The 115,343-nt window shown below is 58.5% G+C and carries 97 protein-coding genes and 1 pseudogene (2 of these 98 running past the window's edge); 48 read left to right on the top strand and 50 right to left on the bottom strand.

Annotated features, from left to right (window positions below):
* The 3 genes from aroA to CE636_RS24140 form a co-directional block, all read right to left on the bottom strand.
* On the bottom strand, nucleotides 1-406 hold the beginning of the coding sequence (gene aroA, locus CE636_RS24150) for a 3-phosphoshikimate 1-carboxyvinyltransferase (protein ID WP_017899443.1). It extends 878 nt beyond the left edge of the window; the window shows 406 of its 1,284 coding nt (coding positions 1-406); the start codon lies at nucleotides 404-406; its stop codon lies off the left edge, out of view.
* Nucleotides 407-479: 73 nt separating this feature from the next.
* The gene (gene serC, locus CE636_RS24145; protein WP_004201383.1) at nucleotides 480-1,568 is read right to left on the bottom strand and encodes a 3-phosphoserine/phosphohydroxythreonine transaminase; all 1,089 of its coding nucleotides are present in this window, start codon (nucleotides 1,566-1,568) and stop codon (nucleotides 480-482) included.
* Between the two features lie 188 nt (nucleotides 1,569-1,756).
* Nucleotides 1,757-2,449 (bottom strand): DUF421 domain-containing protein, encoded by a 693-nt coding sequence (locus CE636_RS24140; RefSeq protein WP_004201382.1) that lies wholly within the window; start codon nucleotides 2,447-2,449, stop codon nucleotides 1,757-1,759.
* A gap of 115 nt (nucleotides 2,450-2,564) precedes the next feature.
* On the opposite strand from CE636_RS24140, the gene ycaO reads away from it, so the two are divergent.
* The 4 genes from ycaO to pflA all read left to right on the top strand — a co-directional run bounded on the left by ycaO (nucleotide 2,565) and on the right by pflA (nucleotide 8,834).
* The gene (gene ycaO, locus CE636_RS24135; RefSeq protein ID WP_025999161.1) at nucleotides 2,565-4,325 is read left to right on the top strand and encodes a 30S ribosomal protein S12 methylthiotransferase accessory factor YcaO; all 1,761 of its coding nucleotides are present in this window, start codon (nucleotides 2,565-2,567) and stop codon (nucleotides 4,323-4,325) included.
* Between the two features lie 385 nt (nucleotides 4,326-4,710).
* The gene (focA, locus tag CE636_RS24130; protein ID WP_004201380.1) at nucleotides 4,711-5,568 is read left to right on the top strand and encodes a formate transporter FocA; all 858 of its coding nucleotides are present in this window, start codon (nucleotides 4,711-4,713) and stop codon (nucleotides 5,566-5,568) included.
* Between the two features lie 51 nt (nucleotides 5,569-5,619).
* On the top strand, nucleotides 5,620-7,902 hold the full coding sequence (pflB, locus tag CE636_RS24125; RefSeq protein ID WP_004201379.1) for a formate C-acetyltransferase: 2,283 nt from the start codon (nucleotides 5,620-5,622) through the stop codon (nucleotides 7,900-7,902).
* A gap of 191 nt (nucleotides 7,903-8,093) precedes the next feature.
* Entirely contained in the window at nucleotides 8,094-8,834 is a 741-nt protein-coding gene (pflA, locus tag CE636_RS24120; protein ID WP_002898145.1) for a pyruvate formate lyase 1-activating protein, read from the top strand.
* Nucleotides 8,835-8,992: 158 nt separating this feature from the next.
* On the opposite strand, the gene CE636_RS24115 is transcribed toward pflA, so the two are convergent.
* From CE636_RS24115 to lrp, 9 genes are all read right to left on the bottom strand, one after another.
* Nucleotides 8,993-10,141, bottom strand: coding sequence for an MFS transporter (locus CE636_RS24115; RefSeq protein ID WP_004201378.1), 1,149 nt, complete (start codon nucleotides 10,139-10,141; stop codon nucleotides 8,993-8,995).
* A gap of 274 nt (nucleotides 10,142-10,415) precedes the next feature.
* A complete protein-coding gene (locus CE636_RS24105; RefSeq protein ID WP_017899441.1) occupies nucleotides 10,416-11,279 on the bottom strand; it encodes a dimethyl sulfoxide reductase anchor subunit family protein in 864 nt (287 codons plus the stop codon).
* 1 nt (nucleotide 11,280) lies between these two features.
* Nucleotides 11,281-11,898, bottom strand: coding sequence for a DMSO/selenate family reductase complex B subunit (locus CE636_RS24100; protein ID WP_004201375.1), 618 nt, complete (start codon nucleotides 11,896-11,898; stop codon nucleotides 11,281-11,283).
* Between the two features lie 10 nt (nucleotides 11,899-11,908).
* Nucleotides 11,909-14,347 carry a dimethylsulfoxide reductase subunit A gene (gene dmsA, locus CE636_RS24095; RefSeq protein ID WP_017899440.1) on the bottom strand — a complete coding sequence of 813 codons (2,439 nt, stop codon included), beginning with the start codon at nucleotides 14,345-14,347 and terminating at the stop codon, nucleotides 11,909-11,911.
* Nucleotides 14,348-14,545: 198 nt separating this feature from the next.
* Nucleotides 14,546-15,838, bottom strand: coding sequence for a serine--tRNA ligase (serS, locus tag CE636_RS24090; RefSeq protein WP_004201371.1), 1,293 nt, complete (start codon nucleotides 15,836-15,838; stop codon nucleotides 14,546-14,548).
* 91 nt (nucleotides 15,839-15,929) lie between these two features.
* The gene (rarA, locus tag CE636_RS24085) at nucleotides 15,930-17,273 is read right to left on the bottom strand and encodes a replication-associated recombination protein RarA (protein WP_004201370.1); all 1,344 of its coding nucleotides are present in this window, start codon (nucleotides 17,271-17,273) and stop codon (nucleotides 15,930-15,932) included.
* Between the two features lie 8 nt (nucleotides 17,274-17,281).
* Nucleotides 17,282-17,893 carry an outer membrane lipoprotein chaperone LolA gene (gene lolA / locus CE636_RS24080; RefSeq protein ID WP_004201368.1) on the bottom strand — a complete coding sequence of 204 codons (612 nt, stop codon included), beginning with the start codon at nucleotides 17,891-17,893 and terminating at the stop codon, nucleotides 17,282-17,284.
* A 122-nt stretch (nucleotides 17,894-18,015) separates the two neighbouring features.
* Entirely contained in the window at nucleotides 18,016-22,260 is a 4,245-nt protein-coding gene (gene ftsK / locus CE636_RS24075; RefSeq protein ID WP_017899439.1) for a DNA translocase FtsK, read from the bottom strand.
* A gap of 135 nt (nucleotides 22,261-22,395) precedes the next feature.
* A complete protein-coding gene (lrp, locus tag CE636_RS24070) occupies nucleotides 22,396-22,890 on the bottom strand; it encodes a leucine-responsive transcriptional regulator Lrp (RefSeq protein WP_000228469.1) in 495 nt (164 codons plus the stop codon).
* A gap of 532 nt (nucleotides 22,891-23,422) precedes the next feature.
* Here lrp and trxB point away from each other — a divergent pair.
* The 5 genes from trxB to infA all read left to right on the top strand — a co-directional run bounded on the left by trxB (nucleotide 23,423) and on the right by infA (nucleotide 29,307).
* Complete coding sequence (gene trxB, locus CE636_RS24065) at nucleotides 23,423-24,391, top strand: thioredoxin-disulfide reductase (protein WP_017899438.1); 969 nt, start codon at nucleotides 23,423-23,425, stop codon at nucleotides 24,389-24,391.
* 114 nt (nucleotides 24,392-24,505) lie between these two features.
* The gene (cydD, locus tag CE636_RS24060) at nucleotides 24,506-26,272 is read left to right on the top strand and encodes a heme ABC transporter permease/ATP-binding protein CydD (protein ID WP_017899437.1); all 1,767 of its coding nucleotides are present in this window, start codon (nucleotides 24,506-24,508) and stop codon (nucleotides 26,270-26,272) included.
* The gene (cydC, locus tag CE636_RS24055) at nucleotides 26,273-27,994 is read left to right on the top strand and encodes a heme ABC transporter ATP-binding protein/permease CydC (RefSeq protein ID WP_017899436.1); all 1,722 of its coding nucleotides are present in this window, start codon (nucleotides 26,273-26,275) and stop codon (nucleotides 27,992-27,994) included.
* A gap of 39 nt (nucleotides 27,995-28,033) precedes the next feature.
* A complete protein-coding gene (aat, locus tag CE636_RS24050; RefSeq protein WP_017899435.1) occupies nucleotides 28,034-28,738 on the top strand; it encodes a leucyl/phenylalanyl-tRNA--protein transferase in 705 nt (234 codons plus the stop codon).
* 350 nt (nucleotides 28,739-29,088) lie between these two features.
* A complete protein-coding gene (infA, locus tag CE636_RS24045) occupies nucleotides 29,089-29,307 on the top strand; it encodes a translation initiation factor IF-1 (RefSeq protein WP_001040187.1) in 219 nt (72 codons plus the stop codon).
* A gap of 123 nt (nucleotides 29,308-29,430) precedes the next feature.
* Here infA and clpA read toward each other — a convergent pair whose 3' ends face one another.
* Nucleotides 29,431-31,710 carry an ATP-dependent Clp protease ATP-binding subunit ClpA gene (clpA, locus tag CE636_RS24040; protein ID WP_017899434.1) on the bottom strand — a complete coding sequence of 760 codons (2,280 nt, stop codon included), beginning with the start codon at nucleotides 31,708-31,710 and terminating at the stop codon, nucleotides 29,431-29,433.
* Nucleotides 31,711-31,740: 30 nt separating this feature from the next.
* Nucleotides 31,741-32,058, bottom strand: a complete 318-nt coding sequence (gene clpS, locus CE636_RS24035) for an ATP-dependent Clp protease adapter ClpS (RefSeq protein ID WP_002896520.1) — start codon at nucleotides 32,056-32,058, stop codon at nucleotides 31,741-31,743.
* A 325-nt stretch (nucleotides 32,059-32,383) separates the two neighbouring features.
* Between clpS and cspD the strand changes: the two genes are divergently transcribed.
* Entirely contained in the window at nucleotides 32,384-32,605 is a 222-nt protein-coding gene (gene cspD, locus CE636_RS24030) for a cold shock-like protein CspD (RefSeq protein WP_002896516.1), read from the top strand.
* A gap of 76 nt (nucleotides 32,606-32,681) precedes the next feature.
* On the opposite strand, the gene macB is transcribed toward cspD, so the two are convergent.
* The 3 genes from macB to CE636_RS24015 form a co-directional block, all read right to left on the bottom strand.
* A complete protein-coding gene (macB, locus tag CE636_RS24025) occupies nucleotides 32,682-34,622 on the bottom strand; it encodes a macrolide ABC transporter ATP-binding protein/permease MacB (protein WP_017899433.1) in 1,941 nt (646 codons plus the stop codon).
* Entirely contained in the window at nucleotides 34,619-35,734 is a 1,116-nt protein-coding gene (gene macA / locus CE636_RS24020) for a macrolide transporter subunit MacA (RefSeq protein ID WP_004201357.1), read from the bottom strand. Before macA ends, macB begins: the two co-directional genes overlap by 4 nt.
* Nucleotides 35,735-35,880: 146 nt before the next feature.
* Nucleotides 35,881-37,539 carry an ATP-dependent endonuclease gene (locus CE636_RS24015; RefSeq protein ID WP_017899432.1) on the bottom strand — a complete coding sequence of 553 codons (1,659 nt, stop codon included), beginning with the start codon at nucleotides 37,537-37,539 and terminating at the stop codon, nucleotides 35,881-35,883.
* Nucleotides 37,540-37,958: 419 nt separating this feature from the next.
* Here CE636_RS24015 and aqpZ point away from each other — a divergent pair, with 419 nt between their 5' ends.
* From aqpZ to hcr, 4 genes are all read left to right on the top strand, one after another.
* Nucleotides 37,959-38,654 (top strand): aquaporin Z, encoded by a 696-nt coding sequence (gene aqpZ, locus CE636_RS24010; protein WP_004201355.1) that lies wholly within the window; start codon nucleotides 37,959-37,961, stop codon nucleotides 38,652-38,654.
* A 114-nt stretch (nucleotides 38,655-38,768) separates the two neighbouring features.
* Nucleotides 38,769-39,668 carry a lysine exporter LysO family protein gene (locus CE636_RS24005; protein WP_004201354.1) on the top strand — a complete coding sequence of 300 codons (900 nt, stop codon included), beginning with the start codon at nucleotides 38,769-38,771 and terminating at the stop codon, nucleotides 39,666-39,668.
* Nucleotides 39,669-39,811: 143 nt separating this feature from the next.
* A complete protein-coding gene (gene hcp / locus CE636_RS24000; protein ID WP_025999159.1) occupies nucleotides 39,812-41,464 on the top strand; it encodes a hydroxylamine reductase in 1,653 nt (550 codons plus the stop codon).
* Between the two features lie 10 nt (nucleotides 41,465-41,474).
* Nucleotides 41,475-42,443 carry an NADH oxidoreductase gene (gene hcr, locus CE636_RS23995; protein ID WP_017899430.1) on the top strand — a complete coding sequence of 323 codons (969 nt, stop codon included), beginning with the start codon at nucleotides 41,475-41,477 and terminating at the stop codon, nucleotides 42,441-42,443.
* 206 nt (nucleotides 42,444-42,649) lie between these two features.
* Here hcr and CE636_RS23985 read toward each other — a convergent pair whose 3' ends face one another.
* Entirely contained in the window at nucleotides 42,650-43,084 is a 435-nt protein-coding gene (locus tag CE636_RS23985) for a DoxX family protein (RefSeq protein WP_017899429.1), read from the bottom strand.
* A gap of 151 nt (nucleotides 43,085-43,235) precedes the next feature.
* Here CE636_RS23985 and poxB point away from each other — a divergent pair, with 151 nt between their 5' ends.
* The 4 genes from poxB (at nucleotide 43,236) to CE636_RS23965 (ending at nucleotide 48,548) form a co-directional block, all read left to right on the top strand.
* Nucleotides 43,236-44,954, top strand: coding sequence for a ubiquinone-dependent pyruvate dehydrogenase (poxB, locus tag CE636_RS23980; protein WP_023320052.1), 1,719 nt, complete (start codon nucleotides 43,236-43,238; stop codon nucleotides 44,952-44,954).
* A 38-nt stretch (nucleotides 44,955-44,992) separates the two neighbouring features.
* Complete coding sequence (gene ltaE, locus CE636_RS23975; RefSeq protein ID WP_017899427.1) at nucleotides 44,993-45,994, top strand: low-specificity L-threonine aldolase; 1,002 nt, start codon at nucleotides 44,993-44,995, stop codon at nucleotides 45,992-45,994.
* A gap of 10 nt (nucleotides 45,995-46,004) precedes the next feature.
* Nucleotides 46,005-47,447 carry an SDR family oxidoreductase gene (locus CE636_RS23970; protein ID WP_017899426.1) on the top strand — a complete coding sequence of 481 codons (1,443 nt, stop codon included), beginning with the start codon at nucleotides 46,005-46,007 and terminating at the stop codon, nucleotides 47,445-47,447.
* Nucleotides 47,448-47,534: 87 nt separating this feature from the next.
* Nucleotides 47,535-48,548 (top strand): NAD-dependent epimerase/dehydratase family protein, encoded by a 1,014-nt coding sequence (locus CE636_RS23965; protein WP_017899425.1) that lies wholly within the window; start codon nucleotides 47,535-47,537, stop codon nucleotides 48,546-48,548.
* Here CE636_RS23965 and CE636_RS23960 read toward each other — a convergent pair.
* Complete coding sequence (locus CE636_RS23960; RefSeq protein ID WP_017899424.1) at nucleotides 48,545-49,375, bottom strand: N-acetylmuramoyl-L-alanine amidase; 831 nt, start codon at nucleotides 49,373-49,375, stop codon at nucleotides 48,545-48,547. The genes CE636_RS23965 and CE636_RS23960 overlap by 4 nt on opposite strands.
* Nucleotides 49,376-49,406: 31 nt before the next feature.
* Nucleotides 49,407-50,546 carry a GGDEF domain-containing protein gene (locus CE636_RS23955; protein WP_017899423.1) on the bottom strand — a complete coding sequence of 380 codons (1,140 nt, stop codon included), beginning with the start codon at nucleotides 50,544-50,546 and terminating at the stop codon, nucleotides 49,407-49,409.
* Between the two features lie 360 nt (nucleotides 50,547-50,906).
* Here CE636_RS23955 and yahO point away from each other — a divergent pair, with 360 nt between their 5' ends.
* From yahO to artJ, 7 genes are all read left to right on the top strand, one after another.
* Nucleotides 50,907-51,179: a DUF1471 family periplasmic protein YahO gene (yahO, locus tag CE636_RS23950; RefSeq protein WP_017899422.1), complete on the top strand. Its 273-nt coding sequence runs from the start codon at nucleotides 50,907-50,909 to the stop codon at nucleotides 51,177-51,179.
* Nucleotides 51,180-51,429: 250 nt separating this feature from the next.
* Nucleotides 51,430-51,945 carry a lipoprotein gene (locus CE636_RS23945; RefSeq protein WP_017899421.1) on the top strand — a complete coding sequence of 172 codons (516 nt, stop codon included), beginning with the start codon at nucleotides 51,430-51,432 and terminating at the stop codon, nucleotides 51,943-51,945.
* 226 nt (nucleotides 51,946-52,171) lie between these two features.
* Nucleotides 52,172-52,900 carry an arginine ABC transporter ATP-binding protein ArtP gene (gene artP / locus CE636_RS23940; protein WP_004201340.1) on the top strand — a complete coding sequence of 243 codons (729 nt, stop codon included), beginning with the start codon at nucleotides 52,172-52,174 and terminating at the stop codon, nucleotides 52,898-52,900.
* A 20-nt stretch (nucleotides 52,901-52,920) separates the two neighbouring features.
* On the top strand, nucleotides 52,921-53,652 hold the full coding sequence (gene artI, locus CE636_RS23935) for an arginine ABC transporter substrate-binding protein ArtI (RefSeq protein ID WP_002896390.1): 732 nt from the start codon (nucleotides 52,921-52,923) through the stop codon (nucleotides 53,650-53,652).
* A 6-nt stretch (nucleotides 53,653-53,658) separates the two neighbouring features.
* Nucleotides 53,659-54,375 carry an arginine ABC transporter permease ArtQ gene (gene artQ, locus CE636_RS23930; RefSeq protein WP_017899420.1) on the top strand — a complete coding sequence of 239 codons (717 nt, stop codon included), beginning with the start codon at nucleotides 53,659-53,661 and terminating at the stop codon, nucleotides 54,373-54,375.
* The gene (artM, locus tag CE636_RS23925) at nucleotides 54,375-55,043 is read left to right on the top strand and encodes an arginine ABC transporter permease ArtM (protein WP_004201338.1); all 669 of its coding nucleotides are present in this window, start codon (nucleotides 54,375-54,377) and stop codon (nucleotides 55,041-55,043) included. Before artQ ends, artM begins: the two co-directional genes overlap by 1 nt.
* Nucleotides 55,044-55,227: 184 nt before the next feature.
* Nucleotides 55,228-55,959, top strand: coding sequence for an arginine ABC transporter substrate-binding protein ArtJ (gene artJ / locus CE636_RS23920; RefSeq protein WP_004201336.1), 732 nt, complete (start codon nucleotides 55,228-55,230; stop codon nucleotides 55,957-55,959).
* Nucleotides 55,960-56,042: 83 nt separating this feature from the next.
* Here the strand turns inward: artJ and CE636_RS23915 are convergent, their stop codons facing one another.
* From CE636_RS23915 to CE636_RS23860, 12 genes are all read right to left on the bottom strand, one after another.
* Nucleotides 56,043-57,515, bottom strand: a complete 1,473-nt coding sequence (locus CE636_RS23915; RefSeq protein WP_004201335.1) for a sensor histidine kinase — start codon at nucleotides 57,513-57,515, stop codon at nucleotides 56,043-56,045.
* Nucleotides 57,512-58,228, bottom strand: a complete 717-nt coding sequence (locus tag CE636_RS23910; protein WP_017899419.1) for a response regulator transcription factor — start codon at nucleotides 58,226-58,228, stop codon at nucleotides 57,512-57,514. The genes CE636_RS23915 and CE636_RS23910 overlap by 4 nt, the downstream gene beginning before the upstream one ends.
* 78 nt (nucleotides 58,229-58,306) lie before the next feature.
* Nucleotides 58,307-59,434, bottom strand: coding sequence for a 23S rRNA (uracil(747)-C(5))-methyltransferase RlmC (rlmC, locus tag CE636_RS23905; protein ID WP_017899418.1), 1,128 nt, complete (start codon nucleotides 59,432-59,434; stop codon nucleotides 58,307-58,309).
* A gap of 41 nt (nucleotides 59,435-59,475) precedes the next feature.
* A complete protein-coding gene (locus tag CE636_RS23900; RefSeq protein WP_004201332.1) occupies nucleotides 59,476-59,964 on the bottom strand; it encodes a YbjO family protein in 489 nt (162 codons plus the stop codon).
* 57 nt (nucleotides 59,965-60,021) lie between these two features.
* A complete protein-coding gene (potI, locus tag CE636_RS23895; protein WP_002896372.1) occupies nucleotides 60,022-60,867 on the bottom strand; it encodes a putrescine ABC transporter permease PotI in 846 nt (281 codons plus the stop codon).
* Complete coding sequence (gene potH / locus CE636_RS23890) at nucleotides 60,864-61,817, bottom strand: putrescine ABC transporter permease PotH (RefSeq protein ID WP_017899417.1); 954 nt, start codon at nucleotides 61,815-61,817, stop codon at nucleotides 60,864-60,866. Before potH ends, potI begins: the two co-directional genes overlap by 4 nt.
* Before the next feature lie 10 nt (nucleotides 61,818-61,827).
* The gene (potG, locus tag CE636_RS23885) at nucleotides 61,828-62,961 is read right to left on the bottom strand and encodes a putrescine ABC transporter ATP-binding subunit PotG (protein ID WP_002896370.1); all 1,134 of its coding nucleotides are present in this window, start codon (nucleotides 62,959-62,961) and stop codon (nucleotides 61,828-61,830) included.
* A 161-nt stretch (nucleotides 62,962-63,122) separates the two neighbouring features.
* The gene (potF, locus tag CE636_RS23880; protein WP_004201329.1) at nucleotides 63,123-64,235 is read right to left on the bottom strand and encodes a spermidine/putrescine ABC transporter substrate-binding protein PotF; all 1,113 of its coding nucleotides are present in this window, start codon (nucleotides 64,233-64,235) and stop codon (nucleotides 63,123-63,125) included.
* A 348-nt stretch (nucleotides 64,236-64,583) separates the two neighbouring features.
* The gene (locus CE636_RS23875) at nucleotides 64,584-65,063 is read right to left on the bottom strand and encodes a YbjN domain-containing protein (RefSeq protein WP_017899416.1); all 480 of its coding nucleotides are present in this window, start codon (nucleotides 65,061-65,063) and stop codon (nucleotides 64,584-64,586) included.
* Between the two features lie 88 nt (nucleotides 65,064-65,151).
* Nucleotides 65,152-66,054 (bottom strand): 30S ribosomal protein S6--L-glutamate ligase, encoded by a 903-nt coding sequence (gene rimK / locus CE636_RS23870; protein WP_004201328.1) that lies wholly within the window; start codon nucleotides 66,052-66,054, stop codon nucleotides 65,152-65,154.
* Nucleotides 66,055-66,168: 114 nt separating this feature from the next.
* A complete protein-coding gene (nfsA, locus tag CE636_RS23865) occupies nucleotides 66,169-66,891 on the bottom strand; it encodes a nitroreductase NfsA (protein WP_004201327.1) in 723 nt (240 codons plus the stop codon).
* Nucleotides 66,875-67,162, bottom strand: a complete 288-nt coding sequence (locus tag CE636_RS23860) for a YbjC family protein (RefSeq protein WP_025999158.1) — start codon at nucleotides 67,160-67,162, stop codon at nucleotides 66,875-66,877. Before CE636_RS23860 ends, nfsA begins: the two co-directional genes overlap by 17 nt.
* Nucleotides 67,163-67,364: 202 nt before the next feature.
* Between CE636_RS23860 and CE636_RS23855 the strand changes: the two genes are divergently transcribed.
* The gene (locus CE636_RS23855) at nucleotides 67,365-67,628 is read left to right on the top strand and encodes a GrxA family glutaredoxin (protein ID WP_002896352.1); all 264 of its coding nucleotides are present in this window, start codon (nucleotides 67,365-67,367) and stop codon (nucleotides 67,626-67,628) included.
* A 6-nt stretch (nucleotides 67,629-67,634) separates the two neighbouring features.
* Here the strand turns inward: CE636_RS23855 and ybjM are convergent, their stop codons facing one another.
* Nucleotides 67,635-68,018, bottom strand: a complete 384-nt coding sequence (gene ybjM, locus CE636_RS23850) for an inner membrane protein YbjM (protein ID WP_004201325.1) — start codon at nucleotides 68,016-68,018, stop codon at nucleotides 67,635-67,637.
* Nucleotides 68,019-68,285: 267 nt separating this feature from the next.
* Here ybjM and CE636_RS23845 point away from each other — a divergent pair, with 267 nt between their 5' ends.
* Nucleotides 68,286-69,971, top strand: coding sequence for an aspartate:alanine antiporter (locus CE636_RS23845; protein ID WP_004179131.1), 1,686 nt, complete (start codon nucleotides 68,286-68,288; stop codon nucleotides 69,969-69,971).
* A 178-nt stretch (nucleotides 69,972-70,149) separates the two neighbouring features.
* On the opposite strand, the gene CE636_RS23840 is transcribed toward CE636_RS23845, so the two are convergent.
* On the bottom strand, nucleotides 70,150-70,713 hold the full coding sequence (locus tag CE636_RS23840; protein ID WP_017900138.1) for a TetR/AcrR family transcriptional regulator: 564 nt from the start codon (nucleotides 70,711-70,713) through the stop codon (nucleotides 70,150-70,152).
* 82 nt (nucleotides 70,714-70,795) lie between these two features.
* Here CE636_RS23840 and CE636_RS23835 point away from each other — a divergent pair, with 82 nt between their 5' ends.
* Nucleotides 70,796-71,998, top strand: coding sequence for an MFS transporter (locus CE636_RS23835; RefSeq protein ID WP_017900139.1), 1,203 nt, complete (start codon nucleotides 70,796-70,798; stop codon nucleotides 71,996-71,998).
* Nucleotides 71,998-72,810, top strand: a complete 813-nt coding sequence (locus CE636_RS23830) for a Cof-type HAD-IIB family hydrolase (RefSeq protein WP_017900140.1) — start codon at nucleotides 71,998-72,000, stop codon at nucleotides 72,808-72,810. Before CE636_RS23835 ends, CE636_RS23830 begins: the two co-directional genes overlap by 1 nt.
* A 38-nt stretch (nucleotides 72,811-72,848) precedes the next feature.
* Here the strand turns inward: CE636_RS23830 and kdeA are convergent, their stop codons facing one another.
* Entirely contained in the window at nucleotides 72,849-74,081 is a 1,233-nt protein-coding gene (gene kdeA, locus CE636_RS23825; RefSeq protein ID WP_004201293.1) for a multidrug efflux MFS transporter KdeA, read from the bottom strand.
* A gap of 326 nt (nucleotides 74,082-74,407) precedes the next feature.
* Here kdeA and ybjG point away from each other — a divergent pair, with 326 nt between their 5' ends.
* Together ybjG and deoR are read left to right on the top strand one after the other, a co-directional pair.
* Nucleotides 74,408-75,001 (top strand): undecaprenyl-diphosphate phosphatase, encoded by a 594-nt coding sequence (gene ybjG / locus CE636_RS23815; protein WP_004201292.1) that lies wholly within the window; start codon nucleotides 74,408-74,410, stop codon nucleotides 74,999-75,001.
* Nucleotides 75,002-75,103: 102 nt separating this feature from the next.
* Nucleotides 75,104-75,862: a DNA-binding transcriptional repressor DeoR gene (deoR, locus tag CE636_RS23810; RefSeq protein WP_004151717.1), complete on the top strand. Its 759-nt coding sequence runs from the start codon at nucleotides 75,104-75,106 to the stop codon at nucleotides 75,860-75,862.
* Between the two features lie 39 nt (nucleotides 75,863-75,901).
* On the opposite strand, the gene dacC is transcribed toward deoR, so the two are convergent.
* Nucleotides 75,902-77,104, bottom strand: coding sequence for a serine-type D-Ala-D-Ala carboxypeptidase (gene dacC / locus CE636_RS23805; protein ID WP_004201290.1), 1,203 nt, complete (start codon nucleotides 77,102-77,104; stop codon nucleotides 75,902-75,904).
* Nucleotides 77,105-77,359: 255 nt separating this feature from the next.
* Between dacC and CE636_RS23800 the strand changes: the two genes are divergently transcribed.
* Nucleotides 77,360-77,986 carry a glutathione S-transferase family protein gene (locus tag CE636_RS23800; RefSeq protein ID WP_017900142.1) on the top strand — a complete coding sequence of 209 codons (627 nt, stop codon included), beginning with the start codon at nucleotides 77,360-77,362 and terminating at the stop codon, nucleotides 77,984-77,986.
* Between the two features lie 2 nt (nucleotides 77,987-77,988).
* Here the strand turns inward: CE636_RS23800 and CE636_RS23795 are convergent, their stop codons facing one another.
* Entirely contained in the window at nucleotides 77,989-79,098 is a 1,110-nt protein-coding gene (locus tag CE636_RS23795; RefSeq protein WP_004201287.1) for a PQQ-dependent sugar dehydrogenase, read from the bottom strand.
* Between the two features lie 115 nt (nucleotides 79,099-79,213).
* Nucleotides 79,214-79,597 (bottom strand): biofilm formation regulator BssR, encoded by a 384-nt coding sequence (gene bssR, locus CE636_RS23790; RefSeq protein ID WP_004201285.1) that lies wholly within the window; start codon nucleotides 79,595-79,597, stop codon nucleotides 79,214-79,216.
* Nucleotides 79,598-79,974: 377 nt separating this feature from the next.
* Here bssR and CE636_RS23785 point away from each other — a divergent pair, with 377 nt between their 5' ends.
* Together CE636_RS23785 and rimO are read left to right on the top strand one after the other, a co-directional pair.
* Nucleotides 79,975-81,216 (top strand): oligosaccharide MFS transporter, encoded by a 1,242-nt coding sequence (locus tag CE636_RS23785; RefSeq protein WP_017900143.1) that lies wholly within the window; start codon nucleotides 79,975-79,977, stop codon nucleotides 81,214-81,216.
* A 235-nt stretch (nucleotides 81,217-81,451) separates the two neighbouring features.
* Nucleotides 81,452-82,777, top strand: a complete 1,326-nt coding sequence (gene rimO / locus CE636_RS23780; protein ID WP_004141985.1) for a 30S ribosomal protein S12 methylthiotransferase RimO — start codon at nucleotides 81,452-81,454, stop codon at nucleotides 82,775-82,777.
* A 587-nt stretch (nucleotides 82,778-83,364) separates the two neighbouring features.
* On the opposite strand, the gene gsiD is transcribed toward rimO, so the two are convergent.
* From gsiD to iaaA, 5 genes are all read right to left on the bottom strand, one after another.
* Nucleotides 83,365-84,276 (bottom strand): glutathione ABC transporter permease GsiD, encoded by a 912-nt coding sequence (gsiD, locus tag CE636_RS23770; RefSeq protein ID WP_004886276.1) that lies wholly within the window; start codon nucleotides 84,274-84,276, stop codon nucleotides 83,365-83,367.
* Between the two features lies 1 nt (nucleotide 84,277).
* Entirely contained in the window at nucleotides 84,278-85,198 is a 921-nt protein-coding gene (gene gsiC, locus CE636_RS23765) for a glutathione ABC transporter permease GsiC (RefSeq protein ID WP_004886274.1), read from the bottom strand.
* A gap of 72 nt (nucleotides 85,199-85,270) precedes the next feature.
* Nucleotides 85,271-86,812, bottom strand: coding sequence for a glutathione ABC transporter substrate-binding protein GsiB (gene gsiB / locus CE636_RS23760; protein WP_004886272.1), 1,542 nt, complete (start codon nucleotides 86,810-86,812; stop codon nucleotides 85,271-85,273).
* Between the two features lie 32 nt (nucleotides 86,813-86,844).
* Nucleotides 86,845-88,704 carry a glutathione ABC transporter ATP-binding protein GsiA gene (gene gsiA / locus CE636_RS23755; RefSeq protein ID WP_017900145.1) on the bottom strand — a complete coding sequence of 620 codons (1,860 nt, stop codon included), beginning with the start codon at nucleotides 88,702-88,704 and terminating at the stop codon, nucleotides 86,845-86,847.
* Between the two features lie 17 nt (nucleotides 88,705-88,721).
* Nucleotides 88,722-89,663 (bottom strand): beta-aspartyl-peptidase, encoded by a 942-nt coding sequence (gene iaaA, locus CE636_RS23750; RefSeq protein ID WP_017900146.1) that lies wholly within the window; start codon nucleotides 89,661-89,663, stop codon nucleotides 88,722-88,724.
* A gap of 235 nt (nucleotides 89,664-89,898) precedes the next feature.
* Between iaaA and moeA the strand changes: the two genes are divergently transcribed.
* The 6 genes from moeA (at nucleotide 89,899) to CE636_RS23720 (ending at nucleotide 97,781) form a co-directional block, all read left to right on the top strand.
* On the top strand, nucleotides 89,899-91,134 hold the full coding sequence (gene moeA / locus CE636_RS23745) for a molybdopterin molybdotransferase MoeA (RefSeq protein ID WP_017900147.1): 1,236 nt from the start codon (nucleotides 89,899-89,901) through the stop codon (nucleotides 91,132-91,134).
* On the top strand, nucleotides 91,134-91,889 hold the full coding sequence (moeB, locus tag CE636_RS23740) for a molybdopterin-synthase adenylyltransferase MoeB (RefSeq protein ID WP_017900148.1): 756 nt from the start codon (nucleotides 91,134-91,136) through the stop codon (nucleotides 91,887-91,889). Before moeA ends, moeB begins: the two co-directional genes overlap by 1 nt.
* Before the next feature lie 154 nt (nucleotides 91,890-92,043).
* Nucleotides 92,044-92,943, top strand: coding sequence for a glycyl-radical enzyme activating protein (locus tag CE636_RS23735; RefSeq protein WP_004886257.1), 900 nt, complete (start codon nucleotides 92,044-92,046; stop codon nucleotides 92,941-92,943).
* 4 nt (nucleotides 92,944-92,947) lie between these two features.
* Nucleotides 92,948-95,380 (top strand): formate C-acetyltransferase/glycerol dehydratase family glycyl radical enzyme, encoded by a 2,433-nt coding sequence (locus CE636_RS23730; protein WP_017900149.1) that lies wholly within the window; start codon nucleotides 92,948-92,950, stop codon nucleotides 95,378-95,380.
* 179 nt (nucleotides 95,381-95,559) lie between these two features.
* Entirely contained in the window at nucleotides 95,560-96,375 is an 816-nt protein-coding gene (locus CE636_RS23725) for a Cof-type HAD-IIB family hydrolase (RefSeq protein ID WP_004886250.1), read from the top strand.
* A gap of 140 nt (nucleotides 96,376-96,515) precedes the next feature.
* The gene (locus CE636_RS23720) at nucleotides 96,516-97,781 is read left to right on the top strand and encodes a DUF1479 domain-containing protein (protein WP_017900150.1); all 1,266 of its coding nucleotides are present in this window, start codon (nucleotides 96,516-96,518) and stop codon (nucleotides 97,779-97,781) included.
* Here the strand turns inward: CE636_RS23720 and CE636_RS23715 are convergent.
* A complete protein-coding gene (locus CE636_RS23715; protein ID WP_004886244.1) occupies nucleotides 97,778-98,851 on the bottom strand; it encodes a LacI family DNA-binding transcriptional regulator in 1,074 nt (357 codons plus the stop codon). The two genes, CE636_RS23720 and CE636_RS23715, sit on opposite strands and share 4 nt — an antisense overlap.
* 301 nt (nucleotides 98,852-99,152) lie before the next feature.
* Between CE636_RS23715 and CE636_RS23710 the strand changes: the two genes are divergently transcribed.
* Nucleotides 99,153-100,454 carry an MFS transporter gene (locus CE636_RS23710; protein WP_004886240.1) on the top strand — a complete coding sequence of 434 codons (1,302 nt, stop codon included), beginning with the start codon at nucleotides 99,153-99,155 and terminating at the stop codon, nucleotides 100,452-100,454.
* Between the two features lie 15 nt (nucleotides 100,455-100,469).
* Complete coding sequence (locus tag CE636_RS23705) at nucleotides 100,470-102,833, top strand: glycoside hydrolase family 31 protein (RefSeq protein WP_004886238.1); 2,364 nt, start codon at nucleotides 100,470-100,472, stop codon at nucleotides 102,831-102,833.
* Between the two features lie 375 nt (nucleotides 102,834-103,208).
* On the opposite strand, the gene CE636_RS23700 is transcribed toward CE636_RS23705, so the two are convergent.
* Entirely contained in the window at nucleotides 103,209-104,801 is a 1,593-nt protein-coding gene (locus tag CE636_RS23700) for an ABC-F family ATPase (RefSeq protein ID WP_017900152.1), read from the bottom strand.
* Nucleotides 104,802-104,849: 48 nt separating this feature from the next.
* Here CE636_RS23700 and CE636_RS23695 point away from each other — a divergent pair.
* Nucleotides 104,850-105,765: pseudogene (locus tag CE636_RS23695) on the top strand (tyrosine-protein phosphatase).
* Nucleotides 105,766-105,942: 177 nt separating this feature from the next.
* Entirely contained in the window at nucleotides 105,943-106,857 is a 915-nt protein-coding gene (gene ldtB / locus CE636_RS23690) for a L,D-transpeptidase (RefSeq protein ID WP_004886230.1), read from the top strand.
* Nucleotides 106,858-106,988: 131 nt separating this feature from the next.
* Here ldtB and CE636_RS23685 read toward each other — a convergent pair whose 3' ends face one another.
* The 4 genes from CE636_RS23685 to mntR form a co-directional block, all read right to left on the bottom strand.
* A complete protein-coding gene (locus CE636_RS23685) occupies nucleotides 106,989-107,705 on the bottom strand; it encodes a GntR family transcriptional regulator (protein WP_017900154.1) in 717 nt (238 codons plus the stop codon).
* Nucleotides 107,706-107,772: 67 nt separating this feature from the next.
* The gene (locus CE636_RS23680) at nucleotides 107,773-109,149 is read right to left on the bottom strand and encodes a glycoside hydrolase family 1 protein (protein WP_004886222.1); all 1,377 of its coding nucleotides are present in this window, start codon (nucleotides 109,147-109,149) and stop codon (nucleotides 107,773-107,775) included.
* A 170-nt stretch (nucleotides 109,150-109,319) separates the two neighbouring features.
* The gene (locus CE636_RS23675) at nucleotides 109,320-110,432 is read right to left on the bottom strand and encodes an anion transporter (protein ID WP_004886219.1); all 1,113 of its coding nucleotides are present in this window, start codon (nucleotides 110,430-110,432) and stop codon (nucleotides 109,320-109,322) included.
* On the bottom strand, nucleotides 110,429-110,902 hold the full coding sequence (gene mntR / locus CE636_RS23670; protein ID WP_004886216.1) for a manganese-binding transcriptional regulator MntR: 474 nt from the start codon (nucleotides 110,900-110,902) through the stop codon (nucleotides 110,429-110,431). Before mntR ends, CE636_RS23675 begins: the two co-directional genes overlap by 4 nt.
* Nucleotides 110,903-111,087: 185 nt before the next feature.
* Here mntR and mntS point away from each other — a divergent pair, with 185 nt between their 5' ends.
* A complete protein-coding gene (mntS, locus tag CE636_RS23665) occupies nucleotides 111,088-111,213 on the top strand; it encodes a manganase accumulation protein MntS (protein ID WP_004886214.1) in 126 nt (41 codons plus the stop codon).
* 268 nt (nucleotides 111,214-111,481) lie between these two features.
* Nucleotides 111,482-113,062, top strand: coding sequence for a phosphoethanolamine transferase (locus tag CE636_RS23660; protein WP_004886211.1), 1,581 nt, complete (start codon nucleotides 111,482-111,484; stop codon nucleotides 113,060-113,062).
* Between the two features lie 96 nt (nucleotides 113,063-113,158).
* Here CE636_RS23660 and ompX read toward each other — a convergent pair whose 3' ends face one another.
* A complete protein-coding gene (gene ompX, locus CE636_RS23655; protein ID WP_004886207.1) occupies nucleotides 113,159-113,671 on the bottom strand; it encodes an outer membrane protein OmpX in 513 nt (170 codons plus the stop codon).
* Nucleotides 113,672-114,022: 351 nt separating this feature from the next.
* On the opposite strand from ompX, the gene rhtA reads away from it, so the two are divergent.
* Together rhtA and dps are read left to right on the top strand one after the other, a co-directional pair.
* Nucleotides 114,023-114,910 (top strand): threonine/homoserine exporter RhtA, encoded by an 888-nt coding sequence (gene rhtA / locus CE636_RS23650; protein WP_004886203.1) that lies wholly within the window; start codon nucleotides 114,023-114,025, stop codon nucleotides 114,908-114,910.
* Nucleotides 114,911-115,147: 237 nt separating this feature from the next.
* Nucleotides 115,148-115,343, top strand: partial view of a DNA starvation/stationary phase protection protein Dps gene (gene dps, locus CE636_RS23645; protein ID WP_004886200.1) — the 5' end (the start) only. It continues 308 nt past the right edge of the window; only the first 196 of its 504 coding nucleotides appear in the window; the start codon lies at nucleotides 115,148-115,150; its stop codon lies off the right edge, out of view.

Raw genomic sequence — 115,343 nt, 5'->3', positions numbered from 1 at the left:
CCTGACGCAGGGCATCCACCAGATGGCCAATCGGGCGCTCTTTCATTCGCGGCTCGCCGGTCAGCACGATATCGTTGCTGCCAAGGCACAGAGCTGCCGCCAGCGGGCGCATCGCGGTACCGGCGTTGCCGAGGAACAGCTCCAGAGCCGCTGCGGCATGCAGCGGGCCGCCGTTGCCGGTCACTTCACAGCGGGTACGGTCAGCAGACAGGGTGTATTGAACCCCCAGCGCACTCAGGGCATTCAGCATATGGCGCACATCGTCGCTGTCCAGCAGGTTGGTCAGCACCGTCGTGCCGCGGGCCAGGGCGGCCAGCAGCAGCGCGCGGTTGGAGACGCTTTTCGAACCTGGCAGGTTCACGGTGCCCTCTACGCGTGCGATGGGTTGTAACGTCAGGGATTCCATCAAACTTCACTCTCAAACAAACAGAATAAAAACCCCGCAGACAGGCCGCGGGGAGGAAGAAAGGAACGGGCGATTAACCGTGGCGGCGTTCAAAGTCCAGCATAAAATCGGTTAACGCCTTCACGCCGTCCAGCGGCATCGCGTTGTAGATGGAGGCACGCATGCCGCCCACCACCCGGTGGCCCTTCAGCGCGTGCAGCCCGGCGGCAAACGACTCTTCAAGGAACAGTTTATCCAGCGCGCTGTCCGCCAGCTGGAACGGCACGTTCATGCGGGAGCGGTTGGCTTGCGCCACATCGTTACGATAGAAGCCGCTGTTATCGATCACGCCATACAGCAGTTCGGCTTTCTGCTGGTTGATCTTGTCCATCGCGGCGACGCCGCCCTGCTGTTTCAGCCACTTAAACACCAGACCGGCCAGATACCAGGCGAACGTCGGCGGCGTGTTAAACATCGAGTCATTCTCGCTTAACACGGTGTAGTCGAGGATTGACGGGCAGGCCACGCTGGCTTTACCCAGCAGATCTTCACGCACGATAACCAGCGTCAACCCTGCCGGGCCGATATTCTTCTGCGCGCCAGCGTAGATCACGCCGTAGCGGTTGACGTCAATTTCGCGAGACAGAATAGTGGAGGAGAAATCGGCGGTCACGATGACGTCGTCGCCGAAGTTCGGCGTATCGTCAATCGCGATACCGTCAATGGTTTCGTTCGGGCAGTAGTGCAGATACGCCGCGCCCGGCGTCAGCTGCCACTCGCTCATTGGCTTGACCGCGCGCTTGCCGTCGACGGTGATTTTCGCGTCGATGACGTTAGGCGTGCAGTATTTCTTCGCCTCTTTGACCGCGCTGGCCGCCCAGTAGCCGGCGTCCACATAGTCAGCGACGTTTTTATCGCCGAGGATGTTCAGCGGGATCCCGGCGAACTGGCCGCGGCCGCCGCCATGGCAGAACAACACTTTATAGTTGGAAGGGATGTTCAGCAGAGAACGGAAGTCCTGTTCTGCCTCTTCTGCCACCTGGATGAACTCCTTACCACGGTGACTGATTTCCATGACCGACGTACCCAGACCGTGCCAGTCGCACAGTTCCTGCTGAGCCAGTTTGAGTACTTCCGCCGGCAGCATTGCCGGGCCCGAACTGAAGTTATAGACCTGAGCCATTTCCCCTCACCACGTTGCTATGTTGTTTTGCCCGCGAACCGCCGCGGGCATAAGTTATTCCTGTGGCTATCGGTTTTATCATTCAGTGACACGGTCCGCAATGGCTAAAACTCGCCGACGGCAAAACGCGGCGGCCGTCACACAACAGAATCTATCGGCTTGACGTAATAAAACCGACATATTTGCTGTCAGGTGAGCCGTTTCGCCCGGCTGGCCTTCGACCATTCTGCATTTGCGCAGCGGGGACATATTCGCTTTTCTCCCGCCTGCATCGCCATCACGATGCTGCAGCGTACGCAGGCGTAGATCCCTTCCTGAGGAATAGTGGTATAGCGCGTGGTGCAGTGCGTCGGGAGGATCGACAACCCGGCCCTCACCTCGTCATCGGGATAATAAAACACGCTGATCTGGCCGTTGGTTTCAAGGATCGCCAGCCGCACCTGGCCGAGCTGCTCGACGCTGTTGACCCGCAGCTCCATAAAAAATTCGAATTCGGTCATATTTTCCGCATGCAGTTTCTCCCAGGCCAACTGCCCCTCCTCCACCACCACGATAGGTTTCCCCTCCAGCAGATCCTCCAGCTTTTCGCTATGCCCCATCAGCCACATGATGCCGCGATAAAGCAGCGCCAGCGTGACGAAGACCACCAGCACCGGCAACAGCGGGACATCGTCATAAAACGCCACGTCCCCCGCCGCCGAACCGAGGGTCAAAATAATCAGCACCTCAAACAGCGACATCTGCCGCACGCCGCGCCGTCCGGTAATTTTGAGGAAAATAAAGACCAGAACGAAGGTGTAGAGGCTGCGCAGCGCCACCTCGCCGAGAAATTCCACCGGCACTTTATCGAGCGCCATCCGCTGCCAGTCAAAGGCTTTCATTATCATCTCCCTGAGCATTAAAAGATGTCTCTAAGCATAGCCAGATGATGGAGATAGCACCTGTCAGATAAAAGCCGTATCATTGCGCGCTTTCCGTACGACAAAAGTGATCGCCATGACCCAAACGTTTATTCCCGGCAAAGATGCCGCCCTGGAAGATTCCATCGCTCGCTTCCAGCAAAAATTGCTCGACCTCGGATTTGATATCGAAGAGGCCTCGTGGCTGAACCCGGTGCCGCACGTGTGGTCCGTTCACATTCGCGATAAGGAATGCGCGCTGTGCTTTACTAATGGTAAAGGCGCCACCAAAAAGGCAGCCCTCGCCTCCGCGCTGGGCGAATATTTCGAGCGCCTGTCCACCAACTATTTTTTCGCTGACTTCTGGTTAGGCGACACTATCGCTAATGGCCCGTTCGTTCACTACCCGAACGAAAAGTGGTTCCCGCTGACCGAAGACGACGAGGTCCCGGAAGGCCTGCTGGATGCTCGTCTGCGCGCGTTCTACGATCCGGACGATCAGCTGACGGCCAGCATGCTGGTGGATCTGCAATCCGGTAATGATGAGCGCGGCGTGTGCGGCCTGCCCTTTACCCGCCAGTCCGACGGCGAAACGGTCTATATTCCTATGAATATCGTCGGCAACCTGTATGTCTCCAACGGCATGTCCGCCGGCAACACCCGTAATGAAGCTCGCGTGCAGGGCCTGTCCGAAGTCTTTGAGCGCCACATCAAAAATCGCATCATCGCCGAAAGCATCAGCCTGCCGGAGATCCCGGCGGAGGTCATGGCGCGCTATCCGGGCGTCGTGGAGTCGATCGCCAAACTGGAAGCCGAAGGTTTCCCGATCTTTGCCTATGATGGCTCGCTGGGCGGCAAGTATCCGGTTATCTGCGTCGTGCTGTTTAACCCGGCAAACGGCACCTGCTTCGCCTCTTTCGGCGCCCACCCGGACTTCGGCGTGGCGCTGGAGCGTACGGTCACCGAACTGCTGCAGGGCCGTAGCCTGAAAGATCTCGACGTCTTCACGCCGCCGACCTTCGACGATGAAGAAGTCGCCGAGCACGCTAACCTCGAAACCCACTTTATCGACTCCAGCGGCCTGATTTCCTGGGATATGTTCAAGCAGGATGCCGACTATCCGTTCGTGGACTGGAGCTTCTCCGGCACCACAGAAGAAGAGTTCGCCACCCTGATGGCCATCTTCAAGGCCGAAGATAAAGAAGTATATATCGCCGACTACGAGCACCTGGGCGTTTACGCCTGCCGTATCATCGTCCCGGGGATGTCGGATATTTACCCAGCGGAAGATCTGTGGCTGGCGAACAACAGCATGGGCGCTCATCTGCGCGACACCATTCTGTCCCTGCCGGGCAGCGAGTGGGAAAAAGAAGATTACCTGGCGCTGATCGAGCAGATGGACGATGAGGGTCTGGATGATTTCACCCGCGTTCGCGAACTGCTGGGCCTCGCCACCGGCAAAGACAACGGCTGGTATACCCTGCGCGTCGGGGAGCTGAAAGCCATGCTGGCCCTGGCCGGCGGCGATCTGGAGCAGGCGCTGGTCTGGACCGAGTGGACCATGGAATTCAACGCTTCGGTCTTCAGCGCCGAACGTGCTAACTACTATCGCTGCCTGCAGACCCTGCTGCTGCTGAGCCAGGAAGAGGAGCGTCAGCCGCTGCAATACCTGAACGCCTTCATCCGTATGTACGGCGCCGAGGCGGTCGAAGCCGCCAGCGCGGCGCTGAGCGGGGAAGCGCCGTTCTATGGCCTCCAGGCTGTCGACAGCGATCTGCAGGCCTTCCCGGCCCATCAGTCGCTACTGAAGGCTTATGAAAAACTGCAGCGGGCGAAGGCGGCGTTCTGGGCAAAATAAGCCCTAAGCGCGCCATCGTCGTTGCCAACAACGGAGCCCAATGTGGCTCCGTTGATTTCACCTGACGAGGTGGCCACTATAGTTTGTAGTTGTAAAGTTAATTAATAGTAAATAACGCGCTTATAACATTTACCATTCGTTAATTTTAAATAAAATACTCCATATTAATTAACTCAATAAATGGCGTGAAAACGAAAAAATTCAACATAATTTATAAATTTTAAAATTTATTTTCCTCATAATATTCAATCAGTTAATTCAATAAATCACAAAAACCACACACTAAAAAGGCATATAGTTCCGGTGAGATATGATCTATATCAATTTCCCTTCTATAATGCTTTGTTAGTATCTCACCGCCAACTTATATAAAGAGAGAGTTAGTGTGAAAGCTGACAACCCTTTTGATCTTTTGCTCCCTGCCGCGATGGCGAAAGTCGCCGAAGAAGCAGGTGTCTATAAAGCAACGAAGCATCCGATGAAGACCTTTTATCTGGCGATCACCGCTGGCGTTTTCATCTCCATCGCTTTCGTATTCTATATCACCGCGACCACCGGCACTGCCGCGATGCCTTATGGGATTGCCAAGCTTATCGGTGGGGTCTGTTTTTCCCTGGGTCTGATTCTGTGCGTTATCTGCGGCGCTGACCTCTTTACCTCTACGGTATTGATCGTGGTGGCGAAAGCCAGCGGTCGAATTACCTGGGGGCAACTGGCAAAAAACTGGCTCAACGTCTATTTTGGTAACCTGGTGGGCGCACTGCTGTTTGTGCTGCTGATGTGGTTATCAGGCGAATATATGACTGCCAACGGCGGTTGGGGGCTTAATGTCCTGCAGACCGCTGACCACAAAATGCACCATACTTTTGTGGAGGCCGTGAGCCTGGGTATCCTCGCTAACCTGATGGTTTGTCTCGCCGTATGGATGAGCTATTCCGGTCGTAGCCTGATGGATAAAGCGATGATCATGGTCCTGCCGGTAGCGATGTTCGTTGCCAGCGGCTTTGAGCACAGCATCGCCAACATGTTTATGATCCCGATGGGTATCGTAATCCGCAACTTTGCAAGCCCGGAATTCTGGACCGCAATCGGTTCGACTCCGGAAAGTTTCTCTCACTTGACCGTTATGAACTTCATCACTGATAACCTGATTCCGGTAACTATCGGGAACATTATCGGCGGGGGTCTGCTGGTCGGGTTGACATACTGGGTCATTTACCTGCGTGGCAACGACCATCACTAAGGGTTGTTTCAGGCAGTAAATAAAAAATCCACTTAAGAAGGTAGGTGTTACATGTCCGAGCTTAATGAAAAGTTAGCCACAGCCTGGGAAGGTTTTGCGAAAGGTGACTGGCAGAATGAAGTCAACGTCCGTGACTTTATTCAGAAAAACTACACCCCATATGAAGGCGACGAATCCTTCCTGGCTGGCGCGACTGAAGCGACCACCAAGCTGTGGGACACCGTAATGGAAGGTGTAAAACAGGAAAACCGCACTCACGCGCCTGTTGATTTTGACACTGCCCTGGCTTCCACCATCACCTCTCACGACGCAGGCTATATCGAGAAAGGTCTGGAAAAAATCGTTGGTCTGCAGACCGAAGCGCCGCTGAAACGTGCGATCATCCCGTTTGGTGGTATTAAAATGGTTGAAGGTTCCTGCAAAGCGTACAATCGCGAACTGGACCCGATGCTGAAAAAAATCTTCACCGAGTACCGTAAAACTCACAACCAGGGCGTTTTCGACGTCTATACTCCGGACATCCTGCGCTGCCGTAAATCCGGCGTACTGACCGGTCTGCCGGATGCTTACGGCCGTGGTCGTATCATCGGTGACTACCGTCGCGTTGCGCTGTACGGTATCGACTTCCTGATGAAAGACAAATTCGCCCAGTTCAACTCTCTGCAAGCGAAACTGGAAAGCGGCGAAGATCTGGAAGCGACCATCCGTCTGCGTGAAGAAATTGCTGAACAGCACCGTGCGCTGGGCCAGATCAAAGAGATGGCGGCTAAATATGGCTACGACATCTCCGGTCCGGCAACCACCGCTCAGGAAGCTATCCAGTGGACCTACTTCGGTTACCTGGCTGCCGTGAAATCTCAGAACGGCGCGGCAATGTCCTTCGGTCGTACCTCCAGCTTCCTGGATATCTACATCGAACGTGACCTGCAGGCGGGTAAAATCACCGAGCAAGACGCGCAGGAAATGGTTGACCACCTGGTCATGAAACTGCGTATGGTTCGCTTCCTGCGTACCCCGGAATACGATGAACTGTTCTCCGGCGACCCGATTTGGGCAACGGAATCCATCGGCGGTATGGGCGTTGACGGCCGTACTCTGGTGACCAAAAACAGCTTCCGCTTCCTGAACACCCTGTACACCATGGGGCCGTCTCCGGAGCCGAACATCACTATCCTGTGGTCTGAAAAACTGCCGCTGAGCTTCAAGAAATTCGCGGCTAAAGTGTCCATCGATACCTCTTCTCTGCAGTATGAGAACGATGACCTGATGCGTCCGGACTTCAATAACGACGACTACGCTATCGCATGCTGCGTAAGCCCGATGGTTGTTGGTAAGCAAATGCAGTTCTTCGGTGCTCGCGCCAACCTCGCGAAAACCATGCTGTACGCTATCAACGGCGGTGTGGATGAAAAACTGAAAATGCAGGTGGGTCCGAAATCTGAACCGATCAAAGGCGACGTCCTGAACTTCGACGAAGTCATGGAGCGCATGGATCACTTCATGGACTGGCTGGCTAAACAGTACGTCACTGCGCTGAACATCATCCACTACATGCACGACAAGTACAGCTACGAAGCCTCTCTGATGGCGCTGCACGACCGTGACGTTATCCGCACCATGGCGTGTGGTATCGCGGGTCTGTCCGTTGCTGCTGACTCCCTGTCTGCTATCAAATATGCGAAAGTTAAACCGATTCGTGACGAAGACGGTCTGGCTGTTGACTTCGAAATCGAAGGCGAATATCCGCAGTTTGGTAACAACGATGCTCGCGTCGATGACATGGCCGTTGACCTGGTTGAACGTTTCATGAAGAAAATTCAGAAACTGCACACCTACCGCAACGCGATTCCGACTCAGTCTGTTCTGACCATCACCTCTAACGTGGTATATGGTAAGAAAACCGGTAACACCCCAGACGGTCGTCGCGCTGGCGCGCCGTTCGGACCAGGTGCTAACCCGATGCACGGTCGTGACCAGAAAGGCGCTGTTGCCTCTCTGACCTCCGTAGCGAAACTGCCGTTTGCTTACGCGAAAGATGGTATCTCTTACACCTTCTCTATCGTACCGAACGCACTGGGTAAAGATGACGAAGTTCGTAAGACCAACCTGGCGGGTCTGATGGATGGTTACTTCCACCACGAAGCGTCCATCGAAGGTGGTCAGCACCTGAACGTGAACGTGATGAACCGCGAAATGCTGCTCGACGCGATGGAAAATCCGGAAAAATATCCGCAGCTGACCATCCGCGTATCTGGCTACGCTGTACGTTTTAACTCCCTGACTAAAGAACAGCAGCAGGACGTTATTACCCGTACCTTCACTCAGACCATGTAATTCCCTGTCTGACTGAAAAAGCGTACAATAAAGGCCCCACATCAGTGGGGCCTTTTTAACAAGCAATCCCCGCCCTAGCCTGCTTTGCCAGTTATCTATACTTTGGGTATCTGTCAAAACAGACTCGACACAGCCGCTGAGCTGTGCACCAACACGGCCCCGGATGGGCCACATCTGGAGAAAACACCGCAATGTCAGTTATTGGTCGCATTCACTCCTTTGAATCCTGTGGCACCGTTGATGGCCCGGGCATCCGCTTTATTACCTTTTTCCAGGGCTGCCTGATGCGTTGCCTGTACTGCCATAACCGTGATACATGGGATACCCACGGCGGCAAAGAAATCACCGTTGAAGAGCTCATGAAAGAGGTGGTGACCTATCGTCACTTTATGAATGCTTCCGGCGGCGGCGTCACCGCATCGGGCGGTGAGGCGATCCTGCAGGCGGAGTTTGTTCGCGACTGGTTCCGCGCCTGTAAGAAAGAAGGTATTCATACCTGTCTCGATACCAACGGCTTTGTCCGTCGCTACGATCCGGTTATCGACGAACTGCTGGAGGTAACAGACCTGGTGATGCTGGATCTCAAGCAGATGAATGATGAGATTCACCAGAACCTGGTCGGCGTCTCTAACCATCGTACGCTGGAATTCGCCCAGTATCTGGCGAAGAAGAATATCAATGTCTGGATCCGCTACGTGGTGGTTCCGGGCTGGTCAGACGATGATGACTCCGCGCACCGCCTGGGTGAATTTACCCGCGATATGGGCAATGTCGAAAAAATCGAGCTGCTGCCATACCATGAGCTGGGCAAACACAAATGGGTAGCGATGGGCGAAGAATACAAGCTGGACGGCGTCCATCCGCCGAAGAAAGAGACCATGGAGCGGGTAAAAGGCATCCTTGAGCAGTATGGTCATAAAGTGATGTACTAATCCCACCCGGGCCGGTGAAGCACCTATGCCGGCCTGCAACGGCGTGGGAAGCCGTGTCCGTCCAGCCGTTTCTCATGCAAAGCGGCAGGTTGGCTGTGCAGCAGCAAGCTTAGGTAATTGAAGCGGATGACGCGCAGCATGCGCTGCGCGTTACAGGATCAGGCGTGCGCCACCGGCGTTGGATGATGCCCGGCTTTGCGCAGCAGGGTCAGCAGATAGATAAACGACACGCTGGCGATCATGATAAACAGCAGGTTATCCGAGAAGTTCTGCATCAGCATCGCCGTCAGCGTCGGGCCCAGCAGGCTGCCGATGGTATAGCTCATCAGCAGCGCCTGGTTCATCGCCACCAGCTGATGGTGCTCCACTTTCTCACAGGCCCAGGCCATCGCCACCGGATACAGCGTGAAACCGGATGCCCCAAGCACAAACAGCGCCGGCGCCATTGCCGCCTGGCTGAGCATCGCCAGACATCCCAGAATCACCACAAAAACCTGCACCCGCAGCACCAGCAGGCGACCGTAGCGGTCTGCCAGCCGCCCTACCGGCCATTGGCCGAGGATCCCCGCGCTCACCATCACCGCCATCCAGAAGCCAATGCCGGCGTCGCTGACGCCCTGATGGTTCAGCCACAGCGGCATCAGGCCATACAGCGAACCGAGGACAATCCCCGAGATAATACAGCCATTGACCCCGTGGCGCGCCTGGCGCAGCTTAAGCATCGGCCAGATCCGTACCGTTTCATGCGGCTCTTCGGCCTGCCCCATAATGCGGGTAAACAGCAGCGGCAGGATCGCCGCCAGCGCCAGGCCCGTCACCCACGGCAGGACGCTCATTAAATCAGTGGGTAGTTTACTGACCATCAGTTGGCCGAGTACGGTACCAACGTAATAAACCATCATGTACGCCGCCAGCAGACGACCGCGGCTGCGAGAAGTGCCGCTGCAGACCAGCGCGCTTTCCACTACCACCCAAATCATCGCGCAGCCTACGCCGGCGATAAACCGCCAGCTCAGCCACGTCCAGAAGCCCACGGTGATCCCCAGCCCTACGCAGCCGACGGCAAAGATTAACGACGCGAGATAATAGCTGCGGTTAAACCCCAGGCGCTTGATCACCCAGCCGGCAAGCAACGTACCGGCCAGGTTGCCGGTAAAATAAGATGACCCCACCATGCCGACCTGCCAGGTTGGCATATTTTCATGGGCGAGCCACAGCGGGACGAGCGTATTCAGCACCGCTATCGCCAGGGTCAGTAAAAGCAGGCCACAGAGCAGCATTTGCACTGGCCGGGTGTAGATGGTCATGGGTAAAAACCGTGAGGAATGTTCAGATCGCGAGCGCATCATGCCACCGCTAAAAACATTGTCAATCCACCTGAAATCAGGCCTGATGCGGTTTTGCAGGGCACGATAGAAGTTTTTTATCCACAGAAGGGGGAAAGGTGAGGCAACAAATAATACGCTATTGTTTTTCTTAATTTATTAATAAATCCCGGCGTTAATTTCAGTCGAAAAATTTCATCTATCAACAGCACGTTTTCATCATGCCGGCACGCCTGCGCCGGCATGATGACGCTGATTAACTGGCGATAGCCATCCCGACGGTCATATGCAGACCATAGAATACGCCGCGGCCAATCATCTCTCCCGCCAGCACAAGAACAAACGCCAGGCCGAGCAGCGAGAGCGCCGGCTTGCGGCCGCGAATCTGCGGTACGCACCAGCAGGCCAGGGCCAGCGCCAGCAGCACCACGCGCCAGGCCATAAGCAGCCCATAATCCGGCACCAGGGCGGAGGCCTGCTGAATTGAGCTGCGGATAGTGGCGAGTTCACTCCCCTGCATCAGGACCACCACAATACTCGCCAGCAGCGCCAGCAAAGTGACCACCGGCAGCAGGCGCATCGCCCAACCGTCGACGCCTGCGACGCGCAGCAGCAGATAGCCCAGCAGCGGGCCGCCGATAAACAGTGTCAGGAAGAAGCTCAGCGGCGTCCAGACGGTATACCAGGTCGGCACCGTGTCGATGGTGTTATAGACCCGCACCATCATCCAGACGAAGATCACCCCCAGCGCCATGGTCGCTACCAGCCACAGGCTACGCAGTCCGGCAGGCAGCTTTTTGCACACGGCCAGCAGCCAGCCAATCCCGCCAATGGCGAAGAAGATCGCCCCGCTGGCTATCTCATTACTCAGCGACGAGGCCCCCACGCGATTGAGCGAGTTAAAGGCCCGCAGCGGCGAACCGAGGTGCATTGTCGAGGCGATAAACCCGATCCCCATCAATACCCACAGGCCGAACATGCTGCCCACCACGCGCTGCTCCTGCTCACGGGGAAGCTTACCCGTCATCAGCGTCAGCGCCAGGACGATGAAGCCGCCCGCGACGCACTGGCCGAAGACCGTAAAGATCATCAGCGGCCATTCATGCCATCCGTTTCCCATCTCACACCTCCTTCGGGTTCGCCAGGTAACCAGTGGTATCGCCACACGGCCGGGCATTGGCGTTAGGTTTGATCACGATGCTCGGCCGGGTAAAGTGCGCCGAAGGCAGCGGCGCCACCGCCGCCAGCTGGCCGTGCTTAGCGCGCAGTTCGGCAATCGGCCCGAAATCGAGCGCCCGCAACGGGCAGGACTCGACGCAGATCGGCTTTTTCCCTTCGGCGACGCGCTCGTGGCAGCCGTCGCACTTAGTCATATGGCCTTTATCGGCGTTATACTGCGGCGCGCCGTACGGACAGGCCATATGGCAGTAACGGCAGCCAATGCAGACCTCTTCGTTGACCACCACAAAACCGTCTTCGCGCTTGTGCATCGCACCGCTCGGGCAGACTTTGGTGCAGGCTGGATCTTCGCAGTGGTTACAGGCGATGGAGAGGTAATAGGCGAACACGTTCTGATTCCAGACGCCGTTATCCTCCTGCCAGTCGCCGCCGGCATATTCATAGATGCGGCGGAAGCTGACCTCCGGGGTCAAATTTTTGTAGTCCTTACAGGCCAGTTCGCAGGTCTTGCAACCGGTGCAACGGGCGGAATCAATAAAAAATCCATACTGAGTTGTCATCGGTTACTCCTTACAGCTTCTCAACCTGGACGAGGTTGGTATGCGACGGGTTTCCCTTCGCCAGTGGCGAGGGGCGCTGGGTGGTCAGTACGTTAATGCTGCCCGCCTGATCCACGCGCGCGGCATCCGGGTTATACCAGGCCCCTTCCCCCAGCGCGACGACGCCCGGCATCATGCGCGGCGTCACCTTCGCTTCGATATGCACTTCCCCACGGTCGTTGAAGATACGAATGCGATCGCCGTTGGCAATGCCGCGCTGGCGGGCATCGATCGGGTTAATCCACATCTCCTGCCGGCAGGCGGCCTTCAGTACATCGACGTTGCCGTAGGTCGAGTGGACGCGAGATTTATAGTGGAAGCCGGTGAGCTGTAGCGGGTATTTCGCTGTCAGCGGATCGTTGTAGTTTTCGAAACCCGGGGTGTAGATCGGCAGCGGATCGATAACATCCCCTTCCGGCAGCTCCCAGGTGGCGGCGATTTTCGCCAGATCCTGCGAGTAAATTTCGATCTTGCCCGAAGGCGTGGTCAGCGGATTAGCCTGCGGATCCTCACGGAAGGCTTTGTAGGCCACATGATGACCTTGCGGATCGCGCTGCTTATAGATGCCCTGCTGACGGAAGGTGTCGAAATCCGGCAGGTCGGGAATCGCTTTGCGCGACTGCTCATACAGATAGCGCATCCAGCCTTCCTGGGTACGGCCTTCGGTAAATTTCTCCTCGACGCCAAGGCGCTTCGCCAGCTCGCTGGTCATCTCATAGATGGTTTTACATTCGAAACGCGGCTTAATGGCCTGGTCGGCAAAGATGACGTAGGACATGTTGCCGCAGGAGGCATCTAGCGCGAAATCCATCTGCTCAGAGGCGGTGCAGTCCGGCAGCAGAATATCGGCGTATTTCGCTGACGAGGTCATATGACAGTCGATGACCACAATCATCTCGCACTTCTTATCGTCCTGCAGGATTTCGTGGGTGCGGTTGATCTCAGAGTGCTGGTTGATCAGGCAGTTGCCCGCATAATTCCAGATCATTTTGATCGGCACATCGAGCTTATCTTTGCCACGCACCCCATCGCGCAGGGCGGTCATTTCCGGACCACGCTCAATCGCATCGGTCCACATAAACATCGAGATGCTGGTCTGAACAGGATTCTCCAGCGTCGGCATACGTTCAAACGGCAGGCTGTAGGAGCCCTCGCGCGCGCCGCTATTGCCGCCGTTGATCCCGACGTTACCGGTCAGAATGGCGAGCATCGCGATAGCCCGGGTGGCGATTTCGCCGTTGGCATGACGCTGCGGCCCCCAGCCCTGGCTGATATAGGCCGGTTTAGCGGTGGCAATTTCGCGCGCCAGTTTAACAATGCGTTCACGCGGAATACCGGTAATCGTCGAGGCCCACTCCGGCGTTTTGGCGATACCGTCAGTGCCCTCGCCAAGAATGTAAGCTTTGTAATGACCATTGGCTGGCGCACCGGCGGGCAGCGTTTTCTCGTCGTATCCCACGCAGTATTTATCGAGGAACGGCTGATCGACCAGATTCTCGGTGATCATCACCCACGCCAGACCCGATACCAGCGCCGCATCGGTGCCGGGGCGAATCGGGATCCATTCATCTTCGCGTCCGGCGCCGGTGTCGGTATAGCGCGGATCGATAATGATCATCCGGGCATTGGATTTCTGGCGCGCCTGCTCAAGGTAGTAGGTCACCCCGCCGCCGCTCATCCGCGTTTCCCCGGGGTTGTTGCCGAACAGCACTACCAGCTGGCTGTTTTCAATATCCGACGGGCTGTTGCCATCTGCCCAACCGCCGTAAGTGTAATTCAACCCGGCAGCAATCTGCGCGGATGAATAGTCGCCGTAATGATTGAGATACCCGCCGCAGCAGTTCATCAAACGGGCAATCAGGGTTTTCCCCGGCGGCCAGGAGCGGGTCAGCGTGCCACCCAGCGTGCCGGTGCCGTAGTTCAGATAGATGGACTCGTTGCCGTAATCTTTAATCAGCCGCTGCGTCGTGCTGGCGATGATATCGAAAGCCTCTTCCCAGCTGATTTGCTCGAATTTACCCTCACCGCGTTTACCTACGCGCTTCATGGGATATTTCAGCCGATCGGGGTTATAAACCCGGCGGCGCATAGAACGTCCGCGCAGGCAGGCGCGCACCTGATGCAGGCCGTCATAGTTATCGTCACCGGTATTATCGGTTTCAACGTATTTAATCGCGCCATCCACCACGTGCATGCGCAGCGGGCAGCGGCTACCGCAGTTGACGGTGCATGCGCTCCAGACCACCTTCTCACTGGCCGGGGCTGGCGTGTCGGCGGCATGGGCCATACGGGAAAAGGGTAACGTTAGTGCGTTGCTGGCCAGCGCCAGGCCGCCTATTGCCGTGGTTTTCATCAGACCACGGCGGCTTACCTCAGCAGCCAGTAAAGCATCGGGGGCTTTAATTTTCATGGATACTCGCTTTGGTTGCTCACAATAAACTGATAAGCGCTATATAGTCATATATATAACGCTTTGAAATATTATTGGTTTTTTATGCTGATTTAATCCAAAGGGAGTATCACTGCATTCGCGGAAGGGATTATTGCCCGGTATCAATAAGGGTGTAAAAAAAGCGCCCGCAGGCGCTTTTAAGGGAGATGGTAAAAATTAACCGATATATTCGAGGCCGCGCATATACGGGCGCAGGATTTCCGGGATCTCGATACGGCCATCGGCCTGCTGATAGTTTTCCATCAGCGCCACCAGCGTACGACCAACCGCCAGGCCAGAACCATTCAGGGTATGAACGAGACGGGTCTTCTTGTCGGACTTGCTGCGGCAGCGAGCCTGCATACGACGCGCCTGGAAATCCCAGACGTTAGAGCAGGAAGAGATCTCACGGTAGGTGTTCTGCGCCGGGACCCACACTTCGAGGTCATAGGTTTTGCAGGCGCTGAAGCCCATATCGCCGGTGCACAGTGCGACCTTACGGTACGGCAGGCCCAGCAGCTGCAGCACTTTCTCGGCGTGGCCGGTCATCTCTTCCAGCGCCGCCATGGAGTCTTCCGGACGGACAATCTGCACCATCTCAACTTTATCGAACTGGTGCATACGGATCAGACCGCGGGTGTCGCGACCATAAGAACCCGCTTCGGAACGGAAGCACGGCGTATGGGCGGTCATTTTGATCGGCAGATCGTCTTCATCGATAATTTCATCACGCACCAGGTTGGTCAGCGGCACTTCCGCCGTCGGGATCAGCGCGTAGTTGCTGCTGTCAGCCTCTTCTTCCAGCGGACGAGTATGGAACAGGTCGCCGGCGAATTTCGGCAGCTGGCCGGTGCCATACAGGGTGTCCTGGTTTACCAGGTACGGGACATAGTTTTCGCTATAGCCATGCTGTTCAGTGTGCAGATCCAGCATGAACTGCGCCAGGGCGCGGTGCAGACGGGCCAGCTGGCCTTTCATCACCACGAAGCGCGAACCGGTGAGCTTAACGGCGGCGGCAAAATCCAGCCCGCCGTGCATTTCACCCAGCGTCACGTGATCGCGCACGTCAAAATCGAACTGGCGCGGCGTGCCCCAGCGGCTGACTTCAACGTTGTCGTTTTCGTCACGGCCAACCGGCACGTCATCGTGAGGAATATTCGGGATCGCCAGCGCGATATCGCGGATTTCCGCCAGCAGCGCTTCAAGCTCGGATTTTGCGGCATCCAGCTGTTCGCCGAGTTTGTTCACTTCCAGGCGTAATGGCTCGATGTCTTCCCCGCGCGCTTTCGCCTGGCCAATGGATTTCGATCGGGAGTTGCGCTCCGCCTGCAGGTTTTCCGTTTGCACCTGCAGAACTTTACGACGCTCTTCAAGCGCGCGAAGTTTATCTACATCCAGCTTAAAGCCCCGGCGTGCCAGTTTTTCTGCGACTGCGTCTGGCTCGGTACGCAGCAGATTGGGATCGAGCATGCTTATCCTGTGCTTATCGAATTAAAAAAAGAAAAGTGGCCGCAGGCTACGGCCACGGAAATAGTGTAATAACCTTACCGCAACGCCTCAATTAGCGGTAGCGTTTTATCGGGCTATTTTGATCCTGTTCAGCGAGCCAGGCGAGCTTTTCGCCAATTTTGCCCTCAAGCCCCCGGTTTGTCGGGTGATAATAGCGCGTTTGCGCCATTTCCTGCGGGAAGTACTGCTCGCCGGCGGCGTAGGCGTTAGGTTCGTCATGAGCGTAGCGATACTCCTGCCCGTAGCCCATCTCTTTCATCAGCTTCGTCGGCGCATTGCGCAGATGCACCGGAACGTCATAGTCCGGACGGTCTCGCGCATCGGCCAGCGCCGCTTTAAAGGCGGTGTAGACCGCATTGCTCTTCGGCGCGCAGGCCAGATAGACAATAGCCTGGGCTATCGCCCGTTCGCCTTCCGCCGGCCCGACGCGGGTGAAGCAGTCCCACGCCGATATGGCCACCTGCATCGCCCGCGGGTCGGCGTTGCCGACGTCTTCCGAGGCAATCGCCAGACAACGGCGGGCAACATACAGCGGATCGCCTCCGGCGGTGATGATCCGCGCGTACCAGTAAAGCGCCGCGTCCGGCGCGCTACCGCGCACCGACTTATGCAGGGCGGAAATCAAATCGTAGAAACGGTCGCCTTTATTATCAAAGCGCGCGCTGCGCTCGCCGGCGATCTCGGTCAGCAGTTCAGCCTTCAGCACCCGCTTGCCCGCATCATCGCTCTCGGCCATATCGGCCATCATTTCCAGGGTATTCAGCGCCCGCCGCGCGTCGCCGTTTACCAGTTCGGCGATGGCCCTGCGGGTCTCATCCGGCAAAACGATATCCTGGCCGCCGTAGCCGCGGGTTTTATCGTTCATCGCCTGGTCAAGCACCCGCTCGATATCGTCGGTAGTGAGCGATTTCAGTAAATAGACGCGGGCGCGGGAGAGCAGCGCTGAGTTAAGCTCAAAGGAAGGGTTTTCGGTGGTCGCGCCAATAAAAGTGATAGTGCCATCTTCAATATGCGGCAGAAAGGCATCCTGCTGGCTTTTATTGAAGCGATGCACTTCGTCAACAAACAGAATCGTTCGTCGGCCGGCGTTGCGATTCTGCCGCGCGCGCTCAATGGCCTCGCGGATCTCTTTCACCCCGGAGGTCACCGCCGAGATCCTTTCGACATCGGCGCTGGCATAACGGGCGATAACTTCCGCCAGGGTAGTCTTGCCGGTACCCGGCGGCCCCCAGAGGATCATCGAATGCAGGTGCCCGGCTTCGATCGCCCGCGGCAGGGGTTTGCCCGGCGCCAGCAGGTGCTGCTGGCCAATATACTGCGCTAAATTTTCTGGCCGCATGCGAGCGGCCAGAGGTTGAAACGCGTTGTCGGAAAAATCGAGCGACAGATTGCTCACTTTCGCCTCTACTTACGTTGATCGTCCACCGTCACCCCTTTCGGCGGCGTAAAGGTGAACTTAGATGCGTCGACGGCGCCGTTCTGCTGCGATTTCAGCTGATAGCTGCTGCGCTGATCGTCCTGCTCGACGGCGCTGAACTGATGGATGGTGCCGTCCCGACCAACGTTGATCGTGAACTGCTTCAGGTTGCCGCTGCCGCTTTTCGGCGTCAGCACAAAATCATCGCCGTTTTGTTTGATATTGTACTGCTGCCAGTCGCTGGACTGGTTGCGGGCAATCAGCATAAACGGCGTGTTGCTGGTGGCATCTTTCAGCCAGGTCGCCGTGGCCTGCTCGACGAACGGGTTATAGAACCACAGGGTTTTACCATCCGAAACGAGGACGCTCTCATCCGGCTGGGTCATATGCCAGTTAAACAGATTCGGGCGTTTTACCCACAGGTCGCCCTGTCCGTCCTGCACGGCGTTGCCGCTGCCGTCGGTGACTTTTTGCGTGAAGCTGGCATGGAAGCTGCTCACTTTATCAAGACGGCTTTTTAAGTCACTGGCCGCATCTGCCCAGACCTGGCTGACGACCATACCAGACAGTAATGCACAGGTGATTGCGAGTTTTTTCATTGTTCTTCCTTAATGTGCGTCACTCCCGACGCGGGAGCCTCTTCTGCCCCTAATGTAGGACCGCCGACGGCGGCGGGACAGAAGAATTGGCTGATTTTGCGCTTATTTACCCAACTTTGCACTCATTCAAAGGGCGGCGGCGCCAGTACTTCGCGGTTACCGTTATGGCCCTGCTCGCTGACAATGCCCTGCGCTTCCATCTGTTCGATGATACGCGCGGCACGGTTATAGCCAATGCGGAACTGGCGCTGCACCCCGGAAATCGACGCTTTACGCTTCTCGGTCACAAAGCTGACCGCCTGATCGAACAGCGGATCCAGCTCTTCACCGCCGTCGAAACCACCGCCGCCGCCTTCGCTTTCGCTGTCGGAGGTAATGCCGTCAACATACTGCGGACGACCGCGGGCTTTCCAGTCCTGAACCACAGCGTGGACTTCCTGGTCGCGAACAAACGCCCCATGGACGCGCACCGGCGTGGTGGAGTTCGGCCCGGAGTAGAGCATATCCCCCATCCCGAGCAGCGATTCCGCACCGCCCTGATCGAGAATGGTACGCGAGTCAATTTTACTCGACACGGTAAAGGCGATACGCGTCGGAATGTTGGCCTTAATCAGACCGGTAATGACATCCACCGACGGACGCTGCGTCGCCAGCACCAGGTGGATCCCCGCCGCACGCGCTTTCTGCGCCAGGCGAGCGATCAGCTCTTCCACCTTCTTACCGACGGTCATCATCAGGTCGGCGAATTCGTCCACCAGCACCACTATGTACGGTAGCTTTTCCAGTACCGGGTGCACGGCGTCCATACTGTCGCCTGGCTTCCAGTATGGATCCGGGATCGGACGGCCCATGCGTGCCGCTTCAGCAATCTTCTCGTTATAGCCCGCCAGATTACGTACGCCCAGCGCCGACATTAGCTTGTAGCGACGCTCCATCTCGTTGACGCTCCAGCGCAGCGCATTGGCGGCGTCTTTCATGTCGGTGACCACTTCCGTCAGCAGATGCGGAATACCTTCGTAGACCGACAGCTCGAGCATTTTCGGGTCGATCATAATGAAACGCACATCTTCCGGCTGCGCTTTGTAGAGCATGCTGAGGATCATGGCGTTGACGCCGACTGACTTACCGGAACCGGTGGTACCGGCCACCAGCAGGTGCGGCATTTTCGCCAGATCGGCCACCACCGGATCGCCGGCGATGTCTTTACCCAGCACCACGGTCAGCGGCGACGGGTTATCACGGAACTTGCTGTTGTCGAGCACTTCACGCAGGTAGACGGTCTGGCGCTTTTTATTCGGCAGCTCAAGCCCGACATACGGTTTACCCGGGATCACTTCCACCACGCGCACGGCGACCGTGGACAGCGAACGCGCCAGATCCCGTGACAGGTTAGAGATTCGCGCCGCTTTGACGCCAGGCGCCAGATTCAGTTCGAAACGGGTGATCACCGGCCCCGGCGAGTAGTTCACCACATCCGCTTTAATGCGGAAATCGGCGAGTCGCGCTTCCACCAGTCGTGCCATCTGCTCAAGAGCAAAGGTATCGACCGGCTCGACTTCACTGGGCGGCGGCGTGAGCAGATCCAGCGACGGCAGCGGCGTTGTCGGCTTTTGCAGCGGTCGACTATCGCCATTGCGCATCAGCAGCGGGTGGATCAGGCTCTCCTGCGGCGCAGGCGCGGCAGGCTGGTGCCCCTGCGGGGCAACCGGCTGTTGCTGCTGCACGGGCTGCTGCGGCACTGGCTGAGGGTGTACCGGCTGGTGCTGCGCAGGTTGATAACCCTGCTGCGGAGCGGCGGCCGGTTGTTGATAGTGCTGGGCTGGCTGCTGCGGCTGTACTTCCGGTGTCGGCGTAAACAGCGGCTCGCTCGGACCCTCATTGACCAGCGTTTTCATCGGCGAGAATTCATAATCCGCCGGCGAGAACGGATTAGCGCCCGGCGGCTGCTCGGAGGCGTAGCGCTGCTGCTGGGTGGCGGCAAACTGGCGCGCCAGCTCCGCTTCCGCCGCGGCATCGGCGTCATCGTCATCAGTCGCGTTATCGTCTTCCCAGCGATGGCCATAGCGCTGCTGTTGAGTGGCGGCGAACTGGCGAGCCAGCTCATCCTGCTCCATAGCATCCGCTTCCTCATCCGAGAGCAGCTCATCATCATAATGGGGGTCGCGCTCGGCCTGCCGCGCGCGCTGTTCAGCTTCCCGCTGCGACGGTAGCTTGATGCCGTAGGAGGCCAGTTCCCGACGCGTCGGGACGCGAACGCGATTTGGCCGCGGTAGTTTTGGACCAATGCCCTCTTTCACCTGGACCCGCGGTCCGCTGGAGGCCGGGCTGAACAATGGCGCTGTCGCCGCGGCCGCGGCGGTCGCCGTCTTCGCAGCGGCTGCGCCGCCGCTGGCAGCCGTTGCCTGATGCACTCCTGCCGCCACCGCAGAAACTACGGTTGACTCCACGGGCGGTTTGGACGGCGAGGCGGGCGGCGTCAGCGGTTTGGTGGCGATCGGACTTTCCGGCTCCGGAATAGGCTGATACCAGGAAGCCAGCAGCTCGCGTTCGCGCGCCCGCTTCTCTTCCACTTCCTCGAAATAATAGAGCGGCGGACGTTTCACTTCTTCCTGCACGACCTCAGGCTCTGGCTGCGCGGCAGGTACCGGCGCGGGCTCAGGCTGATACGCCTGCGGCGCAGGCTGACCGGCATGCGGATCGTAAGCCGGCTGCTGATACGGTGCAGGCTCGGGTTGATAGCCCTGCGGCGCAGGCTGAGCAACATGTGGATCGTAAACCGGCTGCTGATACGGCGCCGGCTCTGGCTGATACCCCTGCGGCGCAGGCTGAGCAACATGTGGATCGTAAACCGGCTGCTGATACGGCGCCGGCTCGGGCTGATACCCCTGCGGCGCAGGCTGGACGGCATGCGGATCGTAAACCGGCTGCTGATACGGCGCAGGCTCAGGCTGATACGCCTGCGGTGCCGGCTGACCGGCATGCGGATCGTAAACCGGCTGCTGATACGGCACAGGCTCGGGTTGATACCCCTGCGGAGCCGGCTGACCGGCATGCGGATCGTAAGTCGGCTGCTGATACGGCGCAGGCTCGGGTTGATACCCCTGCGGAGCCGGCTGACCGGCATACGGATCGTAAACCGGCTGCTGATACTGCACTGGCTCAGGCTGATACGCCTGCGGTGCCGGCTGACCGGCATGAGGAGCATAAGCAGGCTGCTGATACGGTGCCGGCTCTGGCTGGTAGGGCTGCGGCGGGTAACCAGCTTCCGGCTGATAAACCGGCGCAGCGCCCTGATGACCAGCCGGTGATTCGGCCCACGGCTGCGGCGCGGCAGTGGCCGCCGCCGCTGCGCCCACCGGCTCAGCGATACTCTGGCCGTTCAGCAACGGATCGTAAGGGTCGAAATCGCCCGGGCGCGCGGCGCTGGCGCCGGAGAACAACACATCATTCTCTGCGGGACGCGCGGCGCTGGCGCCGGAAAACAGTACATCGTCGGCGGCAACAGGCGCACCGCTGGCGCTGTACTGCACTGCCTCTTCCCCGTCATCCATCCGTTTGCCGGAGAAAAGCGCCGCGTCGGTTTTACGCCCCATGGGGTTGGTAAACTTCTCAGCGAGACGTTTACGCCGCGCCAGTGCGCTGCGCAAGATACGGGCGCGACGCGACTCCTGGGGGGTTGCCGCCTCTTCGTCGTCGTACTCTTCATCGTCGTCTTCGTATTCGCCTTCATCGACCCAGGTATCATCCCGACGGGTACGATTGCTGGCAAAGGTGAGCACGGACAGGATGCCGCCGCCCAGTTTTTCCGCAATGCTGACCCACGACCAGCCGGTAAACAGCGTCAGGCCGGACGCCCAGATGCACAACAGCGCGATGGTGCCGCCGCTGCTGTGCAGCAGCGGTTGCAGGGTGGTGCTCAGCAGGCTGCCAATCACCCCGCCAGAGGCGAAGTACCAGATATCATCGGCGTTAATCGCCGCCAGACCGCAGGAGGTCAGGATCAGGGCTAACGCACCGATGAGGCGCAGAGAAACGGCGAAATAATCAATATATTCGTCATTTTCCTGATGCCGCCAGGCAAACCAGCATCCGCCGATGATGATCACCGGGATGGTGTAGGCCATGACGCCAAAAATGAAAAAGAGGGTATCGGCAAGCCACGCGCCGGGGGCGCCGCCTAAATTATGGATAGGCTCATGCCATGCCGTTTGCGACCAGCTTGGGTCCGAGGGGTTAAAGCTCAGTAATGCCGCCATCAGCCAGATGGCGAAGAGGGAGCAAAGGATGAGCATCGCCTCGAGGAGTCGGCGCCCGCTGCTGAGTTTGGTAAGTTTGACTTCTTTGTCTTCGGTGTATTCCTGGCTCAAGAAAGGCTCTCCAGGTATCAGGCTGTTTCCTGCCTGCTGCTAAAACGGACAACAGCGCCGGGTCTCCCCGGCACTGTTGCTGTATGGATTAACAGGAGTGTAATCAAACTACGTCGAGTTTGCACCTGTTCCGTGTTAGCGCGTCTTAATAACCAGACGATTACTTTGCTTGACTTCTTCCATTACCACATAGGTACGGGTGTCGTTAACGCCCGGCAGGCGCAGCAAGGTCTCGCCCAGTAATTTACGATACGCTGACATATCCGGTACGCGGGTTTTCAACAGATAGTCGAAATCACCGGAAACCAGATGACACTCTTGAATTTCTTCAAGTTTTTGCACTGCGGCGTTAAATTGCTCAAACACATCCGGTGCGCCACGATTCAGAGTAATCTCAACAAATACCAGAAGTGATGCATCCAGATAATGCGGGTTGAGCAGCGCCGTATAGCCCTGAATAAAACCCTGTCTTTCAAGACGACGCACACGCTCAAGGCAAGGCGTCGGAGAAAGTCCCACCCGTTTAGAAAGCTCGACGTTAGAAATTCGCCCATCTTTTTGCAATTCATTCAGGATGTTACGATCAATGCGGTCGAGATCTTTGCCAGGGCGCTTCTTGCTATCTACCATTATTATTGTCTCTCTGTATTCCTTCCCTACTCCTGTTCCGGCTCTGTGCCTTCACTGCCAGAGCCCATCCTGTTATTACCCGTACGACATTGGGTAACCCAGGGGTACGTGAGAAGCCCGTTGCCTGACGGCAGTCACCGACATCACGCATGGCGTCTGTCCACACCATGCGTAGATTTCGTTAACCCGGATAAAAATGGCATTTGCGTGCATGAAAATTCGCCGCACGCCAAATACTGCTTTTCTTCTTCCTTGAATGTTTTCGCAAAAGCACAGGGGATTGTCAAAGCAAAACATCGATTTTTAGTACAAGATGCCAGATATTCATCATCTACCCTGGTTGATTCTCATTTTTTCGTCTTATAATTGTCCCGCCAACAGTAGAAATAGTTATATTCCTTGCCGGGAAAATCGCCAATTCATCGGCCGCTTCTATTGCACACATCGTTAACAAAATCGCTGCGCTCTTTTTTTACGACAACAAATTCCCTACAATCCCAGCCCAATGTATGCCAATTATTATGGGGATCTCATGGGCACAGCCAAACACAGTAAACTGCTTATCCTTGGTTCTGGACCTGCGGGATACACCGCGGCGGTCTATGCCGCACGCGCCAACCTGCAGCCGGTGCTGATCACCGGGATGGAAAAAGGCGGTCAGCTGACCACCACGACGGAAGTGGAAAACTGGCCAGGCGATCCGAACGATTTGACCGGTCCGCTGCTGATGGAGCGCATGCACGAGCATGCCGCGAAATTTGAAACCGAGATTATTTTCGACCATATCAGCCGCGTCGATCTGCAAGACCGGCCGTTCCGTCTGACCGGCGACAGCGGCGAATACACCTGTGACGCGTTGATTATCGCCACCGGCGCTTCCGCCCGTTACCTGGGCCTGCCTTCCGAAGAGGCCTTCAAGGGCCGCGGCGTTTCCGCCTGCGCCACCTGTGACGGATTCTTCTATCGCAACCAGAAAGTGGCGGTGATCGGCGGCGGCAACACCGCGGTTGAAGAGGCTCTGTATCTGTCAAACATCGCCTCTGAGGTACACCTTATCCACCGTCGCGATTCCTTCCGTGCGGAAAAAATCCTCATCAAACGCCTGATGGACAAAGTGGCAAGCGGCAACATCGTGCTGCATACCGATCGCACCCTCGAAGAGGTGACCGGCGACCAGATGGGCGTCAGCGGCCTGCGTCTGCGCGATACCAAAAACAGCGACAACGTCGAGTCCCTGGAAGTAGCCGGTCTGTTTGTCGCCATCGGCCACAGCCCGAACACCGCCATCTTTGAAGGTCAGCTGGAGCTGGAGAACGGCTACATCAAAGTGCAGTCCGGTATCCATGGCAATGCGACCCAGACCAGCATCCCGGGCGTGTTCGCCGCCGGCGATGTCATGGACCATATTTATCGTCAGGCTATCACCTCCGCCGGCACCGGCTGCATGGCAGCGCTGGACGCTGAACGTTACCTCGACGGTCTGGCTGACGCCTGCAAATAATCTTTACAAGTCAGTAACAAAGGTAAAGAAGGCGACGAAAAGTCGCCTTTATTTTTGCCGCGATGTAACATTGCCGTGCCCAATATTCCGATAACGACACCTGCAAAGCGCGCAATGAATAAAACCCGTCAACAAGAGTTAACCCGCTGGTTAAAACAGCAAAGCATTATCTCCCGTCGCTGGTTGATGATTTCCCGCCTCCTTGGCGTGGCGAGCGGTCTGCTGATCGTGGCGCAGGCCTGGTTCCTGGCGCGGATCCTGCATCGGATGGTGATGGAGAATATTCCTGCGACCGCCCTGCTGCTGCCGCTAACCCTGCTGGTGCTGACCTTTGTGCTGCGCGCCTGGGTGGTCTGGCTGCGTGAACGGGTCGGCTTTCAGGCCGGGCAGCATATTCGCTATGAAATTCGCCGCCAGGTGCTCGACCGCCTCCAGCAGGCGGGCCCGGCGTGGATCCAGGGCAAACCGGCCGGCAGTTGGGCAACGCTTATCCTCGAGCAGATCGATGATATGCACGATTATTATGCCCGCTACCTGCCGCAAATGACGCTGGCGGCCTGCGTGCCGCTGCTGATCGTTATCACTATTTTCCCGATAAACTGGGCCGCCGCGCTGATCCTCCTCGGCACTGCGCCGCTGATCCCCCTGTTCATGGCCCTGGTTGGGATGGGCGCCGCCGATGCCAACCGGCGTAATTTCCAGGCGCTGGCCCGCCTCAGCGGCCACTTCCTCGACCGCCTGCGTGGCATGGAAACCCTGCGTATTTTTCACCGCGGCCAGGCCGAAACGGATAATATTCGCGACGCCTCGCAGGATTTTCGCCAACGCACCATGGAAGTCCTGCGCCTGGCGTTCCTCTCCTCCGGGGTACTGGAATTTTTCACCTCGCTCTCCATTGCGCTGGTAGCGGTTTATTTCGGCTTCTCATACCTTGGCGAGCTTAACTTCGGCCACTATGGCGCGGGCGTCACGCTGATGGCGGGCTTCCTGACGCTGATCCTCGCCCCGGAGTTTTTCCAGCCATTACGTGACCTGGGCACCTTCTATCATGCTAAAGCCCAGGCCGTCGGCGCTGCGGACAGTCTGAAAACGTTTATGGAAACCCCGCTGACCCAGGTGGAGCGTGGCGAAAAAACCTTAAATGACAACGATCTGATTGGCGTGGAAGCGCGCGATCTGCTGATCAAATCTCCCGAAGGGAAAGTCCTCGCCGGGCCGCTGACCTTTTCACTGCCTGCAGGCGCGCGGGTGGTGCTGGTGGGGCAGAGCGGCTCAGGGAAAAGTTCACTGCTGAACACCCTGCTCGGCTTTTTGCCCTATGAGGGTTCGCTGAAGGTCAATGGCGTGGAGCTGCGCGAGCTGGACGCCGATCGCTGGCGTCGCCTGTTAAGCTGGGTGGGGCAGAATCCCCAGCTTCCTGCCGCCACGCTGCGGGAAAATGTGCTGCTGGCGTGGCCGGAAGCCAGCGATGCCCAGCTTCGACTGGCGCTGGACAAGGCATGGGTGAGCGAGTTTATCGCTCTGCTGCCGGATGGGATCCATACCGCCGTGGGCGATCAGGCGGGCCGTCTGTCGGTCGGCCAGGCGCAGCGTATCGCGGTCGCCCGCGCGCTGTTGGTGCCGTGCCGCCTGCTGCTGCTGGATGAACCCGCCGCCAGCCTCGACGCCCATAGCGAACAACGGGTCATGCAGGCATTGACCCACGCCTCCACCCAGCAAACCACGCTGCTGGTTACCCATCAGCTTGAGGGACTGGCGGACTGGGATGCCGTCTGGGTTATGCAGGACGGACAGATTATCGAACAAGGCGACTACGCCACGCTGGCCCGCGCCGGCGGAGTCTTCTCGGCGCTGCTGGCCCATCGTCAGGAGGAGATTTAAATGCGCGCGCTCTTACCCTATCTGGCACTGTACAAACGCCACAAATGGATGCTGCTGCTCGGCATCGTACTGGCTATTGTGACCCTGCTGGCCAGTATCGGCCTGCTGACGCTCTCCGGCTGGTTTCTCTCCGCCTCTGCGGTGGTGGGCGTCGCCGGGATCTACAGTTTTAACTATATGCTGCCCGCCGCGGGCGTCCGCGGCGCAGCGATTATCCGGACCGCCGGACGCTACTTCGAGCGTCTGGTCAGCCACGACGCCACCTTCCGCGTGCTACAGCACCTGCGCGTCTTCACCTTCAGCAAACTACTCCCCCTCTCTCCGGCGGGGCTGGCGCGCTTTCGCCAGGGTGAACTGCTCAACCGCGTGGTAGCCGACGTCGACACCCTGGATCATCTCTACCTGCGGGTCATTTCGCCGCTGGTCGGCGCGCTGGTGGTGATTGTGGTGGTGACCTGCGGATTAAGCCTGCTCGATGTCACCCTCGCGCTAACGCTCGGCGGTATCATGCTGGTGACCCTGCTGGTTATGCCGCCGCTGTTCTATCGCGCCGGTAAACCGGCCGGAGAGAGTATGACCCAGCTGCGCGGCCAGTATCGGCAACAGCTTACCGCCTGGCTGCAGGGCCAGGCGGAGCTGATGGTGTTTAACGCCAGCGACCGCTATCGCGCGCAAATGGAAAAGACCGAGCTCAGTTGGCAGGAGGCGCAGCGTCGCCAGGCCGAGCTGACCGCGCTTTCGCAGGCGCTGATGCTGTTGATCGGCGGTATCGCCGTGGTGGCCATGCTCTGGCTGGCCTCAGATGGCGTCGGCGGCAACAGTCAGCCCGGGGCGCTGATCGCCCTGTTCGTCTTCTGCGCCCTGGCGGCTTTCGAAGCCCTGGCGCCCGTCACCGGCGCTTTCCAGCATTTAGGTCAGGTGATCGCCTCCGCGCTGCGGATCTCGCAGATCACTGACCAGCAGCCGGAAGTCTCCTTCGTCGAGGGCGAGGCCTGCAAGCCTGCGCAGGTGGCCTTAGATTTCAGGCAGGTCACCTTCCGCTACCCGCAGCAGCCCTCCCCCGCTCTGGAGAACATCTCCCTGCAGATTGCCGCCGGGGAACATATTGCTATTCTTGGCCGAACCGGCTGCGGAAAGTCGACGCTGTTGCAGTTACTCACCCGCGCATGGGATCCGACACAGGGTGAAATATTGCTCAACGATCAGCCGCTGTCCGGGCTCAGCGAAGCCACCCTGCGGCAGTCAATGAGCGTGGTACCGCAGCGCGTGCACCTGTTCAGCGCCACCCTGCGCGACAACCTGCTGCTGGCGGCGCCTGAGGCTGATGACACTCTGCTCTGCGCCACCCTTGAGAAGGTAGGCCTGGAAAAACTGCTGGAAGATGGCGGACTCAACGGCTGGCTGGGCGAAGGCGGACGCCAGCTTTCCGGCGGCGAACTGCGCCGGCTGGCCATTGCCCGCGCGCTGCTCCACGATGCGCCGCTGATGCTGCTGGACGAACCGACAGAAGGTCTGGATGCGGCCACCGAAAGCCAGATCCTGCATCTGCTGGCGGAAGTCTTACGCGAGAAAACCGTGCTGATGGTCACCCACCGCCTGCGAGGCCTGGCGCGTTTTAATCAGATAATAGTCATGGACAACGGCCAGATAATTGAGCAAGGTAGTCACGCGGAGCTGCTCGCTAAACAGGGCCGGTACTTCCAGTTTAAACAGCGTCTGTAGGCTATTATCTAATTTTTGCTGATGCGTATTGAGGTTAAAATGCGTCTGGTTCAGCTCTCCCGGCATTCTATCGCCTTCCCTTCTCCGGAAGGCGCCCTGCGTGAACCTAACGGCCTGCTGGCGCTCGGCGGCGATCTGAGCCCCGCGCGCCTGCTGATGGCCTATCAGCGTGGTATTTTTCCCTGGTTTTCCCCCGGCGACCCGATCCTCTGGTGGTCGCCCGATCCCCGCGCGGTGCTCTGGCCGGAACAGTTCCATCTCAGCCGCAGCATGAAGCGCTTTCATCAGCGTTCGCCCTACCGCGTCACGCTCAATCACGCCTTTGGCGAGGTGATAGAGGGCTGCGCCAGCGATCGTGACGAAGGCACCTGGATAACCAGCAGCATCGTTCGCGCCTACCACCAGCTGCATGAACTGGGGCATGCCCACTCCATTGAAGTCTGGCAGGAGAATACTCTGGTGGGGGGAATGTACGGCGTGGCACAGGGGGCGCTGTTTTGCGGCGAGTCGATGTTCAGCCGGGCGGAAAATGCCTCCAAAACCGCGCTGCTGGTATTTTGCCAGGACTTTGCGCAGAGCGGCGGTAAATTAATTGACTGTCAGGTGCTGAACAACCATACCGCATCATTAGGCGCGGTGGATATTCCCCGCCGCGATTATCTGGACTATCTGTCAGTATTACGCGGCTACCGTCTGCCCGAGCGATTTTGGGTACCGCGGGTGCTATTTCCGGGCGGACAATAAAATGTTTTCAGCACATTTTGCGTCAGGATGGTATAATTGCGCGGTAGAGTAGCTTCTGCCTGTTGCCCCGCCGCCGTTTGGGAATAATAAGAGTCAGATAACGCCCATCGTTCTGTCACTCCCCTTTACGTTTGCGCCTGTCACGCGGCATGGCCGTGTGTGTCCCGGGCAATGCGCCAAAACTACTTCGGCGATTCATACCCGTCATATTTCCATTGCCGGCGTGCTGACTGCGCGCCTTGCGGCAAGGTGAATGATTCAGGGTAGACACGTAAAACTTTACTTACATGATGAACTTCGGCATTATCTTGCCGGTTCAAAACTACGGTAGTGATACCCCAGAGGACTAGATGGCCAAAGAAGACAATATTGAAATGCAGGGCACCGTACTTGAAACGTTGCCTAACACTATGTTCCGCGTAGAACTGGAAAACGGTCACGTGGTAACCGCGCATATCTCCGGTAAAATGCGTAAAAACTACATTCGCATTCTGACGGGCGACAAAGTGACTGTTGAGCTGACCCCGTACGACCTGAGCAAAGGCCGCATTGTCTTCCGTAGTCGCTGATTGTTTTCGCCCTTAAGGCGTCAGATGCTGAAGGCCGGGATAATTCCCGGTCTTTTCATTTCTACCGCCAGCAGGCAAAAAAAAACCGGCCCCTGGCCGGTTTTTTACATTGAAGATATCGCCTTAATGGGCGGCTTCCGGTTTGTGCTTCGGCGCGCTCTGGAAGCCGTAGGTCAGCGTATTTTTCGCGCTGTCAAGAGAGACCGTCACCTGCCCGCCGTCGACCAGCGAGCCAAACAGCAGCTCGTTCGCCAGCGGTTTTTTCAGGTTGTCCTGAATGACGCGTCCCATTGGACGTGCCCCCATTGCCCGGTCGTAGCCTTTTTCCGCCAGCCAGTCGCGCGCTTCCTGGCTGACTTCCAGGGAGACGCCTTTCTGATCCAGCTGAACCTGCAGCTCGACGATAAACTTGTCGACAACCTGATGGATCACCGTGGTGGAGAGGTGATCGAACCAGATGATGTTGTCGAGACGGTTACGGAACTCCGGCGTAAAGATCTTCTTGATCTCATCCATTGCGTCCGGACTGTTGTCCTGCTGGATAAGGCCAATCGATTTACGCTCGGTTTCCCGCACCCCGGCGTTGGTAGTCATCACCAGCACCACGTTGCGGAAGTCCGCTTTACGTCCGTTGTTATCGGTCAGCGTGCCGTTGTCCATCACCTGCAGCAGCAGGTTGAACACGTCCGGATGCGCTTTTTCGATCTCATCGAGCAGCAGCACCGCATGCGGATGTTTAATCACCGCATCGGTCAGCAGCCCGCCCTGGTCGAAGCCGACGTAGCCCGGAGGCGCCCCGATTAAACGACTGACGGTATGACGTTCCATATATTCGGACATATCAAAACGCAGCAGCTCAATACCCAGCGCCTTCGCCAGCTGCACGGTCACTTCGGTTTTCCCCACCCCGGTCGGCCCGGCGAACAGGAATGAACCCACCGGCTTGTGCTCATGGCCCAGCCCGGCGCGCGCCATCTTGATGGCTTCCGTCAGCGCCTCGATGGCCTTATCCTGACCAAAGACCAACATTTTCAGTCGATCGCCAAGGTTTTTCAGCGTATCGCGATCGCTGCGGGAGACGCTCTTCTCAGGGATCCGCGCAATGCGCGCCACCACGGACTCGATATCCGCCACATTGACCGTTTTCTTACGCTTGCTGACCGGCATTAAGCGCGCCCGCGCCCCCGCCTCGTCAATTACGTCAATCGCCTTATCCGGCAGATGGCGATCGTTAATGTATTTCACCGCCAGCTCAACCGCCGCACGCACCGCCTTGGCGGTATAACGCACATCGTGGTGCGCTTCGTACTTCGGCTTCAGGCCGTTGATAATCTGGACGGTCTCTTCCACCGACGGTTCGGTAATATCGATTTTCTGGAAACGGCGGGCCAGCGCACGATCTTTTTCAAAGATGTTGCTGAACTCCTGGTAAGTGGTGGAGCCAATCACCCGGATCTTGCCGCTGGAAAGCAGCGGTTTGATCAGGTTAGCCGCATCGACCTGGCCGCCAGACGCCGCTCCCGCACCGATGATGGTGTGGATCTCATCAATGAACAGGATGCTGTTGGTATCCTGCTCCAGCTGTTTCAGCAACGCTTTAAAGCGTTTTTCAAAATCGCCACGGTATTTCGTCCCGGCCAGCAGAGAACCAATATCAAGCGAGTAGATGGTGCAGTCAGCCATGACTTCCGGCACATCGCCCTGCACAATACGCCAGGCAAGGCCTTCGGCGATGGCGGTTTTACCGACGCCGGATTCCCCCACCAGCAGCGGGTTATTTTTACGCCGACGGCACAGGACCTGAATGGCACGCTCCAGCTCTTTTTCACGGCCGATCAGGGGATCGATGCCGCCAACGCGAGCAAGCTGATTGAGGTTGGTGGTGAAGTTTTCCATACGTTCCTCCCCGCCGGCTTGCTCTTCATTGCCAGGCTGGCTTCCGCTGTTATCGGAAGACTGGCTCGGCTCATCTTTGCGTGTACCATGAGAAATGAAGTTCACCACATCGAGTCGGCTCACTTCATGTTTACGCAGCAGGTAGGCGGCCTGCGACTCCTGCTCGCTGAAAATGGCCACCAGCACGTTGGCGCCGGTCACTTCGCTGCGGCCAGAAGATTGCACGTGGAAAACGGCGCGCTGCAGCACACGCTGGAAGCTCAGCGTCGGCTGGGTGTCGCGCTCTTCTTCCGTGGCTGGCAGGACGGGTGTGGTTTGTTCGATGAAGGCTTCAAGTTCCTGACGCAATGCCACCAGGTCCACTGAACACGCTTCCAGGGCCTCACGGGCCGAGGGGTTGCTTAGCAGAGCCAGCAGCAAGTGCTCGACGGTCATAAACTCATGACGGTGCTCGCGCGCTCTGGCGAAAGCCATATTTAAACTGAGTTCCAGTTCTTGATTGAGCATAGGCACCTCCCCCAATTTTCATGCCTGAATTCAGGCTTTTTCCAGCGTACACAGCAATGGATGCTCGTTCTCCCTCGCGTACTGATTCACCATAGCGACTTTGGTCTCCGCCACTTCCGCGGTAAACACGCCACAAATCGCCTTACCTTCATAGTGAACCGTGAGCATCAGTTGCGTTGCACGTTCAACATCATAAGAAAAGAATTTTTGTAACACGTCAATAACAAACTCCATTGGAGTGTAGTCATCATTGACCAATATCACTTTATACATAGATGGCGGTTTAATCGCATCACGAACTTCGTCGTCAACCAGGTGCTCGAAGTCCAGCCAATCTCTCTTACTCATCGTCAGTGTTCATCATCGGTTGCTGTTGCCAACAGGCGGAGGCCTGTCGATGACCAGAGGTTATGCTCATCACAAATCTACAACAGATCATAGATAACTATCATCTATCGCTTCTATCCGCGACGGCTGTCACATTCCCCGGCAATAGCGTTAACTGCTTCAAATTTTGACGCATTTTTCGCCGTTCCCCCTCCTCAATCGCTTGACGCGTTTTCGTATTTCTCTAAATTGTAGTGGCGAGAGTTGGCGAGCAATTGAACAACTCGTCACTCCACCACCGGTTCATTCCATCTTACTAATAAAGATTTACGAAGGATGTCGAAGTATGGAAATGGGTACTGTTAAGTGGTTCAACAATGCCAAAGGGTTCGGTTTTATCTGCCCTGAGGGCGGCGGCGAAGACATTTTCGCCCATTACTCCACCATCCAGATGGATGGTTACAGAACGCTAAAAGCCGGACAAGCCGTTCGGTTTGATGTTCACCAGGGGCCAAAAGGCAACCACGCCAGCGTGATCGTCCCTGTGGAAGCGGAAACGGCTGCATAACTCTTTTGCTTCATTGTGTACATCCTGCTAATAAAATGCCAGTCCTTCTGACTGGCATTTTTATTTCTCATCCCGACTACTCCCGCGCCAGGGCATCCACCGGATCGAGCCGCGCCGCATTGCGCGCCGGCAGCCAGCCAAACAGCACCCCGGTTAACGTCGAACAGAGAAACGCCGTCACCAGCGCCAGCGGCGAAAAACCGATCTCCCAGCCCGGGAGAAACAGTTGCAGAATAAACGCGATCATCAGCGACAACGTCACCCCCAGCGCACCGCCGACCAGGCAAACCAGCACCGCCTCGATGAGAAACTGCTGCAGCACATCGCTGGCCCGCGCGCCAACCGCCATGCGGATGCCGATCTCCCGCGTCCGTTCGGTCACCGACACCAGCATAATATTCATTACGCCAATCCCGCCGACCACCAGGGCAATCACCGCCACCAATGTCAGGAACAGCTGTAAGGTATGTGTGGTCCTTTCGGCGGTTTTCAAGACGCTGTCCATATTCCAGGTGAAGACATCTTTTTTACCATGCCGCAGCTCCAGCAGACGCAGCAGCTGTTTCTCTGCGGTTTCACTGTCGTAGCCTTCATGAACGCGCACAGTGATGGAGTTCAGCCACGACTGGCCCATTACTCTTCCCGCCATGGTGGTGTAGGGCAACCAGACGCGGAGAATTTTGCTGCTGCCGAACATCGACTGCTTTTCATCCGCAACGCCAATCACCGTGGCCGGCATATTACCCACCAGGATCACCTCGCCCACCACTTTCGCTTTATTGGGAAACAGCTGGCGACGGGTATTGCTGTCGAGCACCACCACCTGAGCCCGGCTGTTGAGCTGCAGTTCATTAAAGGTATTGCCTTCGCTAAAGGTCATGCCGTAGACATTAAAATACTGTGGACCGACCCCCTCCGCACTGGCGGCAACGTCAATATTGTTGGCGCGCAGGCGCAGGCTTTTTGAAACCGCCGGCGTGGCGGAGCGCACCCACGGCTGCTTCTGGATCGCCAGCAAATCGTCATACTTCAGCGCCTGCTGATAGCGCGGGTCGTCGTCGCCAAAATCCTTACCAGGATACACATCAATGGTATTGGTGCCGATGGCGCGAATATCTGCCAGCACCATCTGCTTGGCGGCATCCCCCACCACCACGATCGACACCACCGAGGCAATACCGATAATAATGCCGAGCATGGTCAGCAGGGTACGCATTTTATTCGCCGCCATCGCTCTCCAGGCCATCACCAGCGCTTCGCGAAAGCCGCTGGTAAACTGACGCCACGCCGAAGGCTCCGCCTGCGGACGGGCGCGCAGTCCGCCGCCCTGGCGGCTGGCGGGCGGGTTGCGGACGATTTCGCCATCGCGGATCTCGACGATCCGCTCCGCCTGAGCGGCGACCTGCGGATCGTGAGTGACAATGATGACCGTGTGCCCCTGCGCTTTCAGCTGGTGCAGGATCGCCATCACCTCTTCGCCGGAATGGCTGTCCAGCGCGCCGGTGGGCTCATCGGCGAGGATCACTTCCCCACCGTTCATCAGGGCGCGGGCGATACTGACCCGCTGCTGTTGGCCGCCGGACAGCTGCGACGGCTGATAGTTGGCGCGATCGCCAAGCCCCAGGCGCGCCAGCAGCTCATGCGCGCGCGCCAGGCGTGCCCGCCGTTCACTACCGGCATACACCGCCGGTACTTCGACGTTCTGCGCGGCGGTCAGATGCGACAGCAGGTGATAGCGTTGAAAGATAAAACCAAAGTGCTCCCGCCGCAGACGGGCCAGCGCATCGCCATCCAGCTGCGCAATATCGGTTCCCGCCACCCGATAGGTGCCGCTGGTGGGTTTGTCGAGGCAGCCAAGGATGTTCATCAGCGTTGATTTACCCGAGCCGGAGGCCCCGACGATCGCCACCATCTCCCCGGCATGGATACTGAGGGTGATCCCCTTGAGGACCTCAACGCTGCCGTCGCCGGAAGGATAGCTGCGACGAATATCACGCAGCTCGAGCAGGGCCGTCATTTTGCCGCCCCGCTCGCGCTCTCGCCGACGATCACCTCATCCCCCTCTTCAAGTCCCTGCACCACCGCGACGTCGGTATCATTGCGCGCGCCAATGACAATCTCACGCTCTTTGACCTCGCCGGTACGCAACAGCCGGACGTGGTAGCGGTTATCACCGACCGCATCACCCAGGGCGCTCAGCGGGATGGTGATCACGTTCTTCACCTCGGCCAGTTGGATATGCACCTGCGCGGTCATGTCGAGGCGCAGAATTCCCTGCGGGTTCGGGACCTCGAAGCGGGCATAATAGAAGATGGCGTCGTTGACTTTTTCCGGCGTCGGCAGAATGTCCTTCAGCTTGCCTTCATAGCGAGTTAGCGGGTCGCCCAGCACGGTAAACCACGCCTTTTGTCCCGGTCTGAGGTGGATGACATCCGCTTCGGAGACCTGCGCTTTCACCAGCATGGTGCTGAGGTCCGCCAGGGTCAGAATGTTCGGCGCCTGCTGGGCAGCGATCACCGTCTGTCCCTGCAGGGTAGTAATTTGCGTCACTTCACCAGCCATCGGCGCCAGGATCCGCGTGTAGTCGAGGTTGGTCTTCGCCGTGTCGAGCGTTGCCTGGTTGCGCTTAATTTGCGCTTCAATGGTGCCGATTTGCGCCTGTTTCACCGCCAGGTCGGTGGCCGCGGTATCGAGGTCTTGTCGCGAGACCAGCTGGCGCTGCGCCAGCTGCTGCTGACGGGCCAGGGTCACCTGCGCCAGCTTACTCTCCGCGCGCGCCTGATTGAGCTGGGCGCGCAGCTCCATCAACGTCGCCTCCACCTCTTTGATCTGGTTTTGCGCCTGCTCAGGATCGATAACCCCCAGCAGTTGGTCCTTTTTGACCTTATCGCCGATATTCACGTGCAGCGTCTTCAGCTGTCCGCTGACCTGGGCGCCGACGTCAACTTTTCGCAGGGCATCCAGCTTGCCGGTGGCCAGCACGCTCTGCTGGAGATCGCCTTTGCGCACCACCAGCGTCTGGTAGTGCGGTAGCGGCGCATTGAGGATCCGCCATCCCCAGACAGCCAGACCCAGCACAACGATCGCCAACAGCCACCAGACGGTCCTGCGTTTTCCCTTCACTTTCATATTCCGATTCCTGCTGTTTCCCTGCCGCTCCAGGCGGTGATTCTATCGAAACCCGTCGGCAACAGGACACCCATTTTTCGCGCCAATGATGTTTTGTTTAGCTGCCGGAGAGCTTTGCGCCGCCGAAATTCCCGACGGCGAAGAGATTAATCAGCGCGACCGCGGGCCAGCCACAGTACCCGCGAGAACATTTTTTTCAGCAGCGTCGGCACAGCGTCCACCCCACGGCGGCCGGCTTCCATTGCCACCTCAATCGCCAGGTCCGGCTTGGACGAGCGATGGATGGCCTTGGTGATCACCCGCCGCATATTCATGGGCACATTATCCGGGATCTGCGCCACCCGGTGGTAAACGTCATCAAATCCCTGACGATACATAAAGTGTTCCATATCCAGCGCCGGCAGAGCGGTCAGATGGTCGCGCTCCAGCTCGCGATCGTTATTCAGCAGACCGCGTACGGTCGCGGCATATTTTTTCCCTGCCTCATCGCCATCCACCAGCACGTGCCACTGGATCCCCATCCGGCGGGCGAATTTGATCAATGGCTTCAGGCCCGACTGGGCGAATTCAATCACTTTCACCCCTTCAGCATCAAAATGATGGCCGCACTGGCGGGCCAGCTCGTTGATAACCCAGGTTTCCGTCTCCCCCTCCACCAGCAGCCAACAGCGGGCGAAGAGCGATGAGGCGCGATTGAAGCGGATGTGAAAGGCAATGCGTCGACTCTCTTCGGCATTCATTCCGCCCGGCCCCAGCCGCCATGCCGACACCCGCGACGATTCACGCACCAGCCGACAAACCTGCTCCACCGGCGTCAGGGACAGCAGCTCTCCGGAGTTGGTGGTGGTCATACGCTGCAACGGCAGCAAATTCAGCAGATGCCAGGCGACGGAGAGCATGATCGGGTGCAGGCGGGTCTCGGGATCCTCAATCAACAGCAGCGGCCGCGCGTCGCGATCGAGGCGCACCGTCCCTTTCGCCTGCAGCAGGGTAGCAAATAGCCCCAGCAGGATCACCCGATGGCTGCGCCCGCCGGGCTTGTCGATCATGCGGTTGATAATATCCAGGTAACGCCAGCTACGCTGCTCATCATGGGAACGTCGACGCATCAGGCGATGTCGCGTCTGGGCGCTGCTTTGCTCGGCAAAGTAATGCTCCAGCAGCTGCACCATGGCCGACAACCCCTGACGGATCTGACCGTCGGATAAATTTTGCGGGTGGCTGACCAGTTCGCGGGACAGAAAATCCAGCTGGCGGGCGGTGATCTCAATCTGCGGCGAGTGCGGTACCGTTCCGTTATGAATGCGCCGCATAAAGCGCGCGTCGCGCAGGCGCAGCACCGGCATCAAACGCACCAGGTGTCTGGCCAGCTCATCGATATCCTCCAGCACCAGCGCTTCGCCTTCGCCATCGATAAAACTGCGCAGGGTCATCACGCTGTCGTCATCGGCGAGTTCGCCTTCCAGGCGGTAGAACACCCGGTGATAGCCATCATCACAGGGCACCCAACAGCGCTGAAGCGGACGGAAACGCCGCACCCGATGGCGCCCCGGCTCGGTTTCACGAAAGGTCAGAATAATATGCAAATGGTGCTCGCGCCCCTGGATGTCGCCCGCGGGGAACCAGAAGTCATCGCGGACAAAGTGATAAAGATCGAACTCTGGCGACAAAAGCAGGGTCAGCGCATCAAGCAGACTGGACTTCCCCCACGCGTTCTCCCCGATCAGGACGTTATTTTGCTCCAGCATCAACGACAGACGATTGATACCGCGAAAACCGACGATTTCTACGCGCTCAAGAAGCATATCCCCTCCGCTACACCACCACTCTCCTTCAGTAATCAACAGTATAGCGAGGGCGGCGGCAAGATGACACTCCGCTTAATCACCTCTGCGCATCCTATTCAGGAGATTAAATATATTCATAAAATTACGCACTTATCGTCTATTAACGGCTATTGATTATTCATCAAACAAAATAGTTTTATTTCAGACGTTATGTTCTACACTATTGATAATCTTGGATGGATATAGGAAGAGTTAAACTGGCAAACGCAATCCCTTCACCTTGCCCTAAATCAAATAATATCAATATATTTAACTGGCTCTGGGATGGCGATTATCTCTAGAATAACGCCGCTTTATTTTTATCGTCGTCCCTTATCACGATAAATAAAGACCGGCACGGTCCGCTCGTGCGCGTATACATTTAAATTGAGGTGGTTATGTTCAGAAAATTAGCAGCCGAATGCTTCGGCACCTTCTGGCTTGTATTTGGCGGCTGCGGTAGCGCCGTACTTGCCGCAGCATTTCCCGAGTTGGGTATCGGTTTTGCCGGCGTGGCGCTGGCATTTGGTTTAACCGTATTAACCATGGCGTATGCGGTTGGCCATATTTCCGGCGGTCATTTCAACCCGGCGGTAACCTTAGGCCTGTGGGCCGGTGGTCGTTTCCCGGCGAAAGAGGTCATTGGCTATATTATCGCCCAGGTGGTCGGCGGAATTATTGCCGCCGCGGTGCTGTACGTGGTGGCCAGCGGTAAAGCCGGATTTGATGCCGCCGCCAGCGGCTTTGCCTCAAACGGCTATGGCGAACACTCCCCGGGCGGCTTCTCTATGCTGTCGGCTATCGTTATTGAAATCGTACTGACCTGCGGCTTCCTGCTGGTTATCCATGGCGCGACCGACAAACACGCGCCGGCGGGCTTCGCGCCGATCGCTATCGGCCTGGCGCTGACTCTCATCCATTTAATCAGCATTCCGGTCACCAACACTTCCGTCAACCCGGCGCGCAGCACCGCGGTGGCGATTTTCCAGGGCGGTTGGGCGCTGCAGCAGCTGTGGCTGTTCTGGGTCATGCCGATCGTCGGCGGGATCCTTGGCGGCGTGCTGTACCGCACTCTGCTGGAAAAACGCGATTAATCCTTTCTAAGCCCGGGTCTCCGGGCTTTTTCTTTCTGGCGACAGCTTTACTCGGCCCGGCTATTTGGGTAGTGTCATGAGCGCTATTCTCATCATGCAAGGGCTGCATCGTTCATGTTCTCGGGACTGTTCATCATTCTGTTGCCGCTGGTCGTCGGCTATTTACTGCCTCTTCGTCACTCCTCTGCGCTAAAACTGATTCACCGGATGCTGAGCTGGATTGTCTATGTGATCCTCTTTTTTATGGGTATCAGCCTGGCGTTTCTCGACAATCTGGCCAGCAATCTGCTGGCGATATTGCATTACGCCGCGGTGAGCGTGGTCATCATTTTACTGTGTAATATTACCGCTCTGCTGTGGCTGGAAAGAAAAATGCCCTGGCGCAGTCTGCATCGTCAGGAGAAATTACCCTCGCGCCTGGCCATGGCCCTGGAATCACTCCAGCTGTGCGGGGTGGTGGTCCTCGGTTTTTTGCTTGGCCTGACCGGCCTGCCTTTTTTACAACACGCCACCGAAGCCAGCGAATATACGCTGATCTTTCTCCTGTTCCTCGTCGGTATTCAATTACGCAATAATGGAATGAGTCTGCGACAAATAGTCCTTAACCGCCGGGGAATGATCGTCGCCGTGGTGGTCACGATCAGTTCATTACTCGGCGGCATCCTCAACGCCTTTATTCTGGATTTGCCGCTAAAGACCGGTCTGGCGATGGCCAGCGGCTTCGGCTGGTATTCACTCTCCGGTATTTTACTGACCGAATCCTTTGGCCCGGTAATCGGCAGCGCGGCGTTCTTCAACGACCTGTGCCGCGAGCTGCTGGCCATCATGTTAATTCCGGGCCTGATTCGCCGAAGCCGCTCCACGGCGCTGGGGCTGTGCGGCGCCACCTCCATGGACTTCACCTTACCGGTGCTGCAGCGTTCCGGCGGCGTGGAGATCGTCCCTGCCGCCATCGTACACGGTTTTCTGCTGAGCCTGCTGGTCCCGATCCTGATCGCCTTTTTTGCCGCCTGAGTAGGCGCTGGCGGCAGACTTCCTGCCGCCAATTTTGCGCTAAATCAATCTCCCTTTAAGTTGTATCAGAAATACCTTTTCTCCTCACGCGCTCGGGCATAACCTTAAACATGTATATCAAATATAACTTTAAAGGTGTGACCATGTTTTGTGTGCAATGTGAACAAACCATTCGTACCCCGGCCGGCAACGGCTGCTCTTACGCGCAGGGGATGTGCGGTAAAACAGCGGAAACCTCCGATCTACAGGATCTGCTGATTGCGTCACTGCAAGGCCTCTCCGCCTGGGCGCTTAAGGCCCGCGAATATGGCATTATCGATCATGAGGTCGACAGCTTCGCCCCCCGCGCCTTCTTCTCTACGCTAACTAACGTCAATTTCGATTCTCCGCGCATCGTCGGCTATGCCCGTCAGGCGATTGCCCTGCGTGAGGCGCTGAAAGCGCAGTGCCTGGACCTTGATGCCAGCGCCAAAGTTGACAGCCCGGTGGCCGACCTGCAGCTGGTCGGCGACGATCTGGGTGACCTGCAGCGTCAGGCGGCAGACTATGCCCCGAATAAAGATAAAGCCGCTATCGGCGAGAATATCCTCGGCCTGCGCCTGCTGTGCCTGTATGGTCTGAAGGGTGCGGCGGCCTATATGGAACACGCCCACGTGCTCGGCCAGTACGACAACGCCATTTACGCCCAGTACCACAAGATCATGGCGTGGCTGGGCACCTGGCCTGCGGATATGAATGCGCTGCTCGAATGTTCGATGGAAATCGGCCAGATGAACTTCAAAGTGATGAGCATCCTTGACGCCGGCGAAACCACCAAATATGGCCACCCAACGCCGACTCAGGTCAACGTAAAAACCACCGCAGGTAAATGTATCCTGATCTCTGGCCACGACCTGAAAGATCTCTATAACCTGCTGGAGCAGACGGAAGGCACCGGCGTCAATGTCTATACCCACGGCGAAATGCTGCCGGCGCACGGCTATCCGGAGCTGCGTAAATTCAAACATCTGATCGGCAACTACGGCAGCGGCTGGCAAAACCAGCAGGTGGAATTCGCCCGCTTCCCAGGCCCCATCGTGATGACCTCTAACTGCATCATCGATCCCACCGTCGGCGCTTACGACGATCGCATCTGGACTCGCAGCATCGTCGGCTGGCCGGGCGTGAACCACCTGGAAGGCGAAGACTTCTCCCCGGTCATTGCCCAGGCGCAGCAGATGGCGGGCTTCCCGTACAGCGAAATCCCGCATCTGATCACCGTCGGCTTTGGCCGTCAGACCCTGCTCGGCGCGGCGGATACGTTGATCGATCTGGTCAGCCGTGAAAAACTGCGCCATATCTTCCTCGTCGGCGGCTGTGACGGCGCGCGCGGGGAACGTAACTATTTCACCGATTTTGCCACCAGCGTGCCGGATGACTGCCTGATCCTGACGCTGGCCTGCGGTAAATACCGCTTCAACAAGCTGGATTTCGGCGATATCGAAGGCCTGCCGCGTCTGGTCGACGCTGGTCAGTGTAATGATGCCTATTCGGCGATTATTCTGGCGGTCACGCTGGCGGAAAAACTGGGCTGCGGCGTCAACGATCTGCCGCTGTCGCTGGTGCTCTCCTGGTTCGAACAGAAAGCGATTGTCATCCTGCTGACGCTGCTGTCTCTCGGCGTGAAAAATATCGTCACCGGCCCGACGGCGCCGGGCTTCTTCACTACGGATCTGCTGGCTGTCCTCAATGAGAAGTTTGGTCTGCGTTCCGTGACCACCGTGGAACAAGATATGCAGCAGCTGCTGAGCGCGTAAGGAGTCCCTGATGACCATGCCAACTTCGCAATGCCCGTGGCGGATGCAGGTTCACCACATTCACCAGGAAACCCCGGACGTGTGGACCCTTTCGCTGCTGTGCCACGATTACTATCCGTATCGCGCCGGGCAGTACGCCCTGGTCAGCGTGCGTGATTCCGCGGAAACGCTGCGCGCCTACACCCTCTCCTCCACGCCGGGGGTCAGCGAGTATATTACGCTGACCGTTCGCCGCATTAACGAGGGCGCGGGTTCACAATGGTTAACCCACGAGGTCAAACGCGGCGATTATCTTTGGCTGTCCGATGCGATGGGCGAGTTTATCTGCGACGATAAGGCGGAAGATAAATTCCTGCTGCTGGCCGCCGGCTGCGGGGTGACGCCGATAATGTCGATGCGCCGCTGGCTGGCGAAGTACCGCCCGCTGGCAGACGTGCAAGTGATCTATAGCGTTCGTTCGCCGGAGGATGTGATCTTTGCCGAGGAGTGGCGCGACTATCCGGTTATCCTGGTGGCGGAGCACAACGCAACGCACGGTTTTGTCGCCGGCCGTCTGACCCTGGAGCTACTGCAGAGCGTGCCGGATATCGCCAGCCGCACCGTGATGACCTGCGGGCCAGCGCCGTATATGGAGAAGGTTGAGCAGGAGGTGGCCGCCCTGGGTGTCACCCGCTTCTTTAAGGAGAAGTTCTTCACACCGGTGGCAGAGGCCGCCACCAGCGGGCTGAAATTCACCAAACTGCAGCCGGCGAGAGAGTTTTACGCGCCGGTGGGCACCACCCTGCTCGAGGCGCTGGAGAGCAATCAGGTGCCGGTGACCGTCGCCTGCCGCGCCGGCGTCTGCGGCTGCTGCAAAACCAGAGTCGTTTCCGGGGAGTATAGCGTCACCAGCACCATGACGCTGACCGAAGATGAAATCGCCGACGGCTATGTGCTGGCCTGCTCCTGTCGCCCGCAGAGCGATCTGGTTCTCGCCTGAGGTCAAAATCCCCGGTGGCGCTACCGCTTACCGGGGCTACAGCGCTGTGCGATTTGGTAGCCCGGAGAAGGCGCAATGCGCCGCCTCCGGGAAAACCCCTGGCGACAATAAACTCTCAGGCGACATGAGATAAACGCTTTCCCGGACTGAAAAGCGGCAAACCGACAACAGTATCGACTTTACGCCCCAGGACTAATGAGGCATTTTTACCGCCAAACCGACTGACCGGCCAGCGAGTAACGCCCGGCGCCCAAAAGCGCAATCGCCAGCGCGCCAACAAAGAAATAGACCAGATTCTCGATCGCCCACGCCCCCACCGCATCAAGCGCAAATGTCTTGCCGAGACCGACCATCAGCCACGCCACCAGCATGGTGAAAGCCAACACCAGCGCCGCAGGGCGCGTCAGGATGCCGACAATCAACAAACAGGGGGCGACCACTTCCCCCGCCAGCACACCGTAGGCGATAAACCCCGGCAACCCCTTCGCCGCCAGCATCCCGCTAATGCCGTCCACGCCATCCAGCAGCTTGTGCAAACCGTGAAACAGCATTAACCCGCCGACGGCGAGTCGTAACAAGAGTTTACCGGCGTCTTCATGCGACAGCGTTCTGTTTACTGCGTTTAACAATCCCTTAACCATTTGATGTGCTTCCTGTTTTACACCCTGTGAGATCCCAGAGTATGCCCAATGCTTCAGCAATAAAACCAGCAAAAAATTGAGGGCAATCGGCAACGTAAGCTGCAGTTTCATCTAAGCTTGAAGGCGTTATCAAAAAAAGGAGATGGAGATCATGAAACAAACCGTGGCCGCATACATTGCCAAAATGCTGGAACAGGCCGGCGTGAAACGTATCTGGGGCGTCACCGGCGATTCCCTCAATGGATTGAGCGATAGCCTGAACCGCATGGGCACCATCGACTGGATGGCCACCCGGCACGAAGAGGTTGCCGCTTTCGCCGCCGGCGCGGAGGCGCAACTGACCGGCGAACTGGCGGTCTGCGCTGGTTCCTGCGGACCGGGTAACCTGCATCTGATCAACGGTCTGTTTGACTGTCACCGCAACCATGTCCCGGTGCTGGCGATTGCCGCCCACATTCCATCCAGCGAGATTGGCAGCGGCTATTTCCAGGAGACCCATCCCCAGGAGCTGTTCCGCGAATGCAGCCACTACTGCGAGCTGGTCTCCACCCCGGAGCAGATCCCGCAGGTGCTGGCGGTGGCGATGCGCAAGGCGGTGATCAACCGCGGCGTTTCGGTGGTGGTGCTGCCCGGCGACGTGGCGCTGAAGGCGGCCCCGGAGAGCGCCAGCAGCCAGTGGTATCATGCGCCGTTGCCGACGGTCACCCCGGCGGAAGAAGAGCTGCGCAAGCTGGCCCAGCTGATCCGCTACTCCAGCAATATCGCGCTCATGTGCGGCAGCGGTTGCGCCGGCGCCCACCAGGAGCTGGTGGAGTTCGCGGCGAAAATTAAAGCTCCCATCGTCCATGCGTTGCGCGGTAAAGAGCATGTGGAGTATGACAACCCGTATGATGTGGGCATGACCGGGCTGATTGGCTTCTCTTCTGGCTTCCACACCATGATGAATGCCGACACCCTGATCCTGCTCGGCACCCAGTTCCCCTATCGCGCCTTCTATCCGACCGACGCCAAAATTATTCAGATCGACATTAACCCCGGCAGCATCGGCGCGCACAGTAAGGTCGATATGGCGCTGGTGGGCGACATTAAATCAACGCTGAAGGCGCTGCTGCCGCTGCTGGAAGAGAAAACCGATCGCCGCTTCCTCGATAAGGCGCTGGAGCACTATCGCGACGCGCGAAAAGGACTCGACGATCTGGCGAAGCCCAGCGAGAAGGCGATCCACCCGCAATATCTGGCGCAGCAGATCAGCCATTTTGCCGATGAAGACGCCATTTTCACCTGCGATGTCGGCACCCCGACCGTCTGGGCGGCACGCTATCTCAAGATGAACGGCAAACGCCGCCTGCTGGGTTCATTCAATCACGGCTCCATGGCCAACGCCATGCCGCAGGCCATTGGCGCCAAGGCCACCGCGCCGGAGCGTCAGGTGGTGGCCATGTGCGGCGACGGCGGGTTTAGCATGCTGATGGGGGATTTTCTGTCGCTGGCGCAGATGAAGCTGCCGGTGAAAATTATCATCTTTAACAACAGCGTGCTGGGTTTCGTGGCGATGGAGATGAAGGCCGGGGGCTATCTCACCGACGGCACGGAGCTACACGACACCAACTTCGCCCGCATCGCCGAAGCCTGCGGGATTAAAGGTATTCGCGTTGAGAAAGCCTCCGAGGTGGATGAAGCGCTGCAGACCGCGTTCCGCACCGACGGTCCGGTGCTGGTCGACGTCGTGGTCGCCAAAGAGGAGCTGGCGATCCCGCCGCAGATCAAGCTGGAGCAAGCTAAAGGCTTTAGCCTGTATATGCTGCGGGCGATCATCAGCGGGCGCGGCGATGAAGTCATCGAACTGGCGAAAACCAACTGGCTCAGGTAAAACAGAAGCAATACTCTGAACCAGAACAAGGAATAGCCGTGATCGATCTGCGCAGTGATACCGTTACCCGCCCCGGGCGCGCCATGCTGGAAGCCATGATGGCCGCCCCGGTCGGGGACGATGTGTATGGCGACGACCCTACCGTCAATGAACTTCAGCGCTACGCCGCCGACCTGGCCGGCAAAGAGGCGGCGCTGTTTCTGCCCACCGGCACCCAGGCCAACCTCGTCGGCCTGCTCAGCCATTGCCAGCGCGGCGAAGAGTATATCGTCGGCCAGGGGGCGCATAACTATCTGTACGAAGCCGGCGGGGCGGCGGTTCTCGGCAGTATTCAGCCGCAGCCGATTGACGCCGCGGCGGACGGTTCGCTGCCGCTGGATAAAGTCGCAGCGAAAATCAAACCTGACGATATCCATTTTGCCCCGACCCGCCTGCTGAGTCTGGAAAACACCCATAACGGTAAGGTGCTGCCGCGCGACTATCTGCAGGAAGCCTGGGCGTTTACCCGCCAGCGCAATCTGGCGCTGCACGTCGACGGCGCGCGCATCTTTAACGCCGTGGTGGCCTACGGCTGCGAGTTACGCGATATCGCCCAATACTGCGACTCCTTCACCATCTGCCTGTCAAAGGGGCTTGGCGCCCCGGTAGGCTCGCTGCTGGTCGGTAGTGAGGCGTACATTCGTCGCGCCGTTCGCTGGCGGAAAATGGTCGGCGGCGGGATGCGCCAGGCGGGCATTCTGGCCGCCGCCGGGCTGTACGCACTGAAAAATAATGTCCAGCGCCTGCAGGAGGATCATGATAACGCCGCGTGGATGGCGGATCAGCTGCGCGCCATCGGCGCCGACGTTACTCGTCACGATACCAACATGCTGTTCGTTCGCGTCGGTGATGAGCAGGCCCGGGCGCTCGGCGAGTTTATGCAGGCGCGCGGCGTGCTGATCAACGCTTCGCCAGTCGTCCGTCTGGTCACTCACCTGGATGTCGACCGTCAGCAGTTGAGCGAGGTGGTCACCCACTGGCAGGCCTTTTTACAACGCTAAGGAGTCAGGCGTGTCGCAATCTGTTCTGGTGCTCGGCGCCAGCGGCTATATTGGTCAGCATTTAGTCCGCGAATTAAGCGCCCGGGGTTATCCGGTGCTGGCGGCGGCGCGCCATACCGACCGACTGCAAAAACTCGCTTTGCCCGGCGTCACCTGCCGGTCCGTCGATCTCAATCAGCCGCAGGCTCTGCCTGCGCTGCTCACAGGTATCGATACCCTTTACTATCTGGTACACGGCATGGGCGAAGGCGGCGATTTTATCGCCCATGAGCGTCGGGTGGCGACGCATGTTCGCGATGCCCTGCGCCAGACGCCAGTGCGTCAGATTATCTTTCTCAGCTCGCTGCAGGCTCCAGCGCAGGAGCAGTCCGACCATCTGCGCGCGCGTCAGGTCACCGGCGATCTCCTGCGCGAGTCGGGCGTGCCGGTCACCGAGCTGCGGGCCGGGATTATCGTCGGCGCCGGCTCCGCCGCCTTCGAGGTGATGCGCGACATGGTCTATAACCTGCCGGTGCTGACTCCTCCGCGCTGGGTGCGTTCGCGTACCACCCCTGTCGCGCTGGAAAATCTGCTCGTTGACCTCGTTGAGCTGCTGAATCATCCTTCCGACGCGCACCGCGTCTTCGAAGCCGCCGGTCCGGAGGTGTTAAGCTACCAGCAGCAATTCATTCGCTTTATGGCCGTCAGCGGCAAACACCGCCCGCTTATTCCGATTCCCCTGCCGACGCGCTGGATCTCAGTGTGGTTCCTCAATGTCATCACCTCGGTGCCGCCGACCATCGCCAAAGCGCTGATTCAGGGGTTGAAGCACGATCTGATCGCCGATGACCGGACGCTGCGGGCGCTGATCCCGCAAACGCTGATCCCCTTCGATCAGGCGGTTCGCCGCACCCTGAAAGAAGAAGAGCAGCTGGTAAACTCCAGCGACTGGGGCTACGACGCCCAGGCTTTCGCCCGCTGGCGACCGGAGTATGGCTACTATCCGAAACAGGCAGGCTGCACCGTCGCCACTCCGGCGAGCCGCAAAGCCCTGTGGCAGGTTGTTAACCAAATCGGCGGTAAAGAGGGATATTTTTTCGGCAATCTGCTGTGGAAAATCCGCGGCGCGATGGATCTGCTGGTCGGCCACCGGCTGGCCAAAGGGCGACCGCAGCGCGACTATCTGCAGACCGGCGATACGGTCGACAGCTGGAAGGTGATTATTGTGGAGGAAGAAAAACAGCTCACTCTGCTGTTCGGCATGAAAGCGCCGGGGCTGGGCCGGTTAAGCTTTACCATTAACGATAAAGGCGATCGTCGTGAACTGGACGTCCGCGCCTGGTGGCACCCGCACGGTATGCCGGGCCTGGTCTACTGGCTGCTGATGATCCCGGCGCACCTGTTTATTTTCCGCGGTATGGCGCAACGCATCGCCCGGTTGGCCGAACAAATCTCAGGCAGAGTCGAAGGATAAGCATTATTCTTTCATGATTCTCATTGCATAGTCGGGAGAATCACGGAAAAATGCGCACGAAATTCTTTTCTGGGACAGTAGAGTGATATGAAGGTACTGGTTACCGGTGCGACCAGCGGATTAGGCCGCAACGCAGTGGAATATCTGCGCAACAAGGGCATCAGCGTGCGAGCGACCGGGCGCAACGAAGCGATGGGTAAGCTTCTGAGCAAAATGGGGGCGGAATTCATCCCGGCGGATTTAACCGAGCTGGTCTCTTCGCAGGCTAAAGTGATGCTCGCCGGTATCGATACCCTGTGGCACTGCTCAAGCTTTACCTCGCCCTGGGGCACGCAGCAGGCTTTCGATCTCGCTAACGTCCGCGCCACCCGTCGCCTCGGCGAGTGGTCTGTAGCATGGGGCGTACGCAATTTCGTTCATATCTCTTCGCCCTCGCTCTATTTTGATTATCACCACCATCGCGATATTCAGGAAGATTTCCGCCCGCACCGCTTCGCCAACGAGTTTGCCCGCAGCAAGGCGGCCAGCGAAGAGGTGATCAACCTGCTGGCGCAGGCCAACCCGCACACCCGTTTTACCATTTTGCGCCCGCAGAGCCTGTTCGGGCCGCACGATAAAGTCTTTATTCCCCGGCTGGCGCAAATGATGCAGCACTATGGCAGCGTCCTGTTGCCGCGGGGCGGCAGCGCGCTGGTCGATATGACCTATTATGAAAATGCCGTCCACGCGATGTGGCTGGCGAGCCAGCCGGCGTGCGATCATCTTCCCTCCGCCCGCGCGTGGAATATCAGCAACGGCGAACCGCGCACCCTGCGCAGTATCGTGCAGAAACTGATCGACGAGCTGGGCATCAAATGCCGGATCCGCTCAGTCCCCTACCCGATGCTGGATATTATCGCCCGCAGCATGGAGCGTTTTGGCGATAAAACGTCCAAAGAGCCAGCCTTTACCCACTACGGCGTCTCGAAACTGAATTTTGATTTTACGCTCGATATCACTCGCGCGCAGGATGAGCTGGGTTATCAGCCGGTGGTGACGCTGGACGACGGGATTGTGCGTACCGCCGCCTGGCTGCGCGACCACGGTAAACTTCACCGCTAACCCTGATCATACTTTTCTAACAGCGCCTCGGCTATCGCTTCGGTTTGCGCATCTGCTACGCCATCCCAGCGCTGGGGGCGGAAGTGCATCTGGAAGGCGGTAATCACTCGTTTTTTCTGCGCGGGAGTCATCTCCGGCGTGACCTGATAGCCGTAGCGCGCCAGCAAATCCAGTACTACCTCAGGGTCCACTGGCTCACTGGCCGGGCGCCCGTTCAGATAGAAAGCCACCCGCTGCTCGTCCGGCCAGGCGCCAATCCCCTGCTGCGCCAGCTGTTGCCAGGGGAACAACGGTCCCGGATCGTCTTTGCGCTGCGGGGCGATATCGGCATGGGCTACCACGTTCTGCGGCGCGATGTGGTAGCGGGTGATAATATCGCGCGCCAGCGGGATCAGGGCCGCGATCTGCTCCGGGTGAAAGGGGGTAAAGCTTTTACCCCCCGCGGTCTTCTGCCAGCCGCGGTTTTCCAGTTCAATACCAATGGAAGTATCGTTGATGCGCGTGCTGCCGCGCCAGTAGCTCACCCCGGCGTGCCAGGCCAGATCCTCTTCCGGCACCAGCTGCCAGATCCGCGGTTTATGATGGTGGCGCGGCGGCTGTTCAGGAATTAAATAGTGGGAGCTGACCTCTTTATCAGTCAGGGTTGCCAGGGAGACATCAAAATTATCTGCGGTATAGTGGATAACCAGCACTTTTATGCGCGGATAGGCCGCCTGCGCCGGATGGCGAGTGTCCAGCTGATATCCGTCGCGATCGATGATGCCTTTTTCCCCCGCGCAGCCGGCCAGCAGTAGCGCCAACAGGAGTACATAGGCAATCCGTTTCATCCCTTCTCCCTTGCCCGGCAGCGTCTCCGGGTTAATAAGACCATTGATTACGTCCTTTATTTTTCGCCTGGTACAGCGCACTGTCCGCCCGGGCGATCAGCGTCTCCATCGGGACCGTGCCATCGGAATCGACGATCCCGATACTGACGGTCACCACCGACGCCACCTCTGATGCCTCATGAGGGAGCGCCGCCTCGTGAATTTTCTGCTGAATGCGCTCGGCAATCGCGGTGGCATGCACCAGGGGAACCCTTGGCAACGCCACCACAAATTCCTCGCCGCCATAGCGAGCCACCAGATCATCTTCGGCCCGGACCGCCATTTTCAGCACCTGCGCGACAGAAGATAAGCACTCGTCACCAGCCTGATGACCATAGCGATCGTTATAGCGTTTAAAGTAATCGACATCGATCATCATCAGCGACAACGGCGTGTTTTGCTGCCAGATCTCCGCCAGATACGCATTCAGCGCCCGGCGGTTAGCGGTCCCGGTTAATGCATCCTGGTTGGCAATACTTTCCAGCCGCTGAATAAGCTGCATATTTTCCTGATGCGTATCCCAGGCTTCATCGTACCAGCGCTGGAGAATACGTCGTCCATACAGCAAAATCGCCGTAAAGATGGCCCACAGGATCAAAAAGCGAATTTCAGCGTGATAGTGGATCTGAATTCCCGCTAGCAAGGCCGTCCCCCATAGCGGCAGCATAAAAGCGATAATGCCCGGCCAATGGTGATACAACGCAGTGAGGCCAGTGGTCACCAATATAACAAGCAGCGGCCAGGCGAAGGGCAAAGCCCAGAAAAAGATAAAACAGTAATTACTCAGGGACCAGCACAGGCTGAGCACCAGCAGCAGCGCGGTGATGATATTCAGCGTATAACGCCCCTGCGCCAGACGCGGCGTGACGGCAATAATCACTAAAATGGCCGAAATAATAATAACCGCAATCAGCGCTATTTCGATATAAGGAATAACCGCCTGGTGAGTCAGGAGCTTCTTATCAAAATAGGTAAAAATAAAGTTGCGGGAGAAAATCATTAACGCAAACGCAATATTGACAAAAGCCAGCCAGGGCAGACTCATTGATAGCGCATGGCGCTGGACATCATCTCTGGTGGCCCACAACGCGGTTCGCTGCTGCCGGGCGCGCTCTCGCTTATTTGTTAACATCTTATCTCCCTGGTGACCTGCATGACCATAGGCGCAGCCCCTGCTTGTCTATATGATAAACTATGTTTCCGGGAATGTCTGTCCGCGCGCTGTCTCCCCTGCCCCGGCCTCTTAAGCTGATTTTCAGCTAATGTCAGTAGAAATTGGTATGCTCCGTTCACGATGTGTAAACGGCCAAAAAAAGCAAGCATTATCAATGCGAATTCTGTCATCTTTTCTTTAAAAAAGAGTTAACTAGCCGTCATAAAATTGCAGTATTTTGCTTGAAAAAAAAGCAGTGTTAGTACAATCTGAAATCGCTCATTGGTGAGTTAAAACAAGAGCATGATGATAGCAAGATAAACAATGGAGTCTAAAAATATGAAATATGCAGCTTTAGTGGCAGGTGCGGCATTGTTTTTAACGGCGAACGCCTTCTCCGCTGAGATTTTATCGAAAGAAGATTTTGATAAGGTCCATACGCAATACACCAAGATCGGCACCATTTCTTCTACCGGCCAGACCGCACCGAGCGATGCTCGTGAAGAGCTGATTAAAAAAGCTGATGAAAAAGGCGCGGATGTTATCGTGCTCTCTTCCGGGAACACGGATAAAAAACTGCACATTTCCGCTAATATCTATAAGAAGAAATAACTAATCTTATCTCTCAAGAAACACTACCCTGTTTCCGGGGTAGTGTTTCTTGTTTATGCAAAGCCATAATTTATTTTTATCCCGCCGTGATTTTTTCTGCCTGAAAACCGCCGTCATCCCCCTGCTGATTTCCAGCCCTAAGGCTGTAGCCACATCAAGGTCTTAGCTCTTTGCGTCAAGTACAATCCGCACGCTATACGCTATGCTTTAACGGAAACTGAAAACGTAGTTCGCTTATAAGGAAATCATCATGCGCTACAAACTTCTTGCAGCACTTCTCCCTTGCGCGCTGGCGCTCAGCGCCTGTACGACCGTCACCCCGGCCTATAAAGATAATGGCACCCGCAGCGGCCCTTGTGTCGAAGGCGGCCCTGACGACGTAGCGCAAAAATTCTATGACATTCAGATCCAGAACCGTACTCAGGATCCGGCGGCGCTGCGCCCCTATCTCAGCGACGGCCTGGCGAAGTTACTCAATGACGCCCGTCAGGATCCCGCCAACAGCAAGCTGCTGCAGGCTAACCCGTTCTCCAGCAGCAGCACCCCCGCGGACAGCGCCGTCGTCGCCAGCGCCTCAACCATCCCTAATCGCGATGCGCGCAACATTCCGCTGCGCGTGGAGCTGAAAGAGGGAACCCAGAACTGGAAAGACGAAGTGCTGATGATCCAGGAAGGCCAGTGCTGGGCCGTCGATGACGTTCGCTATCTCGGCAACAACAGCCACGCGCCGGCCGGAACGTTGCGACAGAGTCTGGAGAAACGCTAGTTCGGGAGTTGAAGCGACGCCGCTGAAACGATAACCCCGGTAAAATGTCGGTATTCGCCCCGAGAATGCCGACATTTACGCCCCCCTCACCCACCAGGCAATATTTTGTGCTAACTTTAAAGCTAAACGTGGTTTAGATTTAACTTTTAACGCATAAATATTGCATAACTATTCTGCCAAAGGTACTATTTGCGGCCTCAATAGCTATTCGTATCAGACTGCCCAGATGAGTATTAAACTAAACGGCATTAATTGCTTCTACGGCGCGCACCAGGCGCTGTTCGACATCACGCTGGATTGCCCGCAGGGGGAAACGCTGGTGCTGCTCGGCCCCAGCGGTGCCGGGAAGAGCTCGCTGCTGCGCGTACTCAACCTGCTGGAGATGCCGCGTTCCGGTTCGTTAACCATCGCCGGTAACCATTTCGACTTCACCAGAGCGCCGTCCGATAAAGCGATTCGCGAACTGCGGCAGAACGTCGGCATGGTTTTTCAGCAGTACAACCTGTGGCCGCACCTGACGGTACAGCAGAACCTGATCGAAGCCCCCTGTCGCGTACTGGGGTTAAGCAAGGATCAGGCGCTGGCTCGCGCCGAGAAGCTGCTGGAGCGCCTGCGTCTGAAGCCCTACAGCGATCGTTACCCGCTGCATTTATCCGGCGGCCAGCAGCAGCGTGTGGCGATCGCCCGCGCGCTCATGATGGAGCCGCAGGTTCTGCTGTTCGATGAGCCTACCGCGGCGCTCGACCCGGAAATCACCGCCCAGATCGTTAGCATCATCCGCGAGCTGGCTGAAACCGGCATCACCCAGGTTATCGTCACCCATGAAGTTGAAGTGGCGCGCAAGACGGCCAGCCGGGTGGTGTATATGGAAAATGGCCATGTCGTCGAGCAAGGGGATGCCTCCTGCTTCACGCATCCGCAAACTGACGCGTTTAAAAACTATCTTTCACATTGATGTTTTTCGGGGAAATGACGATGAAAAAAGTACTGATTGCCGCCCTGCTCGCAGGCATGAGCCTCTCCGCTTCCGCCGCGCAGACCATTCGTTTCGCCACCGAGGCCTCCTACCCTCCGTTTGAGCTGGTGGACGCCAACAACCAGATCGTCGGTTTCGATGTGGATCTGGCTAACGCGCTGTGTAAAGAGATCGATGCCACCTGTACCTTCACCAACCAGGCCTTTGACAGCCTGATCCCGGGGCTGAAATTCCGCCGTTTCGACGCGGTCATGGCCGGGATGGACATCACGCCTGAGCGTGAAAAGCAGGTACTGTTCTCCACCCCGTATTATGACAACTCGGCGCTGTTCGTCGGTCAGCAGGGCAAGTTCACCAGCATTGATCAGCTGAAGGGCAAAAAAGTGGGCGTACAGAACGGTACCACGCACCAGAAATTTATCACCGATAAACATCCGGAAATCACTACCGTCCCTTACGACAGCTACCAGAATGCGAAGCTGGATCTGCAGAACGGTCGTATTGACGCGGTCTTTGGTGATACCGCCGTGGTCACCGAATGGCTGAAGAGCAATCCGAAGCTGGCGGCCGTGGGCGATAAAGTGACCGACAAAGCCTATTTCGGCACCGGGCTGGGCATTGCCGTGCGTCAGGGCAACACCGACCTGCAGCAGAAATTTAACGCTGCGCTGGAAAAAGTGAAGAAAGACGGCACTTACCAGACCATCTATAACAAATGGTTCCAGAAGTAAGACTGAATGAACGAAATTTTTCCATTAGCAAGCGCCGCCGGGATGACCGTCGGCCTTGCCGTTTGCGCGCTCGCCATCGGCCTCGTCCTGGCGATGCTCTTCGCGGTACTGGAGTCAGTGAAATGGCGCCCGGTAGCCTGGCTTGCAACCGGCATTGTGACCATCCTGCGCGGACTACCTGAAATTATGGTGGTGCTGTTTATCTATTTTGGCTCGTCCCAGCTGCTGCTGACGCTCTCTGACGGTTTTACCATCCCGCTCGGGTTCATCCAGATCCCGGTGCAGATGCAGATTGAGAACTTTGACGTCAGTCCGTTCCTCTGCGGGGCGATCGCCTTGTCGCTGCTGTATGCCGCCTACGCCTCGCAAACGCTGCGCGGCGCGCTGAAAGCCGTTCCGCAGGGTCAGTGGGAGTCCGGCCAGGCGCTCGGGCTGTCGAAAGCGGCCATTTTCTTCCGCCTGGTGATGCCTCAGATGTGGCGCCATGCGCTGCCCGGTCTCGGCAACCAGTGGCTGGTGCTGCTAAAGGACACCGCGCTGGTGAGCCTTATCAGCGTCAACGATCTGATGCTGCAGACTAAAAGCATCGCCACCCGCACTCAGGAGCCCTTTAACTGGTATATCATTGCCGCGGCAATCTATCTCGTCATCACCCTGTTGAGTCAATACATCCTTAAGCGGATTGACCAGCGTGCGACGCGCTTCGAACGGAGACCAGGCTGATGCTCGACTACTTACCCGAACTGCTGAAAGGACTGCATACCAGCCTGACGCTGACCGTGGCGTCGATTATCGTGGCGCTGATCCTGTCGCTGATCTTTACCATTATCCTGACGCTGAAGACGCCGGGGCTGGTGTGGATAGTGCGCGGCTACATCACCCTGTTTACCGGTACGCCGCTGCTGGTGCAGATCTTCCTGATCTACTACGGCCCAGGACAGTTTCCTTCGCTACAGGAATATCCCTGGCTCTGGCACCTTATCTCCGAGCCGTGGCTGTGCGCCCTGATCGCCCTGTCGCTCAACAGCGCCGCCTATACCACCCAGCTGTTTTATGGCGCCATCCGGGCGATCCCCGACGGGCAATGGCAGTCGTGCAGCGCGCTGGGGATGAGTAAAAAGGATACCCTGGCGATCCTGCTGCCGTATGCCTTTAAGCGCGCGCTGTCGTCCTATTCCAACGAAGTGGTGCTGGTCTTTAAGAGTACCTCTCTGGCCTACACCATCACCCTGATGGAAGTGATGGGCCACGGCCAGCTGCTGTACGGACGGACCTACGACGTGATGGTGTTCGGCGCCGCCGGGATTATCTATCTCATCGTCAACGGGCTGCTGACGCTGCTGATGCGGCTGGTGGAGCGCAAAGCGCTAGCCTTCGAGCGGCGTAATTAGCGCCTGGCGTATTTTGCATAATAAGTGAACAACAAGACGGACAAGTCTAATACCTGTCCGTCTTTTTTTATATCAAATAAAATACTTAATCATTTTTATTGCATACAAATTCATTTAATGGCATTGTCACCCTATGCCGCAGACACGGCGAATAATCATAAGATTGACAGACGGGAGTTCCACGATGAAAAAGTTAGTTCTGGCTGCACTGCTCACCACGTTCACCTTCGGCGCCGCCGCCGCGGAGAAAATCAGCTTCGGCGTGTCCGCGACCTATCCGCCGTTTGAATCGATGGACGCTAATAACCAGATTGTCGGCTTTGATATCGATCTGGCCCATGCGCTGTGCAAACAAATGCAGGCAGAATGCACCTTTACCAACCACGCGTTTGACAGCCTGATCCCGGCGCTGAAGTTTAAGAAGTATGACGCGGTGATTTCCGGAATGGATATTACGCCGGAGCGCAGCAAGCAGGTCGCCTTCACCGACCCGTACTACGCCAACTCCGCGCTGGTGATCGCCAAAAAAGACGCATTCCACTCGTTCGATGATTTGAAAGGCAAACGGATCGGCATGGAAAACGGCACCACCCACCAGAAATATCTGCAGGATAAACATCCTGAGGTGAAGACCGTCGCCTATGACAGCTACCAGAACGCGATTATCGATCTGAAAAATGGCCGTATCGACGGCGTGTTCGGCGACACGGCGGTGGTCAACGAGTGGCTGAAAACCAACCCGCAGCTGGGGGCAGCCACGCCGAAAGTGACCGACCCGCAATACTTCGGCACCGGCCTTGGGATTGCCGTGCGCCCGGATAACAAGGCGCTGCTGGAGAAACTGAACGCGGCGCTGAAGGCGATTAAAGCCGACGGTACCTACCAGAAAATCAGCAACCAGTGGTTCCCGGAGTAACTTTTTTGCCGGGTGGCGCTGCGCTGACCCGGCCTACACTTTCCCCGTAGCCGGGTAAGGCGTAGCCGCCACCCGGCAATTTCTCAAAGTGGCACGAAGAACCTGAACCGCGCCCCGCTTACCGACTCCACCAGCCTGATCCCGCCCCCGTGCAGCTCCAGCATTCGTTTCACAATCAGCAGCCCTAACCCGCCTCGATCCTCCCGCGACGCCTGGGCAGACAACGCCGACGGCCGCTGGAACAGATCGTCGCGCAGCGCGGCATCGACGCCCGTTCCGTTGTCAGCCACTTCGACCTGGATCTGTTGATTCTCCTGCCAGACCGCCAGACGAATCTCCCCGCCGACGGGAGTATGCCGCATGGCGTTGTCGAGCAGATTGGTCACCACCCTCTCAATCATCGACACATCGGCGTTAACCAGCGGCAGCGGCCCCGGCACATCAATTTGCAGGTTCACCTCGCGCGTGCGGGCGGTTAATTCAAACTTCTGCGCCACGTCGGAAATCAGCTCCCCCATCGCGAAACGCTCGCGCTGCGGCTTAATGCCCCCGTGCTCCAGTCGCGCCAGCTCAAACAGCTGCTGCGAAAGATGGCGCACTTTGTTGCCCTGGCGCAGGGCGATGGTGAGATACTGCCTGCGCTCCTCGGCGGTCAGCCGTTCGTCCTTCAGGGTCAGCGTTTCCAGATACCCCAGCAGCGAGGTGAGCGGCGTACGTAAATCGTGGGAAATATTGGCCACAAATTCGCGGCGCTGGCGGTCGCTGTCGGCCAGCCGATCCCACTGACCGGCTATCTGCCGGGCAAGGTCAATAAAGCGATTTTCGAGCACCGCCACCTCGTTACCGGGATGGGGCTCCGGCGTGCGGGCCGCCAGGGTTTTGATGGCACTGATGCTGTCCCGATCGTTCGCCGCCACCTGGGCGGTGAGCTGGCGGACCGGCCGGGTCACCCAGAACCATGCCAGGCCTCCCGCCAGCAGGCCAAACAGAGTCACCAGCAGCAGGGTCCACAGAACAATGCTCCACAGCGTTTTTTGCCAGGCGTCGGCCGCCAGCTGATTAAAGGTCTCCCCCTGCAAAATGATATACAGGTAACCGCGCAGCTGGCCGTCGACGCGCAGCGGGGCGGCGCTGAAGACTTTTCGCCCGTCAAGGCTGCGGGGATCGTCGCCATACACCGGCGACGTACTGCCGGTGAGAAAAACCTGCACCGGCGCCATGTCGATCCGCTGGCGTTGGATATGTCCCGGCGGCGCCGCATCGGCCAACAGGTCGCCATCCGGCGACAGCAGATAGAGCTCCACGCTGGGATTAAAGGTCATCAGACGGTCAAACAGCGACTTCAGGGTTTGCCGGTTGACCTCGCCGTGGGCGTCCAGCAGCGGTTCGCGGGCCACAATTTGCTGAGCCAGCCCGGCGGAGAGGCGCTGCACCATGGCGTTGCCATACTGCGCGCTGCTATGTAACTGAACGACGCACACCGCCGCCGCGCACAGTATCAGCAGGGAGACCACCACCAGCGCCAGCCGCTGGCTGAGGCTCAGGCGGCGGATCACGGGGCGGCCTCTTGCGTCACCGGGGCGAACTTATAGCCTTTGCCCCAGACGGTCAGAATGATGTCCGGCTCGGCCGGGTCACGTTCGATTTTGCTGCGCAGGCGGTTGATATGGGTATTGACCGTGTGCTCATAGCCCTCGTGCTGATATCCCCAGACCTGCTCCAGCAGCGCCAGCCGCGAAAACACCTCCCCGGGATGGCGGGCAAAGTAATACAGCAGCTCGAATTCGCGCGGCGTGAGGTCCACCAACTCGCCGCGCAGCCTCACTTCGCGAGACAGCGGGTCGATGCTCAGACCATGGCAGGACAGGCGCCCGGCGTCCATCAACAGGTTCTGCCCCATCGCCTCCTGGCGACGAAACAACGCTTTAACGCGGGCGATAAGCTCCAGCAACGAAAAGGGTTTCGCCAGATAGTCGTCGGCGCCCATCTCCAGGCCCAGCACGCGGTGCATTTCGCTGGTGCGAGCGCTGATGATGATCACCGGCAGATAGCGGGTCATCTGGCGGATACGCCGGCAGATCTCCAGGCCATCGACGCCGGGCAGCATCAAATCGAGGATCACCGCATCCCAGACCCGCGTTTCCAGCCGGGCGAGAGCCTGGCCGCCGTCGGCCTCATGCACAATCTGATAGCCCTCATCCTGAAGATTGAGCCGCAGCAGCGTGGCAATATCCTCATCATCTTCCACCAGCAGAATGGTTTTGGCCATTAGATTCCCCCCACCAATAACAAAACATGCTGCGTCAAGCTTACCCGATCTCTGCGACGCAAAGCCTTCACATTTTGTTTAAACTTCGCGGACCAGCAGGGTCAGCACTTCATAGTGGGCGGTGTGGGGGAACATATCAAATAGCTGGACCCGCTCGACGCGATAGCCGCTAAGAAGAGCAATGTCGGTCGCCATGGTGCGGGCGTTACAGCTGGAATAGATAATATAGGGCGGCGCCATGCGGCTTAAATAGTCGCACAGTTCGGCGCCAATGCCGCGACGCGGCGGGTTGACCAGCACCAGCTGCGGGATATCCGCTTCATGCGTGGCGAACTGCGTGGAGTCCAGCGCCTGAAAATGCAGATTGCTGAGCCCCAGCTGCGCGGCAGACTGCCTGGCGCAGGCGATCGCCTCCGGGGCAATCTCTATACCGGTCAGGCGCATCGCCGGCGTCGCGCAGTGCAGGCCAAAACCCCCGACGCCGCAAAACAGATCCCACATATGCTGGACCGGCAGCGCGCGCACCCAGTCGCGGGCGGTGGCGTACAGCCGGCTGGCTACCGTCGGGTTAGTTTGAAAGAAGCTTTGCGGACGGATCCACAGCGGCACCTCATTAAAGACCTCCCCCAGCGCCTGCTGTTCAGTGAAGAAGATCTCCTGCTCGCCTTCCATAATAGCCATATGCACTGGCTGGATATTCGCCGTGATCACCTTAAGCTGCGGCAACTGTGCCTGTAACCAGGGCAGCGCGGCGCGCAGCTGGGCCAACTTGGCCTCTGAGCGCAGCACGAAGCGCAGCATCATCTCCCCTTGCTGGCTGGCGGTTAGCAGCAGATATTTCAGCTCCCCGCGCTTGCGCGCGACGTTGTAGGGGGTTAACCCGGCGCGGGCGATAAAGGGCTTCAGGACGGCAAACACCGGCGCAAACTCGGCGGGATAGAGCGGGCAGTCGGTGAGATCCACCGGGGTGCCGTCGCGGTGCAGCATCCCCAGCAGCGGACGCTCAACGCTGCCGCTGACCACCATTTTGGCCTTGTTACGGAATGCCGCCTCCGGCCCGCTGACCGGCTCGCCCCAGTCGGCGACGGGGATCGCTGCCAGCAGCGTGCGCAGGTCGGCCATTTTATCGGCGAGCTGTTGCGGAACCGACCGTTCCAGCCATTGACAGGAGCGGCAGCGGCCGGCGTCGTAGAGTGCGCAATGCATAATTGACCTTCAAAATTCCAGGGGCGGGGATTGTATCACCGTTATTGCAGGCGGAAAAACCGGCGGCAGTTCGCAGGCACAAACAGCAGCGTCAGGACCAGCAGATCCGGCAGTTTTTGCATCACCAGCGAGTGGAAGATCTCCCGTTTGGATTCGCCGGGAATGCTGAACAACTCCGGATACCCGTAACCCAGCGACGCCGCCCACAGGTAGCCGGCGGCTATCATCTGCGTCAGCAGATAGACCCAGCGCGCCCAGTTGCGCCCTTTCACCAGCGAGAAGGCGCACCAGATTTCGATAAACACCAGCGCCAGGCTGCCGAGGAAGACCAGCGTCAGGTTCCAGGTCTGGACGCTACGGTGTATGAATTCGTTCAGCCCCTGCAGGCCCAACAGATTGAGGATCATCAGCAGATCCAAACCGCGAATCAAAATAATCGCAAAGGCCGCCACCTGCACCAGCGCAGGGACGTTAAGGCGGGCATGCGATGAGCGAGTTTTCGTAAACAATCCCAACGTAATGTCTTCCATGAAAACGGCGCCACAGGGTGGCGCCGACCGGAGGCTGCTGTACCGATTTTAGGTGGTTCAGCCTTGTCTTGCACGCTGGATATCGCGCACTCGCTGCTTTTCTGCGCGGGCCATCAAATACCAGGCGATAAAACCAACAATACCGACCACGCCGAGGATGAGCGTCGCCAGGGCGTTGATCTCCGGGTTGACCCCCATGCGCACGCTGGAGAAGACCAGCATCGGCAAGGTCGTGGCCCCGGGACCGGAGACAAAGCTGGCGATCACCAGGTCATCCAGCGACAGCGTGAAGGCCAGCAGCCAGCCGGAGATCACCGCCGGCATAATCATCGGCAGCGTGATGACGAAGAAGACCTTCAGCGGCGCGGCGCCCAGATCCATCGCCGCCTCTTCGATCGAGTGGTCCAGCTCACGCAGGCGCGAGGAGATCACCACCGCCACGTAGGCGGTACAGAAGGTGACGTGCGCCAGCCAGATGGTCAACATCCCGCGATCCGACGGCCAGCCGATGGCGTGACCCAGCGCCACGAACAGCAGCAGCAGCGAGAGCCCGGTGATCACGTCCGGCATGACCAGCGGCGCGGTGATCATAAACGCGAAGCCGTTGGAGCCGCGAAAACGCCCAAAGCGCACCATCACCACCGCGGCGATGGTGCCCAGGATCGCCGCCGCCGTCGCCGCGCAGGCGGCGATAGTCAAGCTCAGCCCCACCGCGCTCATCATCGCGTCATCGTGGAACAGTTCGCTATACCAGCGCGTCGACCACCCGGCCCAGACCGTCACCAGCTTTGAGCTGTTGAACGAGTAGATCACCAGCATCAGCATCGGGGCATAAAGGAAGGTGAACCCGAGCACGAGGATCAGAATGCGCCACGGCGAGCGTACTACAGGCAAGTCGTTCATCCCTGCTCCCCCATCTGTTTTTGCTGGTGCTTGTGGAACCACATGATCGGCACAATCAGCAACAGCAGCATGACAATCGCCACCGCCGAGGCGACCGGCCAGTCGCGGTTGTTAAAGAACTCCTGCCACAGCACGCGGCCAATCATAATGCTGTCCGGCCCGCCCAGCAGCTCCGGGATCACGAACTCCCCCACCGCCGGGATAAACACCAGCATGGAGCCAGCGATAATCCCCCCTTTGGTGAGCGGAACGATCACCTGAAAGAAGGTCTTCAGGGGCCGGGCGCCGAGGTCCAGCGAGGCCTCCACCAACGAATAGTCGATGCGGGTCAGCGCGGTGTAGATAGGCAGCACCATAAACGGCAGATAGGCGTAGACGATACCGATATAAACCGCCAGGTTGGTGTGCAGGATCTCCAGCGGCTGATCGATAACCCCTAGCCACAGCAGGAAGTTATTCAACACCCCGTTGCTCTTCAACAGCCCCATCCAGGCATAGACGCGGATCAAAAACGACGTCCACGACGGAAGGATCACCAGCAGCAGCAGAATATTGCGCGTCGATGGCTTGCTGTGCGCCACCGCCCAGGCCAGCGGATAGCCCAGCAGCAGGCAGCAGAGCGTCGAGATGCCCGCCACCTGCAGCGACTGCAGATAAGCCTCGAAATAGAGCGGATCGTCGGTCAGCTGCAGGAAGTTGGCAAAGTTAAGGGTCAGCGTCAGCTGACCATCCGCCCACTCCATCAGATCGGTGTAGGGAGGGATCGCCCGCGCCATCTCGGCAAGACTTATCTTGAACACGATCAGGAACGGCAGCATAAACAACAGGATCAGCCACAGATAGGGCAGCGCGATCACCAGCTTGCGGCCATGCGCCATCTGCAGGCGCGCCACCCACAGCGCGAAGCCGCCCGGTTTTTTCGCCCCTGACGGGGATTCAACGGTACTCATCGCCCTCTCCTTACACCGTCAGTACAACGCAGCTGTCCGCATCCCAGCATAAACGCACCTCGTCACCCCAGGTGGGCGTCCCTTTCCGATGGCGGTGCTCATTCTGCAGCTGGGCGCTGATCATCTGCCCGCTTTGCAGGCGCACATGATAGATAGAGAGATCCCCCAGATAGGCGATATGAATCACCTCGCCGACGGCAAAATTGTAGCCATCCGCCGGCGGCTCATCGCACAGCATGATCTTCTCCGGACGCAGCGCCACCCATACCGGCACGTTGTCCACCACCGAGGCGTCGGGGTCAACCTTCAGCGGATGCATCAGGCCCGGCGAGCTCAGCACCAGGCCATCTTCGAGGCGCTCTTTCACCAGTCCTTCAAAGACGTTCACCGAGCCGATGAACTCGGCGCTGTAGCGGGTGGTCGGGTGTTCGTAAATCTCTTCCGGTTCGCCAATCTGCACAAACTTGCCGCGGTTCATGATGGCGATACGGCCCGCCATGGTCATGGCCTCTTCCTGATCGTGGGTCACCATCACGCAGGTCACGCCAACGCGCTCAAGAATATCCACCACCTCCAGCTGCATGCGATCGCGCAGCTTTTTATCCAGCGCCCCCATCGGTTCGTCGAGCAGCAGCAGCTTAGGTCGTTTCGCCAGACTGCGCGCCAGCGCGACACGCTGGCGCTGGCCGCCAGAGAGCTGGTGCGGCTTACGTTTAGCGAACTCCTGCATGTGCACCAGAGCCAGCATCTCCTGCACCCGGGCGGTGATTTCCGCCTTCGGCAGACGATCCTGTTTCAGGCCGAAGGCGATATTCTGCTCAACGGTCATATGGGGAAACAGGGCGTAGGACTGGAACATCATATTGATAGGCCGCTGATAGGGCGGCACGCGCGCCAGATCCACGCCGTCGAGCATAATCTGTCCGGCGGTCGGTTGCTCAAAGCCCGCCAGCATGCGCAGCAGGGTCGATTTCCCGCAGCCTGATGCGCCCAGCAGAGCAAAAATTTCGCCTTTGTAAATAGTGAGACTGACATCGTCGACAGCATGCTGGCCGTCAAACGACTTGGTTAAGTTACGGATTTCCAGCAGCGGGGTCAGCGCTTTGGGGGCTTTCGCCTGTGGGCGGGGCATTACGTCGTTCAATCGGGTGCTCTCCGGCAAAAAAACGATCACCATATGGTCCGGTGCCATACTTCGTGCTTAACAGTGCATGTGCACCATCCTGGTGCTTCTGCTCGCCGGGCGCGCTGCCATTTCCCGGCGAGTGCCGTTCTGATTCGGCCCGCTTACCGGGCCGTCAGAGTTTATTTACCGCTCTTCACTTTGGTCCACGCGCGGGTACGCACGCGGTCGATCTTCGGATCCTGCACCTTCAGCGTGAACAGTTTGGCGAACACATCCGCTGGCGGATAAATCGCCGGGTTGTTACGGATAGTCTCGCTGACCAGCGGCGTGGAAGCCTTGTTGCCGTTAGCGTAGAACACCTGGTCGCTGATTTTGGCGATCACATCCGGGCGCATCAGATAGTTAAGGAACTGATAGGCCTCATCTTTATTTTTGGCGTCGGCCGGCATGGCAAAGACGTCAAAGAACGCCAGCGCGCCCTCTTTCGGAATAAAGTAAGAGACGTTGACGCCGTTCTTGGCCTCTTTCGCACGGTTTGCCGCCTGCCAGACGTCCCCTGCCCAGCCGATCGCCACGCAGATGTCGCCATTGGCGAGGTCGTTAATATATTGCGAAGAGTGGAAGTAGCGGATGTTCGGCCGCAGCTTCAGCAGCAGATCGGTAGCCGGACCGGTGTAATCATTCGCTTTGCTGCTGTTCGGATCCTTGCCAAGGTAGTTCAGCACAGTGGCGAAAATCTCTTCCGGCGCGTCGAGGAAGGAGACGCCGCAGCTTTTCAGTTTTTCAAGATTCTCCGGCTTCAGCACCAGATCCCAGCTGTCCACCGGCGCATCTTTGCCGAGGACGGCTTTCACTTTATCCACGTTATAGCCAATGCCCGTCGTCGCCCACAGGTAAGGCATAGCGTATTTATTATCCGGGTCATGCTTGGCGACCAGCTTCAGCACTTCGGGATCAAGGTTCTTCCAGTTGGGCAGCTTGCTCTTATCCAGCGGCTGGAACACCCCCGCCGCCAGCTGGCGCTCAAGGAAGCTTGCCGACGGCACCACCAGATCGAAACCGGTGCTGCCGGCCATTAATTTGCCTTCCAGCACTTCATTGGAATCAAAAACGTCATACACGACTTTAATCCCGGTCTCTTTTTCGAAATTGGCCACAGTGTCCGGCGCAATATAATCAGACCAGTTATAGACATGCAGGGTTTTTTGTTCGGCGGCGAGCGAACCGGCAGAGACGGCCATCAGCGCACCCGTAACCAGACCTGTTAACCATTTTTTACCAAAGGCGGTCATATCTCTTTTCCTTCTCAACGCCCGTTAACTTACGGGCTCAAATATACGCATTTCTACGCATGCAAAAATCATGCATATTTTTTCATTGCCTGAGAAAAGGAGAGCGGATCTCTCCCGGAGTGGTTGCTCGCAACTGGAAGCATCGCCAGAATAACTGTAGCCAGAATAAGAGGCTATAGCCCAGGTAAAAAAACGCCTTTTATCAAATTTTTATGCAGTAACGGTCTACGTGATAAGCCAAAACGGCCTGAATGGCGGTGAATAATGCTTTAAAGGAAGGTTAAATACAGAATAAAAGCGGGTAATACGCAGCCGCTGCGGTAGTGGCTGCGCTAATTTTAGGCAGGTTTAGTGAAGAAAATGGTATTGCACGTTTTCCGCGGCCGGCTCTTCTTCTTCGCCTTTGTACAGCAGCTGATTGGCGCCGGCTTCGAGGATCACCATCGAGATCTGCTCCTCGCTTTGGCGGAAGAACCAGGCGAACTGCTCCATGGTCACCCCAGGACCGATAGACAGCGACTGGCAGACCACCAGCTTGGGCAAATTATCGTCCTGAATGTCGATAAACGCCTTCACGGTTAACGAGCTGGCGTTGATGGCCGAGAGATCCGCTGACAGCGCCAACAGAGCTGTCGGCTTCACCTCCGCCAGGGCGGAAAAGAGCACCACGTTGTCCACCAGGTCAATTTTGGCATCAAAAATACCGTCGAAATTCTGCATATGCGGCAGGTGCAATGCCTGGCAGGAATCGCACTCAAAAAAGCTGATGCCGATCTCATCCAGCCAGCGACGTAGCGTATCCAGACCCGGAACGACCAGTGAATCCATAGTGCCTGTGACCTCTTACAGTGGAAAAACGACGCCATAGCTTACGCAAAAAAAGCGCCGCATACCATGACAGTCTTGCATCCGGCGGTTAGCCGCCTATTTTCAAACAGAATTCCGGTGTCGCCTGGCGCTCGATCCAGGCGATCATCCTGCTGGCGATGTCCACACCGGAGGTGGTTTCCACCCCTTCCAGCCCGGGCGAGGCATTTACCTCCATCACCAGCGGCCCGCGGGTGGCGCGTAAAATATCGACACCGGCGACGTCCAGCCCCAGGGTTTGCGTCGCCTTGATGGCGATGGCCCGCTCCTCGTCGCTAATCTGCGCCACCGAGGCCATGCCGCCGCGGTGCAGGTTAGAGCGAAAATCGCCCTCTTTCGCCCGCCGTTCGATCGCCGCCACTACCTCATTGCCGACCACCAGGCAGCGAATATCGCAGCCTTTCGCCTCGGCAATGTACTCCTGCACCAGGATGTGGGCGTTCAGCCCGCGAAAGGCGTCTATCACGCTCTCCGCCGCCTGACGGGTCTCCGCCAGCACCACGCCGATCCCCTGGGTGCCCTCCACCAGCTTCACCACCAGCGGCGCGCCGCCGACCATGGCGATCAGATCGCTGGTGTCATCGGGGGAGTGAGCGATGCCGGTCAGCGGCAGATCGATGCCCTGGCGCGCCAGCAGCTGCAGCGAGCGAAGCTTATCGCGAGCGCGGGTAATAGCGACCGATTCGTTCAGCGGATAGCTTCCCAGGAGCTCAAACTGTCGCAGGGCCGCGGTGCCATAGTAAGTGATCGCTGAGCCAATGCGCGGGATCACCGCATCAAAGTGCGGCAGCTGGCGACCTTTGTAGTGGATCGACGAGGCCACCGGACTGACGTTCATATAACAGGAAAGCGGATCGAGGATCTCGACCTGATGCCCGCGCTGTTGCGCCGCTTCGCGCAGGCGTCGACATGAATAAAGCGTTCCATCCCGGGATAATATGGCAATTTTCATCCTGCACCTCTGCAAAAAGACCCGCTCTGGCGGGCCTCAGCTATCGAACACATTTTCACCTTTCCTGCCGCCAGCGGTGGATACCGCCTGGCCGGAGCAGCAGTGTACACGTAATCAGCGCGTTGCCCACCCCTGCTTATGCAGATAGTCGAGAATAAACGGACGACTCTCTTTCACGATAGTGCGACGGATATGATCGCTCCAGGTATCGCGGCGGGCGTTGCTGCCGCGCGACAGATAATAGTGCGCCAACTGGTCGTCATACTCCGCCAGCAGCGCGTTATCCAGCGGCTGATAGCGGTTCTCATGCACCAGCATGGCGGCCGGCATCCGCGGCTTGATGTCCGGGTTATCCGCCGGCCAGCCAAGGCAAAGGCCGAACAGCGGCAGGACGTGCTTTGGCAGCTCCAGCAGCTCGGTCACCGCCTCGATGCTGTTGCGCAACCCGCCGATATAGACGCCGCCCAGCCCGAGGGACTCGGCGGCGGTCAGCGCGTTCTGCGCCAGCAGCGCCGTATCGACAACGCCGATCAGCAGCTGTTCCGCCAGCCCCAGCTCCGCCTGCGGGCAGATCTGCAGGTGGCGATTAAAGTCGGCGCAGAACACCCAAAACTCCGCCGCCTGGGCGACATGCTGCTGGCCGCCGGTCAGCGGGACCAGACGTTCACGCAGGGCCGGGTCAGTAATACGGATGATGGAGGTGCACTGTAAAAAACTCGAGGTAGATGCCGCTTGCGCGCTGGCGATAATCGCCGCGCGCTGTTCGTCGCTCACGGGCGCATCGGTGAAGTGGCGGATAGAACGGTGGCTGCGCAGCAGCTCAATGGTCGGCGTCATTTCGTTTTTCTCTGTCAGACAAGGATTCAGGCTCAGGAGAGTGGGTTAACTGCGGGGCCACGATCTGCGCCATCCGCCACATCACGACGATGGCGGCGGGGATCATCAGCACGATCCCGACAAAGAGCATCACCAGCGCCGCGGTCGGGCTGGCAATGGGCGCAGGCAGCTGGACATACTGGTTAAGTGAGAGCCAGGCAAGGGTTAACAGCCCCATCCCGAGGATCTCAACCAGCAGAATGCTTTTCGGCAACGGGGCAAATTTTCGCATCACGCCTCTCCGGTTGATAAACGCAACGCGCCAGCCAATGCCGCCGCGCCGCCGGGTCAGTATACGGGTTTTGATAGTAAGACATTTATCAAACATAGCCGTAAACCATCGAAGCAAAAGGCAGAACCTGCTTTCCCTCACCGACCAATGCAGGCATCATAAGCGCCATTCGCCATCCGGCTGAGGTTTAAGGAGAGAAGCAATGTTTACTGTTATTTTTGGTCGTCCAGGCTGCCCTTACTGTGTTCGCGCCAAAGAGCTGGCCGAAAAACTGACCAACGAGCGTGATGATTTTAACTACCGTTACGTGGATATTCACGCCGAAGGCATCAGCAAAGCTGACCTGGAAAAAACCGTCGGCAAACCGGTTGAAACCGTACCGCAGATTTTCGTCGACCAGAAACACATCGGCGGTTGCACCGATTTCGAAGCCTGGGCGAAAGAGAACCTTGGCCTGTTTGCCTGAGTAAATTTATTTGCTCGATGAATGACTGCGCCAGGTATCAAGCCAGGCGCAGATAAACAAAAAGCACAACGCCCCCAGCGCACACCAGAACACCGCGCTCAGTACCCACGCCATCTCCTGCCAGAACGTCCGGTGCGTGACGAAAAACAGCCGCATCGTCACCATACAGACCGGCGCCGCCAGCATCGCGCCGAGCAAAGGACGCAGCACCCGACGACCGGGAGAGAGACAGCTCGCCGCCGCTCCTGGCAGCAAAAAGAAGAGCAGGCCCAGCTCCGGGTTGCCGCTGGCGCGAAAGGCCCCTTTCATATGTAACAACAACGATAAGCACACCACAATGAACAGAACGAAGCCACAGATAATGCCGGCCCAACTACGCTCAGATTTCACCGTATCCTCCTGATGTTGCCTCTAACTCACGTCCACGTCGCCCAGTCAGATAAAGCATTTCGGCAATCCATGCCAATAACTCCCCTGCCAGCCTGAAAACGATTGTCACTAGCCGCCGCATCCAGGAAGGATTAAACTAGCGGGTATATTTTTGCTGGTTATAACAGGGTGCCAGAATAGGTTCGCGACAACGCGAACGCCTGAGCAACCTTAGACCAAATAACCATTTCCTTCAACAACTTACTAGTAAACGAGAAGTTGGCTTTCGTGAATATAAACGTCGCAGATTTGTTAAACGGGAATTACATCCTGTTATTATTCGTTGTACTTGCATTAGGACTATGCCTGGGAAAACTGCGTCTCGGCTCAGTACAACTTGGTAATTCCATTGGCGTTTTAGTCGTTTCTCTATTATTAGGTCAGCAGCATTTCGCGATTAACACCGATGCCCTTAATCTCGGCTTTATGCTGTTTATTTTTTGCGTCGGCGTGGAAGCCGGTCCTAACTTTTTTTCGATTTTTTTCCGTGACGGGAAAAACTATCTGATGCTGGCGCTGGTGATGGTCGGCAGCGCGATGCTGATCGCCATGGTGTTGGGTAAAGTGTTCGGCTGGGATATCGGGCTCACCGCCGGTATGCTGGCGGGGGCGATGACCTCCACCCCGGTGCTGGTGGGCGCGGGTGACACTCTGCGCCATTTCGGCCTGCCCAGCGATCAGCTGGCGCAGTCGCTTGACCATCTGAGCCTCGGCTATGCCCTGACCTACCTGGTTGGTCTGGTGAGCCTCATCGTCGGCGCCCGCTATATGCCCAAGCTGCAGCATCAGGATCTGCAGACCAGCGCCCAGCAAATCGCCCGCGAGCGCGGCCTCGATACCGATTCCAAACGTAAAGTTTACCTGCCGGTGATCCGCGCCTATCGCGTCGGCCCGGAGCTGGTGGCGTGGGCGGATGGCAAAAATCTGCGCGAGCTGGGCATTTATCGCCAGACCGGCTGCTATATCGAACGCATCCGCCGCAACGGCATTCTGGCCAACCCGGACGGCGACGCGGTGCTGCAGATGGGCGACGATATTGCGCTGGTGGGCTACCCGGACGCGCACGCTCGCCTCGACCCGAGCTTCCGCAACGGTAAAGAGGTGTTCGACCGCGATCTGCTCGACATGCGCATCGTCACCGAAGAGATTGTGGTCAAAAACCACAACGCCGTCGGCCGCCGCCTGGCGCAGCTCAAGCTCACCGACCACGGCTGCTTCTTAAACCGGGTTATTCGCAGCCAGATCGAGATGCCTATCGACGACAACGTGGTGCTGAACAAAGGCGACGTGCTGCAGGTCAGCGGCGACGCCCGCCGCGTGAAGACCGTAGCCGACCGCATCGGCTTTATCTCCATTCACAGCCAGGTGACCGACCTGCTGGCCTTCTGCGCCTTCTTTATCGTCGGCCTGATGATCGGCATGATCACCTTCCAGTTCAGCTCCTTCAGCTTCGGCATCGGCAACGCCGCCGGCCTGCTGTTCGCCGGCATCATGCTTGGCTTCCTGCGCGCCAACCACCCAACCTTCGGCTATATCCCGCAGGGGGCGCTGAACATGGTGAAAGAGTTTGGCCTGATGGTGTTTATGGCCGGGGTCGGGCTCAGCGCCGGGGCCGGGATCAATAACGGGCTGGGCGCCGTCGGCGGCCAGATGCTGGCGGCAGGGCTTATCGTTAGCCTGGTGCCGGTGGTGATCTGCTTCCTGTTTGGCGCCTATGTGCTGCGCATGAACCGGGCGATGCTGTTCGGCGCCATGATGGGGGCGCGCACCTGCGCCCCGGCGATGGAGATCATTAGCGATACCGCGCGCAGCAACATTCCGGCGCTCGGCTATGCGGGCACCTACGCCATCGCCAACGTGCTGCTCACCCTCGCCGGGACGCTCATCGTGATCATCTGGCCGGGGCTACAATAAATTTTTTGCGAAAAAAGCCGCCACAGGCAGAACTTTTTCTCAGGGCATCAGTCATAAGTAATGCCACTGCTTTTCTTTGATGTCCCCATTTTGTGGAGCCCATCAACCCCGCCACTTCGGTTCAAGGTTGATGGGTTTTTTGTTGCCTGCGTTTAGCCATTCCGGGTGAAACGACGCCTCAGCACTCCTCTTCCTGCGCCCTCTCCCCCGCCAGCTGCCCGACCATCATGCGGATCGCCGCCTTCGACAGCGGCGCGCGGTCGGTGACAAAGTGCAGGGTCATCCCTTCAATAAAGGCGTCGAGGCCGCGGGCGGTGTCGGGGGCAAACCACTGCTCCAGCGTCTGCTGGCTGCGCCGCATCCAGTTCTGCATCACCGCCTTCAGCGCTGGCTGGCTGCTACAGAACGCATACAGCTGGTACATCAGCTCCATATTGCGCGCCGTGGTCACCTGGGCGCTGAAGATCAGCTCCGCGATGGCATCGCAGGCTTGTTGCCGGTTCGCTACCCCGGCGAAGCTTTGCTGATACTGCGCAGACATCTCGGCGGTAAACAGGCTGAACGCCTCCGCGATCAGCGCCTCGATGCCGCTGAAATAGTAGGTCAGCGACCCCAGCGGCACATTCGCGCAGGTGGCGATTTTACGGTGCGTCACCGCATGGACGCCGTGCGCCGCGATGGTGTCCAGCGTCGCCTGCAGGATGCGCTCGCGGCGCTGCGGATCGTTCGGTCTACGGGCCATGATTTTCCTCTTCCGGTTTATGTACAAATGTACACATGCTTGCTACTGTTGTCTTCACTCTTCTCCTTTAAGGCGTTTACGGATGACGACGCAATCTTCGCGCAGAGCGCTCCAGCTTCGACTGTGGGCGCTGTTTATGTTCTTTTTCATCCCCGGCTTGTTAATGGCCTCCTGGGCCACCCGCACGCCGGCGATCCGCGATCTGCTGGCGCTTTCTACCGCAGAGATGGGCGTCGTGCTGTTTGGCCTGTCGGTGGGGTCGATGAGCGGTATTCTCTGCTCGGCGTGGCTGGTGAAGCGTTTCGGCACCCGCAAGGTCATCCGCACCACCATGTCCTTCGCCGTACTCGGCATGCTGGTGCTCAGCCTGGCGCTGTGGCTTGCCTCCGCCCCGCTGTTCGCCTTCGGTCTGGCCATCTTTGGCGCCAGCTTTGGCTCGGCAGAGGTCGCCATTAACGTCGAAGGCGCGGCGGTTGAGCGGGAGATGAATAAAACGGTGCTGCCGATGATGCACGGCTTCTACAGCTTTGGCACCTTGTTCGGCGCCGGGGTGGGCATGGCGGTGACCGGGTTCGGCCTTCCCGCCGCCCCGCATATCCTGGCGGCCGCGCTGGTAGCCATCCTGCCCATCGCCATTGCTATCCGCGCCATTCCGGAGGGTACCGGTAAAAATGCCGCCGAAGCCGCCCACGGCGAGGCGAAAGGTCTGCCGGTATGGCGCGATGCGCAGCTGCTGCTTATCGGGGTCATCGTCCTGGCGATGGCCTTCGCCGAAGGCTCAGCCAATGACTGGCTGCCGCTGCTGATGGTGGACGGCCACGGCTTTAGCCCCACCTCCGGCTCGCTGATCTATGCCGGCTTCACCCTCGGCATGACGCTGGGCCGCTTTACCGGCGGCTGGTTTATCGATCGCTACAGCCGGGTGACGGTGGTTCGTGGCAGCGCGGTGATGGGCGCTCTGGGCATTGGCCTGATTATCTTCGTCGACAACCCCTGGGTGGCGGGCATTTCGGTGCTGCTGTGGGGCATTGGCGCCTCGCTCGGCTTCCCGTTGACCATCTCCGCCGCCAGCGATACCGGTCCGGATGCCCCTAAGCGCGTCAGCGTGGTGGCGATTACCGGGTATCTTGCTTTCCTCGTCGGGCCGCCGCTGCTGGGCTTCCTCGGCGAGCATTTCGGCCTGCGCAGCGCCATGATGGTGGTGCTGGGCCTGGTGATGGTGGCAGCGCTGGTCGCCCGCGCGGTGGCTAAGCCACAGTCTGAACCCGTTATGGAGAACAGCTAATGAGCATCAAACTGATTGCGGTGGATATGGACGGCACCTTTTTAAGCGATGCCAAAACTTACAACCGGCCGCGCTTCCTCGCCCAGTATCAGCGAATGCGCGAGCAAAACATTCGCTTCGTGGTCGCCAGCGGCAACCAGTACTACCAGCTGATCTCCTTCTTCCCGGAGATCGCCCACCAGATCGCCTTCGTGGCGGAAAACGGCGGCTGGGTGGTGAGCGACAATGAAGACGTCTTCAACTGCCAGCTGCCGGTTCACCATTTCAACGCCGTGGTCGACCATCTGCAGACGCTGCCGAATATCGAAATCATCGCCTGCGGGAAGCGCAGCGCCTACACCCTCAACCGCTACAACGACGCGCTGAAGACGGTGGCGGCGAAGTATTATCACCGCCTTGAACTGGTGGATGATTTTAACCATCTCGATGACACCATCCTCAAATTTGGTCTCAACGTGCCGGACCGCCTGATCCCGGAAATTCAGCCGAAGCTGCACGCGGCGTTGGGGGACATGGTGACAGCCGTAGCCACCGGCTACGGTAGCATCGATTTAATTATCCCGGGGGTGCACAAAGCCAACGGCCTGCGTATTTTGCAGCAGCGCTGGGGTATTGAAGATCACGAGGTGGTGGCGTTCGGCGACAGCGGCAACGATATCGAAATGCTGCAGCACGCCGGATTTGGCTTCGCCATGGCCAACGCCCGGGAAGACGTCAAAGCCGTCGCCCGCTATCACGCGCCGCACAATAACGAAGAGGGTGTTCTGCAGATTATCGATAAGGTATTGGATCGCGAAGCGCCATTCGCCTGATAAGACCCGGATGCGAGCGCATCCGGGTTTTCAACCGGTTATCCCTGCTGCGAATTGCCGACGCTTTTATCTTTCAGGAAGTAGATCATCAGCCCCAGCCACAGTACCCCGCCCAACAGGTTAAACAGGCTGAACAGCCCGTTGCCGCCGAGCTCGTAAGCATGTTTGCTGAGCTCGATGCCGACGGTGAAGATCAGCATCTGCAGCATCCCCATCGCCGCCGAAACCGTGCCTTTGCTCATCTCGCTGGCGAACAGGGTTAAGCGCACCAGGCCGGCGTTCGCCAGGCCAATCCCGAAGGCGTAGAAGCTCAGACCGGCGGTCATCCACAGATAGGCGTGGGAAGAGACCACCGTCGCCGCCGCGGAGAGGAGCAGGCCAAACACGATCGGCCAGCCGCCCATGATAATCAGCGAGCGCACGGTACGGCGCGAAGTCAGGCGCGCCAGCACCAGGTTGCCGGCAATCAGCGCGCCGAAAATCGGCACCTGCAGCATGCCATACTCATAGCTTGTCGCCTGTTCGCCGCTGATAATAATCACCGGCGACTGGGCGATCCACGCCAGCAGCGGCAGGCTGACAAAGCCGGTAGCCAGCGCGCCGGCGACGAAGCGCAGGTTCTTTAGCACCAGCCGATAGTCGCGGCCCAGCTCTTTGACCGACAGCTTTTCACCCAGTCGCGTCGCGGTTTCCGGCATCGCCCGCTGCAGGCCGACAAACGAGATAGCCGCCAGCACGGCGAACAGCACGAACATCATCTCCCACGGCAGGATATGCACCCAGGCGGCGCCCACCAGCGGCCCCAGCAGCGGGGCAATCAGCGCCACGTTGGCCATCAGGGCGGTGATTTTAATACACACCGCCTCCTCAAAGGACTCCTGGATCGCCGCGTAGCCGACCGCGCCGATAAAACACAGGCTGATCCCCTGCAGGAAGCGCAGCAGGGTGAACTGTTCAATGGTCTGCGCCAGCAACGTCGCCAGGCAGGTGACGATAAACCACACCACCCCGGTCAACATCACCGGACGGCGGCCAATACGGTCCGACAGCGGCCCCAGCAGCCACTGTAGAAACATGCCGCCGGCCAGATAAGCGGTCATCGAGGTGGGAACCCACTCGTTGCCCACCTGAAACTCCTGAACCACGGCCAGCATACCCGGCTGGATCATATCGTTGCCGATATAGGTGGAAAACTCGTACAGCACCAGACATAGCGGGAACAGCAGCGCCTGCCTTCCGAGGCGGCGACCTGAAAGCGAATAATTTTGCATGAAATCTCTTATCTATCAAAAATCGCGCAAAGTGTAATGAAACTCCCGGCGCGGAGATAGTGAATTGTGGGTGACACCGCACAATATTGCGAGTTGCGCGCCAGCGTCAGGGCTCGTCTTAGCAATTCACTCTGCGTATATATTCCGTTTATGTTTCAGCCATGTGACAAAGGATATACTGACGCTTTTCAGGGAGTTAGCGCCGCACCTCAGAAGGCGACATTTCTTAACAACCTGATATTTAAGACAATACTGCTTTATCTCCGCACCGCTTTTATTTAGGGTAAGCGGCTTATTTGCTATCGGACCAACGAGCCTGGAAGTCTATGCTGGAAAATATTAACTACGCGCTGTTCGCCCTGCTCAACGCGACCCCGGCCTCGCCGCAGTGGGCCATTGAGGTGGCGATTTTCATCGCTAAAGATCTAATTCTGATCGTGCCCCTGCTGGTGGTGACCTTGTGGCTGTGGGGGCCTGCCCAGCGGCAGATGGTGTTTAAGCTGATGCTGGCGCTGAGCATCAGCCTGACCGTCTCATGGGCGATCGGCCACCTCTATCCGCACGATCGGCCGTTTGTCGCTGGCGTGGGCTATAACTTCCTGCACCACGCGGCGGACGATTCCTTCCCCAGCGACCACGGCACCGTCAGCTTTACCTTTGCCCTGGCCTTCCTGTTCTGGCACCGCGTCTGGTCCGGCGCCCTGCTGATGGCCCTTGCCGCCGCCATCGCGTGGTCCCGCGTCTATCTCGGCGTCCACTGGCCGCTGGACATGGTCGGCGGCCTGCTGGCCGGGATGTGCGGCTGCCTTGGCGCGGCGCTAATCTGGCATACTGTCGGCTCGGCGCTGTACCGTCAGCTGCAGCGCCTCTATCGCCTCTGCTTCTCCCTGCCGATCCGCAAAGGCTGGGTGCGCGGCTAAACGCCGACCGTCGCGGCGGCGACCGCGTGACTAACCCGCAAGCGACAGGTAAAATCCCGCTAACGCCCTGCCTCCGCAGGGCGATTTTAGCGCAGAGGGAATATGGAAACTCGCCGTGACGAACGCATCAGTCAGCTCATTCAGGCACTCAAGCGCAGCGATAAGCTGCATCTGAAAGAAGCGGCCTCCCTGCTCGGGGTGTCGGAAATGACCATTCGTCGCGACCTCAACGGCCACAGCGGTCCGGTCGTGCTGCTCGGCGGATACATTGTGCTGGAGCCGCGCAGCGCCACCCATTACCTGCTCAGCGACCAAAAAACCCGGCTGGTCGAAGAAAAACGCCGTGCCGCCCGCCATGCGGCCGCGCTGCTGGAGGCCCATCAGATGGCCTTCTTCGACTGCGGGACCACCACCCCGTGGATCATCGACGCCATTGACGACGCCCTGCCCTTCACCGGCGTCTGCTACTCCCTGAACACCTTTCTGGCCCTGCAGGAAAAGCCCCAGTGCCGCGCGGTCCTGTGCGGTGGGGAATTTCATGCCAGCAACGCGATTTTTATGCCGCTGAGCCTTGAGGATACCCTCAGCCATCTGAGCCCTGACATCGCCTTTTACTCGGCGGCGGGCATTGACTGCGAGCAAGGGGCAACCTGCTATAACCTGGAGGAACTGCCGGTCAAGCACTGGGCGATGCGACACGCGCGCTACCACGTGCTGGTGGTAGACCACAGCAAGTTTGGCAAAGTGCGTCCGGCGCGCATGGGGGCGTTAGCGAAGTTTGATGTGATCGCCAGCGACATCTGCCCGGATGACGAGCTGGTCGCGCTGGCGAAGGCGCAGCAGATTTCGCTGCTGTACTGAACATGAACGGACCGCGCCCCGCCGGGCGCGGTCATGACATCAGGAGAACCAGCTGCCGAACCAGCCGTGCAATTTCATCAGTACGAAGTCGATCATTCGGCTGAAGAAACCGCCCTCTTTCACCGGCTCCATGACGATCAGCGGGCGCTGCTCGATGGTTTTATCATTCAGCTTAAAGTCGATAGTCCCGACCACCTGCCCCTTCTCCAGCGGCGCGGTAAGCTGCGGCTGGTTTAAGGTGTAGCTGGCTTTCAGGTTTTTCAACTGCCCCTTCGGCAGGGTGATAGAGCCCGCTTCGCCAGCCCCCAGTTTCGCTTCGCTGCTGTCGCCAAACCACACGCGCTGAGTGACGAAGGTGGCATCCGGTTTAATCGGCGTCACGGTTTCATAGAAGCGGAAGCCCCAGGTCAGCAGTTTTTCTGACTCGTTAAAACGAATGCGGTCGGTTTTGGTCCCCAGCACCACGGCAATCAGACGCATATCGCCCTGCGTGGCCGAAGAAACCAGGTTATAGCCGGCCCCGGCGGTGGTCCCGGTTTTCACGCCATCGGCGTTGAGGTTGGTGCTCCACAGCAGACGGTTACGGTTTGGCTGACGAATTTTATTAAAGGTGAACTCTTTCTCTTTATGTACCGCGTACTCTTCCGGTACATCGTGGATCATCGCTTTGGTCAACAACGCCATATCGCGAGCGGTACTGAACTGTCCCGGCGCATCAAGGCCGTGAACGGTCATAAAGGTGGTGTTGGTCAGCCCCATTTTTTTGGCGTAGCCGTTCATCAGGCTGACGAAAGCGTCCTGGCTGCCCGCCACGTAGTCCGCAATGGCAATGCTGGCGTCGTTACCGGACTGAATGATGACCCCTTTGTTCAGATCTTCCACGGAAACCTGCATGCCGGGCTTGAGGAACATCACCGATGAGCCGCGCAGCGCCGGGTTGCCGGTCGCCCAGGCATCGCGCCCGACGGTCACCATATCGGTCAGTTTAATTTTTCCCGCTTTTATCGCCTGCCCCACCACGTAGCTGGTCATGATCTTCGTCAGACTGGCCGGGTCGAGTTTTTCATCGGCATTGCCTTCGCTCAGCACCTTCCCGCTGGCGTAGTCCATCAGGATCCAGGCGCGAGCGTCAATCGAAGGGGCGTCGGGGAGTTGTTCTGCAGCCTGCACCGCAGGTGCGACAAGAAATAACAGCGCGCAACCTGCCGCGAGGCCGCGAAGGGAAAAAGCGTCATGCATCATAAGAGCCACCCAAGTATCCTTTCCAAACAAAATATGCCGCGCCACTCTGACCGCGCCGCAGCAACCGGTGAGTAAAGCGTACAAATGACCTTAAAGAAACAGCGAGTTGGTAAAGTTTTTAAAGTTTACGCAATAACATGCCGCCGTGCTTTAATCAGAACAATTTTTTTGATCGTGATTGCCTAAATATTAACTTTATCCCAACATGATCGCCGATCGCGCTGCAACGGCAGTGAAACAAACTCAGGAGCGAAAATGATTACACTGTGGGGACGTAATAATTCGACCAACGTGAAGAAAGTGCGCTGGGTGCTGGAGGAGCTGGATCTGCCGTATGAGCAGATCCTCGCCGGGCTGGAGTTTGGTCTCAATCATGACCCGGAATATCTGGCGATGAACCCCAACGGGCTGGTGCCGCTGTTAAAGGACGATGCCACCGGGGTGGTGTTGTGGGAATCAAATACGATTATTCGCTACCTTGCCGCCCAGTATGGCGTTGACCGTCTGTGGCTGGCCGCGCCGGCGCAGCGCGCGCAAGGCGAAAAGTGGATGGACTGGTCCAACGGCACCCTCTCTCCCGCTCATCGCCCGGTGTTAATGGGCCTGGTGAGGACGCCGCCGGAGCAACGCGACCCGGCGGCGATCGCCGCGGGGATCAGCGCCTGCGAAGCGCTATTCGCCATGCTGGATGACGAACTGGCCAAAATGCCGTGGCTCTCTGGCGAGCAGTTCGGCCTTGGCGATATTGCCGTCGCCCCCTTCGTCTACAACCTGTTGTCGATCCTCGACAGCTGGCAACCGCGGCCCCATCTGCAGCGCTGGTATCAGCAGATTAGCCAGCGTCCCGCCTGGCGCGAAGTGGTGCAGATCCCGGTCACCTGACGCTACTTCTCCGGACTCAGCCGCAATAGCTCGCCGTTAGACTCGTCGGTTAACACATACAGATAGCCGTCGGGTCCCACGCGAACGTCGCGGATGCGTTTCCCGCGCGCCTCCAGCAGGCGCCCCTCCTCGCGGACCTGATTGCCGTCCACCGCCAGAACAATCAGCGACGTCTCCTTCAGCGCGCCGATAAACAGCTTATGTTGCCACTGGGGAAAGGTCTGCGCCGCGTAGAAGGCCATCCCGCTTACCCCGGGCGAGACCGGCCAGACATACAGGGGAGGCTCGGTTCCCGGAACCGTTTTGCCCCTGGCCTCCGGAATGGGCAGGCCGCTGTAGTTAATGCCGTGCGTCGCCAGCGGCCAGCCGTAGTTTTTTCCCGCCTGCGGGATATTAATTTCATCCCCGCCGCGCGGGCCGTGCTCGTTCAGCCACAGCGCCCCGCTCCACGGATTTATCGCCATTCCCTGCGGGTTGCGGATGCCGTAGGCCCAGATCTCCGGCCTCACGTCGGCCCGGCCAACAAAGGGATTATCCGGCGGCACACCCCCGTTCTCCGTCAGGCGGACCACTTTTCCCTGCAGCTTGTCGAGATCCTGAGCGGTGGGACGCTGATTGTTCTCCCCGAGGCCAATAAAGAGATGCCCTTTGCCGTCAAACACCAGCCGGCCGCCAAAATGATTGCCGACGGAGAGTTTCGGCTGCTGGCGAAACACCACGGTGAAATTCGTCAGTTGGGTGGCATCCTGGCTCAACTGCCCGTAGCCCACCGCGGTGCCCGCTTTGCCGCTGGCGTCGCTTTCCGCATAGCTTAGCCACACCCGCCGCGACTGCGCGAAATCCGGGGCCAGCGCCACGTCCAGTAAGCCCCCCTGGCCGTTGGCCCACACCTGCGGCACGCCGGCTATCGGCGCCGACAGGCCTTTACCCGGTTGCCAGCGCTTGAGCTCGCCGCCACGCAGGGTGATCAACATGCCCTGGTCGCCGGGGAGAAATGCCAGGCTCCACGGATGGGCCAGCCGGTTCTGCAATACCTCCACCCGCGCCGCGGCCTGGCTCAGGGCCGGCAGCGACAGGGCGCTCAATAGCAACAGCAGCGGGATCGGACGCATGGCATTCTCCTTTCGTCAGCTCTGCGCTAAAGGGTAGCCAGCGGGGAAATTTGCGCGGGGATTTTTACATAACCTTTAACAGGGGAAGCATCCACTTCCCCTGGGTTTCAGCCGATCAGGCATGAGGAATTGGCGACAATTTATTCAATTTATGAATATTTGAAGTCAATCCTGTCAGACAGCGTTCTAGCTTCTCTACGTTAACAGCGATGTACAGCGGACAATCATGATGCCCGCTCATCAGGCATACTGCAGCGGCGGCGACGGACTCGCCGGCCAAACGAAGGGCATCCTTTTCCTCCGGTGAAATGACATGCTGCAGGCGCGGCGCCTGGGCACGCATTTCACGGCAAAGCTCAAACAAGTTTTCACGCAGATGGTCATTTTCGCTGACTGACATGTAGCCTTTGGCCTTCCGCAGCTGCAGATAGGCGTCAATATCGATATTGGCGTTAATGAGCTTCTGCAAAAGGTGGCGGTATAGTCTGTCAACGGTCATCACGGTTCCTCCTCTGTCGTCCTTTACCCTATCCATAATACGGTTATTTTTTGTACAAAATGATGCGCCAGGTCAATTATTCCCAAGACTTTAACACCCTTTACAATTTGACAACCTTGCCGCTTTGTCAGGTCTACAACAAAAATAATGTCACACGATCACATTTAATTTCGCAAAGAAACAAAATCGCCATAATCGCCATTAAGTGGCCAAAATAGTGCTGCAATGATCACATTATATCGCAGACGCTATTGCACGATCGTAAGACAGAATGCCATAACAAATCATTACTGTAATACGTATAACATTTAATAAAAACAGCGACCGCGGCCGCGGTTCGCTGATAATCTCTCTGCCCGTTTGCAAGGAACTGAACCATGACGCCCGGTAAAAGAAACTACCTTCTGTTGAGTCTATTCGATTTCCTCTACCTGTTCGCCTGGTCGTCGACCATGGCTTTCTTTGTCATTTGGACCACCCAGCATCTTGGCATCAGCGCCACGAAAACCGGCCTGCTCTACTCGGTAAACGCCTTTATCGCCCTGCTGATGCAGCCTTTCTTCGGCTTTATTTCCGACAAGTTCGGCCTGAAAAAACGGCTTATCTGGCTGCTGGTGACCCTGCTCCTGCCGGTAGGCCCCTTCTTTATCTACGTTTACGCGCCGCTGCTGATGCACAGCTTCTGGATTGGCGCGCTGCTGGGGGGGATCTATCTGGGGATCATCTTTAACTCCGGCTGCGGGGTGATCGACTCTTATATCGATAAGATTTCCCGCCGCTACCAGTTCGAATACGGTCGGGTGCGGATGTGGGGCTCGTTAGGCTGGGCGGCAGCGGCCTGGATCGTCGGTAAATATATCGACAGCAATCCCAATCTGGCCTTCTGGCTCGCCAGCCTCGCCATCGTCATCGCCGCCGTCTGCTTTATGCTGACCAAAATCGAATTAACCGACGCCGATGTAGCGCGAAGCGAATCGCTGAAGGTCTCCCATGCCCTCGAGCTGGCGAAGAACGGTCAGTTCTGGATGCTGCTGCTCTTTACCCTGTTCGTCACGCAAATTTATGACACCTACGATCAGCAGTTTGCCCAGTACTTCTCGCAACAGTTCCCGACGCCGGAGGAAGGCAACCGCTGGTATGGGATCCTCGCCTCCATTCAGGTGTGCGGCGAAACGCTGTTCTTATGCCTGATGCCGTGGTTTGTTAACCGGACCGGCGCCAAGTGGGCGCTGATCATTGCCGGGCTGATCATGTCGGTACGTATTGTTGGTTCGGCGGTGCCTCTCGGACCGGTGTGGATTGGCGCAGTAAAAATGATGCATGCCCTGGAGAAACCGTTAATTCTGGTGTCGGTCTTTAAATTCATCGCCGCCAACTTCGACCACAAGCTCTCTTCGACAGTCTATTTACTGGTGCTGTTTGTCGCCTCGATCGCCACCGCCATTTACTCCCCGCTGGCTGGCTATCTGTACGATACCATTGGCTTCGCCGACACCTATCTGATCCTCGGCGGCATCGCCGGGCTCTTTACTTTGATCTCTGTCTTCACGCTGCAGGATAAGCGCGAGCCGAAAAAGCCCGGCGCCGCCCCCTCCGGAGCCGTCACCCCGGCGCAATAAGTCTCTGCCCGGCAGCAACGCCGGGCGTGAATCGCCGCCTGCGCGCACGGCTTGCCGGAAGCGTTTCCCGCCCCTCTGCTCCGGGGCGTGCGGGATCCGCTTTAGCGGCAGGGGCATGAAAGGCAGGGCTGGGTGCGCTTTTTCACCATTAACCGTGACGGAGCTATACTCTTTTTCGCAAAGATCTGTAGAATTCCTGCCCTGACCATTCCAATAATTGAACACTTTTTAAGCTATGAGCAATGTCACGCACCAGCCGAAAATCGGCTTCGTCTCCCTGGGCTGCCCGAAAAACCTCGTGGACTCAGAGCGTATCCTGACCGAACTGCGCACCGAAGGTTATGACGTCGTCCCTACCTACGACAACGCCGATATGGTGATCGTTAATACCTGCGGCTTTATCGACAGCGCTGTGCAGGAATCGCTGGAAGCGATCGGCGAAGCGTTGAAAGAGAACGGCAAGGTGATCGTCACCGGCTGTCTCGGCGCAAAAGAGGATCAGATCCGTGAAGTGCACCCGAAGGTGCTGGAGATCACCGGTCCGCACAGCTATGAGCAGGTGCTGGAGCACGTCCACCACTATACGCCAAAGCCGAAGCACAACCCGTTCCTGAGCCTGGTGCCGGAACAGGGCGTTAAGCTGACGCCGCGCCACTACGCCTACTTAAAAATTTCTGAAGGCTGCAACCATCGCTGCACCTTCTGCATTATTCCGTCCATGCGCGGCGACCTGGTGAGCCGTCCGATTGGCGAAGTGCTGGCGGAAGCCAAACGCCTCGCTGACGCTGGCGTGAAAGAGCTGCTGGTGATTTCGCAGGACACCTCCGCCTACGGCGTCGACGTCAAGCACCGCACCGGTTTCCACAACGGTATGCCGGTGAAGACCAGCATGGTCAGCCTGTGCGAAGAGCTGGCGAAGCTCGGCATCTGGGTGCGCCTGCACTATGTCTACCCGTACCCGCACGTTGACGATGTGATCCCGCTGATGGCAGAAGGCAAAATTCTGCCGTACCTCGATATTCCGCTGCAGCACGCCAGCCCGCGCATCCTGAAGCTGATGAAGCGTCCAGGTTCCGCTGACCGTCAGCTGGCGCGCATCAAGCAGTGGCGTGAAATCTGCCCGGATCTGACCCTGCGCTCCACCTTTATCGTGGGCTTCCCGGGGGAAACGGAAGAAGATTTCCAGATGCTGCTCGACTTCCTGAAAGAGGCGCGTCTCGACCGCGTCGGCTGCTTCAAGTACAGCCCGGTTGAAGGCGCCACCGCCAATGAGCTGGCGGATCAGGTGCCGGAAGAGGTGAAAGAGGAGCGCTGGAACCGCTTTATGCAGCTGCAGCAGCAGATCTCTGCCGAGCGTCTGCAGGAAAAAGTGGGTCGCGAAATCCTGGTGCTGGTGGATGAAGTTGATGAAGAAGGCGCCATTGGCCGCAGCATGGCCGACGCCCCGGAAATCGACGGCGCGGTCTACCTGAACGGCGAAACCCGCGTTAAGCCGGGCGACGTGGTGCGGGTGAAAGTCGAGCACGCCGACGAATACGACCTGTGGGGAACCCGGGTCTAGTCCAGCTTCCCGGATAGCGGCTTAGTGCATTCCCCAGCCTACGGAGTCCTCCCGTAGGCTCCCCCCCCAGGCCCCCGCAAGCGCAGCGCCGCCGGGCAAGCGTTGATGACCTTCCAGGCAACCCTGTTGCGCCGTTATTTTGCCGGGTGGCGCTACGCTTACCCGGCCTACGGGGTCCAGTCCCAATATGTGAATCGCCGCCGGACATGGGGCCGCTGAAACTGCCGGTGCTGGCGGCCTCAACATCGCTGAGACGTTCCCGGAAGGCCGGGGCAGCCCGCATGGATGCGGGCTGAGGGCCATGTTTTGCACGGACGCTGCCTCGGCCCGACCCGCAGCCTGCAGGGATAAGTCGAAGGCACCACGAAGTGGCGATGTTGCTGGCCGGAGCCCGGGGGTACAGGGGGCGGCGGCGACTGGCCGCCCCCTGTGCGCTCCCTGCGCCAAGCCAGACATAACGCAGAAAATTAACCGGGAGCGCAATGTGCGCTGACGCCACACGTGATAAACGCTTTTCCCGGGCAGAGAAAGTGGCAACCGATGCAGCTTATCCCCCCGTCGTGCGCCAGACCGTCACCCGACGTCCCCTACCCCTTTAACTTCGGATCCAGCGCATCGCGCAGGCCATCCCCCAGCAGATTAAACGCCAGCACGGTCACGAAAATCGCCACCGCCGGAAACAGCGCCACGTGCGGGGACATCACCATATCCGCCCGCGCCTCGTTGAGCATCGCGCCCCACTCTGGCGTGGGCGGCTGCGCGCCGAGACCGAGAAACGACAGACTGGCCGCCGAAATAATCGATACCCCAATGCGCATGGTGAAATAAACCACGATCGACGACACCGTCCCCGGCAGGATGTGGTGGAAGAGGATGGTGGCATCGCTGGCGCCAATGCTGCGCGCCGATTCAATAAAGGTCTGCTGCTTTAATACCAGAGTGTTGCCCCGCACCAGCCGGGCGAACGCCGGGATCGAGAAGATCGCCACGGCGATAATCACGTTGGCCATCCCGCTGCCCATGACGGCGACCACCGCGATCGCCAGCAGGATCCCCGGAAAGGCGAACAGCACGTCGCACAGACGCATAATCAGCCGGTCCCACCAGCCCTCATAGTAGCCGGCCAGCAGCCCAAGCACCGTGCCGATGGCCGCACCAATCAGCACCGCCAGCACCCCGGCGGCCAGCGAGATCTGCGCCCCCACCAGCACCCGGCTGAAAATATCGCGCCCCAAAGAGTCGACACCGAACCAGTGCACCAGCGAAGGCCCCTCGTTAAGCCGGTCGTAGTCGAAATAATTTTCCGCATCGTACGGCGCTATCCATGGGGCGACGATGGCCACCGCAATCAGCAACAGCACGAAAATACCGGCGCCCATGGCCACCGGCTGACGCCGAAAGCGCCGCCAGAACTCATGCCAGGGGGTATGGATTTCGCCGGGCCTGATGCCCGGCATGGCGTTCAGCGCCGCCTGCCTTCTCCAGTTAAGCAATCGCACCTTACTTATACCTGATAGCCGGGTTTATGGCCGCGTACAGCACATCCACCACTAAATTGATAAGAATAAACTCCAGCGAAAAGAGCAGCACTTCCGCCTGAATCACCGGGTAATCGCGCATTTCTACCGAATCGACCAGCAGTCGCCCCAGCCCGGGCCAGTTGAAGACCTTCTCCACGACGATCGAGCCGCCGAGCAGGAAACCGAACTGCAGCCCCATCATGGTGACCACCGGGATCATCGCATTGCGCAGACCATGCTTGAGCACCACCCGCGTTTCGCTCACCCCTTTCGCCCGGGCGGTACGCATATAGTCTTCATGCAGCACATCGACGAACGACGCGCGGGTAAAGCGCGCCATCACCGCCGCCACCGCCGCGCCGAGGGTCAGCGACGGCAAAATATAGTGCCGCCAGCTGTCGGCGCCCACCGTCGGCAGCCAGCCCAGCTCAACCGAAAACACCTGCATCAGCAGCATGCCGAGGGCAAAGGCCGGAAACGAAATACCGCTCACCGCCAGCGCCATTCCCAGACGGTCAGGCCAGCGATTGCGCCACACCGCCGCCGCGATCCCCGCCGCCATGCCAAACAGCACCGCCCAGCTCATGCTGGCCAGCGTCAGCCACAGGGTGGGCATAAAGCGGCTGGCTATCTCACTGGCAACGGGACGCCGCGAGGCCATGGACATGCCAAAATCGCCGCGCAGCACGTTGGTGATGTAGTGCCAGAACTGGACGTGCAGCGGCTGGTCAAGCCCCAGCTGCTGGCGCACCATCGCCACCACCTGGGCATCGGCCTCTGGTCCGGCAATCAGCCGCGCCGGGTCGCCGGGCAGCATATGGACGAAGAGAAACACCAGCACCGCGACGATTAGCAGGGTGGGGATCAGCCCCAGCAGGCGCTTAATCACATAGTTGAGCATCGTACCTCCACAACCCGCCCCGCGGAAAAACCGCCCTCCGCCCACTAGCGCCGGAGGGCATCATCTCGACCTTCACGGTGTTAAATCTGCCTGTTCGAAGCTGAAGCCGGTGTCCGGCTGGATATAAAAGCCGGTGAGGTTCTTGCTGTGGGCGGAGACCAGTTTCTCCACCACCAGCGGCACCCACGGCGACTCTTTCCAGATAATATCCTGCGCCGCTTTGTAGAGTTTGGTTTTCTCTTGCGGATCGGTGGTTTTCAGCGCCTCGCTCAGCGCGCTATCCACCTGCGGGTTGCTGTAAAAAGCGGTGTTGAACAGGGTCGGCGGCCAGTTTTGGGAAGCAAACAGCGGCGACAGCGCCCAGTCGGCTTCGCCAGTGGAGGCGGACCAGCCGGTATAGAACATCCGTACCCCGCTCTCTTTCTGCCCTTTACCTTCCACTTCCGCCGCCCGCTGACCGGCGTCCATCGCCGTCACCTGCGCCTTTATGCCCACCTGTGCCAACTGCTGCTGGGTAAACTGCAGCACTTTCTGCGCGGTGCTGTGGTTATGTGACGACCACAGCGTAGTGCTAAACCCGTTGGGGTAGCCGGCCTCTTTTAGCAGCTGGCGCGCTTTCGCCGGATCGTAAGGCCACGCGGGGTAGCTCTGAGCGTAGGCAATCGATGGCGGCACCACGCCGGTCGCCGGGGTGGCATAGCCGGCAAACGCCACCTTGACCAGCGCCTGGCGGTTGATGGCGTAGTTGATCGCTTCGCGCACCTTCGGATTATCGAACGGTTTCTGCGTCACGTTCATGCTGATGTAACGCTGCATGATCGACGGACTGGCCACCAGCTCCAGTTTGCTGTTTTTCGCCAGCAGCGGCGCCTGCTCGTAGGGGATCGGGAAGGCAAACTGCGCCTCGCCGGTCTGCAGCATCGCCGCCCGGGTATTGTTATCGACCACCGGTCGCCAGGTAATGGAATCCAGCTTCGGCAGCCCCGGCTGCCAGTAGCCATCGAACTTGCTGACCTTCACGAAGTCGGTCTGGTTCCAGGTATCGAGCTTATACGGCCCGGTGCCCACCGGGTGGAAGCCGATATCCTTGCCATATTTTTTCAGCGCCGTCGGCGAAATCATCGCTGTCGCCGGATGGGCGAGAATATTAATAAACGCCGAGAACGGCTGTTTAAGGGTGATTTTCACCGTGGTCGGATCAACCGCCTCGGTGCTGGCGATATTTTTATACAGGTTATAGCGCTTGAGATGGTTTTCCGGGTTGCTGGCGCGGTCGAGGTTAGCCTTGACCGCCTCGGCGTTAAAGTCGGTGCCATCCTGGAATTTCACCCCGCTGTGCAGCTTGATGGTGTACACCAGGCCATCCGGCGACACGGTGTAGCTCTCGGCAAGGACATTTTGCAGCTTCATCTCTTTATCAAGGCCGAACAGGCCTTGATAAAAGGACTTCGCCACCGCCTGCGACAGAGTATCGTTGGCATCATAGGGGTCGAGCGTCGTGAAGTTAGACCCGACCGCCACCACCACATCTTTGGCGGCAAAAGCGGGGGCGCTCGCCAGGGCCGCCGCGATACTCAGCGCCAGCCACCATTTGCGTGAAACAGGTTGTGTCATCGTGTTCTCCTGAAAAGGTGCGTTATGTGTTGTTATGTTCTGCCCAGCACGTCGGCGGCGTCGCGGGCGACGAAGTGGCCCGGCCCAACTTGCTGCAATGGCGGGCTGGCGATCTCCTCGCCCCGCTTATAGATATTGCCCGGGACGTCATCAGACAGCAGGACCCGCTGCGGATGACGGTAGGCCGGGTCGGCCACCGGTACGGCGGCCATGAGCTTACGGGTATAGGGGTGCTGCGGGTTTTCAAACACTGCGCGGCGCGGGCCGATTTCGACAATCCGGCCGCGATACATCACCGCCACGCGGTGGCTGATGCGCTCCACCACCGCCATATCATGGGAAATAAACAGAAACGCGATGCCCATCTCGCGCTGCAGGTCGAGCATCAGATTGATAATCTGCGCACGAATGGAGACATCCAGGGCCGACACCGACTCATCGGCAATCACCACCTTCGGATTCAGTGCCAGCGCGCGGGCAATGCAGATCCGCTGCCGCTGGCCGCCGGAAAAGGCGTGGGGGTAGCGCCAGGCATGCTCCGGCTGCAGCCCCACGCGCTTCAGCAGCCAGGCGACCCGCTCGCGCGCCGCCTCCCTGTCCAGCAGGCCATGCACCCGCAGCGGCTCCATAATCGAATCGCCGACCGTCTGGCGCGGATCGAGCGAGGCGTAAGGATCCTGAAAAATAAACTGAATATTGCGCCGCAGGGACTGCAGCTTGCTGCCGGAGAGGGTATCGATCCGCTGACCGTCGAAGGTAATGGTGCCGCCCTGGGTCTCAACCAGCCTCAGCAGCGCCCGGCCGGTGGTCGACTTGCCGCAGCCGGACTCCCCCACCAGAGAGAGGGTCTCTCCCGGCCAGAGATCAAAACTCACCTTCTCCACCGCATGCACTTCGCGCGTCACGCGATTGAGCAGCCCGCCGCGCACCGGGAAACGGGCCACCAGATCGCGCACCTGCAGAATCGGCTCCCCCGCCACCACCGTGTCTGGCGTTTCTGTCTCCGCCAGCGGCTGCCCCGGCAGCGGAAAGCGGCGCGGCAGATCCCGACCGCGCATCTCCCCCAGCCGGGGGACCGCCGCCAGCAGCGACTGCGTATAAGGGTGCTGCGGTGAACGGAAAATCTCCTCGACGCTGCCGGTCTCCACCGCCTCGCCGCGATACATGACCAGCACCCGATCGGCGATATCGGCCACCACCCCCATGTCATGGGTGATAAAGATTACCCCCATCGCCATCTCCTTTTGCAGGACGGCGATAAGTTGCAAAATTTGCGCCTGGATGGTGACATCCAGCGCCGTGGTCGGCTCGTCGGCAATCAGCACCGCCGGCCGACAGGAGAGCGCCATGGCGATCATCACCCGCTGGCGCATGCCGCCGGAGAGCTGGTGCGGATAGCGTGAGAGCATCTCTTCCGCCTGGGGAATACGCACCTGGTCGAGCATCTTTTTTGCCGCGCGCAGCGCCTCTTCGCGCCCCAGCCCCTGGTGCAGACGCAGGGATTCGGCGATCTGCTCGCCGATGGTGAACACCGGGTTCAGCGAAGTCATCGGCTCCTGAAAAATCATCGCCAGGTCCGCGCCGCGTACCCGGCGCATTTCGGCCTCCGATTGCTCATTGAGCGCGATCACCTGCCGGTTGCGCCGTCGCAGCCACAGCCCCTCGCTGCTCACCTCGCTGCTGGCGGCGTCAAGCAGACGCATCAGCGCCAGAGCGGTGACCGATTTTCCCGAACCAGACTCCCCGACAATCGCCAGCGTCTCGCCGCGGCGCAGGCTGAAGGAAAGCTGACGCACGGCCTGCACCTCTGGCGCATCCTGCTGGCGAAACGCCACGTTCAGGTTGCGCACCACCAGTACTTCGCAGGTATCCGTTTCGTGAGTTTGCGGCACTCTCCCTCTCCCTTGTTCTATTCGCGATAAATGCCAATGGTCGGCGTATCGCCGGCATAGCACCAGGCGCGGTACATGCCTTCGCTGTTAAACGGTAAAACGACGTTGCCTTCGCGATCGACGGCAATCAGTCCGCCGCTGCCGCCGAGGGCCGGCAGCTTCTCCATCACCACCCGCTCGCAGGCAGAATAGAGACTGAGCTGACCGTACTCCATCAGGGCGGCGATATCGTAGGCCGCCAGAGTACGCATAAAGACTTCGCCGGTGCCGGTGCAGGAGACCGCCACGCTGGCGTTGTTGGCGTAGCACCCCGCGCCCGGCAGCGGGCTGTCGCCAACGCGTCCGGGCAGTTTGTTGGTCATGCCGCCGGTGGAGGTCGCCGCCGCCAGATTGCCGGCCAGATCGAGCGCCACCGCCCCGACGGTGCCCATTTTCTGGCGTTCGTCGAGCGGAGCGGCATGGTGGTCAAGGATGATCTCCCCACCCGCTTTCGCCTCCTGCAGCTGCAGCAGGCGCTCGGGGGTGGAAAAGAGATCGTTATCGACGCGCGCCATTCCGTGGGAGAAGGCGAAATTTTCCGCCCCCTCACCGATCAGCAGCACGTGCGGGCTCTTCTCCAGCACCAGACGCGCCGCCAGCACCGGATTACGTAAATGTTTGACCCCGGCCACCGCCCCCGCCTGCAGGCTGTAGCCGTCCATCACGCAGGAGTCCAGTTCGTGGGTTTGATCGTGGGTAAATACCGAGCCGATCCCGGCGTTAAACAGCGGACACTCCTCCAGCAGACGGACGGCCTCGGTCACGGCATCCAGCGCACTGGCGCCCGCAGCCAACATTTTCTGTCCGCTTTCGACGATAGCCGACAGCGCCGCCACGTACTCCCGCTCCCGCTCCGGCGTCATCTGCGCGCGAGAAATCGCCCCTGCGCCGCCGTGAATTGCTATAACCGCCTTGCCCATTTCGCCAGTCCTTAACGATGAAGTGGATAGCCCCCGCCCTGTCGTAGCGCGTCGCGGCGCCGGTCACGTCAGGAATAAGGGTATTGATATCATTATATTGCTGAATGTCTTATACAATTTTTGAATATAGAAAGAGCGGCGGGCGATGTAAAGCCTCGTACCCAGGTGGCATACAGCCCGCGCCGCTTTTCTGCCATAATAGGCGTTTTCGCCGTTTTGCCCGCAGGAGTGACCCATGGATTTTACCGCCGGACTGATGCCGCTCGACACAGCCCTCACCCAGATGCTCGATCGTATTACGCCGCTGAGCGCCACGGAAACTGTACCGCTGTTGCAGGCCTTCGCGCGCGTTACCGCCCATGACATTATCTCCCCGCTGGATGTCCCCGGCTTTGATAACGCGGCGATGGATGGCTATGCCGTCCGGTTGAGCGACCTTCGCGACGGCGCGGCCCTGCCGGTCGCCGGGAAGGCCTTCGCCGGCCAGCCGTTTCACGACGCCTGGCCCACCGGCACCTGTATCCGCATTATGACCGGCGCGCCGGTGCCTGCAGGCTGCGACGCGGTAGTCATGCAGGAAGAGACTGAACAGACCGACGCCGGCGTGCGCTTTACCGCGCCGGTGAAAGCCGGGCAGCATATTCGCCGCCGCGGAGAAGATATCGCCCATGGCGCGGTGGTCTTCCCGGCGGGAACGCCGCTGACGGTAGCCGAGCTGCCGGTGCTGGCCTCGCTGGGCATTGCCGACGTCGAGGTGGTGCGCAAGGTTCGCGTCGCGGTCTTCTCGACCGGCGATGAGCTGCAACTGCCGGGTCAACCGCTCGGCGACGGCCAGATTTACGATACCAACCGCCTGGCGGTGCATCTGATGCTCGAACAGCTGGGCTGCGAGGTCATTAACCTCGGCATTATTCCTGACGATCCGGCGCAACTGCGTGAGGCCTTTATCGCCGCCGACCAGCAGGCCGACGTGGTCATCAGCTCCGGGGGCGTCTCGGTGGGCGAAGCCGACTACACCAAAACCATTCTTGAAGAGCTGGGGGAGATCGGCTTCTGGAAGCTGGCGATCAAGCCGGGCAAACCCTTCGCCTTCGGCAAGCTCAGCAGCAGCTGGTTCTGCGGCCTGCCGGGCAACCCGGTTTCCGCCACCGTCACCTTCTGTCAGCTGGTGCAGCCGCTGCTGGCGAAGCTCTCGGGCAAGTACGGCCCGCTTCAGGCAACTCGCCTGCGGGTACGCGCCGCCACACGACTGAAAAAGTCGCCGGGCCGCCTCGATTTTCAACGCGGTATTCTGCAGCGCAACCCGGACGGCGAGCTGGTGGTGACCACCACCGGCCATCAGGGCTCGCACATATTTAGTTCCTTCAGCCTCGGCAACTGCTTTATCGTGCTGGAGCGCGAGCGCGGCCACGTTGAAGCGGGCGAATGGGTCGAGGTCGAACCGTTTAGCCATCTGTTTGGGGGGCTGTAATGGCCGTGGAGCTGAGCGATGAAGAGATGCTGCGCTATAACCGGCAGATTGTTTTGCGCGGTTTTGATTTTGACGGCCAGGAGCGGCTAAAGGCCGCTCGGGTGCTGGTGGTCGGCCTCGGCGGGCTTGGCTGCGCCGCCGCGCAGTATCTGGCCGCCGCCGGGGTGGGGCAGCTCACCCTGCTCGATTTCGACACCGTCTCGCTCTCCAATCTGCAGCGCCAGACGCTGCACAGCGATGCCACCCTCGGCCAGCCTAAGGTGAATTCCGCCCGCGAGGCGCTGGCGCGCATTAATCCGCACGTTCATCTGGTGCCGCTCAATGCCTTACTGGATGAACCGGCGCTGGCGGCGCAGATTGCCGGGCACGATCTGGTGCTCGACTGCACCGACAACGTCGCCATCCGTAACCAGCTCAACGCCGGCTGCTTCCGCCACCAAACCCCGCTGGTTTCCGGGGCGGCGATCCGCATGGAGGGGCAGATCAGCGTCTTCACCTATCAGCAGGGCGAACCCTGCTACCGCTGCCTGAGCCGCCTGTTTGGCGAAAATGCCCTCACCTGCGTCGAAGCCGGCGTGATGGCCCCGCTGGTGGGCACTATCGGTTCCCTGCAGGCGATGGAGGCCATTAAGCTGCTGACCGGCTACGGCACCCCTGCCAGCGGAAAAATCGTGATGTACGACGCCATGACCTGCCAGTTTCGTGAAATGAAGCTGATGCGCCACCCGCAGTGCGAGGTATGCGGCTCGCACTAACCCCCCTACCGGCGACGAGAGTCGCCGGTGGTTTTGTGACCGCTCTCGTTATTTTCTCCCCTCTGACTTATCCCCATCCCGCTTGTTGATTTGCGTCAATATAACTTTCATTCGAAAGTGTTTTTATATTCATACGCAAACAAGAGGGTAAGCCATGATCTTCAATATCCAGCGCTATTCCACCCATGACGGCCCAGGGATCCGCACCGTCGTCTTCCTGAAAGGCTGCTCGCTGGGCTGCCGCTGGTGCCAGAATCCGGAGAGCCGCGCCCGCAGCGAAGACCTGCTGTATGACCCGCGCCTGTGCCTTGCCGGCTGCGAGCTGTGCCAGCAGGCGGCGCCGGCGGTTATCACCCGCACCCTCGATGGCCTGATCATTCACCGGCAACACGTTAACGACAGCCATATCGCCGCGCTGCGCGACTGCTGCCCCACCACCGCGCTCACGGTGTGCGGCGAAGAGAAGAGCGTCGAGGAGATCATGGCGACGGTGCTGCGCGATAAACCCTTTTACGATCGCAGCGGCGGCGGCATCACCCTTTCCGGCGGCGAACCCTTTATGAATCCGGGCCTGGCGCGGGCGCTGTTCGAGGCCAGCCATCAGGCAGGGATCCATACTGCTGTGGAAACCTGCCTGCACGTCCCCTGGAAATACATTGAACCGGCTTTACCCTTCGTCGACCTGTTTCTCGCCGACCTGAAGCATGTCGACGAGGCCGTTTTCCGGCAGTGGACCGACGGCAGCGCCCGCCGGGTGCTGGACAACCTGCAGCGTCTGGCGCAGGCGGGGAAAAACATGATCATTCGCGTGCCGTTAATCCAGGGATTCAACGCCAGCGAAGCCGACATCACCGCCATCACTGATTTTGCCGCCGACCGCCTGCGGGTCAGCGAAATCCATTTCCTGCCCTACCACACGCTGGGAATGAATAAATACCAGTTACTCAGTCAGCCCTACACCGCACCGGATAAACCGCTGGATGCTCCCGAGCTGCTCGCCTTTGCGCAGGATTATGCGCGGAGCAAGGGGCTAACGGCGATCTTACGAGGATAACCTTATGACGACTCTGAAACTCAACACCCTCAGCGCCCGCATCCAGGCCCATAAAATGGCGCTGGTGCATATTGTCAAGCCACCGGTCTGTACCGAACGCGCCCGCCACTACACCGAGATGTATCAGCAGCATCTTGATAAGCCAATCCCGGTGCGTCGTGCCCTGGCGCTGGCGCATCACCTTGCCGAGCGCACCATCTGGATCAAGCACGATGAGCTGATCGTCGGCAACCAGGCCAGCGAAGTGCGCGCCGCGCCGATCTTCCCGGAATACACTGTCAGCTGGATCGAGAAAGAGATCGACGATCTCGCCGACCGCCCCGGCGCCGGCTTCGCGGTCAGCGAAGAGAACAAGCGCGTGCTGCATGAAGTGTGCCCGTGGTGGCGCGGCCAGACCGTACAGGACCGCTGCTACGGCATGTTTACCGATGAGCAGAAAGCGCTGCTCGCCACCGGCATTATTAAGGCAGAGGGCAATATGACCTCCGGCGACGCCCACCTGGCGGTCAACTACCCGCTGCTGCTGGAGAAAGGCCTGGACGGCCTGCGTGCAAAAGTCGCCGAACGCCGGTCGCGCATCAATCTGACGGTGCTGGAAGACCTGCACGGCGAACAGTTCCTGAAAGCGATTGATATAGTGCTGGCGGCGGTCAGCGACCACAGCAAACGCTTCGCCGCGCTGGCGCGCGAGATGGCGACGGCAGAATCCCGTGACGCACGCCGCGAGGAGCTGCTGACGATTGCCGAAAACTGCGACATCATCGCCCATGCGCCGCCGAAGACCTTCTGGCAGGCGCTGCAGCTGTGCTACTTCATTCAGCTGATCCTGCAGATTGAATCCAATGGCCACTCGGTCTCGTTTGGCCGCATGGACCAGTACCTCTATCCGTACTACCGCCGCGACGTTGAGCTGCAGCAATCGTTGGATCGCGAACAGGCCATTGAGCTGCTGCACAGCTGCTGGCTGAAGCTGCTGGAGGTTAACAAGATCCGCTCCGGCTCGCACTCCAAGGCCTCGGCCGGCAGCCCGCTGTATCAGAACGTCACCATCGGCGGCCAGAACCTGGTGGATGGCCAGCCGCAGGACGCGGTCAACCCGCTGTCGTATGCCATCCTGGAATCCTGCGGTCGTCTGCGTTCGACCCAGCCGAACCTCAGCGTGCGCTACCACGCCGGAATGAGCAACGATTTCCTCGACGCCTGCGTCCAGGTGATCCGCTGCGGCTTCGGTATGCCAGCGTTTAATAACGACGAAATCGTGATCCCGGAATTTATCAAGCTGGGTATTGAGCCGCAGGACGCCTACGATTATGCGGCCATCGGCTGTATCGAAACCGCGGTCGGCGGCAAATGGGGCTATCGCTGCACCGGCATGAGCTTTATCAACTTCGCGCGGGTGATGCTGGCGACGCTGGAAGGCGGCCGCGATGCCACCAGCGGCCAGGTGTTTCTGCCGCAGGAGCACGCCCTGTCGAAAGGCAACTTCGCTAACTTCGACGAGGTACTGGCCGACTGGGACCGCCAGATCCGCTACTACACCCGTAAGTCGATTGAGATTGAGTACGTGGTCGATACCATGCTGGAAGAGAACGTCCACGATATTCTCTGTTCGGCGCTGGTGGACGACTGCATCGAACGGGCGAAGAGTATCAAGCAAGGCGGCGCGAAATATGACTGGGTGTCCGGTCTGCAGGTGGGCATCGCCAACCTCGGCAACAGCCTGGCGGCGGTGAAAAAGCTGGTCTTCGATCAGGGCGTTATCGACCAGCAGGAGCTGGCGAAGGCGCTGGCGGAAGATTTCGACGGCCTGACCCACGAGCAGCTGCGCCAGCGGTTGATCAACGGCGCGCCGAAGTACGGTAACGATGATGACAGCGTGGACGCATTGCTGGCGCGGGCCTACCAGACCTATATCGACGAGCTGAAGCAGTATCACAACCCGCGCTATGGCCGCGGCCCGATCGGCGGCAACTATTACGCCGGCACGTCGTCTATCTCCGCCAACGTGCCGTTCGGCGCGCAGACCATGGCGACGCCGGATGGCCGTAAAGCGCACACCCCGCTGGCGGAAGGGGCCAGCCCGGCCTCCGGAACCGACCATCTGGGGCCGACGGCGGTCATCAGTTCGGTGGGTAAACTGCCCACCGGGGCGATCCTCGGCGGCGTGCTGCTTAATCAGAAGCTGAATCCGTCCACCCTGGAGAACGAGTCCGATAAGCAGAAGCTGATGGTGCTGCTGCGCACCTTCTTCGAGGTGCATAAAGGCTGGCATATCCAGTACAACATTGTCTCGCGCGACACGCTGCTGGAGGCGAAGAAACACCCCGACCAGTACCGCGATTTGGTGGTGCGCGTCGCCGGGTACTCGGCGTTCTTTACCGCCCTGTCGCCGGATACCCAGGACGATATCATCGCCCGTACCGAGCATACGCTGTAACCCCTCAGGCCCGCTGGCGCGACGCTTAGCGGGCCTTCCCTGTCCTGCAGGCCGGGAAAGGCAACGCCGCCTCCCGGCATTTTCTGAATGCATGAACTTTCATTCGAAATAAATTTGTGCTCCCCATCACATTGTAATTAGAATGTTACTGGTCGAAGTTAAGCCAGGAGCACCCCCTTATGACCGTTAAAGTTATCGTCACCGATATGGACGGAACTTTTCTCAATGACGCCAAAACCTACGATCGCGCACGGTTTCTGGCGCAATTCGCCCAGCTGCAGCAGCGCGGCATTGAATTCGTTGTCGCCAGCGGCAACCAGTACTATCAGCTGATCTCCTTCTTCCCGGAGATCCGCGAGCAGATCTCATTCGTCGCCGAAAACGGCGCACTGGTCTTTGCGCATGGTAAGCAGCTGTTCCACGGCGAACTGACCCACCACGAATCGCAGGTGGTGATTGGCGAATTACTCAAAGATCCGCAGCTGAACTTCGTCGCCTGCGGCCTGCAGAGCGCTTACGTCAGCGATAACGCCCCGGATGCCTTCGTCGACCTGATGTCAAAGCACTACCACCGTCTGCAGCGGGTAAGCGACTATCACGCCATCGACGATACGCTGTTCAAATTCTCTCTGAACCTGCCGGACAGTGAGATCCCGCAGCTGATCGATAAACTGCACGTGTCGCTCGACGGCATTATGAAGCCGGTCACCAGCGGCTTTGGCTTTGTCGATTTGATTATTCCCGGCCTGCATAAAGCCAACGGCATCAGCCGCCTGCTCAAGCGCTGGAACCTGTCGCCGCAGCAGTGCGTGGCCATCGGCGACAGCGGCAACGACGCCGAAATGCTGAAGCTGGTGAAATACGCTTTCGCCATGGGTAACGCCGCCGACAGCATTAAGGCTATCGCCGGATACGCGACCGACGATAATAACCATGACGGCGCGCTGAACGTCATTCAGGCCGTCCTCGATAACAGCGCTCCCTTCAACGATTGACCTCTCTCCGGGGCTGCACGCCCCGGCTTGTCCATTTTGTGCGCCGCAGCAAGATTTTAAACTTGCATTAACTCCATTTTAACTTAAATTAACGTTTGTAAGATTTAATACTTTCGAATGAAAGATACAGCGAGGTTATTATGGCTGCTCTCCCGACCCACGAAACACTCCCCGCCGACCACAAAGCGGCGATTCGCCAGATGAAGCAGGCGCTGCGGGCGCAAATCGGCGACGTCCAGGCGGTGTTCGATAAGCTCTCAGCGCGCATCAGCGAGCGCCTGCAGGAAATTGAGACGCTGAAAGCCGCAGGCCAGGAGGTCTGGCCAACCATTCCGTTCCGCGATATCGCCGAGGGAACCGTGAGCGATGCCCAGCGCGCGGCCATTAAGCGTCGGGGCTGCGCGGTGATCAAAGGCCACTTTCCGCGCGAACAGGCGCTGGCCTGGGATACCGCGATGCTGGAATATCTGGATCTGAACCATTTCGACGAGGTCTATAAAGGGCCAGGCGACAGCTTCTTCGGTACGCTTGAGGCTTCGCGGCCGGAAATCTATCCCATCTACTGGTCGCCCTCGCAAATGCAGGCCCGCCAGAGCGATGAAATGGCGGCGGCGCAGTCCTTCCTCAACCGCCTGTGGCGCTTTGAGCAGGACGGCAAGCGCTGGTTCGATCCGGACGTCAGCGTCATTTACCCTGACCGCATTCGCCGCCGTCCGCCGGGAACCACCTCGAAGGGGCTGGGCGCGCATACCGATTCCGGTGCGCTGGAGCGCTGGCTGCTCCCCGCCTACCAGCAGGTCTTCGCCAACGTGTTTAACGGTCATGTCGACGCTTACGATCCGTGGGACGCCGCGCACCGTACTGAAGTGGAAGAGTACACCGTCGACAACACCACCAAATGCTCAGTGTTCCGCACCTTCCAGGGCTGGACCGCGCTATCGGACATGATCCCGGGTCAGGGGCTACTGCACGTGGTGCCGATCCCCGAGGCGATGGCTTATGTTCTACTGCGCCCACTGCTTGACGATGTGCCGGAAGATGAGCTGTGCGGCGTCGCGCCGGGCAGAGTACTGCCGATCTCTGAGCAGTGGCACCCGCTGCTGATCAAAGCCCTCAGTTCGATTCCGGCGCTGAACGCTGGCGATTCCGTCTGGTGGCATTGCGACGTCATTCACTCGGTGGCGCCGGTGGAAAATCAGCAGGGCTGGGGCAATGTGATGTACATTCCGGCAGCGCCGATGTGCGAAAAGAACCTCGCCTACGCGCAGAAAGTGAAAATTGCTCTGGAAAAAGGGGCCTCGCCGGGGGATTTCCCGCGCGAGGACTATGAGGCCAGCTGGCAGGGGCGCTTCACTCTGGAAGATCTGAACATCCACGGCAAGCGGGCGCTGGGTATCCCGGTTTAATCGTCATACAGCCCCTGCGGCTCCACGGCGGTATGGCCTTTGCCCGGCCGGATCCGCCGTACCGAATCGCGCACCACCAGCGTGCCGTGCAGCAGCAGCGAACCGTGCGGCGCCTCCGGGCGCAGCAGGCGCTGCTGCAGGAGATGCACCGCCTCGCTGCCCAGTTCATCCCGCGGCACATGCACCGCGGTCAGCGGCACCTCCTGGATCGCCGCCAGATTAAACCCGTCGATGCTCATCACCGAGACATCCTGCGGCACCCGCAGGCCGCGCTTTTGCAATGCGCTGACCGTGCCGGCGGCCATGAAATCGCCGCCCACCAGGAAGGCGGTGGGCAACGGCCTGCCCTGTAAGCCATCAAGCCAGGCCCCCACCTGCTCTTCGGTCTCTCTGGCGCTAAAGTTGGCGACGCTGATGAGATCCCGGCTGGCGGTAAAGCGCAAATTGCGCGCGCGCCACGCCTCCTCGATCCCCCCCAGCCGCAGCTCCATGGTATAGCGGCGCAAACACATGACGTTCATCACCACCCGATGCCCCATATCAAACAGATAGCGGGCGGCGCACTGGCCAATCAAACGATGATCGGGGGCAATGGACGGCAACCGCATCCCTTCATCCCGACAGTTGATCAAGACGCAGGGTTTACCCAGATCCGCCGCCAGGCCATGAATATGCGGATCGTCGATCCCCAGCAGCACCGCGGCCTGGGTTTCCGCTTCGTTCATGCGGGCAAGAAACAGATTGGCGTCGCTGTCGTTTTCGTCCAGCGCGCAGTAGCGCAGGCGCACTTCATGCGCCGCCAGCGCGTTATTGATGCTCTGGATCACCCGGTAGTAGAAGATATCCGACCGCTCATCGAAGGCGCGCTGCGGGGCAAACACCAGCAGATTATTGAGCAGCAGACGCCCGGCGGCCAGCCCCTGCATGACCCCCAGCTCGCGGGCGCACTCCAGCACCGCCCGGCGCGCCTTGTCGCTGGTATTCGCCTTTCCGGCCAGGACGCGCGAAACGGTACTGGCCGACAGCCCAGTGCGGGCAGCGATTTCGGCGACGCGCAGCTTTTTATCCATTTTGTGATCCAGCTCCGATTGGAAAATGAAAGAATTTTCATAATCGCCAAAGCGCTCCCTGTAAGCAAATGACAGCGCAAAATTTGAGATCCCGGTCATTTCATGAAAAAACTTGCATAAATAGCACTTTGCCCGCCGTTTTTTCTCCCTTAGCCTGAATTGGTCCAACATCTCCCATACTAGTTATACCAATGATGTTGAGATAAAAAAAATAGACTATTCAAATAGTTAATAACACTACGTGGCCACTCAAGGATTGAGGTCGTCACTTTCCCCCTACTAACGTCATGTGGAGTGTGCTATGAGTCAAGGCCTCAACAATGATATCGCGGTCAGCAAAACGCGCCGGGTGGTAAAAAACCTGCGCTGGTGGGTGCTGGTCCTGTTTTTACTTGGCGTCACCGTCAACTACATCACACGCAACTCGCTGGGGATTATCGCCCCGGAACTGAAAGCGACGCTCGGCATTACCACCGAACAATATTCCTGGATCGTCGGCGCGTTTCAGCTGGCTTACACGATTTTCCAGCCGCTCTGTGGCTGGCTTATCGACGTCATCGGCCTGAAGCTCGGGTTTATGATCTGCGCCACCTTGTGGGCGCTGGCCTGTATCGCCCACGCCGGGGCCGGCAGCTGGCTGCACCTGGCGATATTGCGCTTCTTTATGGGCGGGGCCGAGGCGGCCGCCACCCCGGCCAACGCCAAGACCATCGGCGAGTGGTTCCCGAAGTCTGAACGGCCAATCGCCGCCGGCTGGGCTGGCGTCGGGTTCTCTATCGGCGCAATGCTCGCCCCGCCGATCATCTACTTCGCCCACGCTTCCTTCGGCTGGCAGGGGGCGTTTATGTTTACCGGCGCGCTGGCCCTGCTGTGGGTGGTGCTGTGGTGGGCCTTCTATCAGAACCCGGAAAAGCACCCCAACCTCAGCAAAAGCGAGCTGGAGTACATCAAGCAGGATAACGAAGCGCCGCCGGTGAAACAGCCCTTCTTTACCGCACTCAAAACCGTCTCGAAGAATAAACGTTTCTACGGGATCGCCATTCCCGCGTTTATGGCCGAGCCCGCCTGGGCGGTGCTGAGCTTCTGGGTACCGCTGTACCTGGCCAAAGAGCACGGCATGGATCTCAAGCAGATCGCCATGTTCGCCTGGCTGCCTTTCCTCGCCGCCGACCTCGGCAGCGTGGTCAGCGGCTACCTCACCCGCCTGTACGTTCGCTGGTTCGGCTGTACGCGAGTCAACTCAGTGATCGCCAGCTCGGTGACCGGCGCATTTCTGATGATCTCCCTGGCCCTCGTCGCTATCACTCGCGATCCCTATATCACCATCGTCCTGATCTCCATTGGCGGCTTCGGACATCAGATCATCTCCTGCATGCTCAGCGCGCTGGTGGTGGAGTCGTTCGACAAGGGACAAATGGCGACGGTAAACGGTATGCGCGGATCCGCGGCGTGGATCGCCAGCTTCCTGTTTTCGTTATTAATCGGGGTGACCGCCGACAAAATTGGCTTCAACCCGCTGTTCATCGCCATGGGGTTCTTTGACCTGATTGGCGCCGTTTTCCTGGTGGCATTTATTGCTGAACGTCGCGCTAAACGCGCCTGAGAGTGGATGTAAGATATGAAAACGTTGAAACACTGGAGTTTACATCAACAGCTGGAGCATCACGTTGAACTGACGGTCGATGGCCAGCACACCCTGTGCCTGTACGTACTGGAAGAGAATTTATTCCGCGTGCTGCTGAAACGCCAGGGCCAGCTGGCGCTGGATCGCACCTGGAGTATCGCTCCGCAGCAGGATGTGCCGTGGGAAGGCCGCGCCCGGGATGACCTAAGCGGTTTTAGTCTCCCGGCCTGGCAGCTGACACAGGAGGCCGATACGCTGACCATCGCCACCCGCCAGCTGCGCGTCACCGTCCATCAGCCGCTGTGGCTGGAGTGGAGCTATCGCGACGACGCCGGGGAATGGCAGCAGCTTGCTAACGACCGCCCCACCAGCGCCTATCTGGCCAATGCCCACGGCGACGGCGTCGCCCACTATCTGAGCCGCCGGAAAGACGAGCGTTTCTATGGTCTGGGCGAAAAGGCCGGCGATCTGCAGCGCACCGGTAAGCGTTATGAGATGCGCAACCTCGACGCCATGGGCTACAACGCCGCCAGCACCGACCCGCTGTATAAACATATTCCGTTCACCATCACCCAGCGCAGCGACGTCAGCTATGGTCTGTTTTACGACAACCTGAGCAGCTGCTGGCTGGATTTGGGTAACGAAATCGACAACTACCACACCGCCTACCGCCGCTGGCAGGCGGAAGCCGGCGATATCGATTACTACCTGTTCACCGGTAAACAGGTGCTGGATGTCACCAAAGCCTTTGTACGTCTGACCGGTAAAACCCTGTTCGGGCCAAAATGGAGCCTCGGCTACAGCGGCTCGACCATGCACTACACCGACGCGCCGGATGCGCAAAATCAGCTGATGAACTTCATCCGCCTGTGCGATGAGCACGCTATTCCGTGCGATTCGTTCCAGCTCTCATCCGGCTATACCTCGATTAACGGCAAGCGCTACGTCTTTAACTGGAACTACGACAAGGTGCCGCAGCCAAAAGTGATGAGTCAGTCGTTTCACGACGCCGGGCTGAAGCTGGCCGCCAATATCAAACCCTGCCTGCTGCAGGACCATCCGCGCTATGGCGAGGTGGCGGAGCGCGGCCTTTTCGTTCGCGATTCGCAAACCGACGCTCCGGAGCGCTCCAGCTTCTGGGACGATGAAGGATCGCACCTCGACTTCACCAATCCGCAAACCGTGGCCTGGTGGCAGGAAGGGGTCACCAGCCAGCTGCTGGAGATGGGCATAGACTCGACCTGGAACGATAATAACGAGTATGAGGTGTGGGACGGCGAAGCGCGCTGCTACGGCTTTGGCCGCGAAATCGCCATCAAGCATATTCGCCCGGTGATGCCGCTGCTGATGATGCGCGCCTCGATGGAAGCCCAGCAGCGCTTTGCGCCGGAAAAGCGCCCGTATCTCATCTCTCGTTCCGGCTGCGCCGGGATGCAGCGCTACGTCCAGACCTGGAGCGGCGATAACCGCACCAACTGGGATACGCTGCGCTATAACATCCGCATGGGGCTGGGCATGAGCCTTTCCGGGCTGTTTAACGTCGGCCACGACGTCGGCGGTTTCTCCGGCGATAAACCGGAGCCGGAGCTGTTTGTGCGCTGGGTACAAAACGGCGTGATGCACCCGCGCTTTACCATTCACTCATGGAATGACGACCAGACGGTCAACGAAGCCTGGATGTATCCGGCCGTTACCCCGGCCATTCGTTCCGCGATTGAGCTGCGCTACCGCCTGCTGCCCTATCTGTATACCCTGCTGTGGCAGGCGCATGCTGACGACGAGCCGATGTTGCGCCCGACCTTCCTCGATCATCAACACGACGCGCAGACCTTCGCCGAATGCGATGACTTCCTGCTGGGGCGCGACCTGCTGGTGGCCAGCGTGGTCGAGCCTGGCGCCCGTCAGCGTGAGGTGTGGCTGCCGGATAATCAGGCCGGCTGGTATGATTTCTACAGCCACCAATGGTTCGCCGGCGGCCAGTGGGTCACCCTCGACGCGCCGCTGGAAAAGCTGCCGCTGCTGGTCCGCGCCGGGGCCGGATTGCCGCTCAGCGAGCGCATCCGTCATGTTGCGGCGCAACAGGACGATCGTCGCGAACTGCAGCTGTTCCCGCTGAAAGGCGTCGGGACCTCTTCGGGTCTGCTGTTTGAGGATGACGGCGAAAGCTGGGGCTATAAACAGGGCGATGCGCTATGGCTGGAGTGGGAAATGGCGTGCGACAGCAGCACCATCAACCTGAAGGTCAACGCCCGCGGCAACTATCGCCCGGCGTGGAAAGCGCTGAAGCTGTCATTACCGGCGGGAGAAAAACGCAAACTGCTGGTGAATGGCGTTGAAGGAACGGAGTGGAGGCGCTAAGCGATATGCCGGGCGGCGGCTTACGCCTTGCCCGGCCTGGATTTAATGATGTTCCCGGATTGCGCTACGCTAATCCGGGCTACAAACTGGTGGCCTCAAAATCCACGGTGGCGCTACCGCTTACCGGGGCTACAGCACTGTGCGGTTTGGTAGCCCGGTAACGGACAGTTTCGGTAACCATGGGTACAAGATAGGGCTCTTAAGCTCACAATAGCACCGACCGTAGGCCGGATAAGGCGCAGCCGCCATCCGGCGCGAAAGTGGCTCTTTACCCGCGGTTATTGCCCGGCGGCGCTACGCTTGCACGGGCCTACAGATCCCATGCCAGGCGTAGCCCGGGTAAGGCGTAGCCGCTACCCGGGTAACGAAGAGGGATTACTCGATACCTTTGCTGCGCAGGTAGTCTTCGTAGTTGCCGCTGAAGTCGATCACCCGTTCCGGGGTAATCTCCAGCACGCGGGTGGCCAGCGAGCTGACGAACTCACGGTCATGGGAGACGAATATCAGGGTACCCTGATACATCTCCAGCGCCATGTTCAGCGATTCGATGGATTCCATATCCAGGTGGTTGGTCGGTTCGTCCATGATCAGGATGTTTGGCTTCTGCATCATCAGCTTACCAAACAGCATCCGCCCCTTCTCACCACCGGACAGTACTTTCGCCGGCTTCTTGATGTCATCCTGGCTAAACAGCAGTCGACCAAGGATACTGCGCACCGCCTGCTCGTCGTCGCCTTCCTGTTTCCACTGGCTCATCCACTCGAAGACCGTCAGGTCGTTTTCGAACTCGTATTCATGATCCTGCGCGTAGTAGCCAAGTTGCGCGTTTTCAGACCATTTCACGGTGCCGTTATCGGGCTGCAGTTCGCCCACCAGGGTTTTCAGCATCGTGGATTTACCCACGCCGTTGGCGCCCAGAATGGCAATCTTCTCGCCCACTTCCAGCAGCAGGTTGACGTTTTTGAACAGCGGACCTTCTTCAAAGCCTTTGGTGAGGGCTTCCACTTCCAGCGCGTTACGGAACAGTTTCTTGTCCTGCTCGAAGCGGATAAACGGGTTCTGACGGCTGGAGGCTTTAACCTCTTCCAGCTTGATCTTGTCAATCTGACGCGCGCGCGAGGTGGCCTGACGCGATTTAGAGGCGTTGGCGCTGAAGCGGCTAACGAAGGACTGCAGGTCGGCAATCTGCGCTTTTTTCTTGGCGTTGTCCGCCAGCAGACGCTCACGCGCCTGGGTGGCCGCCGTCATGTATTCGTCGTAGTTGCCCGGATAGACGCGCAGCTCGCCGTAGTCCAGATCCGCCATGTGCGTACAGACCATGTTCAGGAAGTGACGGTCGTGCGAGATGATAATCATCGTGCTGTCGCGGTCGTTCAGCGTCTGCTCCAGCCAGCGAATGGTGTCGATGTCCAGGTTGTTGGTCGGTTCGTCGAGCAACAGAATGTCCGGGTTAGAGAACAGCGCCTGCGCCAACAGGACGCGCAGCTTCCAGCCCGGGGCGACTTCGCTCATCGGGCCGTAATGTTGTTCAACCGGAATGCCCACGCCCAGCAGCAGTTCGCCCGCGCGCGCTTCAGCAGAGTAGCCGTCCATTTCGCCATATTTAACTTCCAGATCGGCCACTTTATAGCCATCTTCTTCGCTCATCTCAGCGAAGGCGTAGATGCGATCGCGCTCCTGCTTCACTTCCCACAGCTCGCTGTGGCCCATGATCACCGTATCCAGCACGGTGAACGCTTCAAAGGCGAACTGATCCTGACGCAGCTTACCGATGCGCTCGTTCGGGTCGAGAGAAACGTTGCCCAGCGTCGGTTCGAGATCGCCGCCGAGGATCTTCATAAAGGTCGATTTACCGCTGCCGTTGGCGCCGATCAGACCATAACGGTTGCCGCCGCCAAATTTAACGGAGATATTTTCGAACAGCGGCTTACTGCCAAACTGCATGGTAACGTTGCTGGATACTAGCACGGGGATATCCTGAAAAAAGAGTATGAGGGGTGTGATACAGCAGACATTATGCCAGTAAATGACGCACTTTTCACGGTCTGCGGTAAATTCCGCCGCGGCGCTTGTGCTATGGTCTTTGTCAGATGCGCCAGAGACCTGCGCGCAAACCGTTATTCTGTACGTGATGATGAGGAGTCCCATGACCACCAGCCTACCGCGACATCCGGCCTTTTTATCCCTGCAGGGCGGCATCAATTTTCGCGACCTGGGCGGCCAGCGCACCGCCGACGGACGCCGGGTACGCAGCGGCAAGCTGCTGCGCTCCGGCGCGCTAAACCGGCTAACGGCTGAGGATCTCAACCACCTGGATACCCTGCCGCTCAGCCGGGTGCTCGACTACCGCGACCCCGGTGAAGTGCAGCGCACCCCGGACAAACTGAGCCCGCTCACCCACTATCTCAACGCGCCGGCCAATCCGCCGCTCGGCGAGGTCAATGCGAAGGTCACCGAGCTGAATGCCGCCACCCTTAATGCGCTGAACGGCGAGCAGTTTATGCTGCAACTCTATCGCCAGCTGCCGTTTAACAACCCGGCCTATCGCCAGCTCGCCGCGTGGCTGACGACCCCTTTCGACGGCGCCTTGCTGCAACACTGCGCGGTCGGAAAAGATCGCACCGGCGTCGGCTGCGCGTTAACCCTGTTCGCCGTCGGATGCGACAGCGAGACGGTGATGGAGGAGTATCTCCTCACCCATGGCATGCTGACGCAGGTGGAGGCCTGGATGCTGGAGATGCTCGGCAACGACCTGACGGCCCAGGGGCGCCAGAGCCTGGCGGACATCCTGACGGTGAAAGAGTCCTATCTCGCCGCCGCGCTGTCGGCCATTCAGCAGCGCTATGGCAATGTCGACGCCTGGCTGGCGGAAGAGTATCAGCTCACCGCCCCGGCCCGCGTCGCGCTGCAGGCCCGGCTGCTGGAAGACTAACCCCTGTCGCCCCGAACGCCAGGGCGCGGCAGCCGAGGCGACAGGGAAAAAAATGTGATTTCGTACACATCTGATTTACCTGTTCAGCGGAATGCACATATAATGCGCTCCCATCTACTGTCTCAATCATTAACAAAGGCCTGTGTGGCGTTGATTTCGCACACGACATTAAAAACTATGAAATTATCTACACTCTTAGCGGCAGCCTTCGCCATCGTAGGCTTTTGCAATACAGCGTCTGCTGTCACCTATCCTTTGCCAACCGATGGCAGCCGTTTGGTTGGTCAGAACCAGGTCATCACCATTCCGGATGATAACAAGCAGCCGCTGGAATACTTCGCGGCCAAATATCAGATGGGGCTTTCCAACATGCTGGAAGCCAACCCGGGGGTGGATACCTATCTGCCGAAGGGCGGTAGCGTCCTGAACATCCCTCAGCAGCTGATCCTGCCGGATACCGTGCATGAAGGGATCATCATCAACAGCGCGGAAATGCGTCTGTACTACTACCCGAAAGGCACCAATACCGTGATCGTTCTGCCGATCGGCATCGGCCAGTTGGGTAAAGATACGCCAATCAACTGGACCACCAAAGTCGAACGTAAGAAGGCCGGTCCGACCTGGACGCCGACCGCCAAGATGCATGCGGAATACGCTGCCGCCGGCAACCCGCTGCCTGCCGTCGTACCGGCCGGTCCGGATAACCCGATGGGTCTGTACGCGCTGTATATCGGCCGCCTGTACGCCATCCACGGTACCAACGCTAACTTCGGTATCGGCCTGCGCGTGAGCCACGGCTGCGTGCGTCTGCGCAACGATGACATCAAATTCCTGTTTGAGAACGTGCCGGTCGGCACCCGCGTGCAGTTTATCGATGAGCCGGTAAAAGCCACCACCGAGCCGGACGGCAGCCGTTACATCGAGGTTCACAACCCGCTGTCGACCACCGAAGCCCAGTTCCAGGGCGGCGAGATCGTGCCGATCACCCTGACTCAACCGGTACAGGCGATCACCAGCCAGTCTGATGTCGATCAGAGCGTGGTTGAGCAGGCTATCCAGAACCGCTCCGGTATGCCGGTGCGTCTGAACTAAGTTCTGCATGACAAGAAAAACGGCGGGCATCAGGCCCGCCGTTTTTTTATCTGTATTGTCCCTGGCTGCGGCTGGCTAAACCTGACAACACCGTGGCCCTGCTGAGCGCTGCGCCGGCAGGGTCCCCCGGTCTAGCCGTTATTCACCAGAATAATCCCGCCGTGGTCGTAGCGATAGTGGCAGTGGGCGTACTCCAGCGGCGTGCCGTCTTCCAGATAGATAACCTGTTCCACCTCCAGCACCGGATCGGTGGCCTCGCAGTGAAGATGCTGTTTATCCAGTTCGTCCGGCTTCATCGCCCGCACCACGCGGTAAGATCCCATCAGCTTCAGCCCCTGCGTCTCCTGCACGTAGCGAAACACCGACCCCTCCAGATGGCTTTTGGTTAACCCCGGCACCAGCCCCACCGGCATGACCGTCAAATCCAGCGACACCGGCTCGCCGTTGAGCAGCCGCAGGCGGACAAAGTCATATACCGGGGCATCGGCGTCGATCAGCAGCGAACTCTGCTCCTTCTCAGTGGGAAAACGCACCTCGAAGCGCACCACTTCGCTTTGCACCTCGCCAAGATGTTCCCAGGTTTTGGTGGCGCCGAAATAGTCGCTGCCGGGCAGCTCCCACTGCGACAGCTGAAGGAAATTTTTCCGCACAAAGGTGCCCTGCCCTTTGCGAGTATAGATAAGCCCTTCGACGATTAACTGGCGCATCGCCTGCTGGATGGTCATCCGGCTGGTGTTGAACTCCGCCGCCAGCGCAAACTGGTCGGGTAGCGGCGCGCTGGCAGGATACTGCTGGCTGATGATGCGTTTTTTTATTTCCCGCGCAATTTGCAGATACTTCGCCGTCATTCCCGGTCCTTATTCATTCAGTGAGTGGCTGGCGGGCAGCATACTTGACCTGACCGCCAGAACACCGTTACATCACGTCGCCGTTGCTGTGGATCACCTGCTTCAGCCACGCATAGCTCTTCTTCGGCACCCGCCGCAGATCCTTGAGGTCATGGTTCTCGCGATTGACGTAGACCACGCCGTAGCGCTTACGCATATCACCCTGCGAGCTCAGGATATCGATTAATCCCCAACCGAGATAGCCGATCACCTGCGCCCCATCCTCAAACATGGCCGCTTTCATGGCGTTGATATGGTCGCGATGGTAGGCGATGCGGTAATCGTCGGCAACCGGATGTTCACCGTCCCACGACTCAATCACCCCGATGCCGTTTTCAATCGGGAACACCGGCAGGCGCCAGTCGTTATAATAGCGGGTGATGATGGTCCGGAAGCCCAGCGGATCGATCTGCCAGTTCCATTCTGTCGCTTTCAGGAACGGGTTATCCTGATTGCCAAACAGCATATAGTTGTTAACCGCCGTTCCCGCCGGGATGGTGTCGCTGTTCAGCGTCCGGCTGGCGTAATAGCTGAACGCCAGATAATCGACCTTCACCGTCGCCATCAGCGCCAGATCCTCAGGACGATAGATATCATCGAACCCTTCAGCGGCGACAAAATGCATCACTTCCGGGCTGTAGCCCTCCCCGGCGTAAGCCCGCAGCAGGTTCTGGTTTAAAAACTCGTCCAGCTGCTGGGCGCACAGGATATCGCGCGGTTTGCAGGTCGCCGGATAAACCAGGGCGTGGGCCAGCATTCCGCCCATCAGACACTGCGGCTTTGTCTGATGCAGGTGATCGGTCAGATGGACGTGCGCCATCATCACATGATGCTGGATCAGATACAGCTCGCGCAGGGTCTTCTCCCCCTGCAGGTAGCCGGAAATCAGAAACGCTTCCGGCGAATGGTACAGATTCTGTTCATTAAAGGTGAGCCAGTATTTCACCTTGTCGCCATAGCAGGCGATCATCTTCTGGCCATAGCGAATAAAGGCGTCCATCACCCGGCGGTCGGTGAATCCGTTGTAGCGCTCCGCCAGCGAGAGCGGCATGTCGAAGTGGTACAGGCAGATCATCGGCTCGATGCCGCGGGCGATCAGTTCATCAATAAACTGATGGTAGAAGGCGATGCCCTCTTCATTAAATTCGCCGTCTCCCTCAGGACACACCCGGCTCCAGGCGATCTGAAAACGGTAGCAGTTCATGCCCAGATCCTGCATCAGATCGAAATCTTCCCGATAGCGATGATAGGAGTCGGTCGCCACCTTCCAGTCGGAAGCGAATTCCGCCGGTTGCCGGATATCGTACACCGACATCCCCTTGCCGCCCTCGTTCCACGCCCCCTCCGTCTGCATGCTGGAGACGGAATTACCCCATAAGAAATCTGCCGGTAGTCTGTTCTTCATCCTGCGCCTCGGTATATGACTAGTCATTTAAATTTCATGACTAGTCATATACCGAAAAACGAACCGATGCGCAAAGCCAGGGATCGTTTTCTGTGAGCCGGGCAAAAAAAAGATCGCCCCGAGGGGCGATCCTGTCGAACGGCGTGGAGGGCGGCGTACCGCTGCGGAAATCAGGCGCAGAGTTTGAAGAGCCAATAGCCGGTAAGGGCCGCCCACAGCAGCATGGGAATGGAGTAGAGATGGAAACGCCACCAGATCCGCCGATCGCCTGCCATGCGCAGCGCGATGATATTGGCCAGCGAGCCCGGCAGCAGACCAAAGCCGCCCACGTTAACCGCCCAGGCGAGCAGGATCGACGGCGGGACATAGTTGAGCAGCAGAATGGTCGAGGGCACATTGCTGATCACCTGCGACAGGCCGATGGCGGTCAGCCACAGTCCACCGCCGGAGAGCGTCCCGACCCCGCTCAGCACCTGGTGCAGCGCCGGAAGCTGAGTCAGCAGATGGACGTCGATAAACATCACCATAAACACCAGCAGCAGCGACCAGTCCACATGGACGATCACCGCCCGGGCCAGTATCAGGAAGCCCAGCAGCACCAGCGCCAGCCCCCACAGCGCCTGATTCATCTCCAGCGCGGTCAGGAACACCAGATACAATCCCAGACAGCTCCAGACCAGCTTTGGCTGCCACGATGGCGCCTTATCGCTACTCTGGTAGTTGAGCCGGTTTGCCGGGAAACAGAACCAGCACAGCGCCAGCAGGGTCAGCATCATTGCCGCCGCCAGCGGTAGCATCTGGCCGATGAATCCAGGGAAAGAGAGACCGGAGCGTCCCCACAGTAAGATATTCTGCGGGTTGCCGATCGGCGTCAGCAGCGACCCGGCGTTCACCGCCAGCGCTTCGAAAATAATCAGCCGGTTCACCGGGATGGCGCACCACTTCTTCAGCGTCAGGGTCAGGGGCACCACGATAAACAGCGCGACGTCGTTGGTGAGGAAGGTGGATAGCAGCGCCGCCGCCAGCACCATAAACATAGCCAGCTGGCGTTCGGTGACAAAGCGGCGGGCCATTTTACGCCCCAGCACGTCAAAATAACCGCTCAGTTCAATCCCCTTGGTCAACAGCATCAGGCCGCTGAGGGTGATGATAGTATGCCAGTCAATGGCCGCCGGCCAGCTTGCCGGGACAAACGGCACCATCACGCTGAGTACGCAGGCGATAATCAGCAGCAGATGGAGAAAACGGTCGCGCAGCAGCGACTGGACGAAGGGAAGAGTCATGCTTCCTGAGATCCCTGTGTTTGGGTAAATTTCAGGAACATCGCCAGCGTCTCCTCGCTCACGTGATGCTCCATTCCCTCCGCATCGCGGCGGGCAATCTCCGGGCTGACGCCGATAGCCAGCAGGAAGTTCTCCACGATTTGATGGCGCTCGCGGCTCTCCTGGGCCAGCTTCTCACCCTCCGCCGTTAAGAATATGCCGCGCCACGGGATCTGTTCGATAAGGCCGACGCTGGCCAGCCGTTTGAGCATCTTGGCGACGGTGGGCTGCGAGACCCCCAGCCGGGCGGCCATATCCACCTGACGCGCCTCGCCCACCTCGCGGATGAGATCGGAAATCAGTTCAACATAGTCGTCAATCAGCTCGCGCCGATGCGCTTCCCGCACCTGGCGGAATCCTTCAACGTGCTCTTCAACATTTACCAACTGCGTCACTTTTTTTGTTATTGGCTTACCTGCGCGACGGTTCATTGTGCTTCCTCATTCGTGTGACGCGTCAAGCATCATATAAAAAGATCCACATTGTAATGGATTGCGCCAAGAGCACAAAAATTTAACGTTTTAGCCATAGCTATAAAATATAGCCTGTGCTATATCTGTATATAATGCAAACATCCATCAGGGAATGATGGAGCGAACAGGCAGGAGGAGAGCAGATGAACGAATTCAAGAGGTGCTTAAACGTGTTTAGTCATTCCCCCTTTAAAGTACGCTTAATGCTGCTCGGTATGCTGTGCGAGATGATCAACGGTAAACCGCAGCAGGACAAACCCCATTCCTGAGGAGGCGTCGCGGTACGCCGCTTCATTTTTCTGTCATCATCCGCCGCTAAACTGACCGGTTTATCCCGTTCCCCCCACCTTTTTTCAAGTTTTGTAAGCGCCCTCGCAAAACAATCTGTTATGTCTGGTTGACCTTACCATTTACAAGCCCTATCTTTGCACAGCCCTGCCACATTCGCGGCTCGCAGAGACCCTCTTCACGCACTGTCCAGCAGGTTTTACCCCTTGACGCCAGGGGATGCGCATGGCCTCTTTTTGATTGTTTACTATGAATGTCACCACCCTGAAAGATACGCTGGTCGCCCGCCGACTGGCACTGAACCCATGGACAGGATTCTACTTTTTACAATCGCTGTTGATTAACCTGGCGCTGGGCTATGAATTTAGCCTGCTCTATACCGTGGCATTTACCTGCGTGTTACATCTTCTGTGGCGCGCCTTTCCGCGCGTGCAGAAAGGGGTGGTCGGCGCCTATTCTCTACTGGCGGCCCTCTACTACCCGTTTGGCCAGGCTTACGGCGCGCCCAACTTCAACACCCTGCTGGCGCTGCACGCCACCAACGTGGAAGAGTCCACGGAAATTCTCACTATCTTCCCGTGGTACAACTATCTGCTGGCGGTATTTATCTTCGCGCTGGGGATCATTGCGGTCCGCCGCAGGATCGTCGAGCAGACCCGCTGGGGAAAAATGGAGACCCTGGGCCTGCTGTTCAGCATCGGGATCTTTTTTCTCCAGCCGGTGCAAAATCTCGCCTGGGGCGGGGTATTCAAGGTGATCGATACCGGTTACCCGGCCTTCCGTTTTGTCAAAGACGTGGTGGTGAATAATAACGAGGTGCTGGACGAGCAGGCGCGGATGGCGCAGCTGGCCGGCATGAAAGACAGCTGGCACGTGCTGGCGGTGAAGCCGAAGTACCATCTCTATGTGGTGGTGATCGGTGAAAGCGCCCGCCGCGACGCCCTCGGCGCCTTCGGCGGCCACTGGGATAACACGCCGTTTGCCAGTTCGGTGAACGGGTATCTGTTTAACAACTACGTCGCCGCCAGCGGCTCGACGCAAAAATCCCTCGGCCTGACGCTTAACCGGGTGGTCGATGGCAAACCGCAGTTTCAGGATAACTTTGTCACCCTCGCCAACCGCGCCGGTTTCCAGACCTGGTGGTTCTCCAATCAGGGACAGATCGGCGAGTACGACACCGCTATCGCCAGTATCGCCAAACGGGCGGATGAAGTGCAGTTCCTGAAAAACGGCGATTTCGAAGCCAATAAAAACACCCAGGACGAGCAGTTACTCAAGTTGACCGAGCAGGTGCTCTCCACCCAGCGCACCCAGCCGCAGCTGATTGTTCTGCACCTGATGGGCTCGCACCCGCAGGCCTGCGACCGGACCAAAGGCAAATACACGGTTTTCGTCCAGTCGAAAGAGACCTCCTGCTATCTCTACAGCATGACGCAAACCGATACCCTGCTGGCTAAGCTCTACAGTCAGTTGCAAAATTCCGGTGCCACCTTTTCCCTGACCTACTTTTCCGATCATGGCCTGGCGTTCAAGGAGCGAGGCAAAGAGGTGCAGTATCTGGCGCACGACGATAAGTTCCAGCAGAACTTCCAGGTGCCGTTTATGGTGCTCTCCAGCGATGACAAAGCGCATAAAGTGATTAAGGCGCAGCGCTCGGCGAATGATTTCCTCAGCTTCTTCTCGCAATGGACCGGAATCAAGGCGGCGGAAATCGCCCCGCGCTATCGGTTTATCTCTGAGCAGAAGGCCGGCCCGGTGTATATCACCAACTTCCAGCTGCAGAAGGTAGACTATTCACACCTCGGCAGCGATGAGTTCACCATCAACTAAAACGACGCGATCAGCGCCGGCCAACCGGCCGGGCTGGCGATCGCCAGGCAAAAAAAATCCGCCCCGGAAGGCGGATTTTTTATATCACCGGAGTGATTAGAAGCGGTAACCCACGCCAGCAATCCAGGTGCCGACGTCAACGTTACGAATACGAGACTGCTCGTAGGAGAAGTCCAGGGCAACGTTTTCGATCGGGTTGAACTGCAGACCAGCACCGTAGGAGAAACCGTAGTCGCTCATATCGGATTTATTAGGGAAGTTGTTGTTCTGGAATTTACCGTAACCAACACCCACTACGCCGTAGATGCTTGCCCAGTCGTTCAGACGGTAAGCCGGACCTGCGGTGATGCCGTAGTACTGACCTTTGTTATAAGTACCGTTGCTGTTGTTATCCTTCTCGGTGTAGGTGAAGGAACCGATAACACCCAGCGGGTTGTTATCTTGCTCGTAACGGTATTTCAGGTTGAAACCGCCAGCTTTGTTCGCTTTACCCTGCATGTCGCTCTGCGCGTAACCGCCGGTTACAGTAGAAGTTGCAGCAAATGCAGTGGTACCTACGGATGCAGCCAGAACAACGGCCAGTGCTGAAAGACGTGCAATTTTATTCATAACCACCTCAAATGTGTTTCTAATAAGTCCTAAGCCTTAAATATATCAAAAACTTTTGGGAAACTCTTTGGAGTTTACATTGTCTAACATACTTTTTCATGTAACCAAAAGTTTCCATATTTCTATAACAATATGGAAAACAACAGTTTTTGGCGTTAACTTACAGTTTAACGCTCATTAAGAAATTCGCAAGCATCCAGATTAATCCTAATCACCTGGTGAATTTCTCAGCAACGTTCGCCATTGTACTGTTTTTGCCCCTGTTTTTTTCAACATTAGCTCAACCGTCAGCAGCTAATTCCAGTACACTGGAACTTTTACCCCTTTTGACAAAAACTGACAGGAGAAAGGATGCCCGGTCCATCCCGAAAAGCGGCGGCATGGTTGCCAATAGTGGTGATTTTAATCGCTATGACCTCGATTCAGAGCGGCGCATCGCTCGCCAAATCGCTGTTCCCGGTGGTCGGCGCCCCGGGGGTTACCGCCCTGCGCCTGGCGCTCGGGACGCTGATCCTGGTGGTGGTGTTCAAGCCCTGGCGGCTGCGTTTCTCTCCGGCCCAGCGCGTGCCGCTGCTGCTGTACGGCCTGGCGCTCGGGGCGATGAACTATCTGTTTTATTTATCCCTGCAGCGTATTCCGCTCGGCGTGGCGGTAGCCCTCGAGTTTACCGGCCCGCTGGCGGTGGCGCTTTTCGGCTCGCGCCGCCCGCTGGATTTTGTCTGGGTGGCGCTGGCGATCCTCGGGCTGTGGTATCTCCTGCCGCTGGGCCAGAACGTGGCGCAGGTAGATTTAACCGGCGCCCTGTTCGCTCTCGGCGCCGGAGCCTGTTGGGCGGTCTATATTCTGACCGGCCAGCGCGCGGGCGAGGAGCATGGTCCAGCCACGGTGGCGATGGGGTCGCTTATCGCCTCGCTGGTCTTTGTCCCGTTAGGCATGGCGCAAGCTACCGATACGCTGTGGCAATGGTCGCTGCTGCCCCTGGGGCTGGGGATTGCCATTCTCTCCACTGCACTCCCCTACTCCCTGGAGATGATGGCCCTGACGCGCCTGCCGACGCGCACCTTCGGCACGCTGATGAGCCTCGAGCCGGCGCTAGCCGCCCTGTCCGGTATGGTCTTCCTCGGCGAAACCCTGAATCTCTCCCAGACCCTGGCGCTGGGCGCTATTATCATCGCCTCAATGGGCGCCACGCTGACCATGCAGCGGCAGAGCAAAATTAAGCAAGTCGATATCAATTAACATTCTGTTACGGCGGCGGCCCGCGCGAGTTACGGGCCCGCCAGCCTCCGCTAACCTTCTGACTTAGCTTGCTTTTTCAAATAGCCAACCACTTTACGCTATCGGAGTAATATGGCCTGCCGATGCCTCATACTTTAAAACCCTTGCTATACTTAGTCCCGAAGTTACCTGGGACAACGCTCCACATCATTCAGCTTTGAAGTGTGACGAGCATCAATATCAAGAGGATATGAAACGATGAGTACCGCTAAACTGGTTAAATCAAAAGCATCTAATCTGGTCTATACCCGCAACGATGTCGCTGACAGCGAAAAGAAAGCGACCATTGAGCTGTTGAATCGCCAGGTGATCCAGTTCATTGACCTGTCCCTTATCACCAAACAGGCACACTGGAATATGCGCGGTGCGAACTTTATCGCCGTGCACGAGATGC

This window comes from Klebsiella sp. LY (assembly GCF_004010915.1).
In the GTDB taxonomy this organism is placed as follows: Bacteria; Pseudomonadota; Gammaproteobacteria; order Enterobacterales; family Enterobacteriaceae; genus Klebsiella; species Klebsiella quasipneumoniae.
This window is presented reverse-complemented; position numbering and strand designations above follow the sequence as displayed.

Bases quoted from the DNA above. Each gene is read 5' to 3' on its own strand.
- deoR (WP_004151717.1), top strand. From the start codon at position 75,104: ATGGAAACTCGCCGTGACGAACGCATCAGTCAGCTCATTCAGGCACTC.
- lolA (WP_004201368.1), bottom strand. From the start codon at position 17,893: ATGAAAAAACTCGCAATCACCTGTGCATTACTGTCTGGTATGGTCGTC.
- CE636_RS23735 (WP_004886257.1), top strand. From the start codon at position 92,044: ATGATCTTCAATATCCAGCGCTATTCCACCCATGACGGCCCAGGGATC.
- CE636_RS23840 (WP_017900138.1), bottom strand. From the start codon at position 70,713: ATGGCCCGTAGACCGAACGATCCGCAGCGCCGCGAGCGCATCCTGCAG.
- CE636_RS23945 (WP_017899421.1), top strand. From the start codon at position 51,430: ATGCGCTACAAACTTCTTGCAGCACTTCTCCCTTGCGCGCTGGCGCTC.
- dacC (WP_004201290.1), bottom strand. From the start codon at position 77,104: ATGATGCATGACGCTTTTTCCCTTCGCGGCCTCGCGGCAGGTTGCGCG.
- macB (WP_017899433.1), bottom strand. From the start codon at position 34,622: ATGACGGCCCTGCTCGAGCTGCGTGATATTCGTCGCAGCTATCCTTCC.
- CE636_RS23955 (WP_017899423.1), bottom strand. From the start codon at position 50,546: ATGTTAACAAATAAGCGAGAGCGCGCCCGGCAGCAGCGAACCGCGTTG.
- CE636_RS23660 (WP_004886211.1), top strand. From the start codon at position 111,482: ATGAATGTCACCACCCTGAAAGATACGCTGGTCGCCCGCCGACTGGCA.
- macA (WP_004201357.1), bottom strand. From the start codon at position 35,734: ATGAAAGTGAAGGGAAAACGCAGGACCGTCTGGTGGCTGTTGGCGATC.
- rhtA (WP_004886203.1), top strand. From the start codon at position 114,023: ATGCCCGGTCCATCCCGAAAAGCGGCGGCATGGTTGCCAATAGTGGTG.
- CE636_RS23725 (WP_004886250.1), top strand. From the start codon at position 95,560: ATGACCGTTAAAGTTATCGTCACCGATATGGACGGAACTTTTCTCAAT.
- kdeA (WP_004201293.1), bottom strand. From the start codon at position 74,081: ATGCAAAATTATTCGCTTTCAGGTCGCCGCCTCGGAAGGCAGGCGCTG.
- CE636_RS23900 (WP_004201332.1), bottom strand. From the start codon at position 59,964: ATGGAAGACATTACGTTGGGATTGTTTACGAAAACTCGCTCATCGCAT.
- CE636_RS23685 (WP_017900154.1), bottom strand. From the start codon at position 107,705: ATGACGGCGAAGTATCTGCAAATTGCGCGGGAAATAAAAAAACGCATC.
- pflA (WP_002898145.1), top strand. From the start codon at position 8,094: ATGTCAGTTATTGGTCGCATTCACTCCTTTGAATCCTGTGGCACCGTT.
- CE636_RS23800 (WP_017900142.1), top strand. From the start codon at position 77,360: ATGATTACACTGTGGGGACGTAATAATTCGACCAACGTGAAGAAAGTG.
- ldtB (WP_004886230.1), top strand. From the start codon at position 105,943: ATGAAATTATCTACACTCTTAGCGGCAGCCTTCGCCATCGTAGGCTTT.
- CE636_RS23795 (WP_004201287.1), bottom strand. From the start codon at position 79,098: ATGCGTCCGATCCCGCTGCTGTTGCTATTGAGCGCCCTGTCGCTGCCG.
- aat (WP_017899435.1), top strand. From the start codon at position 28,034: ATGCGTCTGGTTCAGCTCTCCCGGCATTCTATCGCCTTCCCTTCTCCG.
- dmsA (WP_017899440.1), bottom strand. From the start codon at position 14,347: ATGAAAATTAAAGCCCCCGATGCTTTACTGGCTGCTGAGGTAAGCCGC.
- cydD (WP_017899437.1), top strand. From the start codon at position 24,506: ATGAATAAAACCCGTCAACAAGAGTTAACCCGCTGGTTAAAACAGCAA.
- serS (WP_004201371.1), bottom strand. From the start codon at position 15,838: ATGCTCGATCCCAATCTGCTGCGTACCGAGCCAGACGCAGTCGCAGAA.
- CE636_RS23785 (WP_017900143.1), top strand. From the start codon at position 79,975: ATGACGCCCGGTAAAAGAAACTACCTTCTGTTGAGTCTATTCGATTTC.
- poxB (WP_023320052.1), top strand. From the start codon at position 43,236: ATGAAACAAACCGTGGCCGCATACATTGCCAAAATGCTGGAACAGGCC.
- potI (WP_002896372.1), bottom strand. From the start codon at position 60,867: ATGAACGACTTGCCTGTAGTACGCTCGCCGTGGCGCATTCTGATCCTC.
- serC (WP_004201383.1), bottom strand. From the start codon at position 1,568: ATGGCTCAGGTCTATAACTTCAGTTCGGGCCCGGCAATGCTGCCGGCG.
- mntS (WP_004886214.1), top strand. From the start codon at position 111,088: ATGAACGAATTCAAGAGGTGCTTAAACGTGTTTAGTCATTCCCCCTTT.
- CE636_RS23730 (WP_017900149.1), top strand. From the start codon at position 92,948: ATGACGACTCTGAAACTCAACACCCTCAGCGCCCGCATCCAGGCCCAT.
- aqpZ (WP_004201355.1), top strand. From the start codon at position 37,959: ATGTTCAGAAAATTAGCAGCCGAATGCTTCGGCACCTTCTGGCTTGTA.
- CE636_RS23985 (WP_017899429.1), bottom strand. From the start codon at position 43,084: ATGGTTAAGGGATTGTTAAACGCAGTAAACAGAACGCTGTCGCATGAA.
- artQ (WP_017899420.1), top strand. From the start codon at position 53,659: ATGAACGAAATTTTTCCATTAGCAAGCGCCGCCGGGATGACCGTCGGC.
- CE636_RS23680 (WP_004886222.1), bottom strand. From the start codon at position 109,149: ATGAAGAACAGACTACCGGCAGATTTCTTATGGGGTAATTCCGTCTCC.
- artM (WP_004201338.1), top strand. From the start codon at position 54,375: ATGCTCGACTACTTACCCGAACTGCTGAAAGGACTGCATACCAGCCTG.
- CE636_RS23835 (WP_017900139.1), top strand. From the start codon at position 70,796: ATGACGACGCAATCTTCGCGCAGAGCGCTCCAGCTTCGACTGTGGGCG.
- CE636_RS23710 (WP_004886240.1), top strand. From the start codon at position 99,153: ATGAGTCAAGGCCTCAACAATGATATCGCGGTCAGCAAAACGCGCCGG.
- CE636_RS23720 (WP_017900150.1), top strand. From the start codon at position 96,516: ATGGCTGCTCTCCCGACCCACGAAACACTCCCCGCCGACCACAAAGCG.
- CE636_RS23860 (WP_025999158.1), bottom strand. From the start codon at position 67,162: ATGCGAAAATTTGCCCCGTTGCCGAAAAGCATTCTGCTGGTTGAGATC.
- CE636_RS24115 (WP_004201378.1), bottom strand. From the start codon at position 10,141: ATGACCATCTACACCCGGCCAGTGCAAATGCTGCTCTGTGGCCTGCTT.
- CE636_RS24015 (WP_017899432.1), bottom strand. From the start codon at position 37,539: ATGCTTCTTGAGCGCGTAGAAATCGTCGGTTTTCGCGGTATCAATCGT.
- rimK (WP_004201328.1), bottom strand. From the start codon at position 66,054: ATGAAAATTGCCATATTATCCCGGGATGGAACGCTTTATTCATGTCGA.
- iaaA (WP_017900146.1), bottom strand. From the start codon at position 89,663: ATGGGCAAGGCGGTTATAGCAATTCACGGCGGCGCAGGGGCGATTTCT.
- lrp (WP_000228469.1), bottom strand. From the start codon at position 22,890: ATGGTAGATAGCAAGAAGCGCCCTGGCAAAGATCTCGACCGCATTGAT.
- trxB (WP_017899438.1), top strand. From the start codon at position 23,423: ATGGGCACAGCCAAACACAGTAAACTGCTTATCCTTGGTTCTGGACCT.
- CE636_RS23830 (WP_017900140.1), top strand. From the start codon at position 71,998: ATGAGCATCAAACTGATTGCGGTGGATATGGACGGCACCTTTTTAAGC.
- CE636_RS24140 (WP_004201382.1), bottom strand. From the start codon at position 2,449: ATGAAAGCCTTTGACTGGCAGCGGATGGCGCTCGATAAAGTGCCGGTG.
- artP (WP_004201340.1), top strand. From the start codon at position 52,172: ATGAGTATTAAACTAAACGGCATTAATTGCTTCTACGGCGCGCACCAG.
- ybjG (WP_004201292.1), top strand. From the start codon at position 74,408: ATGCTGGAAAATATTAACTACGCGCTGTTCGCCCTGCTCAACGCGACC.
- CE636_RS24105 (WP_017899441.1), bottom strand. From the start codon at position 11,279: ATGGGAAACGGATGGCATGAATGGCCGCTGATGATCTTTACGGTCTTC.
- CE636_RS24100 (WP_004201375.1), bottom strand. From the start codon at position 11,898: ATGACAACTCAGTATGGATTTTTTATTGATTCCGCCCGTTGCACCGGT.
- ompX (WP_004886207.1), bottom strand. From the start codon at position 113,671: ATGAATAAAATTGCACGTCTTTCAGCACTGGCCGTTGTTCTGGCTGCA.
- cspD (WP_002896516.1), top strand. From the start codon at position 32,384: ATGGAAATGGGTACTGTTAAGTGGTTCAACAATGCCAAAGGGTTCGGT.
- CE636_RS23715 (WP_004886244.1), bottom strand. From the start codon at position 98,851: ATGGATAAAAAGCTGCGCGTCGCCGAAATCGCTGCCCGCACTGGGCTG.
- potF (WP_004201329.1), bottom strand. From the start codon at position 64,235: ATGACCGCCTTTGGTAAAAAATGGTTAACAGGTCTGGTTACGGGTGCG.
- CE636_RS23855 (WP_002896352.1), top strand. From the start codon at position 67,365: ATGTTTACTGTTATTTTTGGTCGTCCAGGCTGCCCTTACTGTGTTCGC.
- potH (WP_017899417.1), bottom strand. From the start codon at position 61,817: ATGAGTACCGTTGAATCCCCGTCAGGGGCGAAAAAACCGGGCGGCTTC.
- artI (WP_002896390.1), top strand. From the start codon at position 52,921: ATGAAAAAAGTACTGATTGCCGCCCTGCTCGCAGGCATGAGCCTCTCC.
- CE636_RS23875 (WP_017899416.1), bottom strand. From the start codon at position 65,063: ATGGATTCACTGGTCGTTCCGGGTCTGGATACGCTACGTCGCTGGCTG.
- clpS (WP_002896520.1), bottom strand. From the start codon at position 32,058: ATGAGTAAGAGAGATTGGCTGGACTTCGAGCACCTGGTTGACGACGAA.
- rimO (WP_004141985.1), top strand. From the start codon at position 81,452: ATGAGCAATGTCACGCACCAGCCGAAAATCGGCTTCGTCTCCCTGGGC.
- gsiC (WP_004886274.1), bottom strand. From the start codon at position 85,198: ATGCTCAACTATGTGATTAAGCGCCTGCTGGGGCTGATCCCCACCCTG.
- CE636_RS23705 (WP_004886238.1), top strand. From the start codon at position 100,470: ATGAAAACGTTGAAACACTGGAGTTTACATCAACAGCTGGAGCATCAC.
- hcr (WP_017899430.1), top strand. From the start codon at position 41,475: ATGACCATGCCAACTTCGCAATGCCCGTGGCGGATGCAGGTTCACCAC.
- CE636_RS23960 (WP_017899424.1), bottom strand. From the start codon at position 49,375: ATGAAACGGATTGCCTATGTACTCCTGTTGGCGCTACTGCTGGCCGGC.
- yahO (WP_017899422.1), top strand. From the start codon at position 50,907: ATGAAATATGCAGCTTTAGTGGCAGGTGCGGCATTGTTTTTAACGGCG.
- cydC (WP_017899436.1), top strand. From the start codon at position 26,273: ATGCGCGCGCTCTTACCCTATCTGGCACTGTACAAACGCCACAAATGG.
- gsiB (WP_004886272.1), bottom strand. From the start codon at position 86,812: ATGACACAACCTGTTTCACGCAAATGGTGGCTGGCGCTGAGTATCGCG.
- ycaO (WP_025999161.1), top strand. From the start codon at position 2,565: ATGACCCAAACGTTTATTCCCGGCAAAGATGCCGCCCTGGAAGATTCC.
- moeB (WP_017900148.1), top strand. From the start codon at position 91,134: ATGGCCGTGGAGCTGAGCGATGAAGAGATGCTGCGCTATAACCGGCAG.
- moeA (WP_017900147.1), top strand. From the start codon at position 89,899: ATGGATTTTACCGCCGGACTGATGCCGCTCGACACAGCCCTCACCCAG.
- hcp (WP_025999159.1), top strand. From the start codon at position 39,812: ATGTTTTGTGTGCAATGTGAACAAACCATTCGTACCCCGGCCGGCAAC.
- nfsA (WP_004201327.1), bottom strand. From the start codon at position 66,891: ATGACGCCGACCATTGAGCTGCTGCGCAGCCACCGTTCTATCCGCCAC.
- artJ (WP_004201336.1), top strand. From the start codon at position 55,228: ATGAAAAAGTTAGTTCTGGCTGCACTGCTCACCACGTTCACCTTCGGC.
- clpA (WP_017899434.1), bottom strand. From the start codon at position 31,710: ATGCTCAATCAAGAACTGGAACTCAGTTTAAATATGGCTTTCGCCAGA.
- rlmC (WP_017899418.1), bottom strand. From the start codon at position 59,434: ATGCATTGCGCACTCTACGACGCCGGCCGCTGCCGCTCCTGTCAATGG.
- CE636_RS23965 (WP_017899425.1), top strand. From the start codon at position 47,535: ATGAAGGTACTGGTTACCGGTGCGACCAGCGGATTAGGCCGCAACGCA.
- CE636_RS23675 (WP_004886219.1), bottom strand. From the start codon at position 110,432: ATGACTCTTCCCTTCGTCCAGTCGCTGCTGCGCGACCGTTTTCTCCAT.
- CE636_RS23910 (WP_017899419.1), bottom strand. From the start codon at position 58,228: ATGGCCAAAACCATTCTGCTGGTGGAAGATGATGAGGATATTGCCACG.
- bssR (WP_004201285.1), bottom strand. From the start codon at position 79,597: ATGACCGTTGACAGACTATACCGCCACCTTTTGCAGAAGCTCATTAAC.
- mntR (WP_004886216.1), bottom strand. From the start codon at position 110,902: ATGAACCGTCGCGCAGGTAAGCCAATAACAAAAAAAGTGACGCAGTTG.
- CE636_RS24005 (WP_004201354.1), top strand. From the start codon at position 38,769: ATGTTCTCGGGACTGTTCATCATTCTGTTGCCGCTGGTCGTCGGCTAT.
- infA (WP_001040187.1), top strand. From the start codon at position 29,089: ATGGCCAAAGAAGACAATATTGAAATGCAGGGCACCGTACTTGAAACG.
- pflB (WP_004201379.1), top strand. From the start codon at position 5,620: ATGTCCGAGCTTAATGAAAAGTTAGCCACAGCCTGGGAAGGTTTTGCG.